Raw genomic sequence first — 111,008 nt, forward strand, 5'->3', positions numbered from 1 at the left:
CAGCCACCGCATCAAGAAATGCGCCTGGAATGACGACTATCTCATCAATGCCATCACTCATATGCGATAGCCCTGCCGTGAACGGGGAGAAGGACGCTGTGGCAACGCCTACCCCACCCACTCGATCGGCACATGCCCCGGGTCAGCCTCCACGCGGCCGAGCCATGCGACCACGGCCGGATAGGCGTCGAGCTGGAAGCCGCCCTGCTCCGCCGTGTGGGTATAGGCATAGAGCGCGATGTCGGCGATGCTGAATGCGCGGCCGGCGAAGAAGGCGTTGCTTTCGAGATATGTGTTCATGACGCCGAGCGCTTTGTTGCCGCGCTCCAGCGTCGCCGCCAGCCGCTCCGGCGTCGCATCCGCTGCCCGCTCGGGAAAAGTCAGCAGCGCCTTGCGCACGGCGATATAGGGCTCGTGGCTGTATTGTTCGAAGAACAGCCATTGATAGGCGAGCCCGCGCTCGTATTTGTCCGTCGGCAGCAGGCGCGTGCCTTCGGCGAGATAGAGCAGGATGGCATTGGATTCTGCCAGCCGCCGGCCATCGTCCAATTCCAGCAGCGGCACCATCGCGTTCGGGTTCTTGGCGACGAACTCAGCTTTGCGCGTATCGCCGGTATGCGAACTCACCTCGACAGTGGTGAAGGCGAGGCCGAGCTTGGCCATCAGCAGCCGCGGCTTGTAGCAATTGCCGCTGTCGATCATGCTGTAGAGTATCATTGTGGTTCCCCGGAGCGCTGCTTCTGCGTGCGGATTATCGCAGCGGCGCCATCATCAACCAGTGATTTCTTTTGGCGCGACCATCAACGCCGCTTATGCAACGGCACGACCTTGTTGTCGAAGCCCAGCAGCGCATCGACCGCAAGCGGCTCTTCGTTGAAGATGGTGCCGGCCAGCGCGGGACGCCCGAGAAGAAAACCCTGCAGCAAATCGACCCCGCCTTCGAGCGCGACACGCAGGTGGGTGGGCTGCTCGATGCCTTCGACCAGCACCTTGGCGCCGCGGTCGTGCAGGCTGGACACCAGCGGGCGGAAGAAGCGTTCCGCGGCGGCGTGGCGGCAGAATTCCGCGAACCAGCCGCCATCGATTTTGACGATGTCGGGCTGAAGCAGGCTCACCCGCTCCTCGGTCGAATGGCCGGTCCCGAAATCATCGATGGCAATGCGGATGCCGTCGCGTCGCATTTCACGCACCAGCCTTGCCAGCAGCGCGTCGTCCGCCGCCTGTTCGGTGATTTCACAGACCAGCATGGCGGGCGCCAGGCCGAGTTCGTCGAGATGCCGGCTCATCAGCCGGATCTCGGCCAGCGCACGTCCAGCATGGTCGTTGACCAGTGGATTGTAGTTGAAGAACAGGTCGAGCCCGTCGACCCCGATATTGTGGAAATTCCTGAGATGCAGCACGCGGCACATGGTTTCGACGAACAGCCGGTCCGAAGCCGCGACACTGTCGAAGAACATCCGCGGCGACCCCGGCCGGCCGGCGCGGTGCGGCTCGATCAGGCCTTCGACGGCCACCGGTTGCAAGCTGCCGCCGCGCGGGGCGTAGATCGGCTGGTAGGCGCTGCGCAGGCGGAAGTCGCCATGGACGCCATATTCGATGCCGATCTCGTCGGCGAAGATCGCATCGCCTATGGTGCGCCGCCGCTCGACGCTCATGGCGATACCCTGCGTCCGAAGGCTTTTGCGGGCCGCCCCTTGCGCGGCGTCGTGGTGACGGGAGCGGACGCATGGCTTGCGGCGGGGGCAGGTTCCGGACTGCTCTTTGCGAAAGCGCGGAAACTCGTCGGCGCCAGTTCGGGACGGGCCAGCACGTAACCCTGGATCATCGAGGCGCCCGATCGCTCGGCCAGCTCCAGTTGCCAACCTTCCTCGATACCCTCGAACACGGTGCGGATGCCCTGGTCCTCGAAGCTCCTCACCATGGACTTCAGCAGCGCGAAACCAGCGCCCGATTCCATCAGTTGCGTGATCCAGTGCGCATCGAACTTGACGATGTCAGGGCTCAGCTCCTTGACGCGGGTGATGTCGGAATCGTCGGCGCCATAGTCGTCGACGGCGATCCGGAAGCCGTTGGCTCTGAGCGCGGCGACGAAGCCGTGCAGGGTCTCCTGCGATGCCGATCTCTGCTCCGTCACCTCGCAAACGACGCGGCCCGGATCGATACCGGCCTCGTGCAGCACCAGCCGCATGTCACGCAAGGCGTTGTCGACGATCGATCGCTCGGTGAACACCGACGGGTCGAAATTGACGAAGATCGATGCCTCTTGCGGCAGGCAGGCGCCGGCATTGAGCAGATGCAGTGTCCTGGTCAGCGCTTCGACATGCAGGCGGTCGGCCGCCGGACAGCTCGAAAAAAAGCTCATCGGCGATTGCGGCTCGCCGTCGCGAAATGGGCGGATCAGCCCTTCGAAGGCGGCGACCGACAGCTTGCCCTCGTTGAAGGCAAAGATCGGCTGGAAGGCGCTTTGCAGCGTATAAATGCCCCAGACACCGCTCGAGGTGCCGTCATCATGACGGATGATATGGGCAAGTCCGATGCTGCGTGACAAGCGTTCCTCGCTCCGCGACCAGGCGGAATTGAACGACGATCCTGCCATGCAAGCCTCTACCGCCCGTTAATGAATTTATTGTTGCCGATCACGCCTCGTTGACCGCGCCACGCCACCTGGCCCAGCCGACAAGGCTTGCACTGACGGGAATGTTGCGACATGAGAAGCGCCGCGGCCGCTCCTGGCCGCGCCGATCCTTTGGAGAGACAAAAGGTCATGGCCTTTCTTGCCGACACCCTTTCCCGCGTTAAGCCTTCCGCCACCATCGCGGTGACGCAGAAAGCCCGCGAGCTGAAAAATGCCGGCAGGGACATCATTGGCCTTGGCGCCGGCGAGCCTGATTTCGACACGCCCGACAACATCAAGAATGCGGCCATAGAGGCCATTCGCCGTGGCGAGACCAAATATCCGCCGGTTTCGGGCATCGTGCCGCTGCGCGAGGCGATCGCGAAGAAGTTCAAGCGCGAGAACAATCTCGACTACAGGCCCGAGCAGACCATCGTCGGCACCGGCGGCAAGCAGATCCTGTTCAACGCCTTCATGGCGACGCTGAACCCCGGCGACGAGGTCATCATCCCTCGCCCCTACTGGGTCAGCTATCCCGAAATGGTGGCGATCTGCGGCGGCACGTCGGTGTTTGCCGACACCTCGATCGACAACGGCTTCAAGCTGACCCCCGCGGTGCTGGAAAAGGCGATCACGCCAAAGACCAAATGGCTCTTGATGAACTCGCCGTCCAACCCGTCGGGCGCGGCCTATACGGAGGCCGAATTGCGCGCGCTGGCCGATGTACTGTTGAAGCATCCGCAGGTCTGGACGCTGACCGACGACATGTATGAGCACCTGACCTATGGCGACTTCGTCTTCAAGACCATCGCTGAGGTCGAGCCCAGGCTCTACGAGCGCACGCTGACCATGAACGGTGTCTCGAAAGCCTATGCGATGACCGGCTGGCGCATCGGCTATGCCGCCGGTCCCGTCCAGTTGATCAAGGCGATGGACATGATCCAGGGCCAGCAGACCTCTGGCGCCTGCACCATCGCGCAATGGGCTTCCGTCGAGGCGCTCAACGGCCCGCAGGACTTCATCGCCAAGAACAAGGCGATCTTTCAAGGCAGGCGCGACCTCGTCGTATCGATGCTCAACCAGGCGCGCGGCATCACGTGCCCGTCGCCGGAAGGCGCCTTCTATGTCTATCCGTCCTGCGCCCAGCTGATCGGCAGGAAGACAAAGGCCGGCAAGGTGATCGACACCGACGAGACCTTCTGCTCGGAACTGCTCGAGGCAGAGGGCGTCGCGGTGGTGTTCGGCTCGGCCTTCGGCCTCGGCCCCAATTTCCGCATCTCCTACGCCACCTCGGAGACGCTGCTGGAGGAAGCCTGCACGCGCATCCAGCGCTTCACGGCATCGCTGACCTGATCAGGTAAGTCCGAAACAAACCCGGCGTCACCGCTTTCAGGCGTTACCGCCGGGTTTTGTCAATCAGGTTCAGCACTCAGCCGCCATATTGCGCCGGCGTCACCGCTTCCAGCCAATCGGCATGGACGCCGTCAAGCGCCTCCTGCATGGCGATGTGCGTCATCGCCGATTTCGGCGCCGCGCCATGCCAATGCTTCTCGCCGGGCGCGAATGAGATGACGTCACCGGCCCTGATTTCCTGGATCGGCCCGTCCCATCTCTGGACCAGGCCGGCGCCCGCGGTGACATAAAGCGTCTGGCCAAGCGGATGCGTGTGCCAGTAGGTGCGCGCGCCGGGCTCGAAACTGACCAGCGTGGCCCTGAGCCGCGCCGGCGCCTCCGTCTCGATGATCGGCGTCTGCAGAACCCGGCCGGTGAAGTATTTTTCCGGCGCTATAACGGTCGGCACGCTGCCGCAAGCAATGATCTTCATCGTCTGTCCCTGGAACTGGTGGTCGCCGGTAAGACGCCGGCCCCGCGAAGTGAGCCGCATTCTCGGTCTGGATTGGCCCTGATGCAACCGCCCTTGTCACCTCGCTTGGACGAGGGCCTGATTTTTCTCTTAACCATGACCCTTGCCGGCACGGGACCGCCAAGCGAAATGCCGGCGAATTCAATGTCTTGTTAACGGCTGCGCACTAGCCGTTAGCCTGCATTGCGGGGGCTGGCGGATGAGCATACTGGCGACGATCAAGGACCACAGCGGCCGGATCTATCGCGGTATCCAGTCGCTGCTCGTGATCAGCATCGGCGCGGCGGTGCTTGGTGCTTTCGACGTCTCGCAAAACCTGTCGGCCGGCGGTGCCTTCGCCATCTCGATCCTGGCCACGAGCCTGGCCTTGCTGGCGTTGATGTACATGCGCAGCAGCGTCGTCCATCGTCTCCAGTCGGCCGCCGCGGCGGAGGCCGAGAAACATCATTTCCTCACCAGGGATGCGATGACCGGAGCGATGACGAGACGTTATTTCCTCGAAGCGCTGCGCGAAGGCCTGGGCACCAGGCGTGACAGGCGCGAGGCAGCCTTGCTCTTGATCGACCTCGACCATTTCAAGCAGTTGAACGACACGTTCGGACACCAGTTCGGCGACCTCACCTTGGCGCATCTGGTCAGGACCGCGGAGCGCGTCTTTGCCGGCGCCATGGTCGGACGCCTCGGCGGCGACGAATTCGGTGTCATCGTTCCCCATGGCGACCTGGCGGCCATCAACAAGGATGTCAGACGATTGCTGGATGCCATGCGCGACGGCAAATCGCATGAAGGCAAGACCATTCCGCTCTCCATTTCGATCGGCGTCGCCCTGGCGCCGGCCCATGCCTCGAACACGACGGAACTGATGCTGGTTGCCGATCTGGCGCTTTATGAAAGCAAGGCGGCGGGCCGTGGCCGCGTCACCGTCTTCGACGAGGAGATGCTGTCCGACAAGCGCTACCGGCGTCTGGTCGAACGGGAATTGCGCGCCGCGGTCTATCTGGGCGAACTCGAACTGCATTATCAGCCGATCGTCAGCCCGGACGGTTCCACCGAGGCGTTCGAGGGGCTGATCCGCTGGCGCCACCCGGTTCGCGGCCTGATCGCGCCGGCCGAGTTCATTGCGATCGCCGAACGGTCGACGTTGATCGACATGCTCGGCGAATGGGTGTTCAAACGGGCTTGTGCCGATATCGGCCAGTTCCCCGGCCACCGCATTTCCATCAACGTCTCCGGCGAGCAGCTCAAGCGCGACGAGATCGTCACCATGTGCGACCGCGTGCTGAAGGACACTGGCCGGTCGGCATCACAGTTCATCATCGAGATCACCGAGACGGTGGCGACCGCCGCCACGCCCGAGATCCTGCGGCGCCTCGAGGCATTGCGTGGCCTCGGCTTTCACATAGCCCTCGACGATTTCGGCACCGGCCATTGCGGCTTCAACTATCTCAAGACCTTGCCCGTGGATATCATCAAGATCGATCGCTCCTACATCCGCGCCCTCGCCCATGACCAGGTAGCGCAGATATTCGTCTCGGCGCTGGCCCAGATCGCGCGCATCCAGCAGGTCACCATCGTGGCGGAAGGCGTGGAGACGGCGGAAGAATTCGCTCTCGCCAAGGCTGCCGGGTGCAATCGTTTCCAAGGTTATTTCTTCGGCAGGCCGGCGCCTCGCGGCAAGCTCGCGCTGCTTGCCGGCCGCTCGGTCGAACCGCTCGCGCTCAGCGCCTGAGCCGGCCAGCCCCACCGGCCTCCTATTTTCCTTGCCCTCCCGGCAAACAAGTGGGACGATAATCGCGGGCAGGTCGAAACAGACCCACCCGCGACGGTCGAACAGGCCGGCCGCCGCTCAGGACCGATTGACCTTGGCCTGAACCATGAATGCCAATCGGTCCCCAGGAAAAACGCCTGAGTGGAGGTCAGCCATGGGTAATCGCGCCGGAGGACGACGCACGGGACCGAAATGCATTGCCATAGTCGGTCCCTTCGCAAGCGGTAAGACGACACTTCTCGAAGCCATATTGGCCCGTACCGGCGCCATTCCCCGCCAGAACCCGGTTTCCTCTGGCAATACCGTTTCAGATCATTCGCCCGAAGCCCGCGCCCACGCCATGAGCGTCGAGGCGTCGATCGCCACCACCGAATTCATGGGCGAACAGTTCACCTTCATCGACTGCCCCGGGTCGATCGAATTCTCCTTCGAGGCCGAACCGGTGCTGGCCGCTTGCGATGTCGCGGTGGTCGTGGCCGAGGCCGACGAAAAGAAGATTCCCGCTTTGCAGCTCATCATGCGCAAGCTCGACGATCTCGGCGTGCCGCGCATCCTGTTCCTCAACAAGGTCGACAAGGCGATCGCGGGCGTGCGCGACACGCTGAAGATGCTGCAGCCGACAAGTGCCGCGCCGCTGCTTCTGCGTCAGATCCCGCTGCGCAAGGACGGCGTCGTCATCGGCTCGATCGATCTGGCGCTGGAGCGCGCCTACATCTACCGCGAATATGCCGAGAGCGAGGTGGCTCAGATACCAAGCGACGACAAGGCGCGCGAACTGGAGGCCCGCTTCTCCATGCTGGAGACGCTGGCCGACCATGACGATCAGCTGATGGAGCAGTTGCTGGAAGAGATCGAACCGCCCAAGGACGCGATCTTCGACGATCTCGCCGCAGATCTGCGCGAAGGCGCGGTGACGCCGGTGCTGATCGGCACCGCCGAGAAAGGCAATGGCGTGCTGCGCCTCTTGAAAACGATCCGCCACGACGCGCCCGACATCGAGGCGACCCGCAAGCGGCTCGGCGCCCCGGACGGCAACGCGGCGGTGGTCCAGGTGATGAAGACCATCCACACGCCGCATGGCGGCAAGCTGTCGGTGTCGCGCATCCTGTCCGGCCAGGTCGCCGACAGCTCGGAACTATGGCTGCCCGGCGGCGACACCGCCAAGGTTTCCGGCATCTACAGGATGCTGGGCAAGGACCAGGTCAAGCTGACCACCGCCAGGGCCGGCGATACCGTGGCGCTCGGCAAGCTGGACGCGGTCAAGACCGGCCAGACGCTGACTTCGGCCAAGGGCGGGGCCAAACAGCTCTTCGATGTCGAGCCGCCGCAGCCGGTCTTCGCCTTCGCACTGCGCCCCAAGGAGCGCAAGGACGAGGTCAAGATGTCGGCCGCCATCCAGCGCCTGGCCGAGGAAGATCCCTCGCTCAGCCTGCACCACAATCAGGACTCGGCCGAGACCGTGCTGTCAGGCCATGGCGAGATGCATCTGCGCGTCGTGCGCGAGCGGCTGGAGGGCAAGAACCAGATCCCGGTCGAGGGCCATGCGCCGGCGGTGCCCTATCGCGAGACGATCCGCAAACCGGTGCAGCAGCGCGGCCGTCACAAGAAACAGTCGGGCGGCCACGGCCAGTTCGGCGATGTGGTGATCGAGATCAAGCCGCTGCCGCGCGGCTCCGGCTTCCAGTTCACCGACACCATCACCGGCGGCGTCGTCCCGAAGACTTACATTCAGTCGGTTGAAACAGGCATACGCGATTACCTCAAGTCCGGCCCGCTCGGGTTTCCCGTGGTCGACATCGCTGTCAACCTGTCGGACGGCTCGTACCATGCGGTCGATTCCTCCGACATGGCCTTCCAGATGGCCGCCAAGCTCGCCATGAAGGAAGGCATGGCCGCCTGCTCGCCGGTGCTTCTGGAGCCGGTGATGAAGGTCGAGATCGTCACGCCGTCGGACGCGACGTCGAAGATCATCGCGCTGATCCCGCAACGGCGCGGCCAGATCCTCGGCTATGACGCGCGGCCCGACTGGCCTGGATGGGATGTCGTCGAGGCGACCATGCCGCAGGCCGAGATCGGTGATCTGATCATCGAGCTGCGGTCGGCCACTTCAGGCGTTGCCAGCTACCGGGCCGCCTTCGACCACATGGCCGAGCTGACTGGCCGTCTCGCCGACGAGGCGATGAACGCCAACGGCAAGGCCGCCTGATTTCGCCCGGTGGCCGATTTGGAATGCATGTGAAGCGCCCCCTTCGAAGGATCGAGGGGGGCACAAACCAAAAACGACGCCCGGGGGGCCGGACGCCGTTTTGTTTTGCGGACCGTTTTCTTGGGAGGAAAAACGGCAGGTCCGCCGCGTGCAAGATCGCCGCGCTTCGGCGAGAAAAGGTTCGGACGCGGTAGCCGCCTGAGCCCGGGTCGTCCGAGTGATGCCCCCATCTCCCGTCCGAACCACACCGCGTCCTATGATCCATTTAGCAGATGAGGGGTGTCCTTGTCATGTTACCAGAGGTTACATGACACTGTTACGCGGCAATTCTGGTGAACTTTTCAGCCATCCCATTGGCATGCAGGCAACAAAAAAGCCGGATCAATGAAGATCCGGCTGAGTTTGATTGGAAGTGCCTGTTAAGGCTAACCTCCAGAGGGGAACACTCGAAGGCGCTAATGGGAGGAGAACGCGCCCAGGAGATGATTTATATATGTGCTCATCATGCCCAAGAAACAAGCATCTATTTTGCAACACACGCATGCAAAAAGGCACAGGCTGTGGTCCAACCCGTTCCAGAAGCCAATAGGACCAGCAGAATCGTGAAGATGAAGCTCGCTTTCGGGTCATTGTCGTCTCGAAAACGCCGATGCCGGCCGATTCTGCTCCCCAAATGCCGAAAAACACTGATGATGTGGAATGAGGCAGCAATGGTTTAATTCAAAGGCAGTCAGGCGGAGATCAACCAATGCGTAGGTTTTCGGCGATTGCCGGCAGCGGCATTTTCCTGATTGCGGCCCCTGGCGTGGTCGCCGGGCTGATTCCCTGGATGCTCAGCGCTCGCTGGGGCCTGCCATGGTCGCCCCTGCCCGGCCTTGTCTTCGCCGGCGGCGTGCTCATCGTCGCCGCCGCCGCCGTGCTGCTGCATGCCTTCGCCCGCTTCGCACTGGAGGGGCTGGGCACACCCGCCCCTGTCGCACCGACCGAAAGGCTGGTGATCGGCGGCATCTACCGCCATGTCCGCAATCCGATGTATGTCGCCGTGCTGTCGATCATTCTCGGCCAGGCGCTGCTGTTTTCGAGCTGGTCGATCGCCGCGTACGCGGCAATCGCGGCGGCTGCCATGGTGACCTTCGTCAAGCTCTATGAGGAGCCGACGCTCGCCGGCCGCTATGGCGCCGAATACGAAGCCTACCGCCGCAACGTACCGGGCTGGCTGCCGCGGATTACACCTTGGAAAGAATAGGCTTTGACCTTGGATCAGAAGGACCAGCTTCTGGCCTTGGCGATGATGAAGTCGCGGAACACGTGCAGCTTCGCCTGGTTCTTCATCGCGTCGGGATAAGCGAAATAGGTGTCGAAGGACGGCACCTCGGTTTCCGGCAGCAGCTGCACCAAGCCGGAATCCTTGCTGATGACATAGTCCGGCAACATGGCGATGCCGGCGCCGCCCTGCACGGCGCGTTTGATCGACAGGATGTCGTTGATCTGCAGCGATGGCACGCGCTGGCCGCTCTCGAAATCGCCGACCGTCTCCAGCCAGTTCAACTCCGACAGATGCGACGGCACAGGCAGGCCGAAGGTGACGATGCGATGGCTTCTCAACTCTGCGATAGAGCCCGGCTTGCCGTGCTTGGCGACGTAGGATGGCGCCGCGTAGAGATGGAAATGCACGGTGAACAGGCGGCGCTGGATCAGGTCCGGCTGCTGCGGCTGGCGCAGCCGGATGGCGCAATCGGCCTGGCGCATGGTGAGGTCGAGCTCCTCATTGGCGAGGATCAGCTGCAGGCTGACTTCGGGATAGAGTTCGATGAACTCCTGCACCCGTTCGGTCAACCAGCCGGCGCCGAGGCCGACGGTCGTCGTTACTCTGAGCACGCCGGACGGCCGGTCCTTGGTCTCGGTCAGCCGCGACTTGATGGTTTCCAGCTTCATCAGCACGTCATGCGCCGTGCGGAACAGCATCTCACCCTGTTCGGTCAGCACCAGGCCGCGTGCATGGCGGTTGAACAGAGGCACGCCGACATCGTGTTCGAGCGCGCTGACCTGCCTCGAGATCGCCGATTGCGACAGATGCAGGGTCTCGGCCGCATGCGTAAACGACCCCGCTTCCGCCGCAGCGTGAAACACGCGTAGCTTGTCCCAGTCCAACGCCATGATTTCCCCTCGTTCCGGTTGGCGTTTGAATGAAAAATCAGGCTTTTACACGGCGCTTCTAAGCCGATTTTCTAACAGTTTTGCGAGCCGCCTATTCCGCTGCCTCGCGATGCACCTCGATGCCGGCCAGATATTTTTCCGCTTCGAGCGCAGCCATGCAGCCGAGCCCCGCCGCCGTCACCGCCTGCCGGTAGATATCGTCCGTCACGTCGCCGGCGGCGAAGACGCCAGGCACGTCGGTGCGCGTCGAATCCGGTGCTGTCCACAGATAGCCGTTCGGCTTCTGCTTCAGCTTGCCGGCGAACAGCTCGACCGCGGGCGCATGGCCGATGGCCACGAAGACGCCGTCGACCTTGAGGTGGCTCTCGGCACCGGTCACGGCATGCCTGAGCTTCAGCCCCTCGACCGAAGGCGGCAGCGGTGCCTTGCCGGGGCGCCCGGTGATCTCGTCGACGATCGTGTCCCAGATGACGCGGACATTGTCCTTCTTCAACAGCCGCTCACGCAGGATGCGCTCGGCACGGAAGTCCGAGCGCCTGTGGATGACGGTGACGCTCTTGGCGAGGTTGGACAGATAGAGCGCCTCCTCCACCGCCGAATTGCCGCCGCCGACCACCGCGACATCCTTGCCGCGATAGAAGAAGCCGTCGCAGGTGGCGCAGGCGGAAACGCCGAAGCCCATGAAGTCCTGCTCGGTCGGAATGCCCAGCCACTTGGCCTGCGCGCCGGTGGCGATGATCAGCGCATCGGCCGTATAGGTCGTGCCGGAATCGCCCTTGGCGCGGAACGGCCGCACATTGAGGTCGACCTCGGTGATGATGTCGTTGATGATGTCGGTGCCGACATGCTCGGCCTGCTTGAGCATCTGCTCCATCAGCCACGGCCCCTGGATCGGATCGGCGAAGCCGGGATAGTTTTCGACATCCGTGGTGATCATCAGCTGGCCGCCCTGCTGCAGGCCGGCGACGAGCATCGGCTTCAGCATCGCACGCGCGGCATAGACCGCCGCCGTATAGCCGGCCGGACCGGAACCGATGATGAGAACGGGCGCATGCTTGGTGATCATCTGGAGCCTCTGCGGGGCGGACACGGGTGTGCCTTGGAAAAAGACGGTGGAATATCGCGCTTAATGTAAGGGCTGCCAGCCACGCCAGCAAGACGAACGGACCGTCGTCCCCGGAAAGCTTCGGCCATATGGATTTTCGCGCGACGAGCGCTTTCGTTACCTCTCTAAAATCGCGTCGACGGGGGCTGGCTTCGAGACAAAAGTCGTTTAACTACAAAATCGCGAAAGTTTCTTGCGCCATACCGATCATCGAGAACCCCAATGCCCCTCAAGGCCGATCTGGACGCCATTGACTGGAAGATCCTGCGCGAGCTTCAGTCGGACGGGCGCATGACCAATGTCGAGCTGTCGAACCGCGTCGGCATTTCCGCACCGCCCTGCCTGCGCCGGGTCAAGCGGCTGGAGGAAGCCGGCATCATCCGCGGCTACCGCGCGCTGCTCAACGCGCCTGCGCTCGGCCTCGATGTCGTCGCCTTTTGCCTGGTCGGGCTGCATCATCAGGCCGATGCCGAACTGCGCATTTTCGCCGAGCGCACGCGCGGCTGGCCGATCGTGCGCGATGCCTGGATGGTGTCGGGCGAGTCCGACTTCCTGCTGCATTGCGTGGCCAGCGACCTCGGCAGCTTCCAGACCTTCGTCATCGAGGAACTGACCTCGACGCCGAACGTCGACACGGTGCGCACGGCGCTCACCATCCGCCGCGTCAAGGATGAGGGTTTGGTGTCGTTCGAACGCCCCTGAGGCCAGGCGAACGCCGTGCGCTGGGCGAATTCCTTGCGTTCGCCACATCGGCGCCGCGTTGGTATTCGAAAGACGCCGATGTGCAAGGCTGAACGGCTCTGCCGGACTTCACTGCTCGACTGGGCGCTTGACTGGTTTCTCAAGCAATTCCAGGAAGGGTGTGTAACGGCTTTCCGCCCGGAATTGCTTGAGAACAGATGGCACGAGCAGCGTGAATTCCGAGATAATCCGCCATGGGAAGGGGACCATGACCCGTTTTGCAAGTCCGGTCTCGGCGCTCATCATCTGCGTGAACGAGGCCGACATGATCGGCCCGTGCCTGGAAAGCATCGATTTCTGTGCCGAGATCATCATCGTTGATTCCGGCTCGACGGATGGCACCGTCGAATGCATTGAAAGCTATATCGCAAAGGGCTATCCGATAACGCTGCTGCACAATGATTGGCCGGGCTTCCCCCGCCAACGGCAATTCGCGCTCGACCACGCAAACCAGCCCTGGTGTCTTTCGATCGACCCGGACGAGCGCGTCGACGACCGGTTGCGGCAGTCGATCGTGGCCATCACCCAGGCGGCCGGCGGCAAGGCCAGCGGATGGTACATGCGCCGCCGCGACTGGCTGAAGGGCTACGGCTATGCCCATCGCTGGGTACTGCACAACAGGCTGCTCAGGCTTTTCCGCAGGGAAGGCGCCACCATGGATCTCACCGCGCGGGTGCATGAATCCGTTCGCGTGCCGGGCGAAACCGACACGATCGAAGACGGTGTCCTGCTGCATCGCCGTGAAATATCGGTCGAGGAGGATCTTGCCAGGGCCAACGCCTATTCCGGCCTCAAGGCGGTCACGCTGGTTGAGAAAGGCAAGAAGCCCGGCCTGGTGCGGCTGGTGCTATCGCCGTTCGGCAATTTCCTCAAATTCTACCTGGCCAAGCGCTACTTCCTGTGCGGCCGCCATGGCTTCGTCTACTCGATGTCGGTGATGATCTATTCCTTCGCCACCGAGGCCAAGCTCTACGAAGCCTCGCAACGCAACGACCAAGCGTAGGCCCTACGATCCGAGCGCGTCGATGGCGGCGAGCAGGCCGCCGAGATCGTGGTCGTCATGCAAGCGCCTGATGACGAAGCCGGGCTGAAGTGCCGCCTCACCATCGACCAGCCACCCCTGCGCAAGGCCCGCGCGTTGGCCGGCCTGCGTGTCGGCCAGCTTGTCGCCGACCATCAGGGAGAGCTGGAGGTCAAGATCAAGGCGCCTGCCCGCCTCTATCAGCATGCCCGGATTGGGCTTGCGCATCGGATGATCGGCTACAGCGAGAGGCCCGACGCCCGCCTCGTGATAGGCGCAGGCCAGCACCATGTCGACGGACACGCCCTGCCCGCGCAGCAGGTCGAGCACCCGGCCGTTCACGGCGGCAAAGGCACTCCAGCCGAAATAGCCGCGCGCGATGCCGGACTGGTTGGTGACGATGACGACCGGGATTCCGGCCCGGTTGGCGGCGGCGATTGCCGGCAGCATCTGCGGCCTCAGCTCGATCTCGGCCGGATCGCTGGGATAGTCCGTGTCGACATTGATGGTGCCGTCGCGGTCCAGGAACAGCGCCGGCGACCGTGCCGGGAAAACCCGGCCGCCGATCCGCTGCACCCACAGGCCCGGTTCGGTCAATGGGTGCGGCTTCCCGATCCTGTCAGCCATTCGACAGGCGCGCTTCGACCACCTCGCACAGATAATGATAGAGGCACAAATGGCCCTGCTGGATGATCGGCGTCGAGGTCGAGGGTACGTTGAGCAGGATGTCGGTGAGCGGCTTCAGCTTGCCGCCGGTATCGCCGGTCAGGCTGACCACCGTCATATCCATCATGCGCGCCTGTTCGGCCGCGGCGAGAATGCTCGGCGAATTGCCGCTGGTCGAGATCGCCAAAAGCACGCCGCCTGCAGCGCCATGCGCTTCGACCTGGCGCGAAAACACCGTATCGAAGCCGTAATCATTGCCCCAGGCGGTCAGCATCCCGGCGTTCGCCGGCAGCGCGATCACATTGTAGGCCTTGCGCTCCTTCAGGAAGCGGCCGACCAGTTCAGTGGCGATATGGATGGCGTCGCTGGCCGAGCCGCCATTGCCGCAGACCAGCAATGCCTTTCCAGACGAAAGCGCCGACACGACAGCGCTCACCGCTCGTTCCATCTCGCTGGTCAAATCCCGCGCGACCGTGGCAGTGATGGCGGCCGCCGAGCGGACCAGATAATCGTTCAATTCGGACATGAGATCCCTCAGTTGGTGGCGCTGCCGGCGCGTAGTTTACCGATGGTGCCAGTGGTGCTCTTGCCGGCGACCAGGTCGACCAGCACGACGCGGCCGCCCGCCTTCTGCACCACATCGGCGCCGACCACGGTGTCGATCGTGTAGTCGGCGCCCTTCACCAGTATGTCGGGCAGAAGCGCCTCGATCAGCGCCAAAGGCGTATCCTCCTCGAACACCACCACGGCATCGACCGAGGCGAGCGCGGCGAGCACGCAGGCGCGATCATGCTGGTCGTTGACCGGGCGGCCCGGACCTTTCAGCCGCCGCACGGAGGCATCGCTGTTCAACCCGAGCACCAGCCGGTCGCACTGGCTGCGCGCCGCGTGCAGCAGGCTGACATGGCCAGCATGCAGGATATCGAAGCAGCCATTGGTGAAGCCGACGCTCAGACCTTCCGCCTTCCATCCCGCCACCATGCGCGCGGCCGAAGTAACGTCGAGGATGGCGTCCTTGTGCGCGGTCGGTCCGTGCGAGCGGAACAGCGCGCCGGTGAGTTCCTCGACACTCAGCCGCGCGGTGCCGCGCTTGCCGACCACGACGCCGCCGGCGGTGTTGGCGATCGAGGCCGCGGCGACAGGATCGGCACCGGCGGCAAGCGCCAGCGCGAAGGTCGCGATCACCGTATCGCCGGCGCCCGAGACGTCGAACACCTCGCGCGCCTGGGTGGCGATGTGGCGTGCCTCGTCGGGGCCGACCACGCTCATGCCCTTTTCGCTGCGGGTGGCGACGACGAAGTCGAAGCCGTGCGCCGAAATCAGCTCGCGTGCCGCCGCGACGATCTCGTCATCGGCGAACACCGCATGGCCGACGGCCTCGCCAAGCTCCTTGCGGTTGGGCGTGACGGCGGTCGCCCCGGCATAGCGCGCATAGTCGCGACCCTTCGGATCGACCAGCACCGGCTTGCCCGCCTCTCGGCAGATGGCAATCAGTTCGGTGGCGACGCCGTCCAGCAATATGCCCTTGCCGTAATCGGACAGGATGACAATGTCCGCCTGTTTCAACGCATCCCGGAAACGGCGGATCAGCTCCGCCCGTTCGGCCTCGCCGAGCGGCTTGATCTCTTCCTCGTCGAAACGCAGCACCTGCTGGTTGAGCGCGCTGAAGCGGCTCTTCGACGAGGTCATGCGGCCGCGCTGCTGCACAAGCCCCGCCGTATCGGCGCCAAGCTCGCCCAGCATCCGCGCCAGGCTGTCGCCGGCAGGATCAGTGCCGATCACCGAGACCGGAACGGCGCGTGCGCCAAGCGAGACGATGTTGGCCACGACATTGCCGGCGCCACCCATCGCCGAGCTTTCGCCCCGCCCATGCAGCACCGGGATCGGCGCTTCCGGCGAGATCCGTTCGATGACGCCATTGACGAAGCGGTCGAGGATGAGGTCGCCGGCCACCAGCACGGCGACGTCGCCGAAGCGCGCGATGGCGCGGTGCAGGGGCTCGGGTGAAGGCGGATTGTGCTTGATCATGTCATCTGCCACGTGGGGAAACGCCGATCTCAGATAGGTCGAAACACCAGATTTGCGAGGCCGGCCGGTCATGCCTGCCGATATACCGCAATTCGGCACAGCGCAACGCCAGGGGCAGAGGCAAACCCGGACAGGTCAGGTTTTCTGCAGGGCGACGTGGACGCCGAGGCCGACCAGTACCGCGCCGCCGGCCCGCTGCATCAGGCGCTGCGCCCCGCTCGAACGCCGCAGCCGTCCGATCACGAGGCCGGCCAGGAATACGCAGACGATGTCGGCCGAGGAGAACATCAGGTTGACGATCGTGCCCAGCACGACGAATTGCAGCCAGACCGGCAAGGTCGCCGAGGCATCGATGAACTGCGGCAGGAACGCCATGAAGAAGATCGCGGTCTTGGGGTTGAGCACCTCGACGGTGATGCTCTCGAAAAACGCCCGGCGGGCCGATTTGCGCCCGATCGCCGGCAGCGCCACGTCGCCCTCCACGCGCTTGCGAAACAGCGAAATGCCGAGCCAGATGAGGTAAAGCGCGCCGACCAGCTTGACCGCCATGTAGAGCGGCGGCACGGCATGGAACAGCACGGACAAGCCGGCGGCGGCGGCAAAGACATGCACATAGCCGCCGAGATGAATGCCGAGTGCCGCCGTCAGCCCCGACCAGCGCCCGCGCGCCATCGTTTGCGCGGCGGCGTAGAGCATCGCGGGACCCGGAATGTAGGCGAAGATCGCCGTGGTGGCGAAGAACGCGATCAGCAGTTCGGTCGACGGCATTTCTTGTCCCTCATGGTCCCGTCCAGCGGCGAACCGACAGAAGCGGCAGCTTTGCGGCGCCACTGTGACGCAATCACCTGCTTTGTCGACAGCCCGGCCAGCCTCCCTTATAAGGACCGGAATCGCACGCAAGCAGAGGCCTTCATGATCATCGTCACGGGCGGCGCCGGCATGATCGGCTCCAACATCGTCGCCGCGCTCAATGCGGAAGGCCATGACGACATCCTGGTCGTCGACGATCTCACCGACGGTCACAAGATCGCCAACTTGGCCGATTTGACGATAGCAGACTATCTCGACAAGGACGATTTCCTGGCCCGCATGGAGGCCGGCTCGCTCGGCCGCATCGAAGCAGTGTTCCATCAGGGCGCCTGTTCGACCACCACCGAGTGGAACGGCAAGTTCATGATGGAGGTGAATTACGCCTATTCGAAACGGCTGCTGCATGCCTGCCAGGCGCTGCGCGTGCCTTTCCTCTACGCCTCCTCCGCTTCGGTCTATGGCGGCGGCGCCGAATTTCGCGAGGAGGCTGCGCTCGAGCGGCCGCTCAACGTCTATGCCTATTCCAAGAAACTCTTCGACGACTATGTCAGGCGCACGGTGTTCGACGCCGATCATTCGCAAGTCGCGGGGCTGCGCTACTTCAATGTCTATGGCCCGCGCGAAGCGCACAAAGGGGCCATGGCCTCGGTTGCCTTCCATCTGTTCAACCAGGTCGAGCGCGGCGAGAATCCGAAGCTGTTCGGTGCCCATGACGGCTTCGGGCCAGGCGAACAGAGCCGCGACTTCATCCATGTCGGCGATGTCGCCGACGTCAATCTGTGGCTGTGGAAGCGCGGCGCGAGCGGCATCTTCAACTGCGGTACCGGGCACGCCCAGCCGTTCCGCGCCATCGCCGAAACGGTCATCGACACGCTGGGCAAGGGCGAGGTCGAGTTCATCCCCTTCCCCGACCATCTCAAGGGCAGCTACCAGAGTTTTACCCAGGCTGATATGTCCCGCTTGCGCGCGGCCGGCTATAACGGGCAATTCCGCACAGTAGAAACCGGCGTCAGAGACTATGTCGAATGGCTGAAAGCCCAACGATCCTCGTGATCGGCCCACGCTGGGTGGGCGATATGGTGATGGCGCAGTGCCTGTTCTCGGCGCTGAAGGAACGCCATCCCGACGCCGCGATCGATGTGCTGGCGCCCGCCTGGGCGGCACCACTGGTCAAGCGCATGCCCGAAATCCGCCAGCAGATCGACTTTCCGCTGCAGCCCGGCGCGCTCGAATTCACCCATCGCCGCCGCTTCGGCCGCCTGCTGCGCGGCCGCTACGACATGGCCTATGTCCTGCCGGGCAGCTGGAAGTCGGCGCTGATCCCGTTCTTTGCCCGCATTCCGCGTCGTTTCGGCCACCTTCGGGAAATGCGCTACGGCCTGCTGACCGACATCGTGCCATTGCCCGACGCCGTGAAACGGCGCACTGCTCAGGCCTATTTCGGGCTCGCCCAGGGCGGCAGTTTCCGTGCGCCCCGGTTGACCGTGGATCCGAAAAACCAAGCCGCCCTGCTCGACCGGGTCGGTCTGGCGCCGCGGGAATTCGTGGCCCTGATGCCCGGCGCCGAGTTCGGTCCGGCCAAGCGCTGGCCAAGTGAAAGCTATGCCGGCCTTGCCCGCGAATTCATGGGCAAAGGCTTGAAGGTCGCCCTGTTCGGTTCGAAGAACGATCGCGACGTGACGGCGGAGATCGCCGCCCTTGCCCCCGGTGTCGTCGACCTCGCCGGCCAGACGCGGCTGGAGGACGCCATCGACCTGATCGCGGCGGCAAGGCTCGCCGTCTCCAATGATAGCGGGCTGATGCATGTCGCGGCCGCCGTCGGCACGCCGATCGTTGCCGTCTACGGCTCGACCTCGCCTGAAAATACGCCGCCGCTGGCGGAGCGACGCGAACTGGTCTGGCTCGGCCTGTCCTGTTCGCCCTGCCACCGGAAAATCTGTCCGCTCGGCCACCTTAACTGCCTGAAGGCATTGGAAGTCCGGCAGGTCGCCGCGGCGGCCGACCGGCTGCTGGAACTTCCGGCCGCGGCATGAAGGTGCTGATCGTCAAGACCTCGTCGATGGGCGACGTCATCCACACCTTTCCGGCACTCGAGGATGCCAGCCTCAACCGGCCGGACGTGATCTTCGACTGGTGCGTGGAGGAGGCTTTTGCCGGCATCGTCGCCCTGCATCCAGCGATCGGCACCATCCATACGGTGGCGATAAGGCGCTGGCGAAAGACCCTTTTCGACACGAACACCTGGCGCGAGGCGGCGGCCTTGCGCCGTGCTTTGCGCGCCTGCCGGTATGACCTCATCATCGATGCGCAAGGCCTGCTGAAGTCGGCCCTGGTGGCGCGCCAGGCAGGTGCGCCGATTGCCGGCTTCAACCGGTCGAGTGCGCGCGAACCCTCGGCGACGCTGTTCTACGACATCACCCACGCCGTGCCGCGCGACCTGCACGCCATCGAGCGGACACGGCGGCTGTTCGGGTTGGCGCTTGGCTACCAGCCCGATTTGTCGACCCTCGACTCCGGCATTGTGCCACCCTCCGGCAGTCTGGCCGGCATCGACGGCAAAACCGCCTTCCTGCTGCACGGCACCAGCCGCGAGGACAAGAAATGGCCGGTCGAGGACTGGATCGGAACCGCCAGCCTGCTGGTCGAGCGCGGCATGACGCCGGTCACCACCTGGTCCAACGAGCGTGAGAAGACGGTGGCCGAAGCGATCGCCAAGGCCGTGTCATCCACGGTCGTGGCGCCCAAATCGCCGCTGGCCGACATCGCGGCCATCCTCGGGCGCTCGACACTGGTCATCGGCGCCGATACGGGATTGACCCATCTCGCCAGCGCTTTCGGCCTGCCGACGGTTGCGGTGTTTTTGGCGACGGAGCCGGGCTTGACCGGGCCGCGTGGGCCTTATGCGTCGACTTTGCTGGCGCCGGCCGGCGGGGGCGTGACGCCGACCGAGGTTGTGGCTGAGGCGGAGAAACTGTTGGCACTGAAATTACAAGCGCCGGCTTAGGACCTTTCAGAATTCGCTCTGGCGAGTCAAATAGCTTGGTTCTTCGAGAACCGGAGCGGCGCGTACTTTAAAGTACGTTGAGCACCGGAAGCCAGAAAACCGGGCTAGTTGGCGGCCAGAGTAGAATTATCAAAGGTCCTAAATAAACTGCACCTGGACGATCTCGTACCCGCGTGCGCCACCAGGCGCATTGACCTCGATGGCGTCGCCGACTTCCTTGCCGATGAGCGCACGGGCGATGGGCGAGGAGATCGAGATGCGGCCCGATTTCACGTCGGCTTCCTGGTCGCCGACGATTTGGTAGGTCTTCTTCTCCTCGGTGTCCTCGTCGACCAGCACCACTGTGGCGCCGAACTTGACCTTGTCTCCGCTGAGCTTGGTGACGTCGATCACCTCGGCGCGCGCGATATAATCTTCGAGCTCGTTGACGCGGCCCTCATTGAGGCTCTGCGCCTCTTTCGCGGCATGATATTCGGCATTTTCGGACAGGTCGCCATGCGAGCGCGCCTCGGAGATCGCCTCGATGATGCGCGGCCGCTCTTCCTGCTGGCGCCAGCGCAGTTCTTCCTTCAATGACGCGAACCCCTCGCCTGTCATCGGGACCTTGTTCATAGTGCCTGACCTTTCCTGCCGCCGCCCCCGCGTTTCGGGGGAAGCCTTGTCGTTGGGTATAAAAAGAAAACGGTCCGGCAGCCTCGGGCTAACGGAACCGTTTCACCGCAATTTCCCTGAATATAGCAATCTTTGCGGGCTTTTCACGCTCAAAAATCGGTTTTGCAAAAATCATCCCTTCTTTTGTCAGCGAAGGTGGCTGTGGGATGGAGCGAACAAAAACGGCCGCGATTGCTCGCGGCCGTTTCGAGACCACGAAACCCGATCAGCTTCTCATGAAATGCTCGATCTGCTCGGCCAGCATGCCGTATTCGCGCGAACCCTTGCCGGTGCGCTTTTCGATCTCCGTCAGCTGCTGCTGGGCGCCGGCTAGGTCGCCGATCTGCAGATGCGCCTCGCCGAGATATTCGCGCACCAGCGTGTAATTCGGGTCGATGCGCAGCGCTTCCTCGTAATAGCCGAGGCCGACGGTGACGCGGCCGGAATGGCGGTGCGAGTAGCCGAGATAGTTGAGGATGCGCGGATCCTGCTTGTTGGCGGCGAGGCTGAGCACGGCGATCGCCTCGTCATAGCGGCCCGCCATCGCCAGGTCATGTCCGGCATAGTAGATGCTGTCGTCGTCCAGCTTGCCTTCCTGGGGTGCGACGCATTTGTTCTTCTTCTTGTCCCAGACCATACCCTTCTTGCATTGGGTGGTCGTATTGGTGTCGCCACCACTGCCTGCCGCAAACACCGGAACGGCAAGGAACTGCACGGCGACAAGCGCGGCGGCTGCCTGGATCAGCATTCTTTTATGCATGGAAAACCTCCTGAGGGTGTGACAATGCAACACTAACGCCAAGCGATCCGCGTTTCATCCCGGAAAAAGCCCGTCTGGAGAACATGAGGTGACGGATGCCGCAAATCCGGTATCATCGCCCTCGAATGAGACGATCCACGGAGAGGGCCCGTGCAGCGGCGGCTTGACAAAGACTGGGATCTCACGATCGGCCCCGATACCGTGCGGCTGTTCATTCTCAAGGCCAAGGCGCTGAGCGCGGCCGTCAACGAGGACTATGCCGGCGGCGCCGAACACGAGGTCGAGTTCGACGGCGATAGGCATGACAACCACCACCATGACGGCCTTGCCGAGGAAAGCTCGGAAAACCTCACCGAGGAAGAGCTGCGCGAGCTGATCAACGACCTCAATATCGACGAGGCCGCCGAGCTGATCGCGCTGGCCTGGGTCGGCCGCGGCGACTACGACGCCTCGGAATGGGCCGAGGCGGTGGCGGCGGCGCGAGAGCGGGCCAACAAGCGCACGGCGAAATACCTGCTCGGCATGCCGCTGCTCGCCGACTTGCTGGAAGAGGGACTGGAAGCGATCGGCGCGTAACGCGGAGGTAACCGATTGTGATCGGGTCGAAGCGCCTGTCCAGGCAACTTCAGCCGACCGGCGCCGTTTCGTGGGTGATGGCAAAGTTGAGCTCTTCCCGTAAATCCAGGATGATTGCATCGGCGATGGCCGTCACGGCTCTGCTGGTCATGCCGGCCGAGGCCAAACATCGTCACAAACATCACAGGCCGCTAAGCCCGCGCGTGGAGCAGCCGCTGACACAGCGGGCCGATCAGCCGCTGAGCCCGCGAGGCAAGCGGAGAGCGCGGGCCAGGCAGCACCCGGCGCCAAATCCAGCGCCGCGGAAAACGCAGGATATCCAGCCATCCGCCGATGTTCCGGTGCCCGAGCCACGTCCTGCGGACACTCCAAAGGTCGACGCTCCAAAGACGCAAGACCGGAACGCTGGAGGTCCAAAGAGCGGCGAAGCGCCCGATCTGCTCAAGAACCCCGATCTGCTCAAGGACCCCGATCTGCTCAAGGACCCCGATCTGCTCAAGGACGAAGAGGCCCATCGGAAAAGCCAGACACCGCCCGAACCACCAGCCGAAACGGAAAGCGAGCCGGAGCCGCCAGCCGTGGTGCCAATACCGACGCCAAAGCCGGGCACCACGACGCCCGAGCCTCAGCCGCCGGCCGTCGCCCCTCAGCCGACGCCAAAGCCGGCCGATGCGGCCGACGAGGAGAAGATGCTGCCCGATCCACGCTCGGCCGATCTTCCCGCCGACAAGATGCCGGCGGAGGAAGTCGCCTGCCGCGAGCGCCTGAAGACGCTCGGCGTCGAATTCGAGGAGCACAAAGCCGAGAGCAACCCCGAAATCGGCTGCTCGATCCCTTACCCGATCGTGCTGAAGACGCTCGGCAAGTCGATTGCGATTGCCCCCGGCACCGAACTCAACTGCCCGATGGCCGAGGCAGCGGCGCGTTTCGCCGCCGACGTCATCCAGCCGGCGGCGAAAGCCGAGTTCGGCGCCGACCTGAAATCGATCGGCCAGGCATCGGCCTTCATCTGCCGGCCGCGCAACGGCACGCGCAAACTGTCGGAACATGCTTTCGGCAACGCGCTCGACATTGCCAGCTTTACGCTTTCCGACGGCAAGACGATCGAGGTTGGCCCGGCACCGCCCGAGAAGGACGGCAAATTCCTCGACGCAGTGCGCAAGGCCGCCTGCGGCCCGTTCAAGACCGTACTCGGCCCCGGCGCCGACGCCGACCACGCGCTGCATTTTCATTTCGATCTGGAGCCGCGCCGGCATGGCGGTACGTTTTGCCAGTGAGCGGAACCTCCGCCGCAATTCAGCCGCAGGCATGAACACGGGCGCTGAGTTTTCCTTTACCCTTGATCGTTAAAATGCCGGATATCCAGAATTAGGATTTCCGCCAATGGCCGGCACATTTCGCGCCGTTTTCCTCGCCGCCGCACGCCAATTGAAACCCGCTGCGTTGCTGGCCGCCAGCCTTGCACTTGCCGCGGTTTCGGCCTGCAACACCGGCAGCGTGCTGTCGTTGCAGCCTGCCGTCGATGTCGGCTCGCAGACCGCGGCCGTGCCGCAATATACGGGCATGCAGAAGCTTGTTCCGTCCAATCCCTATATGACGCAGGCCGCCTATCCACGCATGGATGAGCCGATGTCGCCGGTCGAGCAGATTCCAGCCAGCGAAGCCGATTGCCGCCAGCAGCTGAAGCGCCTCGATGTCGCCTACACCGATCTGGCGCCGATCCACGAGGGCCAGTGCGGCATTGACTATCCGGTCAAGGTCTCGGCCATCGGCGGCATCCAGATGAAACCCGCGGCGACGCTGACCTGCGACATGGCCGCCACCTTCGCCGCCTGGACGAAGAACGAACTCGTTCCCTCCGCCCGCTGGCGCTACTTCTCCGGCGTCAGGACCATCCACCAGGGCTCCAGCTATTCCTGCCGCAACATTGCCGGTGAAGGCGTGCTGTCGGAGCACGGCAAGGGCAACGCACTCGACGTCATGAGCATCGAACTCAACAATGGCGACGACATCGACGTGCGCAAGCCCGGGCTGTTCGCCTTCCGCACCCGGGGCTTCCTCAACAATGTGCGCGCCGACGGCTGCCAGTATTTCACCACCGTGCTCGGCCCCGGCTACAATTACGATCACCGCAACCATTTCCACTTCGACATCAAGAACCGCAAGAACGGTTATCGCGCCTGCCGGTAATGGCATGCCCCCTGCCAGCGGTACACGACTCCGCATAGAGTGACGCCCGGAAGGGGCGGACGACGGCACATGAGGCAGCAAAGTCTTCGGCGACGCATTGCGATCTGGGTACCGGCCTTATTGGCCGGGTATGTGGCGCTCGCCTATGTCGCCGCGCCGGAATTCTGGACATTCCGCGATCGCGGCTTTCGCAACCAGCGCTTCGAGATGGTCACCCACACGCCGCAAGGCATTCCCGGCGACCCCATCAATGTCGGCCTAGTCGGCACGGAGAAGGAGCTGGTGCACGCTTTCGCCGTCGCCGGCTGGGACACCGCCGACGCCGTCACCTTGAGGACCGCCATCGACATCGGCGAAAGCGTCCTGTTTTCCCGGCCCTATCCCGACGCGCCGATGAGCCGCCTGCTGTTCGAGGGCCGCGCCCAGCAACTCGCTTTCGAAAAGCCGGTCGGCGACAGTGCCGACCGGCGCCACCATGTCCGCTTCTGGCGGACGGATACGGTCGGCGACGACGGAAGGCCACTCTGGCTGGGCGCCGCCAGCTTCGATCGCGGCGTCGGCTTGAGCCACGACACGGGCGCCATCACCCATCATATCGGTCCCGACCTCGATGCCGAACGCGACTTTGTGATCGGCGATCTCAATGCCGCCGGCCTGTTGTCCTCGACCAGCGACCTGGCAGGCATCGGCCCCACCCGGACCGGCCGCAATGGCGGCGGCGACCCCTATTTCACCGACGGCAAGGCAATCGTCGGCGTGGTGATGACGATCTTGCCGAACGGCCCCTTCTCAAGATGCTCGAAGGCCCGCGGCACCTCGTCGAAACCAAAGATCCTGTCGATGACCGGCTTGATCGCCAGGGCCTCGATCGCCTGGTTCATCCGCTCGAAGGCCCGGCGGTGGCCGATCGAAATGCCTTGCACGACAATCCGGTTGCGCAGAAAGGGCACGATCGGAAAGCTGAGCTCCATGCTGCCCAGGAGGCCGATGATCGACAGCCGGCCGTCGGCGGCCAGCGCGTCGAGCGAGCGCCGCGCATTGTCGCCGCCGACCATTTCGAGGATATGGTTGACGCCGGCGCCACCCGTCAGCTCGCGCGCCGCCTCGTCCCATGCCGGCCGGGCGCGATAGTTGATCACTTCCCATGCGCCGAGCCTCTTTGCCCGCTTGAGCTTGCCGTCGCTGCTTGACGTGACGATGGCGCGCAAGCCGAAGGCGTGGGCGAATTGCAGCGCAAACAGGGAGACGCCGCCCGTGCCCTGGATGAGAATGGTCTGGCCAGGCACAGGTCTTGTCGCCTCTGCCATGGCGAACCAGGCCGTCAGCGCCGCGATCGGCAGCGTCGAAGCCTCCGCATCGCTGAGCGATGGCGGCGCCAGTACTGCGGCATCCTCATGCAGGAGCAGGTAGTCGCTCAACGTGCCGGGCAGCGACGATCCCAGCGTATGGTGATGCAGCACTGGCGGCGCATCGCCATCCTGCCAGTCGGCAATCACGTGCCCCAGCACGCGCTGGCCGGTCTTGAAGCGGCTGACACCGCCGCCGACCGCCACCACTTCGCCCACAGCATCCGATGTCGGGACGAACGGAAAGCCAAGGTCGGGGATCAGCACGCCATCGACGATCATCCTGTCCTTGTAGTTCAGCGATATGGCCTTGATCCGCACCAGCAGGTCATGCGGCCCGGGCTCGGGAATCCTCCCTTCGGCCAATTCCAGCCTGGGCAGGCCGAAGCCGGTCATCCGCCAGGATCTGTTGATGTCGCTGCTCATTGCGTCTGCTCCCGATTGCATGGCCGATATTTACGCTGTTTCACTGTGGAAAAAAGCGCTTCTACGATCCATAATTGGCAACGAGTTGGTGCTCAGATTTCTACAATGGGAATAGATCGATGGAATCCGCGGATCTGCAAGGCATCGTCGCCTTCGTTCAAACGATCGAGGCAGGAAGCTTCACCGGCGCCGGAGAGCGGCTGCGCGTGACGAAATCGGCGGTCGGCAAATCGGTCGCGCAGCTGGAACAGCGGCTTGGCATCCGCTTGCTCAACCGCACCACGCGCAGCCTCAGCCCGACAAGTGAAGGCCTGTCCTATTATGAAGCCTGCGTCAGGGCACTGTCCGAGATCGAAGCCGCCCAGGCGCTGCTTGCCTCGCGCCGGCAGGTGCCCTCGGGCCGGCTTCGGGTCGACCTGCCCTCGGCCTTCGGCCATCGCTGCGTGGCTCCCGTGCTGTTCGACATTTCCAGGCGATTTCCCGATCTGGCCATGGAGATTTCCTTCAACGACCGCCGCGTCGACCTCATCGAGGAAGGCATCGACCTTGCGATCCGCATGGGCGACCTCGACGACAGCCTGTCGCTCGCCGCACGCCGGCTCTATACCCAGCGTTCGGCCATATGCGCCGCCCCCGCCTATCTCGACAGAAACGGCAGACCCCAGACAATCGAGGATCTCGCCGGCCATGACCTGATCGGCTACACCCGCAACGGCGTCGCCCACGCCTGGAGCATCAGGCAGGCCGATGGCCATGTCGTGAAGTTCACGCCGCGGGCAAGGCTGGTGCTCGACAATGGCGAGTCGATGCTCGGCGCGGTCCTTGCCGGTTGCGGCATCACCTTCCTGCCGACCTGGCTGGTGGCGGACAGCCTCAGGAGCGGCACGCTCGAAATGGTGCTTGTGGACACGCTGGTCGAAAACATTTCCGTCCATGCCATCTGGCCGGTGACACGGGCCGTGACGCCCAAGGTGCGGGTCGTCGTCGACGCGCTGGTCGCGCATTTCTCATCGCCACCCTGGGACGCCGTCTGATCGCCCCGCATCCGCCGTCATCTTTCTAAAATGGTCGCCGACTATTTTCGAAAGCTGTGCGGCAATGCTATTGAGCCCTCATGCTATACGTTGAAATCGCCACCGTGGTCGTCCTCATCTGCGTGAACGGCCTTCTGTCGATGTCCGAACTCGCCATCGTCTCGTCGCGGCCGGCTCGCCTGAAGGCGATGATCGACCGCAACGTCAACGGCGCCGGCCGCGCTTTGGCGCTTGGTTCCAATCCGGGCAAATTCCTGTCCTCCGTGCAGATCGGCATCACGCTGGTCGGCGTGCTATCGGGCGCCTTTTCCGGGGCCACGCTTGGCCAGAGGCTGGCGCAATATCTGGCTTCGACAGGCATCCGCGAGAACATCGCCGATCCGCTCGGCGTCGGCATCGTCGTGGCCATCATCACCTATGCCTCGCTGATCATCGGCGAACTGGTGCCCAAGCAGATTGCGTTGCGCGATCCCGAGCGGGTCGCGGCCCGCGCGGCCCCGGCAATGACCATCCTTGCCTCCGTCTCGGCCCCTCTGGTCTTCCTGCTCGATATTTCGGGCCGTTCCGTGCTCTGGCTGCTCGGCCATCGCGGCGAAAGCGAGGAAAAGGTCACCGACGAGGAGATCAAGATGCTGGTCGCCGAGGCCGAGCATCACGGCACCATCGAATCCGACGAGCGGCGCATGATCGCCGGCGTCATGCGGCTTGGCGACCGCGCCGTGCGCGCCGTCATGTCGCCGCGCACCGATGTCGACTGGATCAACCTGCAGTCCGACGAAGCCACGATCCGCAAGCTTCTGATGGACACCCAGCATTCGCGCCTGCCCGCGGGCGACGGCGGGGTCGACGCCATGATCGGCGTCATCCAGACACGCGACGTGCTGGCCGCACTGCTCGGCGGCCGCGCGCTCGACCCGCGCAAATATGTGCGCGCGGCACCCATCGTGCACGACCAGGCCGATGCGCTGGACGTGCTGCAGAAGCTGAAGGAGAGCAACGTGCCGATGGCGCTGGTGCATGACGAATACGGTCACTTCGAAGGCATTGTCACCCCCGCCGACATTCTGGAAGCCATCACCGGCGTCTTCCGCTCGGACCTCGAGGCCGGCGAGGAAGAAAACGCCGTCCAGCGCGATGACGGCTCATGGCTACTCGCCGGCTACATGCAGGCCGACGAGATGGCCGAGGTGCTGGGCATCGACCTGCCGGAGAACCGCGACTACGAGACCGTCGCCGGCTATGTGCTGTCGCACATGCACCATCTGCCGGCGACCGGCGAATGCGTCGACGCGCAGGGCTGGCGCTTCGAGGTGGTCGACCTCGACGGCCGCCGCATCGACAAGCTGATCGCCACCCGCCTGCCCAGCGGCCACCGCGAGATGGCACGCTGACCGTTCAAATGTCCAAGGGGATCTACTGCTCCGCGAAAGCGCGCGCGAATGAATCGAGCATCGGCCGCGCGAGATACTCGAAAAAAGTCCGATCGCCGGTGCTGATGAACGCCTCGACCGGCGTCCCGGGATAAAGTTGATCGCGCCTCACGCCGGGCGGCAGGTCGGCGGCAATCGTCAGTTTGGCGCGGAAATAGGGTTCACGCGTGGTCTGGTCGATGAGCCGATCCGCCGAAATCTGCGTCACGGTGGCTGAAACCTCTGGCGTGAACCGCGAGTTCAACGCGGACAATCGCAGTTTCGCCGGCTGGCCGACACGGACCTGATCGATGTCCTTCGGCCGCAGCTTCGCATCGACGACCAGGCCCGACGCAGTGGGCAGGATCTCCATGATTTTTTCGCCCGGGGCGATCACGCTGCCCTTGGAATTGTAGGTCGACGACACCACGATGCCCGCTACCGGCGCCTTGATCGTCGTGCGCCGCAGCACCGCCTCCGCCGCCCTGATCTGTTCGTCGACATCGGCCAGATTGGAGCGAACGTCGTCCAGTTTCGTCAGCGCCTCCTCGACGCGTTGCGTAGTCAGGCGCTCGGTCTGCTCCTGGCCTTCGACGATCTGGGTGTTGGCCGTCGCGAGATTGGCCTCCAGCGCTCCGGCTTGCCCGACGAGATCGGCTTCGCTGCGCAATAGCTGGGAGTATTCGGTACGATTGGTGAGGCCCCTGTCCAGCAAGCCGGTCTTGATGCCGAGTTCTTTCTTTACGACTTCGGCTTGTTGCTGAACGGCCTGTTTCTGGGCCTGTAACCCCGCCACCGACTGCCGGTGCATGGCGACCCGTTGTGCCAGGATCGATTTTTCCGACCGGAACCGGGCGAGCCTGGCGTCGAATTCCTTTTGCTGTTCTCGAATCAGGATCTCGAAATCGGGCTGGAAAGGTGCCGGCGCCGCTTCGGTGATTGGCGCCAGCCTGTCCAACCCGTCGCGTTCCGCCTCCAGCCGCGCCGCACTCGCCCTGAGCGCGATCGACTGTCTCGTCAGCCGGTTGAGTTCGGCCTGCGCGGCCGTTGGGTCCAGCACGATCAGATCCTGGGCCAGTTGCACGCGATCGCCTTCATGGACCAGCAACGCCTGGACGATACCGCCCTCGCGATGCTGGATCTGGATGTTTCCGCCGGTTGCCGAGATCGTGCCTTGCGTGATCACCGCTCCCGACAAGGGGGCGCTGACGGCCCAGTACCCGAAGCCGCCCGCCAGCAGCGCTATGGCGGCATAGCCGGTAAGGGCCACGCGTCTTATGTCGGTGCGGGGCTGACTGTCCCGGGCGAGGCTCCGTGTCGTCATCTCAGGATCCGAAACTGCCACCCGCGCGGATCGTCGGGGCGAACGACCCGGTCACCACCGTGCTCTGCTGGACCGCCTTGCCAGTGACCGACCGCCGCAGCACCTCGCCGCTTGGACCGAAGGCTTCGATCATGCCGCCGCGCAAAAGCATCACGCGGTCGCAAGCAGCGGCGATCGAAGGCTGATGGGTGATCGCGACGACCGTGACGCCCGCCGTCCGCGCGGCCGCAAGCACCGCCTCGAGCGCGGCCTCACCGCTACCGTCGAGATGGGAGCTGGGCTCGTCGAGCACCAGGAACCGCGGATTGCCGTAGAAAGCGCGCGCCAGCCCTATTCGCTGGCGCTCGCCGCCCGACAGCGCCCTGTCCGACGGGCCGATCATGGTCTGGTAGCCATCGCGCTGCGCCAGGATCAACTCATGCACCTGGGCGCGCTTTGCCGCCTCGACGATCGCTCCGTCGTCCGCCTCCGGGTCAAAGCGGGCGACGTTTTGCGCGATCGATCCTGGAAAGAGCTCGACCTCCTGCGAGAGGTAGCCGATATGCTTTCCGAGCTGGCTTTCGTCCCAGGTCCCGAGGTCGGCGCCGTCGATCCTGATTGAGCCGCCGGTCGGTTGGGCGGCACCCACGAGCAACCGCGCCAGCGTCGATTTGCCGGCGCCGCTCGGACCGACGATGGCCAATGCTTCGCCGGCGCCGATCGCAAAGGTCAGCCGCTTGAGGAGGGGCTCCGTGCCGGGTCGGGCATTCGGCGCCATGAAGAAAACGTCCTGCGCGGAAATCGCGCCTGCCGGATCGGGCAGGATCAGTTTTCGCGACCCGGCCGGACGTGCCGCAAGCGCCTTTTCCAGCCGTGCCCACGCCCGCCGGGCGTCGGCGATCTGCCGCCAGGCGCCGATCAGCTGGTCGAGCGGCTGCAGCGCGCGCGACGACACCAGCGAAGAGGCGAAGATCATGCCGGCCGTCATCTGCCCCTGAAGCACCAGCCATGCGCCAGCGCCGAGGATCGCCAGTTGCAGCATCATGCGCAACGCCCGCGAGGCGCCGCTGAAGATCGCATTGGCGCTCGAGGAACGGTCATGGAAGGTGAGCGCCGCCCCTACGTGCCGTCCCCAGACCCGCGCGGCGTTCTCCACCATACCCATGGCGCGCAGCGTCTCCGCATTGCGGGCAAAGGCCTGTTCCGCCTGGCTGGCCAAGGCCGAACGCTCCGTGGACAAGGCATCGTTCCTGCCGATGGCAAGCTGGTTGGCCACGACCAGGAAAAGCAGAAGCACCGCGCCGGCGACCGTCACCCAGAACAGCACCGGATGGATGAGATAGAGCAAGGCGAGGAAGACAGGGGCGAAGGGCAGGTCGAACAACACCGCCACGCCGCGCGACCTGATGAAGGCGCAGACCGAGGCGAGGTCGCGCAGCGGCGACAGGCCGCCGGCATATCTTGCGCCGAGCGAAACGGCGAAGGTACTGGCACCCAGCTTGCGGTCGACGGTCGCCGCGACGCGCTGCGTGTAAACGGCGCGGATCGCGTCCAGCAGCCCGAGGAAGACGAGCGCGAGAACCGCGATGGCCGAAAGATAGACAAGCGTCTCGACGCTGGAGGACGGCAGCACGCGATCATAGACCTGCAGCAGATAGAGCGGGATCACCAACAGCAGGATGTTGATCAGCAGCGAGAAGACGCCGACATCGGCGATGGCGCGCATGAAGACCGGCCGCAGGCCGGAGGGTCCAGTCATTTCCGCATTTCCCGCCGCTGCATGATCCCGAGACCTTACACGTGGCCCCCGAATTCGGAACCGCCGTGCTGCGTGCTGCTGGCGATGCTGTGCGTGGCGGTGCTGCTGGTGAGGTGCAGAGCGCTCGCCGGCGCGTTGTCCAGCGTATAGGCGCGGATGTAGTCGATCTTCATCTCGGCAGGCGTCGCCAGATGATCGGGAGGCGCGCCGGCAATGCCGCCGACCGCGAGATCGGCCAGCATGTACATTGGCTTGTGCATATCGGATGGCGTCGCCGTTTCCGCGACCTGGACACCGTCATAGGTCCAGACGAGCTTGTCCGGCGTCCACAGCATACCATAGGTGTGGAAGCCGGCGGTATCCATGGTATTCACCGTCAATGTCACCTTGGTGTGCGTTCCCGTTTCATTCGAGTGCGCCGTCATGATCAACGAGTTCGGGTCCTGTCCGCGCGTTTCGATCACATCCAGTTCCGGCGGCCACGAGCCGTCTGCCGGCAGCAGCCAGAAGGCCGGCCAGGCGCCGGCGTTCTCGGGCAGGTCGGCGCGTATTTCGAAATAGCCGTAGGTCTGCGAGAAAGTGCTGTGTGTGTTGAGGATGCCTGACGTGTATTCGTAATTATTGATCAGCGGCTTGATGTCGGCCGGCGCCTGCGCGGCGGTGATGGTCAGCACGCCGTTGTTCACGCTGAACGGGTGGACGGAGCTCGTCGGCCCGTAATTGGCGTCGATGTACCATTGCAGCTCGCCATTGCTGGTCAATGTGCTGCCGTTCGGCGCCCCCCATGAGAAATTGGTATCCCATGTGCCACCCTGGGCATTGTGAAGATTGAGCGTGTTGAAATCGTCGCTGAAGGACAGCTTCATTCCGGACATGTCGATCGGCAACTGGAACTGGTTGGAATTCAGCTTGTCGACGGTCGTATCCTTGAACTCGAGGATCTCGCCGGATCCGAGGTTCAACAGCACGTTCGATCCCGCCTGGACCATGTTCGAGTGGATGGCGTCGAACGACGTGAAGCCATAGCCATTGAGGCGGACGGTGTCGGTGGCGGCAAAATTGGCGATCAGGTCGCTTCCGTTGCCTTTCGAGATGATGAAGGTGTCGTAGCCGCCGCCGCCGTCGATCAGAACGTCATTTCCCCGGCCGCCGTCCAGCGTCTGGTGCCCGGCCGTGGCGGTGATGATGTTGTCCAACCCGTTTCCGAAGGCGTAGTTATTGGGGTTTGTGACGATGAGGTTCTCGACATTGTCGGGGAGCTTGTAGCTCATCCATGTGCTGATCGTGTCGATGCCTGCCCCGGCGGCCTCGGCCACCTTGTTGCCCGCCCCATAGAGGTAATAGATGTCATCGCCCGTGCCACCGTGCATCGTGACGTTGGCACCGCCTGCTCCCCAGAAGGAATCGTTTCCGGCGCTGCCATACATGTCCGGCCCGGCCCCTGTCGCTGAGTACCAGTGGTTGGACGTGCCGCTATAGGGAAGAGGAACACCCACGGCGTTGACGAAGAAGCTCATCGAATAAATCCTCCTCGCGGTGCCAGGCCAGCTCGAACCGTTCGATACGAACTTCGGATGGCCGCATTGGATCAATGCTGAAAGGAACGATATCGTTCCCGGGGAATCATTACACTATTGACCATAACACCGATTTTTCGGAAGACATATACTTATTATCCGTGAAGAGAGCGCCGGTTAATCGCAGCTATTTAGTAAAATTGTGTATAAACCAGAAATTGCAAAGGATCTACTTAGATGAAGGATCTACTTGGATGAAGGGTATCCACCCGGCCCATCGCTGCCTCCCTTCTCGCCGCCAGATCCTGCGGTGGGGCGGGAAGCTTACGCCCTCAGACAGCGGCTTCAATCGGCTCGGCAAGCCTGGGATTTGAACGTGCCGCGATCAGGCAACTGGCCACGATGAGGCCCGCTCCCGCCAGCGTGGTCCAGGTCACCGCCTCATCAAAGAAGAGGAAGCCAAGCGCGATCGCCCAGATGAAGGCGGAGTATTCCGTCGGGATCAGATACTGCGCTTCCGCCCGCGCATAGGCCCAGCTCATCAGGAATTGGCCGGCGAGCGACAGTGCCGTCACTCCGGCCAGCGGAAGCCAGAGCTCGCGCGGCAGGGCAATGGCGAGCCAGGGTGCGGCGAGACCGAGGATGACCGCCACGCAAAGGTTCTGGAACAGCATGATCTCGATCGGTTTGGCCAACAGCGCCTGCTGCCGCGCAAGGATCAAATTGTAGGCATAGAACACCGTCGACACCAGCACCGCCGCCGTGCCGAGCAAGGCATCCCTGGCATGGCTTGTCTGCCCGAACTGGCCGACGACGATGATTGCGACGCCCGCAATGCCGGCCAGCGAGGCCCAGATCGCCTGACGCTGGATTCGTTCGCCCAGCAGCAGCGCGGCCAGCAGCAGGGCGAACAGCGGCGCTACGAAACTGAGCCCGATCGCCTCCGCTAGCGGCAGTCTGGCGAGCCCCCAGAAGAAGGACAGCAAGACAAAGCCGACGACCGCGGCACGCAATGCGTGCAGCCTGAGCACGGAAGGCGTGGGCAGCGTGCGCGGCCCCGCCGACCAGCCGGCGCCCGCAACCACGGTCGCGAGCATGCTGCGCCACAGCACCGTGTTGTAGACGCCGACGGCGATGACCAGGACCTTCATGGCCGCGTCCATCCCGGACAGAAGGAAGATGCCGAGCGCGCAGACAAGCACCGGGACCATGGGAGAAACGGCGCCTGCCAGGCTGGATGACTTCACGAGGCCCCTCATGTGATGGATCGCAGCCGGATATATCAGGGCCGACCGGCGGGGCCAGATGGCAGCCCCGCCGATATGGCGGTCCAACCAAGCCGGCTTGTGGCCTGATTGGGGGCCCGACTACTAAGGACCCGAACCACTGTGGCCCTGAACTGCTGGCGACCTGAATTTTCTTGCCGCGCGTGTCGATTTCGACATTGCCCGCTCGTCATATGATTGAACCAACCCAACCCAGGAGAAAGACCATGCGGTTTATGATGCTGATGATCCCCGGCGGCTACGCGGACGCCGCGCCCGATGTCATGCCCGGCGCCGAGGCGGTGGACCGGATGATGAAATACAATCACGAGCTGAAGAAAGCCGGCGTGTTGCTGGCGCTCGACGGCCTGCATCCGCCATCCTCCGGGGCGCGGGTCAGCTTCAAAGGCGGCAAGCCTGTGGTCGTCGACGGCCCCTTCGCCGAGGTCAAGGAAGTTCTGGGCGGCTATTTGGTGATCGATGTACGCTCGCGCGACGAGGCCATTGAATGGGCCCGCCGCTGCCCCGCCGGGGAGAGTGACGTGATCGAAATCCGCCAGGTCTTTGAAATGAGCGAATTTCCCGAGGACGTCCAGAAGGTGGCGGACCGCCTCGGCAGCCTGAAGGATTGACCCCCAACGCAACCATCGAAGCCGTCTGGCGGATCGAGCAGCCGAAGCTCACCGCCAGATTGGCACGCACTCTCAGGGATGTCGGGCTGGCCGAGGAAATCGCGCAGGACGCCTTCCTGCTGGCGCTGGAGCGCTGGCCTCGCGACGGCATTCCGCGCAATCCGGCCGCCTGGTTGACGCAGGTCGCCAGGAACCGCGCGCTCGACCGGCTGCGCCGCACCACCATGATCGACGGCAAACATCGCGAACTCGCCGTAGACCTCGGCGAGCTGGAGCGCGGGATTCCCGACATCGAGGGGGCGCTCGACGAGGATATCGACGACGACCTTTTGCGGTTGATCTTCACCGCTTGTCATCCCGTCTTGCCAACCGAGCAGGCCATCAGGCGGAAGCCAGCGCCGCGTTCCGCCACGCCGCCCAATTGACCCGCAATGACAGGGAACGCGCCCTGCTGCTCGCCCGCGCCACGGGGGCAGCCGATTGCGACCTTTAGCTGTCCGTTCGCCGCCAGTTGGAACCCGCTCGGGCAGGCTGGCCCTCAGCACGTCCGGTGACAGTTCACCTCCTATGCTCCGCCGCAACGCCAAGAGGTTTGGTTGGTGCGGCGCGGCGTTTCCAGCAGTTTCAGGCCAAGCCGCAACTTCTTTGCAAGAAACCCGCCAACAAAAAAGGGCGGCGCAAGCACCGCCCCGTAGCCTTGGGAGGACAATCCGATCCGGCGGATCAGGCCGCTTGCGCTTCCCCGGCGATAGCATCGGCGGCACGAGCGGCCTTCAGCACCTTGGCCCACCAGGCGACGTCATTGACCAGCGCGGCGGCGGCCTGGTTCAGGTGCTCGAGATCTTCGAGCTTCTTCTCGCCCTGGCGGACGGCAAGGAAATCGCCCCATGCGATATGGACGGCGGACTTGACCGGCGCCATCTGCAATTCGACGGCGTGGAGACGAAGCTGTTCGACAGCGCGCGAGCCACCGACACTGCCATAGCCGACAAAGCCGGCCGGCTTCTTGTTCCACTCGTTGGCGGCGTAGTCGATGGCGTTCTTCAGCACGGCCGTCGGGCCGTGATTGTACTCGGCGGCAGTGAAGATGAAGCCGTCGAATCCGGCGACCTTCTTCTGCCAGCGCTGTGCGACTTCGTTCTGCGACGGCGCCCAGGCGGAAGACGCGACCTCATCGAAGAAGGGCAGCGGAAAATCGCGCAGGTCGACGATTTCGACATCGATATCGGCATGGGCCTTGGCGATCTTGGCGATCCACTGCGTCGGCACGTCGGCGAAGCGGGCGGCGCGCGTCGAACCGATGACAATGGCGATTTTGGGCTTGGACATAAGGGGCTCTCCTTGCGGGAATTTTTGGTATCGTTTGGATACCGGCGCTATATGTGATACTGACAAACCGGCGCGCAAGGAGGCACGTTTTTGTTACTGAGGCACCCGCATGACACCGAGGACTGCCGGGCCGTGTCGGAGATCCTGCAGCGCGTCGGCGACAAATGGACCGTGCTCGTGGTCGGCAAGCTTGGCCGCGGACCGCTGCGTTTCAACGAGTTGCGCGCGGCCGTAGGCGGCATCTCGCAGAAGATGCTGACCACCACCTTGCGCGGCCTGGAGCGCGACGGCTTCGTCACCCGCAAGGTGTTTCCGACCATCCCGCCACGCGTCGACTACGAGCTGACCGAGCTTGGCCACGAGCTGCTGGTCCCGGTCGGCGCGCTCGGCGAATGGGCCCGCAAGAACACCCAACGCGTTCAGTCGGCGCGCGCCAGATTCGACGAGATGCAAGCCTGAAACCCTTGCGCGGCAAGGAGGCCGGAGTTTCGCACTGAGCGGCGGTTCGTGTTTCAAGGCGAAGTCATGGTTCCCTGAACGAGAAGTCCTGGTTCGCCCATGGCGCTCAAGGTGTGCTCACGCGCTTGGCGGTGACCACATTCCAAAAGGCAGCCGGTCAGGCTCTTCGCGCCATGGCCCCGCAAGGCGTCGAACTGCAGATCGTGCACGTCGCTGTCCGCTCCTTCACACCAGCCGTGTCACGCAGACAGGCGGTGTGCCCAAGGTCCTGTTTGACTTCGGCAGAAGCGATTATGCCGAGCAGGCAGGCGAGCGCGGCGAGAGCCGCCGCAAGCCAGCCGTTCAATAGGTGTTGACGCATTGTCTTCCTCCGACGCCCGCAGAATTGGGCGTGGAGGCAACGGCAGGATGTCGCTGACCGCATCGCTCCGCTCGCGCGATGTTACAAATGTCCGGATTGGCGGTATCGAATCAGCTTTCGGCTGGAACGACCTTCGGCTTGCCCTCGCCGTCCAGCGCCACCATGATGAAATCGGCGTGCGTGACTTTTTCCATCAGGTCGGAGAGATAGCGCTGCGCCCAGGCCTCGACCTTGAGCGTCATCGAGGTGCGGCCGACGCGTTCGACATGGGTGTAGATGCACAGCGTGTCGCCGATCTTCATCGGCTTGGCGAAGGACATCTCCTTGACCGCCGCCGTCACCACGCGACCCCTGGCCCGCTCGGCGGCGCGGATGCCGCAGGCAAGGTCCATCTGCGCCATCACCCAGCCGCCGAAAATGTCGCCCGCGGCATTGGCGTCCGAAGGCATGGCCAGCGTGCGCAGCGTCAGGTCTCCGATCGGCCGTCCGTCCGCATACTGCACCATGCGAGAAATTCCTCGATATCGATTGCCTTGAATCCCGTAGCGTCAAGGCGCCCGGAGGTCAACGCGCGACGGGGAATGTCACACTGGCAGCAGTTCATCGGGAGTTGGCTGCCCGGTCGGGGGCCAGGAAGGCGTTGATTTCGAAGGCCAGCATATCAGGAATTTCCTCCGGCATATGATGCCCACTCGGCAGTCCTTTGCCGGTGAGAGTCGAGCCTGCCCAAGGCCTCCAGACTTGCAGGACATCTCCATACAAGGCTTCAAGATCGTCTTTCAGCGACCACAACACCGCCGTCGGACACTGAATCCTGCGGCCCAACTGACGGTCTTCCGCATCGTGGACGTGGTCGATCGACAGGCCAGCCCGATAGTCTTCGATCATGCCATGGACGACGTCGGGATTGCGGATCGCTTCGAGAAAATCGGCGTACGCCTCTTGCCCCATCTCAGCCGGCGAGACGCCGTACCACTGTTCGGGACCAGCGCCTATCGCGCGCTCGGGTTTGTCTGGTTGCGCGAAGAAGAACCAGTGCCACCACGCGGCGGCGAAACGGGCGTCGCAGCGCTCCAGTGCTTCGAGGATCGGGACCCCATCCAGGATCATCAAATGCGTAACAGCCGCCGGGTGATCCATCGCCAGTCTGAAGGCCGTATAGCTTCCGCGATCATGCCCGACCAGCGCGAAACGGTCGAGCCGCAGATAATGCATCAGTTCAATGCAGTCCTGGGCCTTCGCACGTTTCGAGGACCCTGAATGATCAAACGTGTCCTCGGGAATCGATGATTGCCCGAATCCACGCAAGTCAGGGCACACTACTGTATGATCCTTCGCAAGGATGTCGGCCACCTTGTGCCAGGTGACATGCGTCCGGGGATGTCCGTGCAGCAAGAGGACTGCTGGCCCGCTACCGCCGACACGAACGCGAAGGGTCGCGTTAGAGAGGCGAACCCTCTCCAGTCGGAAACCTTCAAACATCTTGTCGAAATCAACGATGCCGCACAAGGTTCCCGGCGCAACCGCAATGGAGACCGGATAGCCGCTAGAAATAGCGCTTCAGGTTCGCGCGGATACGATCGAGAACCGTATTCCCGGACGTGTCAGGGATGAATGCCTTGCCGGTGATCGCCTCGTAGGCTTGGGCATAGACGCTGGAGGCCTGTTCGATGATCTCGTCCGGAATCCTCGGGATCGGGTCCTTGTAGGGATCGCAGCGCGCCGTCACCCACGAGCGAATGAAATCCTTGTCGAAGCTCTCCGGTCGCGTGCCATCAGCCAGCGCCTGTTCGTAGCTCCTGGCGATCCAGTAGCGGCTGCTGTCGGGCGTGTGGATTTCGTCGGCGAGAATGATCGTCCCGTCCTTGTCGGTACCGAATTCGTATTTTGTGTCGGCAAGGATCAGGCCGCGCTCTGCGGCGCGCGCCTGGCCGCGGGCGAACAGCTTCAGGGCGTAACTCGAAACTGTGTCCCACTGCTCCTGTGTAAGAAGACCCTGCTCGATGATCTCGGCCCTGGACAGCGGCTCGTCATGGCCCCCATCCGCGGCCTTGCTGGTCGGCGTGATGACCGGCTCGGCCAGCTTCTCATTGTCGCGCAGGCCGTCCGGCAGGCGCATCCCGTACATCTCCCGTTCGCCGCGCCGGTAGCGGGTCAGGATCGAGGTGCTGGTGGTCCCGGCCAGATAGCCGCGCAGGACGATCTCGACCGGCAGGATGTCGAGCCTTGTGCCGACGACGACGTTCGGGTCGGGATATTCCAGCACATGGTTCGGACAGATATCGGCCGTTTCCTCGAACCAGTACCGCGCCGTCTGCGTCAGGATCTCTCCCTTGAACGGGACCGAGGTCAGGATGATGTCGAAGGCGCTGAGACGGTCGGTGGCGATGATGATGCGCCTGCCGTCGGCAAGGTCGTAATTCTCGCGGACCTTGCCTTTGTAATAGCCCGGCAGTTCGGGAATGAAAGCATCCGACAGGACACGCATGGGTTCTCCTGCCTTGCGCAGAGTGGCCGATGCCCTCGCATAGTCCGTCGACCCCATACATATCAAGCGTGATTGTCGGTATTCCCGGCAACCCGGCTGGATATACCAGTCGCTTTTTTCACAACCGATGCCGGAAGGCCCGGCGACTTGGCGGACCCGCCGCGCCTAGGTTGGTGCCACATTCAGGAGCCACCGACGTCCACCATGCAGACCTACGATTTCATCATTGTCGGCTCCGGCTCGGCCGGCTCGGTCCTGGCCGACAAACTATCGGCCTCGGGGCGCTTCTCGGTCCTGGTGCTGGAGGCCGGCGGCAGTGACCGGCGCTTTTACGTGCAGATGCCGCTCGGCTACGGCAAGACCTTCTTCGATCCCACCGTCAACTGGAACTACAAGACCGAGCCGGATCCCGGCCTCGGCGGCAATGTCGATCACTGGCCGCGCGGAAAGCTGCTTGGCGGCTCGAGTTCGATCAACGCCATGGTCTGGATTCGCGGCGCGCGCGAGGATTTCGACGACTGGCGCGCCGCCGGCAATCCCGGCTGGGGCTATGACGATCTGTTGCCGGCCTTCAAGGCGCTCGAGGACAACGAGGCCGGCGCCGACCGATGGCGCGGCACCGGCGGCCCGCTGCACATCAGCGATACAGCCAGCGCCGTCCACCCGTTGACCAAACGCTATCTCGCCGCCGGCCAGCAGGCCGGGCTGCCGCTCAATCCCGATTTCAACGGCGCCGCCCAGGAAGGCGTCGGCATCTACCAGATCTCGACCAAAAACGGCCGTCGCATGTCGGCCGCCCGCGCCTTCCTGCGCCCGGCGATAAAGCGCGCCAATGTCCGCGTGGAGACCAATGCGCTGGCAAGCCGCATCCTGTTCGAAGGCAGGCGCGCCGTCGGCGTCGAATATCTGCGGAACGGCCAGACCAAGACGGCCCACGCCGGCCGTGAAATCATCCTGTCCGCCGGCTCGATCAACTCGCCACAGCTCATGCAGCTCTCCGGCATCGGCCCGGCGGCGCTGCTCAAAGGATTGGGCATCCCGGTCGTTCATGCCAACGAGAATGTCGGCGCCAATTTGCAGGATCATGTCGGCATCAACTATACCTTCAAGGGCAAGCTGCCGACGCTCAATCAGATCCTGCGCCCCTGGTGGGGCAAGCTTTTGGTCGGCATGCAGTACATCCTGACCCGCTCCGGCCCGCTGTCGCTGTCGATGAACCATGGCGGTGGCTTCTTCCGCACCGACCCGGCGTTTTCCCGGCCCAACATGCAGCTCTATTTCCAGGCCTTCTCGACGCTCATCCCGAAGAACGGCGAGCGGCCGATCCTGACGCCGGATCCGTGGCCGGGCTTCTCCATCGGCCTGTCCAACTGCCGTCCGTCGAGCCGCGGCGAGATCATGATCCGCTCCAGCAATCCGCTAGATTATCCCAAAATCGTCGCCAACGCCTACTCGACCAACGCCGATGTCGACGAGATGTTGGCGGCGGTGAAATTCGTGCGCAAGATCGCCTCGATGCCCGCCATGGCCGAGATCATCGCCGAAGAGGTGTTGCCCGGCCCGTCGATCCAGTCCGACGCCGACCTGATTACCGATTTCAGGAAGCGCTCCGGCACGGTCTATCACCCGGTTTCGACCTGCCGCATGGGCCCCGACCCCTCGCGATCCGTGGTCGATCCGCGCCTCAAAGTGCACGGGCTCGAAGGCTTGCGCGTCATCGACGCCTCGATCTTTCCCGACAACATCACCGGCAACACCAACGCTGCCTCGGTCATGACCGGGTGGAAGGGCGCCGAACTGGTTCTGGAGGACCACACATGAAGATCACTGATGTCAAGACATGGGTTGTCGGCAACCCGCCGCCCGGCATCGGCGGCAAGTATTTCATCTTCGTCAAGCTGACCACCGATGGCGGCGTGGTCGGCTATGGCGAAGCCTACAACGCCACCTTCTCCGCCCACATCACGGCGAAGATGATCGAGGACATGGCCGAGCGCTATCTCGTCGGCCGCGATCCGCACGACATCGAGAATTTCTTCCGCCGCGCCTATTCCTCCGGCTTCACCCAGCGCCCCGACGTTTCCGGCATGGGCTGTTTTTCCGCACTCGAAATGGCCTGCTGGGATATTGTCGGCAAGGAGGCCAACAAGCCGGTCTATAAGCTGCTCGGCGGCCAGGTGCACGAGACGCTGCGCTCCTATACCTACCTCTACCCGCACACCGGCAGCGTGCATTCCGAGGACGCGCCGGACGGCAGGAATGTCTACAACGACCCGGAGATGGCGGCGGCCTGCGCGGTCGAATATGTCGAGCAGGGATTCAATGCCGTCAAGCTCGACCCGGCCGGCCCCTACACCGCCTTCGACGGCCACCAGCCGCGCCTCATCGACATCGATGTCTCGACCCGCATGATCAAGGCGATACGCGAGGCGGTAGGCACCCGCGCCGACATATTGTTCGGCACGCACGGCCAGTTCACCGCATCGGGCGCGCTGCGCTTGGCGCGCGCCATCGAACCCTATGATCCTTTGTGGTTCGAGGAGCCGGTGCCGCCTGACATGCCCGAAGTGATGGCGCAGGTGGCGCGTGCGACTTCGATTCCGATCGCCACCGGTGAGCGGCTGACGACGAAATCCGAATTCGCCCGAGTCATCGAGAACCGCGCCGCCACCATCCTGCAGCCGGATCTCGGCCGCTCCGGCGGCATTCTGGAGACCAAGAAGATCGCCGCCATGGCCGAGGCTTATCACATCCAGGTCGCGCCGCATTGCTATTGCGGGCCGATCGTCGGTGCCGCCAACATCCAGCTCGCGGTGACGCTGCCGAATTTCCTCATCCTGGAATCGTTGAAACAGTGGGACGGTTTCCACGCCACGCTCTTGAAGAAGAAGATCGAATGGCAGGACGGCAATGTCATCCCATCGAAGGAGCCTGGGCTCGGCGTCGAGCTCAACGAGGCGGTCTGCGATGCCCATCCCTATACCGGCAAGGACCTGCATCTGCAGATGATGCAGACACCGTTGATGCCGTGAGCGAAAGCTACGCCTTCATCGGCCTTGGCCATCTCGGCGGCAACCTTGCCGCCAGTCTGATCCGCAACGGCTTTGTCGTCACCGTTGTCGACCGCGATCCCACCGCCGTCGAGCGCCTTGTCGCGCTCGGCGCCACGGCCGCCAACAGCCCGGCCGAGGCCGCTGCCCGCGTCGGCAATGCCATCACGTGCCTGTCCTCGCCGAAAGTCAGCGAGGCGGTGCTGGCTGGTCCGGGCGGATTGCTGGAAGGTCTGCCCAAGGGCGGCACCTGGATCGAGATGTCGACCAACGGTCGTGACGAGATTTTACGGCTTGCCTCCCTCGCCTCGGCCCAAGGCGTCGAGACGCTGGAATGCCCGGTCACCGGCGGCGTGCATCTGGCGGCGGTCGGCAAAATCACCGCGCTGGTCGGCGGCGACGCCATCCTCTACGAGCGCCACCGCCCGGCCATCGAAGCCATGTGCGCGAAGTCGTTCCTCATGGGCCCGATCGGCTCGGCGGCGGTGATCAAGGTCATCACCAACATGCTGGCGTTCATCCATCTGGTCGCCGCCGGCGAGGCGCTGATGCTGGCCAAGCAGGGAGGGCTCGATCTCGCGCAGAGCTACCACGCCATCGTGGCCTCCTCCGGCAACAGCTTCGTGCACGAGACCGAAAGCCAGTTGGTGCTGAACGGCTCCTATGACATCGGCTTCACCATGGACCTGGCATTGAAGGACCTTGGCTTCGCGCTCGCCATGGGCAGGGATTTCGGCGTTCCGCTGGAGCTCGCATCGCGGGTCGACGCAATCTTTCAGCAGGGCAAGGCTGCCTATGGCGGCGACGCCTGGTCGACCCAGATCGTCAAGCTGCTGGAAGACGCGGTCGGAACCGATCTTCGTGCGCCCGGTTTTCCGGCCAAGCTGGAGATTTGAGCAACATGAGCCAGCAAATGAAATCAATGCGTTGGGCAAGAATCTAGAATCATAGCCGCAACAACTTGAATCAGAGCTGCAACATCTCGACTGGTTTCCTGAGCGAGAGTTTCGATCGGATTGCATACCACGGCGATTGGCGAAAACACCCTCCACGCGGTACATCAAGGCGTTGCAACGGTGCTGTTCCGCCGCGGGCGCTCTACCCCTCCGGCAACGCCTCGCTTCAATATCTCAGCATCAACGCCCCGGGCAGGATCTCGAAGGTCGCCGGTATGCGCCCCGGCGACTCGCCGTCGATATCGACCAGCGCGCCGTTCTTTTCCACATCGCCGAGCGGTTCGACCACCACCTTCCTGCCGCGCAGGATGGTGATGGCGGGATGGTTGCGATGCCTGCCGCCATAGAGCAGCCTGATATCCCAGATCAGCTTCAGCTTGCCGGCCGCGCGCAGGATGACGATGTCGAACTGCCCGTCGGTCAGCTCCGCATCGGGCGCGATCATCATGCCGCCGCCGAAGAATTTGCCGTTGGCCACCGCCACCAGCGCCATCCGCGCCTCGACCGGCGTGGCGTCGTCGACGGTGATCCGTACGTCCTGGAAGCGGTAGCGGATGAACTCGACCACCGTGCGCCACAGGAACAGCGCCTTGGCCGACATCCTGCCCTTGCGTTTGTCGGCATTGACGGCGCGGTCGGTGGCGCCCGACAGGCCGAGGCTGGCGATGTTGATGAAGTGCCGGCTGGCCAGCGCGCCATGATCGTCGACATAGCAGATGCGGCCGGCATCGACCGCCCTTGCCTTGGCGTCGGCGATCCGTTTCAGCGTTGCGTCGATCTCCTTCGGCAGGCCGAGGCCGCGCGCGAAATCGATGCCGGCGCCGCACGGCAGCAGGCCGAGTTCGGCTGTCCTGCCGCCCTCCTCGCGGGCCTGCAGCAGGCCGTCGGCCACTTCGCTGGCCGTGCCGTCGCCGCCGGCCGCGATCACCAGGTCGAAGCCGTTTGCCGCGAGATCGAGCGCCAGCCGTTCGGCGTCGCCCTCGGCCTGCGTCTCGCGCAGTTCGAAATCGCCGAAGTGCTTTTTCAGCGCGGCGGCGACATCGGGCCAATGCCGTTTCAGCCGGCCGCCACCGGCAATCGGATTGAGTACCACCCCGACCTTCACTACGCGTCCTCCCCCGGAAGGCGCCGGACATGCCGCGCCCGATCCTTTGCCGGCCCCGATCTTAGCCGGCCCCGATCTTAGCCGGCCCCGATCTTGGCCGGCCCCGATCTTGGCCGGCATTGAAACCCGCGCCTGTCGGCAGAGCAAGGGGGCACCGTCGGTTCGTTCGCCGAAAAGCGGGGCAGGCTGTCTAAGGCCTTCGCGCCTGAATTTCCCTAGCTTCTGGCATCGGTCCCCGATAATCCCGCTATCCACAGGGGCGCGGCCATTCCCCAAACCCCTTACCCGGCGTAAGTTCAACCCATCTCAGGCGGCTACCGATTATCAAGCCGAAAGGCGAAGTGAAAGGCGGATTTCCTGAGGCCCGTACGGCCCGAAGCGAGAGCAGGCTTGCCTGTTCGAGGGACGGAAGCCGAGACCTACGGGGCCGCGGAAAGCGTGCCAACGCCGACGGCGGACCGATGCTGCCATGAAGGACGGCAAAAACCTTCGATGGCACGCAGGGCAAAGCCCGCAAGGGCCAAGACCGGCGTGGTCTGGAACGGACGTCGCCCCTGGGCGGCTTCTGGCAGGACCGTCAAAATCAAGGCCGGCATGGCGCGACGACTTTACGGAAGTTGCTGCCGCGACCGTGTCCTGATCTGACAGGGAGGCGCTGGGAGAAATCCCGGCGCCGACTGTCTTTTGGCTCTCCCACACAATTGTTGCGGTGTTTCCGGTTGGGGCTGCAACCGGAAACAAAATCAGCTAACGTTCGACGTCAATTGAAGGGGGATACTTCATGACCTTGATCCAGAAGCTTGCCGTCGCCTATGCATTCCTGTTCTTCGCGGTCGTGGCCATCGGCTACATTCCGGCCTTCAACGATGCCGACGGCAATCTGTTCGGCCTGTTCTCGCTGCAATGGTATGACGACCTGCTGCATGCCTTTTCCGGCGTCTGGGCGCTGGCCGCCGCCTTCATCTCGCACCGCCAGGCGGTGTTCTATTTCAAGCTGTTCGGCTCGGTCTATCTGTTCGACGGCGTGCTCGGGCTGATCACCGGCTCCGGCTGCCTCGATGCCGGCATCTTCATCAACGGCTTCCGCTCCCTCAACGACATTGAATTCCCCACCCGCTTCTTCGCCAACCTGCCGCACATCGTCATCGGCGGCATCGCCGTCTATATCGGCTTCTGGCTGTCGAAGCGCATCTACGACCACTTCGCCACGGCCTGACCGGCCATGGCCCGCTTGATAAAGCGCATCATCAAGGCGATCCTCTGGCTGATCGTCATCGTTATCCTGATCCCGATCGCTGGGCTCGCCTATGGCTTCCTGACGACGCCGTCGCTCGACAGGACGCCGCTGCCCGGCATTGCCGACGGCGCGCCACCCAAGGCGCTGGCCGACAAGGTGCGCGCCGAGATCCCCGGCTACCAGCGGCCGGAGGAATCGACCTTCCTCACCTATCCGGAATGGGCGATCGTCTACGCCGCGCGCGAATACGCCGGTTTCGTCGCCAAGGACCAGCCGAGCGGCTTTCCCTATTGGTCCTATGTCGGCCGCTTCTGGCAGGATTACGCGACGGTGATGCGCGCCAGTTCCCCCTACAAGTTCAACTATGCCAACCACCAGATGCTGATCATCATCGGCACCAGCCACTCGATCGAGCATATATTGCAGTGGGCCTACGAAAACACGGTCGGCCGCATCACCGAGGCGGCATCGGGCAAGCGCACCGCCGCCGACATCTACCAGGCCAAGGTGGCGGCGGATTATGCAGGCTTTCTCGACCAGGTGCCGTGGTACCAGTTTCCCTATGCGCAAAAGCGCGCCGGACTGTTTGCCGTGCAGCCGGCGCCTGGTGACAGTTCCATCCGCACCAGCGAACGCAAGCTCGCCTTCGGCCTCGCCGACACCATCAAGCAAGGGTATGCCGAGCTCATCAAGAAGGCGCTTGCCGCGACTTCCGACCCGGCCTTCCTCGATGTCCATGTCTGGGCAAAGGGGCCGGTCGGCGAGGCCACCCGCGACGAGCCCGACACCTTGCTGGAACGGGACCTGGGCCCGGACGGCACCATCTTCGTCACCAAGCGATATCAGGTCTTCACCGACATGATCCCGCGGCTGATCGACAAGGGTGTCTCCTTTGTCGAGATCGGTGGCAATGACGAGATCATGGTCACGGTGCTGTCAACCGATTCGATCGCCGTCCCCGAAGGTATGCGCATCCTGTTCAGCTATCCGCTCCCGGCGGATCCCTCGACGCGCCGCACCGGCATGGTCGTGGCCGTGCGCAAGCTGCATCTGGTGTTGCCATCGCTGATGAAGGCCGGAGCCGGGCTCGAACACGTCTACGACTATTGAGGCGACAGTCCTGCCATGCGTCGACTGATCCGGATTGTCGGCTGGCTCGCGCTCACGCTGGTCGTGCTGGTCATTGTGGCGCTCGTCGGCTTTCGCGCCGCAGCGGCTTTTCGCGAGACCCTGTCGCCGCGGGAAGCGGCTCCGGCGGGAGCATTGTTCGCGACGGTCGACGGGCTGAAGATGCACTACCAGGTCTGGGGACCGCCGGACGGATCGCCCCTGCTTTTGTTCCACGGCACGGCATCGTGGGCCGAGACCTACCGCGATATCGCAGCGCCGCTGGGTGAACAGGGCTTCCGCGTAATCGCCGTCGACATGCCGCCCTTCGGTTATTCGGAAAGACCGGCCGACCAGGACTATTCGCGCGCCGCTCACGCCAGGCGTGTCCTTGGCTTTGCCGACGCGCTCGGCCTTCGGCATTTCAGCGTCGGCGTCCACTCTTATGGTGGTGGCGGCGTGATCGAAGCCGCCTTCTCGGCTCCGAATCGCATCGATGCGCTGATTCTGCTCGACGTGGCGATTGGCCTCGGCCAGACCGAGGCTTCGGCCCTGCCGTTCGCATCCCTCCTGAAAAGGGACTGGCCACGCCAGCTCCTTACTGCCTCGACCTTCACCAATCCGCTCATGACCCGGTTCGGCTTGCGCAAATTTATCGAGAACGACGATCTCGTCACGGCGGAGCGCATCGCCATCTACACGCGCCCGCTGAACGTCAGGGGCACCACCAATGCCGTTGGTCATTGGCTGTTCAGCGGCCTCTACAATGACGAGCGGAAATCGCTTGCCGCCAACAAGGCGAACTATCGCGCCTTCACGCCGCCGGTTCTCGTCATCTGGGGGCGAGAGGATTCGACCACGCCGCTGGCCCAGGGCGAAGAGATCGCCTCGCTGTTTCCACACGCCGAACTGACCGTCCTCGATGGTGTCAACCACATCCCGCAGGTCGAGCGCCCGCATGACGTGGTGCGGCTGATCGCCAATTTCCTCAAACGGACCTTGCCGGGCACCGGGTAGGCACGCGCCGCCACGCACATTCCACGGTCGAAGCCAAAATCCCGCCTTGTTCGCGCGCAATGGAGAATGCATGTCGCCTGGAACGCGACATGCGCCTGACTGGGCTGCCGGGGGACATCTCGAAGGGACGAGACCGTGATCAAGACCGCCCTTGTCGCCATGACTATCGTCGGCTGCGACTGCGACGCCAAGCTGTGCGAATATATCGGCGAGACGCCGGCCAAGTGGTCGACCATCGCCGATTGCGAAGCCGCGATGAAAAGCCAGATCCTGCACGAGCGCAATTTCAACTATCCGCTGGTGTCCGGCATCTGTCGCGCGAAAGGTTCGGCGTCCTCATCGCACCTGGCCGCGATCGCGTCGGGCCCGGAACTGAAGCCCGCCAGCCGGATCGTCAGAACGGAAAGCCCGCTGCCGCCGGAACTCAGCCATCGGCCGAGCGTCCCGGTCGGATCGCCCACGACGGCCCTGGACGCGGCCGCTGCGCGCCCCGTCGCCTATGAACAGGTGGTGGATGGCGGCACCGGCGTGCTCTACCGCACGAAGAATGGCTACGCCGTGGTCAAGACCGATCTCGGCCGCGCCGTCTCGGCAACCGCCGACGCGGCAAAGCGCTCCGTGAACTGGCTGGCCGGCCTGGTGCCGGGCAAGCCGTAGGCCTCGCCTACATCTTCAGCTTCAGGCTCTGCCAGAACTTGTCGATCAGCGGCTTCTCGGTCGCCGCGTCCTCGCCCGCGACACGCGTAATGAACAGCAGTCCCTGGTCGGCGAGACCGTAGCCGACGATTTCGAAATAAGCGGTGTCGGTGCGGGTCTTCACCTCGGCGGTGATGCCGGTCAATTCCTTGCCGTCCGCGAGCTTGCGCGTCGTCGGCTGCTGCGTCAGCTTGGCACCCGCCTTGACCGATTCCTTCGTCATCTCCTGCAGCATCAGCTGGTTCAGCGACACCGGGTTCATCTTGCCGTATTCCTGCACCACGACGATCGTGCCCAGCGCCGAGGCCATCAGATATTGCGTGATGTTCTCGCCGAGATCGGTCTTGGTCACCGAAATGCCGCTCGGATGGTTGAAGGAGAAACTGTCGCCGGAAAAGGTCGCGAAATCGTTCTTGTCGAGCTTCACTTCGACCTGTTTGCCGTCCGGCAACGTCACATGGGCGCTCTCGCCGGCATCGATATCAACCGCCTTGCCGTCGATCGTCAGCCTGAAGGCTTTCAGGTCTTCAGCGCCGGCCGGTCCGGGGCAAAGTGCGACGAAGGCGAACACCGCCGCCGCTGATCCCATCCGCATGGAATTCTCCTCTGACTGCTAAGCCGTCCCGCTCAGCGCCTTGATGGCACGGTAGAAGGTCGAGGAAAACAGTTCCGTCGGGTCATAGTGGCGCTTTGCCGCCAGGAAAGCCGGCAGCTCGGGATAGGACGCCAGCAGCTCCTTGGCCGTATAGTGCAGCTGGTAGGGCAGGAAGAATCGCCCGCCATGCTTGATCGTTACGTCGATAAGGGCCCGCGTCAGCGCGCGCATCCTGGTATTGCCATCGGCATCGGCGGGCTGGTTGATATAGAGCACCAGCGAATAGGCCGGCTCCGGCGCATAGGTCAGCGCCACGTCCTCCTTGTGGACGATGCGCACCGAGGCGTTGAGCACCGGCAGATCCTGGTTGCGCAGGATCTCGCGCGCTTCCGCGATGAATTCGACATAGGCGGCGCGAGGAATAAAATATTCGTGCAGTATGTCGGTCTCGCTCATGAGGTCGTTGAACAGATACGGCACCGAATCGTGCATCGGGTTGTTGCGGGTGACGAGACAGGCCTCGCCCTCGGCAAGCGCGGAGGTACGCGGCACCGTGCAGCTCTCGAATTTCGGCTCCAGCGTCTTTTCGGTGAACCATTTCAGTTCCTGGAACGCACTGCCCCATTTGGCCATGTTCATGATCACCCGCTTCAGGCCGACGCCATCGGGTTCGCCGAGCGCCGGCTGGTCGGCGGGCGGCTGCTCCGCGACCTTATCGTAGCGGTAGACGATCATGTCCTCGAGGAAATTGCCCGGCGCGGTCGACAGATGGCCGTAGAACAGGCCGATGTCCTTGTTCGGCTCCAGCACCTCGGCAAAGAATTTCGGGAAATCGTCGGACTTGATGATCTCGCGCGAGGTGCGGTAGACGGCATTGTCGACGATATCGAGCGTCGCCTCCAGCACCACGCCGAACAGGCCGTAGCCGCCGACGACATGGCGGAACAACTCGCTGTTGTCGGCTGGCGAGCAGGTGGTCACCGAACCGTCGGCCAGCATCACCCGCATCGAGCGGATCGAACCGGCCACCGAGCCTGCCTGATGGTCCATGCCATGCGCGTTCACCGACAGCGAGCCGCCGACCGAAAAGATGTCGGTCGACTGCATCGCCTTCACCGCGAAAAGCGGATGCAGCATGTTCTGGATGTCGTGCCAGCACGCGCCCGGCTGCAAGGTCATTGTCTTGGCCGCGGCGTTCACCGTGACTTTGTTGAACTTTCTGAGGTCGAGAACCAGCGCATTGTCGTCGAAAGCATGCCCGCCCATCGAATGGCGGATCGCCGCCAGCGACACTTTCAGCCCGGTGGCGCGCGCGAAGGCCAGCGCCCTGGCGATGTGCTCTTCCTCGCTGACCTCGACCATGCCGTAGACCGGCGTCCTCGACAGGCCGCTGGCGTCGTTGATGTCGCCGCCTTTTGCCAGCCAGGGCAGCGACGGATCGAAGGCCGGCGGGCTGGCGATCGGCTTCAGCGGCAGCGCGATGCCGTCTATATCGGCGATGCGTCCGGTGTTCTTCGGCCCTGACGGGCCGCGCGCCAGCCGCGCCACGGTGGTACCACCCCACAGTACCGCGCCTCCGAAAACAGCCGCCCCCAGCAGCAGCCGCCGCGACAGGCGAAATCCCTTTTGTTCCTCGGCCATGCAGATCCCCCGTCAGCCAAGGGATAGCGCGGCCTTTTGGCAAAAACCATAGCGGCGCTGCCGGAACGGCGTTTTACCACCGTCGTCGCCTGGCGGTGAGTGCCCAAGGTAATGAAAATGGCCGGTCCCCGAAGGAACCGGCCAGATTGGAGCAGGGTCTCAAAAGTCCGGTCAGCAGTCGCTATGAAGCCTTCTTGATCGACGTCACCATGCCGGTCTTCTCGTCGACGGTCACCGCCACCTTGGCACCAACCTTCAGTTTCCCGACCGACGCATCAGGCGACAGCTGGTAGATCTTGCCGTCGTCGAGGGTGACCGACTTGGTTGTCGGATCGACCGCCTGGATGGTGCCCTGAACGGTCGCGGCATAGGCCGTGCCGAGGAAGGCGAGCAGAGCGGCGGTGGTTGCGAGGGTCTTCTTCATGGATAGCACTCCGTGCTGTTTCGGTTTTCCGGTACCGCTTGGGAGAGAGCAGCACCGAACGGCCCGAGACTGGAACGAGACAGCCATCATCGGCAAATCACATTGGGTGAATTTTCGCAAAGGATATCATAGGCTTAATTCCGACATATTGTCCGCGGCCGACATCATTTCAGGCCGCTTCGGTTCCTCCGGCGAGCGCATTTCTGTTCGCGAAAAGAGTCGTTTAGACGGATTGTGGCGAGCGGTAGCGATCACGGCGCGGCCGCCGCAATCCGTCTCGACCAGCATCACGAAACAGACGGCCGAGCGGTTATCGATACACATTTTGTGTCATGGATCAGTTCAGACCGCCAACTGAAACGGACGAAACTCGCGCTCCGGTTGCAAATCTGGAACGGATGCCGGATGGTGCGCCGTTACCATGAAGGGGGCCTTTCCATGAAGCTTGCAGTCCGATCCATGATGTCCTTGATGATGCTGGCGTGTGCTCCGGGATCGGCCGGCGCGCAAGCCGCGAATCCGAACGATGACAAACCGCTTATGTTTGCCACGGACGACCCCGAGATGGCGACGGCGACTGCAAAGGCTCTTGCCAGCCTGGATGAGTTCCTGGCCCTGGCCGGAACGCCGCCCTCGGGCACGGACAGGTTCAAATTGAAGGTCGAGGTGCGCGATGGGGATATCAGCGAGCACTTCTGGGTCATCCCGTTCCAGCGTACCGAAACAGGGTTCGTCGGCATATTGGCAAACGAGCCGGTAGCTGTGCGCAATGTCGTCCTCGGCCAGAACATAGAATTCACCAGGGACGATATTTCGGACTGGGGATACAGGCGCGACGGGCGGCAAGTCGGTAGCTTCACCGTGTGTGTGATGTTCAAGAGGATGTCGAAGGAAGAAGCGGACTACCTGCGCGACAAATCCGGTTACGATTGTTGATCGTTTGCCCAACCGGACTAGCTTGCGCCGATCTTGCGCACCAGTGCCGCGGTCGCCAGCATGGCACCCAGGTCCGAAATCATCGGTGCGACATGGCTGGCGTAGTCGAGCGGCACCGAAATATCAGGTAGCTCGAAAAAGTTCTTCGGTTGCGGCAGGAGCAGAAAACCGTCGCTGCCGTTGAGCGCGACACGCGCCGGCTCGTCCGGCCAGGTTTCGCCGAGCCATTTCAGCGCTTGCGCCAGCCGGCCGGTCACCAGCGGCCGCGCCGCCTCGACATTGTCGGTGCGGAACTCATAGGCGGCGTCGAGCTCAGGCACGCCGGACGGCAGTTCCTGCATCCTGGGCGCGAACATGCCGCGGAAAAAACCGATCACGCCACTGGCACGTCGCGCCGCGACCAGTATTCCCGGAAACGGCTCGAAGGCCTCGAAAGCGACGATGACGCCCTTGAACGTGGTGGTCTTGTTCTTGGTGGCGCCTCCATCCCAAAGATCGGCTTCGTACAGCTCGAAGGCAAATCCGTCATAGCGTCCTGAGATGATGTCATCGAAGCGGCTCATGGTGAAACCGCCGACCGTCTCGCGCGGCAATCGGTCAAAGGAATGCGGCGTCACGTCGTGCTGGTAGCGCATATCCCCAATGAAGCCGAAGATGATCGGCATCAGCGTCTGGCGAAACGATTGCTGCAGCCTCGCCGCCGGCCTGATTGCCCTGAAATAGACCACGATCGCCACCACCAAGCCGATGCCATAGAGAAACACATGCGGCGTCGAGAACCATTGCTCGTTGGGATCGGCGACCTTGTTGAACAGCCAGGCAATGAGCGCGACGAAGACGACCACCAGGCCAACGAACAACGGCACGCGCCACTTGACCGCGCGTGCCACCGAGGCCCTTGTCGCTTCGTAGGTCTCGATGTCCTTCTGGATGGCCGCGATATCGGCCGCGCCCGGCATGAAAGTTTCCATTGCCATCCCCCCGCTGCCGAAGCCCGCTTTGCTCCATTATGATAGCTGCTTTTGCAGGAATGACGCCAGCCGGATAGAGCGGTGATCCCTTATCCCCTTGTGTGAGAAGGGAAGATTGCGCCCAGCCGCCCTTCGACCTTTCCCCTTATCGAACTCTCCAATTCCTCCACCGACACCAGCCGCTCATGGTCGCCCACGCGTACCCGCATGAATGGATGCAGCCGGTGGGCGGCGATCCTGCCGCGCGTATCGGCATCGGCACTCACATCGACGACGAAAATCCCGCCGATCCGCCCCGGCCATGGCTGGCGGGCAAAAGCGGTGCCAAGGAAATCGCCGAGCCCATAGGCGACGATCGCGTCGCCGATCCGCTCCACCGGCTGCACGACATGCGCGTGATGGCCGGCGATCAGCCCTACGCCCTGCCCGGCCAGCCGCCGCGCCAGCGCCCGTGTTCCGGCACGCGGAAAATGCCGAAATTCCCAATCCCAATGCGGCACGGCGCAGAGGAGGTCGAAACGATCGCGCGGCCAGCCTGTCGGGTCGCTGTCCATCGACACGCGACCGGCAAACAAGCTCTCGTCGGCGTTGCGCCACAGCGTGAAAGCAGCGAAGCCGACATCCAGGGGCCCGACTTTGATCGACCGAACCGGACCATTGGCGGCTAGGCCGATGGTGCGGATATCGAGCCGCTTCAACGCGGCCACCGTCACGTCGAAACCGGCGACGCCCTGGTCGAACACATGATTATTGGCCAGTGACAGCACCAGTTTTTCGCGCCCGATGCCGACCGCCGCCAGCGCCTCGACCAGAAAGCGTTCGCTCATCGCATGATGCGTGCCGAGTTTGGTTCCCAGTAACGCGCTCGGCCTGTCGACAACAGGGCTTTCACAATTGCCGATGACCAGGTCGGCCGTGCCCAGCAGGGCCTTGATCGCCGGATCGCAGTCGGGCGCGCTCCGGTTGGCGACCGCCGAGATGTCGCCGATGAAGGCCAGCCGCACCGTCCGTCTCGGTGGCCGGTCCATCAGCGTCCCCGATGCCGGCGCAAACCCGGTGGCGTCACCGACGAGCGACGGTTTCAGGAAATGCGGCAGCCAGGACAGTTTATAGGAGAGCGGATAGTTCGACACGGCGCGCCCAATCGTTTGCCTTGTCTAGACTGTCCAGCGGGCTGGTTGAAGCCGTCGGCAATCAACGATGTGGACAGCGTGTCGGCGCCGACAGGCGCGACATCGTAAATCTGTGTATGGTCGCTGGCGACAAATGGGAGGGAAAAATGACGCGAATAGCAAGCCTGCTGGGATCGGCTTTCATTCTGCTCGTGCCACTGTCGTCCGCATCGGCCGCCATGCCGGAAGCGGCAACCGCCTTGTTCGAGGCAAAAACCGTAGCCGCGCGCGACGCCGCGCTGTCTATCCTGGAAGCGGCCGCGCCGAAAGATCCGGCGTCCGCCTATGCCGCCGGCGCCGGCGAGTTCTTCACGGCGCTGGAATTGCTGGCCAGCGGCCTGCACCGCCATGGTTTCGAAAGCCCGCAATCCTTCATGCTGCCACTGATGCAGCTGCCCGTGCCGCCCAATCCCAAACCCGAGCCGCTGACCTATGAAAAGTTCCGCGCCATACTGGTCGCGTTCCGCGACCGGCTGGGAAAATCCGCCGCGACACTGGGTTCGGTGCCGGCCGATGCCGATATCGGCATGGTCATCGACCTCACCCATGTCGGTATCGACCTCAACGAGGACGGCACGATCGCGCCGGATGAAAGCATGGCGGCGATCATGGCCGCGCTGTCGCATGGCGGCATGGCGCCGGACGGCGCCGCACCGGCGCTCACTTTCCGCTTCGATCGCGCCGACGGCTATTGGCTGCAGGGCTATGCCGAGTTCCTGATGGCGCAGGCCGATTTCTGGCTGGCGCATGATTTCAGGGGCACGTTCGACGGCTCGTTCCACATGCTTTTTCCGCGCGCCAAGCTGCCGTTGCAGGACATCCTCGTGCCGCCGCCAAGTGAGATGGGCTCGAGCATCTTCTCCTCGGAATGGCGCATCGCCGATTTCATCTCGATGGTGCACATGATCAACTGGCCGGTGATCGAGCCGGAGCGTCGCAAGGCGGCGCGCCAGGAGCTGCTCGAAATGATCCGGCTGTCGCGCGAGGACTGGAAGGCGATCCGCGCCGAGACCGATAATGACCGCGAATGGCTGCCCGGCCCGCAGCAGAAGGGCGAAAACCCGCTCACTGGCCTCGAAGTCGGCGAGGAGCAGGTCCAGGCCTGGCTCGCCACCTTGACCATGGCCGAGGATCTGCTCGAAGGCCGCGCGCTGCTGCCGCATTTCCGCATCACCGGCAAGGGCATCAACATGAAGCGCTTCTTCGACGAGCCAAAACCCTTCGACCTCGTGCTGTCGATCACCGGTCCCGGCATCGCCCCTTACCTCGAAACCGGCAATATCCTGACCAGCGAGGATTTCGATCAGATCCAGCGCCAGTTCGGCGGCGGCGGGTTCTTGACGTTCGCGCTATGGTTCAACTGAGCGGCGCCCTAGGCTGATGCAGGTGCCTCAGCGCGCGAACTCGCTCATCCGGGCCAGCAGCCACTGCAGTGGATTGCCGACAAAGGCCCGCGTGACGAAGCTGTCGTGCGCAGCGTCCGATGCAAGCAGGGCGACAGTGCCGGCTTCGAGGCGGCGCGGTGGATCGGAACTGGCATCTATACCGTGGCCCGCCAGCAACCGCCTGATCTCGGCATTGCCGGAGGCCGATGATTTGCCATAGGCGCTGACGAAGAAACTCTTCCTGTGATGCGCGATCCAGTCGGCGAAGATGCCGGCCTCGTCGAAGACGGCGTCGAGCAGGATGACCCCGAGCAGGCGTCCGCCGATGTCACCATTCCCGAGCACGGAAGCGGCCGGATTGTAGCCGCCGCTGTAGGCGACCATCACCACCGGCATGGCCTCGAATTTTGCCGCCTTGGCGCCGGTCAGCTTGGCCAGGCCTTGCGCCGCCTCGGCCATGAACTTGGCAAAATAGCCTGGTGTCCAGAAATTGCCGGCGCTGGAATCCTGCGCGTCGCGGGCAAATTGCGGCGCCACCAGCACGGCGTTGAGGCCTGAAGCCTCGACCTGCGCGACGACCCGCTGGCGCCCGACCACGTCGCGCTGCAAGGTCGCGCCATTGCCGTGGAAGAACACCACGATGACAGCAGGCCTGGCGGGATCGAACCCTTTGGGAATCGCGAGCAGCGTCGAGCGATCGGAATAGGTCTCGTCTTCCCAATAGATTCCCCCGCGCGGCGAGGTGTGACCGTGGCGGCCGTTCGCATCGACGTCGAGAAACGGCCCGGAGCCGTCGGGCAGCTTGCCCCGGTACGGAAACGGTGACGCCTTGAACGGCACGATGGTCGAGACCGCCTTGTGCAAGCGCGCGCCCTGGCTTACCGCCGGAAACGCCGCCGTGGCCAGCAGTCCGGCGACGATGGCGCGCCGGTCCGGCATCAGGCGGGCACCACCCGGAGAGCGGGCGCCTTCGATGGCAGGAGCACGGCAAAGAACGCCGGGATGGCAACGACATAGGCCATCGCTGCCCATTGCAGCACGGCACTGAGCCCGAAGCTGGTGGCGACGATCGGCACGGCGGCCGAGCCGATGACCGAGAAACAGCCATTGATGCCCCAGGCCCAGACGAACAGATGCTCCTTGCCCAGCCGCGCCAGCCAGGTCATCGCGGTGGCCATCGGCATGCCCATCAGGAAGGCCGGCGGCGACACCAGCAGGAAGCAGAGCAGCAGCCGCACGGCATAGGGATAGGCGCCGATCCGGTCGAGCACGGGCGATAGATAGAACCCGTAGGCCAGCAGCAGCACGCAGACCGTCAGCAGCACAACCGGCAGCAGCGTCCTGGCGCGGTCGAAGATGCGCTCGGCGAACAGGCTGCCGAGGCCGGAGAACACCAGCATCGAGGAGATCAGCACCGAGGCCGAGACGGTCGGGTTGGCCAGCGCCACGGTAAAACGGCTGATCAGCCCGACCTCGACCATGATGTAGCCGAGACCGAGGCAGGCGAAATAAAGGATGGTGCCGAGCTTGCCGCGCGAGCGTGAGAACACGATGCGCCAGCCGAAGATGACCGGCAGCAGCACCAGCGATGCCGCCGTGATGCAGGCAATGCCGAGCGTCGCCCAGATCAGGAGATAGCCCCAGTCGTCCTGGAACAGGTCGAGCCGGTCGAGCGTGCGCGGCAGGTCGGCGACCTTCACATAGGCGGCGAAATAGGGTTGGTCGTTGCTCAGCGCACGCGCGTCGAAGACATAATCGTTGGCGAGCTTTTCCCAGCCGCCGGTCAAAAGCGCGTGCCAGGTCATGCGCTGCAACGCGGTCGCAGGCAGCACCTGCGGACCGGCATCGGCACCGGCATCCGCACAAGCATCGAGTGTCGGATCGGCAGGCGCCGTCGGGTCGCAGTCAGGATTTGCAGGCGCTGACGCATCGGCGGGCTGGGTCAGCGTCGCGTCCTGTCCGCTGCCGAAGATCGAGGCGCGGTAATCATCGAGTACCTTTTGCGCCCCCGAGCCGTCATAAACTATTCCTGGATAGTAGACCTCCTCCCAGGACATCGATTTGGTGTAGTCGCGCAGCGTCTTGATTTCGGCCTCGGTGAAGCCGCCGCGCTTGAACAGCACGGTCGTGGTGGAGAGATAGCTCGACACGGCGAAGATATCGTTGGCGGCACCTTGGCGGTCGAAGGTTCTGGCCGCTTCGGCGACGGTCGAATAGAGCTTGAGCACCGATTTCGGCGGCTCTTCCTTGTTCCACAAGGTGATCGACAGCACGCCGCCATCGGCAAGCGCGTGCATGTAGCTCAGCATCGCCTCACGCGTGTAGGCATATTTCTCCGAAATGGCGAAGCCGCCGGGATTGGACAGGCCGACGCTGTCGGCGAGGCTGAGGTCGATGACGTCGTAGCGCTCTGCCGTGTTGGCGAGGAACAGGCGCCCGTCATAGTCGATCACCTTGATCCGCGGCTCGGCCAGAATATTGCCGGTGACGTCCCTGAGCACGGAATCGCGAAACGCCCGCAACGTCATCGGGTTGCTTTCGGCGACGGTCACCGATGTCGAACCGGCATTGAGCGCCGCTTGGGTGGAGATGCCGCCGCCGAACTGCACGACGAATGTCTTGGGCTTCTGCTTGATGACATAGGGATAGTGCATCGGCAGATAGCGGAAATAGACCTGCTCGGCCGGCGCCAAGTTGCGCATGATGCCTTCCGGCCCGTCGCCGTCGCGATACATGCCGACATAGGTGTTGGCCGGAACCTCGGGCATGCCGAAAGCGGCGTTGTCGCTCAGGCCCGGCGCGAAGTGCATATAGGAGCTGGCATAGACCTGCAAATCGCCGAACGGCGAGACGCTGCGGTAGATGCGCTTGCCGTCGGGGAAATTACGGGCATAGGCGACACCCTTGTATTGCGAGACGGCGATGTCGGGTATGCCTGTGAGCCCAGGCAGCATGAGGTAGCCGGCGATCGACAGCGCCGCAACCACGGCACCAGCGACAACACTCTTCCAGGCGCCGAACGCGGCGAACCACAAGAGCGAGCCGGCGGCCCACAAAAGCAGCGGCACGACGATGATGGTTTCAGGCGCGAACAGATACAGCGACACCAGCACGACGAGGCCGGCAAGCCCCGAGCCGGTCAGGTCGGCGAAATAGACGCGGCCGAAGGCGGTGCGGCTTTTCAGGAAGACGATGCCGAGGAAGAAGGCGCCGGCCAGGAACGGCAGGAGATAGAGCAGGAAATTGGCGAGCAGCCGCGATTTCTGCTGGGGATCGGAAACTAGGAAGATGGCGTTGAACGGCACCGTCTGGGCGACAAGGTTGGAGCCGACGGCGAGCGGGCCGATCAGCAGCAGGGCCACTGTTGCCGCGCCTTGCCAGTGGCGGTCGAACCAGCCCTTGCCGGCGAAGATGACGACGCTGGACAAGGAGAAACCAAGCATGGCGAGGCTCACCACCAGCGAGCCGAAATGCGACCAGCTGCCCACGGCGAACACCCGCATGACGGCGATCTGCAGGGCGATGATGGCGCCGGCGATCAGCCCGACCGCGAGATAGTGCGCAAGCCGTGGCGCCTCCAGCGGGGCGATGCCTGGTCGAGAGATCGGTACGACGGCTGCCATTCAGGCCCCTTGGTGCGAAATTCGGCAAGGCCGGTGCCGCCGCGCGGCAACTCAGCCGTTATGCGTACCGACGATCTGGTTGCCTTCCAGCTTGGTGAAGGGCACGAAGGGCACCACCTTGCCGTTGTAGATGTCCGAGCGGACGATGTTGAACGTGCCGTCGGCAAGCTGCTGCTTGATCACCTTGAGCACATGCTGGGCGCCCGGCGGACCGACCGGAATGACCATCACGCCGTTGGGCTTGAGCTGCTGCAGGAGGGACGGCGGGATGTGGTCGATGCCACAGGTGACGATGATCTTGTCGAACGGGCCGACGCTCTCCCAGCCATAATAGCCATCGGCATTGCGGCTGGTGACCGAGCCGTATTCGCTGTAGCCGCGCTCGATCAGCCCATCATAGGTGCGGCGGGTGCGCTGCGCCAGAGGATTGATGATCTCGATCGTGTGCACCTTGTCGGTGAGGTTGGCGAGGTAGGCCGACTGGTAGCCCGAGCCGGTGCCGATCTCGAGCACGGCTTCGCCGAACTGCACGTCGATGGACGTCGTCATGCGCCCGACCAGATGCGGGCCTGAAATCGTCACGCCATAACCGATGTCGAGGAAGGCATGATCATAGGCGCGGCCCATATTCTGCGGCAGCACGAACTCCTCGCGCGGCGTCAGCAGGAAGGCGCGCTTGTTGCGGTCGTCCAGCACGTCCTTGTTGTAGACCATGATCTGGAAGCGATCGAACCGCTCCGCCAGCAACTTCGGATCCTCGCCGCGATTGGCCACCATCCAGTCGATGAATGATTTCTTGTCCTTGAACGGCACCTCCGCATTGCGGTCATAGGCAACCGGCACGGCGGCCTTGACGGCGGCCGGAAGAATGGAAAACGCCGCAGCTCCCGCCGACAGCGCCAAGAAGTCTCGACGCTTCATGGAAAAAGCCTCCAAAAGTGGCCTTTGCCACCTAAAACCAAGCACTTGAACGGATTGCACTGCCTCCCAAAACGAGTCAATCGGCCGCCGGGAGGCGATCCTTCAGGCCGAAGAATTGTGGCAGGACGGCAACACTATTTGCAGGCAGCCGGTGGCGTAGCAGCGGCGCGGCCGACGCATGTCGGCGTGCCTCATTGCCGCGGGAATCGCCCGAACCGCCTTTTTGCTAAGACTAGCGAAGGCTGTTTTGCTTGACTCAGCAGGCAAAAACAGGCAGCAAAACAGCCTTGGAAGGGCTGCAATACCGCGTGCATGGTCGTGGACGAGCCTTTTTTCGGCACAAAGTCCACGTCTCTCCATTGGTTTTGAGAGGGATTGGTTAACCAACTTTGTCCATATTTTGAAGCAATCGGCAACTAACGACAGGCGCGGCAAACGCGTCGGGGACCACCTGGGATCACTCACAGAATGGTCGTCGCGGCTATCACAGCCGCGGACGTGGGAGCCGCTTGGAGCAAGATTGGTTGCATGGCGTTCTTGAGTCGTAAAATTGTCGGGGACAGGCGTTGGAGCGGCGAGACCGCTTTCGAAGCGCCACGTGCCTCATCCTTCACCCCTGAACGGGTTGTCCGCTGGGTCGCGGTGCCGGGCGTCAGCGCTGCCGTCGGCCTATGGCTGATCGGCACCATGGCCGGCCTCAGCTCCGTCGGCGCCTCGCTCTCGACGGCGTCGATCGGCCTGCCACAGACGCTGTCCATGCCGGGCACGCTCGCTCTCGCCGATCCGTTGAAACAGCGTTTCCTCAGCTCTGCGGCGCCCTTCGTGACAGCCAATGCCCATGGCGGCGCGCAAGCGCTGCACGACCACGCCGTACAGTGCGGCGCCAGCTGCTTCAAGCTGGCGGCGATAACCTCCAGGGCGGAGAAATCCGGGCGCTTGGTGGTGCAGGCCAAGCCAACGCCGGCGAAGTCGAAATCGCAGCAGCGCTTCGAACTGATGGAAGCGTCGCTGTCGCCGACAAAGCTCGCTGCCGCCTTCGCCGGCGCGGGAAAGCCGGCGGGCACGGCCAGCATCCGTCCCCTGATTTCCAGCCCCGCCCCGCAGATCACCGAGGCGTCCCTCGTGCCGTCCCTACAGGTCATGGCCAGCCTGTCCAATGACATGCCGGCTCCGGCGGCGGAACGTTTCGCCCCCGCCGATACGGGTTCGGTCGTGCAGACCGCAGCGGCGCCGATGGGCTTTGCCCAGTCGGAAACGCCCGACAACGCGCAGTTGGCGCTTGCCCTGGTCGAGTCTCTGCCTGTCGAGGACGAAGCCTTCGCCTCGCCGCTGCCGATGACCGAATCCTCGCCCGACGTCGCGGTTGCGCCGGTCGAGACACAGCAGCAACAGCCGGGCGACGCCGCCTCGCTGCCGGATGCGCTCACCGATGACGTGCCGCTGCCGACCCGCCGCCCGCAATATGACGCGCCGCAGCAGCCCAGGGTGGTGGAAGAGGACAAGCCGGCCGCACAGCCCAAGGCTTTGGAGCAGAAGCCGGCGCCCCAGCCGAAGCCCGTCCAGCAAGCCACGCAGCCGGCCCGGCAAGGCCGGACCCGCGATGGTGGCGACGTGCTGGCCTATGCCAAGCCCGACGTTCCCGCCGGCGGCCTCGGCCAGGCGTTCAAGAACCTGTTCGGCGGCCCGCGCGGCGGCAGTGGCGCAGGCAACGGCGTCGCCGTCTACGACATCAGCGCCGGCACCGTCTACATGCCTGACGGCTCGAGGCTCGAGGCGCATTCGGGCAAAGGCGCCATGGCGGACCAGCCGCGCTATGCCGACCAGAAGAACCGCGGACCGACACCGCCCAACACCTACAATCTGTCGCTGCGCGAGTCGCGCTTTCACGGTGTGGAGGCCTTGCGTCTAACACCGGTCGATGGCCGCAACAAATACAATCGCGACGGCCTGCTGGCCCATACCTACCTGCTTCGGGGCCGCTACGCCCAGTCGAGCGGTTGCGTCGCCTTCAAGGACTATGCGCGCTTCCTCGCCGCCTTCAAGAAGGGCAAGGTCACCCGGCTCGTCGTGGTGCCGCGCCTGAATGGATCGCCGACCCGCGTGGCCGACAACGCGCGTGGCGCTTGACCCCTGCGAGCAGGAAGCGCGCCATACCTGCCCACTCCTGACAGCCTGCTGTCAGGAGCCGCAGCCGGCGGCACGCCTGCCTTCATCGTGCTCTTTCCATTTTCGCCAAGACCTCCCATATTCGGGACATGGCCAAATCCCCCGATAAAAAAACGCTGCCGACGGCGAATGAGGACCGCGCCGCGCCGAAGCGGCGCAGCCCGCTGACCGATTTCCTCGACGCCTCGGAGCCGCTGCACAAGGGCGGCTTCGCCGAGATGCCGCAGGCAGAACTGTCGGGCACGCCGCTGACCGGTTCGATCGCGGATTGGGCCGAGCAGATCGAGCAGGAGGCCGAACGGGAAGGACGCACCACGGGCAAAGGCGGCGGCGCCAAGTCGCCGAAGAAGATACCCGAGCGGTCCGCCGCGCCGGGCCGCACCGCGCGCGGCACCTCGATGGGCGGCGCCGCGTCGGCCCGCGAACGCACGGCAGCCGGCCTTAATCCGGTCGCCGGCCTCGACATCTCGCTGGAAGAAGCCGAGACGATGTCGTCCAGTGGCGTCACCGCCACGGTGGCCGCGCTCTCGGCGCTGATCGAATCCGGCAATCCGCTGCACAAGGACGGCGTGCTGTGGACACCGCACCGCCCTGCCCGGCCGGAGAAATCCGAAGGCGGCATCGCCATCAAGATGGTGTCGGACTTCGAACCGGCGGGCGACCAGCCGACCGCCATCAAGGATTTGGTCGAGGGCGTCGACAACAACGACCGCACCCAGGTGCTGCTCGGCGTCACCGGCTCCGGAAAAACCTTCACCATGGCCAAGGTGATCGAGGAGACGCAGCGGCCCGCTTTGATCCTGGCGCCCAACAAGACGCTGGCCGCGCAGCTCTATTCCGAGTTCAAGAAATTCTTCCCCGACAACGCGGTGGAATATTTCGTCTCCTATTACGATTATTACCAGCCGGAAGCCTATGTTCCGCGCACCGACACCTTCATCGAGAAAGAGTCCTCTATCAACGAGCAGATCGACCGCATGCGCCATTCGGCGACGCGTTCCCTGCTCGAGCGCGACGACGTCATCATCGTCGCCTCGGTGTCCTGCATCTACGGTATCGGCTCGGTCGAGACCTACACGGCGATGACCTTCCAGATGCAGATCGGCGACCGGCTCGATCAGCGCGCCCTGCTCGCCGACCTCGTCGCGCAGCAGTACAAGCGCCAGGACATCAATTTCGTGCGCGGCTCATTCCGCGTGCGTGGCGACACGATCGAAATCTTCCCGGCCCACCTGGAAGACCGCGCCTGGCGCATCTCGATGTTCGGCGATGAGATCGAGGCGATCACCGAGTTCGACCCGCTGACCGGCCAGAAGACGGGCGAGTTGAAGAGCGTCAAGATCTACGCCAACTCACACTATGTGACGCCGCGCCCGACGCTGAACCAGGCGATCAAGTCGATCAAGGAAGAGCTCAAGCACCGCTTGGTCGAGCTCGAGCGCGCCGGCCGGCTGCTGGAGGCACAGCGGCTGGAACAACGCTGCCGCTTCGACCTCGAAATGCTGGAAGCCACCGGCTCCTGCGCCGGCATCGAGAACTATTCGCGCTACCTCACCGGCCGCCAGCCCGGCGATCCGCCACCGACCTTGTTCGAATACATTCCCGACAACGCGCTGGTCTTCATCGACGAAAGCCACGTCACCGTGCCGCAGATCGGCGGCATGTATCGTGGCGACTTCAGGCGAAAAGCGACGCTGGCCGAATATGGCTTCCGCCTGCCCTCCTGCATGGACAACCGGCCGCTTCGCTTTGAGGAATGGGACGCCATGCGGCCGCTCTCGGTCGCCGTTTCGGCGACGCCCGGCGGCTGGGAGATGGAACAGGCCGGCGGCGTCTTTGCCGAGCAGGTCATCCGCCCGACCGGGCTGATCGATCCGCCGGTCGAGGTGCGCCCGGCCAAGAGCCAGGTCGACGACGTCGTCGGCGAAATCCGCGAGACGACCGCCGCCGGCTACCGCACGCTGGTCACCGTGCTGACCAAGCGCATGGCCGAGGATCTGACCGAGTATCTGCACGAGCAGGGCGTGCGCGTTCGCTACATGCACTCCGATATCGACACGCTGGAACGCATCGAGATCCTGCGCGATTTGCGGCTTGGCGCCTTCGACGTGCTGGTCGGCATCAACCTGCTGCGCGAAGGCCTCGACATTCCCGAATGCGGCTTCGTCGCCATTCTCGATGCCGACAAGGAAGGTTTTTTGCGTTCGGAAACCTCGCTGATCCAGACCATCGGCCGCGCCGCCCGCAACGTCGACGGCAAGGTCATCCTCTACGCCGACCAGGTCACCGGCTCGATGGAACGGGCAATGGCCGAGACCAATCGCCGCCGCGAAAAGCAGATGGAATGGAACGCCGCCAACGGCATCACGCCGGAATCGGTCAAGTCGCGCATCTCCGACATTCTGGATTCGGTCTACGAGAAGGACCACGTCCGCGCCGACATCTCGCAGTTCACCGACGGCGCCGGCGCCATGATGGGCAACAATTTCAAGGCCCATCTCGACGCGCTGGACAAGCAGATGCGCGACGCCGCCGCCAATCTCGACTTCGAGAAGGCGGCCCGCATCCGCGACGAGATCAAGCGGCTGCGCGAGAGGGAACTGTCGATCTCCGACGATCCGCTGGCGCGCGAGGTGGAAGGCCAAAGTCCGGCCTCGGGCCGCGAAAAGGGCAAGCACAACAAGGGCGTGGCCAAGCATCGCACGTTGGAGGAACAGGAACGGTTCCGCAAACTCGACCAGGCACGCGCCGCCGAAGAGACGGCCAAGGCCGCCAGGCCCAACCTCTTTCGCAAGCCCGATCTCGACGAGATGGGCGCCGACGGCGCCGTGCCGGTGAAGAAGCCGCTGTTCGCCAAGCCCTCGCTCGACGATATGGGGCCTGGCACCGATATGCCAACACCGTCAGGGGCGGTGTCGCGCTCGCTGTTCAAGAAGCAGTCGGCCGAAGAGGCGCACGGCTCCGATTTCGGCATCCCGGGCGACGCCGCCAAACCGTTGTTTAAGAAGAATTCTCTGGACGAAATGACGGTGCGCCGTACCGAGAAACCGGTAGAGGGAAAAGTGCCGGCGAAGCCACAGCCAATCTCCCCCCTCGTGGGGGAGATGTCCGGCAGGACAGAGGGGGGCGCGAAGGATCGCGGCGACACCGATAAGCCAATCGTCCGTCAGCGCGCCGGCATCGGCTCTTACGAGGACCCAGGCGACGCCCGCCGCGAAAAGCGCCGGCCGGGGAAGACAGGTAGACCGGGACGGTAGCGATCCTTCGCGTCCCCCTTCTGTCCTGCCGGACATCTCCCCCACGAGGGGCGAGATCGGATATCCGTGACCACGATCGCCGTGCTGATCGGCACGATGCTGCTTGGCGAGTCGCTGACCGTCATCCAGTGCTTCGGCGCGGTGGCGATCATCGCCGGCTGCGTGCTGGTGCTGGACCCGTTTCCCCGCCGGTTGGAAGCCTTGCCCTTGCCATCGGCCCCGCCTTTGGTGTAACCGGTCCCCATACTCGAACGTCTTGAAGGAAGGCTAACGTGTTTTTCGATCACCATCGTCAGCGTGGCCCGATTTCCGCCCTGCGAGCTTGCTTGCAGGGCTGACCAGGGACGGTCCGGGTTTTTTCCCGCCTCGATTTTTTGGTCTGCCCTTCGTGGTGCCGCAACGCCTGGCCTGATGACCGGCATGCGCACCGTCAAAGTGCATCGAGCCGGATTTTCCGGACAGACCAGAGAAATCGAACATGGCCCTGATCAGCCTCAAATCCCTCGGCGTTACCATGAGTGCGCCGCTCTTTTCCAATCTCGACCTCAGCATCGGCACTGGCGACCGGCTCGGCATCGTCGCCGCCAACGGCCGCGGCAAGTCGACCTTGCTGAAATGCCTGACCGGCGAGCTGGAGCCGACGACGGGCGACATCACCCGCACGCGCGGCCTGCGTGTCGGCCATGTCGAGCAGTCCGTTGCCCCTGCCCTGCTTGGCCGCACCTTTTATCAGGTGGTGGCGGATGCCTTGCCGCCGGAGCAGGCCGACAGCGAGATGTGGCGCGTCGATATCGTTCTCGATTCGCTTGACGTGCCCGAACCAATGCGCGAGCGAGAGATGCAGGCGCTGAGCGGCGGCTGGCAGCGGCTGGCGCTGATCGCCCGCGTCTGGGTCACCGATCCCGACGTGCTGTTGCTCGACGAGCCTACCAACCATCTCGACCTCGCCCGCATCAGCCAGTTGGAAACCTGGCTCAACGCGCTGCCGCGCGAGGTGCCGGTCATCATCGCCAGCCATGACCGAGCCTTCCTCGACGCCACCACCAACCGGACGCTGTTCCTGCGCCCGGAACAGTCGCCGGTGTTTTCTCTCCCCTATTCGCGGGCCAGGGATGCGCTGGACGAGGTCGACGCCTCGACTGAGCGAAAGTTCCAGCGCGACATGAAGGTGGCCCAGCAATTGCGCCGGCAGGCGGCCAAGCTCAACAATATCGGCATCAATTCCGGCAGCGACCTGCTGACCGTCAAGACCAAACAGCTCAACCAGCGCGCGGAAAAGCTCGAAGAGGCCGCCAATCCGGCGCATCGCGAGAAATCGGCGGGGGCGATCAAACTCGCCAATCGCGGCACGCACGCCAAGGTGCTGATCACGCTCGACGACGCGGCGGTCGAGACACCGGACGGCACGCTGCTGTTCAGGACCGGCAAGCGCCACATCTGCCAGGGCGATCGCATCGTGCTGCTCGGCCGCAACGGCGTCGGCAAGTCGCGCTTCGTCACCTTGATCCGCAACGCCATTCTCGAGCCGGACACGGTGCGGAATGTGAAGGTGACGCCGTCGACCGTGCTCGGCTACAGCGACCAGGCGCTGTCCGGAATCAGCGGCGACGACACGCCGCTGGCGATGGTCTCGCGCCGCTACGATGTCGGAGAACAGCGCGCCCGCTCGCTGCTTGCCGGCGCCGGCGTGGTCATCGAGATGCAGGAACGCAGGATCGGTGTGCTGTCGGGCGGCCAAAAGGCGCGGCTGATGATGCTGGCGCTGAGACTCGCCAATCCCAACTTCTATCTGCTCGACGAGCCGACCAACCATCTCGACATAGACGGCCAGGAGGCGCTGGAGGAGGAGTTGCTGAAGCACCAGGCAAGCTGCCTGCTCGCCTCGCACGACCGTTCCTTCATCCGTGCTGTCGGCAACCGCTTCTGGCTGATCGAGAAGCGAAAGCTGACCGAGGTCGAGGATCCGGAGAATTTCTTCCGCGAGGTGGCTGAGGGAACCGGCTGAGCGGCGGGACTGATTCATGCCGATGAAGTCCGGCCTGTCGTCGCCAGGCCGGACCTTGGCCTCATTCATGAGGCGCCCTCTTGATTTCCGGAACGTATCATGCCATGGTACGTCCAGCGGAACCCGGGGATGATACGCTCATTCAAGGACAAGACCAGCGAAGCCGTTTCGAACGGCAAGACTCCAAAGGGCTTCCCTTCGGATCTTGTACGATCAGCCCAACGAAAGCTCTACATGATCGACAATGCCGTCGAACTGTCAGATCTCAAGACGCCTCCCGGCAACAGGCTTGAGCCCTTGAAAGGCAACCGCGCCGGTCAGCATTCGATCCGCATCAACGATCAGTTTCGCATCTGCTTTCGCTGGGTGGATGGGCAAGCAGAAGATGTTGAAATAACCGACTACCATTGAAAGGCAGGTCCCAAATGCTTGATATCAACCCGCCTATCCATCCAGGAGAAATTCTCCGCGAAGAGTATCTTCTACCGCTTGGTCTGAAGTCTTACACGCTGGCCAAAAAGCTGCATGTGCCGCGCACCCGCATCGAGCGCCTGGCTAGCGAGACGACACCGGTAACGCCTGATACGGCATTGCGCCTTGCGAAGTTTTTTGGCACCACGCCGCAGTTTTGGATGAACATGCAGGCAAGCTATGACCTCGCCGTCGAGGCGAAGGCCAAGAGAGCCGATCTTGAAACGATCGAACGATTGGAGACTGCTGCCTGAAGTAAGCGCATTGCCGATAACAGAGGCCGCTAAAAAGATTCGGCAATCTGTCGGATCGCCCGTTGCAGCCCCGTCCTTGGGTTGCCGACACGATGATGCCGGCGCCAACCCAAGGGAGAAGTCACCATGTCCGTCCTGTCATCCATCGGTCGCATCGCAACCCGGTATGCCGCGGCGCGCGCCCGTCGCCGCGGCGAACGCATCCTGCTGTCGCTGCCGGCCGCGCTGCGCAAGGATATCGGCTTTCCGGAAATCCTCGACACTCCGAACAACCGTTGACGCTCGCCGCCTCTCAGGCGAGCGCGAATCAATCATGCGTATCGCCCGAAAGCGGCGTCGCACGCATCGACGCGCGCCTTTCGAAAGCCTCGAACCAGCGCGTCAGCCGCGCCCGCGAACCAAACGATGGAAGATGACGGAACGCCATCCAGGACAGCGTGGTGGCTAGCGCAATATGTCCGACATGGAGCGGCGCCTCGTCGTCAAGGGCGCTCTCGGCCCAGTCGTAGGTCGCCTCGATCTTCTGCCGATATCCTTCGGCAAGAGCATCATAGCGCAGCTGTTCGGGTCTCCTTTCCGTCTCCCAGCGCAAGGCGATCCCCGTCTGCGCAAGGCCTTGGGCGGCCGATTGCAGCCGCAACGCCTGCCAGCGTGCCTCGCCGACCCGCGGCAGCAACTTCCGGCCATCATGCAGCGTATCGAGATAGGCGCAGATGACGTCGGAATCGAAGATCGCCGGCGCGCCCGGACGCAGCAGCACCGGCACTTGGCCTAGCGGGTTTTCGGCGTGGACACTGGCGTTGTGCAAGGTCGGGCTGGTTTCGTGATGAATGACCTGGAGCTGATCGGCGACGCGTGCCTCATGCGCGAAGACCAGCGCCTTGCGCGCGAAAGGTGAGTGGGTCTGATAATAGAGGATCATTGTCGTCTCCGGGCTGAGTAGGCGGCGCGCAATCCAGCTCTTTTAGCCTGCGAGCCGAGAGAATTGCGCTCTGATTGGAAGCCGCCGACGCAAGTTCGTTGCACGCCTTCCCAACCCATCGGTTGTCGCCCGGCCAAAAATTTTCGCGACCCTGTAGGATTGGCGTCCTCTCGTCCGTCCTATGGTCCGCAAGGCCAATCCAAACGTGAAGAGGAACATACAATGACCGACCAGACCCCACCCCGGCCAAAAGTGCTTGGCGGATTGACCCCCTATCTGCAGGTCGACGGCGCCAACAAGGCCGCCGAGTTCTACAAGAAGGCTTTCGGGGCCGAGGAAGTCTTTGCCTATCCGGCGGATGAAAAAGGCCGCACCATGCATATCCATCTCTACATCAACGGCTCGACGCTGATGCTCGGCGACGCCTATCCGGAACACGGCCATCCGCACCAGGCGGCGCAGGGCTATACGTTGCAGCTCCATCTCGGCAAGGATGATATCGACGCTTGGTGGAAGCGCGCTGTCGACGCCGGTTGCGAGATCGTCACGCCGCTGCAGGTGATGTTCTGGGGCGACCGATGGGGCCAGGTGAAGGACCCCTTCGGCGTCGCCTGGGCAATGAACGCACCGACGGAATAAGCTTTAGCGTGCGCGCCCTCGCCGAGAGGGATGCGCCCAACCGCGCCGGGTCGTATCCCCGCCGATCCGGCGCCTATTTCTAGCAAAGAGGAGACCGCCATGTCCTATGTCGATGGCTTCGTGCTTGCCGTGCCGAAGGCAAATCTCGATGACTACAAGAAGCTGGCCAACCTCACAGGCCCCATATGGATGGAACACGGCGCGCTCGCCTATGTCGAATGTATCGGCGACGATGTGCCCTATGGCGAGCTGACCTCGTTTCCGCGCGCCGTTCAGGCCAAGGACGACGAGATCGTCGTTTTCTCCTGGGCCGTCTACAAATCCAGGCAGGATCGCGATGCTGTGATGGCCAAGGTGATGGCCGACCCGCGCCTGAAACCCGATTGGGGAACCATGCCCTTCGATGCCAAGCGCATGATCTTCGGCGGCTTCCAGCCCTTCATGGAGCTTTGACGCCAAGCTAGGTCGAGATTGAGGTCAGGCCGAGTCGAGAACGATGGTTTCCGAGAACCGGAACGGAGCGTACGTTTGAATACGTGAGTACCGGAAGCGCAGGCAACCACCGTTCGCGGGCCGGCACCACCTCAATATCGACCTAGCTTGTCGAGCAGCGGCTTCAGCCTGTCGCCATAGCGCTTCCACAGATCGACCGAGCCCTGGTACATCGGCTGGCGCACCTGCGCGGCGGATGCCGTGCGCACCGGCCTGTCGGTCTGGTGGAACGACAGCACGGCATCCTCCCATGGCAGGCCGAGATAGTCGATCAGCGCCCGGCTCTGCCCGTCCTGGTCGGCGACGAAATCCTCGTAGCGCACATCGTGCACGACGCCGGGCAGCACCTTGTGCCAATGCGCCATGATGTCGGTATAGAGATTGTGGAAATCGGCGAGCTCGCCGAGGTCATAGCCATAGCGGTGGCTGTCGCCGCGGAAATGCACCTTGTAGATCGACAGGCATGTCGCCGCCGCATCGCGGGCGCAGTGGATGATTTTTGCCTTCGGCAGCATCATGTGGATGAAGCCGACGAGCAGGAAGTTGCCCGGCATCTTGTCGGTGACGTGGCGCATATGCGGATAGCGGGCATGGAGCATGTCGAGATAGGCCTGCCCCGCCTCGGCGAAATCCGCATCGTCCGTGTCGGCCACGCCCCAGGGGAAACCGCCCGGCATGTTCGACGGGAACTGCCTGCCGACCGCCGTCTTCAAGATGCCGAGCTCGCCCGCGCCGTAGACTTGGGCGTGGCTGGCGATGATCTGTTCGACCAGCGTCGTACCCGAACGCGGCATGCCGACGACGAAGATCGGCGCATCGTCGGTGATCGGGCTCGGTCTGTGCTTTTCGAAGAAGCCGGCATCGAACACCGTCTTCATGGCCTCGAATTCGGCACGTGTCTTCACCGGATCATAGTCGATGCCCTTGCGGCGGATGGCATTGCCCTCGGCGAAGTAGTCGAAAGCCTTGCCATAATCCTTCAGATCGTCATTGGCCTTGCCGAGGCCAAACGACAGCTGCATGCGTGCCAGGCTGTCCTGAGGCGCCTTGGCGTGCTGCGCCTCCATGCCGGCCAATTCGGCATCGCGCTCCTTCTGGCGCTTGACCTGCGTCAGCATCAGCCACGCGCGGGCCATGGCGGGCTGGATCGCCACCGCCTGCCGGAACAGGTCGGCCGCCGCGTCGAGCTTGCCCTTCTCCATCAGCCCGACGCCCAGTCCGTGCAGCAGGTCGGCATCCCTAGGCCGGATGGTCAGTGCCTCTTGGAAAACAGCCAGCGCCTCGTCGAGGCGTCCGGCTTCCTGCAGGGTTTCGGCAAGGCCGATCCGCGCGCGCACGTGGAATGGGTTGCGCTGCACCGTGCCGCGATAGATGTCCTCTGCCTCCTCGAACCGGCCGATCTGCCTCAGCGACGAGCCGAGATTGTCGCGCGCCGCAAGCTGCTCCGGCCGCAGATCAACCGCGCCGCGAAAGAAATCGATAGCCGCCGTGACACGCCCCAGATCGCGCATCACGGTGCCGAGATTGTTGAGGAAGTCGGGATTCGTCGGCTCCAGCTGAACCGACTGCTCCAGGAAATCCATCCCTTCTTCGCTGCGCCCGGTCTGGTGCAACAGCAACCCCAGGAAATGCGCTGCGGCCGCATGTTTGGGCTGACGCGCCAGCACCTGCCGGTAGATCGCTTCGGCCTCTTGTCGGCGCCCGGCTTGGTGCAGTTGCAGCGCCTGCTGCACATACTGGTCGAGGCCCAGCGGCGGCTGGCCTCCCGCGCCAGATTTGGCCGCGCCGGACCTGGTTCCCGCACCCGCCGCTCTTCTCTGATCTCTGTTGATGGGACACCTGCCGTGTTTCTACGCCCTGCGGGACCTAAGCCATGCCGAGGAGAGATTCAAGGTGTGGGCGCGGCCGAACGGCCGGGAGCCACCGCAAGGTACGCGCAACCACAAGCCGGTCGCGACGTTGAGCCTGCGCGGCCAGATGCAGGAGTTCCCCAATGCCCCTTACCGCCTTCGCCATCAATTGCTCGCTGAAAGCCTCGGACGACAGGGAAAAATCGTCAACCGACAAGTTGATAGCCGATCTGCTCGCGGCGCTCAAACCGCATGGCGTGGAAGGCGAGGTCGTGCGCGCGCTCGATCATGACATCAAGCCTGGCGTGCTCTCCGACATGGGCAAGGGCGACAACTGGCCTGGCCTGCGCGAAAAGATCGTCGCCGCCGATATCTTCATTCTCGGCTTGCCGATCTGGTTGGGCCAACCATCGAGCGTCGCCAAGCGCATCATGGAGCGGATGGACGCCTTTCTCGAGGAAACCGACGACAAGGGCCGCATGCCGGCCGCCGGCAAGGTGGCCCTGGTGGCGATCGTCGGCAACGAGGACGGCGCGCATCACTGCCACGCGGAGTGCTTCCAGGCGCTGAACGATGTCGGCTTCACCATCCCCGCCAATGGCGGCGTCTACTGGGTCGGCGAAGCCATGCATGACGTCAATTACGTCGACCTGCCGAAAACCCCCGACAAGATTACCGAAGCCATCGAAATAGCGGTCTCGAACGCGGCTCATCTGGCCGGCCTGCTCAAGAGCAAAGCTTATGTTGGCGTGGAAAAGTAATGCGCCGCCTTGCCTTCCCTTCTTGCGGGAGGACAGAATCTCAGCACGGCCCGTCGCCGACGATGCGATAATCCGAGGCACGGGCCTCGCAGGCGTTGGGGAAGGTGCGCATCTCGCCATGCCGGCGGGCGCACACCGGCGCGTATTCGCGGGTGCAGAACGTCTGCTCGCCGCCACCACCACCGCCGTCGCGGCAGGGGCCGTCGCGCACGATGCGGTAACCCGCCCGATCGGCAAGGCAGGCATTGGCGAAGGTCTGGCGATCTGCGCCGCGCCGGGCGCAGACCGGCTCGTACTGCTTGGTGCAGAATTGCGGATCAGGGCGCGGCGGGCGCGGCCCCGGTCCTTCATCGACGACGACCGTACAGGCGGCGAGAATTGCCGACAGGAACAGGATGGTAAAACCCTGCCGTGAGAAGATTGCGGCAAGAAACCTCATGATCGTCTCTCCCTCGATCCCCGTCTCGGTCCATACCGCCCAAGACTGCTTGGCGGTTCGCTGACAATGATATCGATCAAAACAAGATTTACATCAGTCGCCTATGGCATGATCCTCGCTATTGCATTGCCAATTGCAACCCCGTTCGCGGCCTCTGTCGGGAAATGACTGGGATCAGTGAGGGCCTCGCCGCGCGTTGCCGGCAATCATCACTTGTGGCCTATATATGACCACGGCCGTGGGCCGATGACCCCTCGGGCAACGAAGCCTATTTGCAGCCGGTCGACGCCCTGATCGGTCGATTTTTTTGCGTCGGATGCGCTCGTGGCGGCGGCCCGCGGCGCTATCTTGCAACGTTCACGTTTCCGTGCGATAAATTCTGTGTTCGGGCATTTGCGACCCGGAGAGCGGAACGTTTTGGACGACCTTTCCCCGATACTGTGAATCTCTGACGGCCCCGTTTTTCGGCGGGGGGTTTTGACCATGCGCCAATGCATGACTGCCGAAGCAACCACCGGGAACTGCCCTCGACGCCAGGTGGCGGGCAGGACCACCAAGACTGAACGGGTGAAGGAGTTTCCCCAATGGCCCAGACCGGCACCGTTAAATTCTTCAATGCGACCAAAGGCTTCGGTTTCATCACGCCCGACGGCGGCGCCAAGGACGTGTTCGTCCACATTTCAGCGATCGAGGCCTCGGGCCTACGCACGCTGGTCGACGGCCAGAAGGTCACCTTCGACGTCGAGCCGGACCGCATGGGCAAGGGCCCGAAGGCGGTCAACCTGCGCGCAGCCTGAGCGATCGGCGCCGCACATCCCAGGCGGATGGGCGATCGAGCAGCTTGATCAGCACCTGGGCAGGCAGACAGATTTTTGAAAGGCGCGGCGGTTTTCGTCGCGCCTTTTTCATGTCCGTGGCGCAGCATAAACGCATGTCATCTGGAAGTTCATCCGGTCCGGGCCAATGACACGCGTCATAACAAGCACTTAAAGCACGACGTGCTTTAAGTGCCCGGAAAACTTTCACTTGCCGATGGCGCTAAAATAAAGGACAAATTTCCATTCGGGCATTTGCCGGCCCGAGACTGGAGTTTATGGGATCAAAGGAGCTTCCCATGCCGCAGACCGGCACCGTCAAATTCTTCAACCATGCCAAAGGCTTCGGCTTCATCACACCGGATGATGGCGCGAAGGATGTCTTCGTCCATATTTCGGCCGTGCAGGCGTCGGGTCTTCCCGGTCTCGAAGATGGGCAGAAAGTGACATTCGACACCGAGCCGGACAAGCGCGGCAAGGGACCCAAGGCCGTCAACCTGTCGGTCGGCTGAGCCGGCTTCGCACCGACGCCGGCTCCGGCAGGTCTGGTCAGCGCCCCGTAGGCGCGGGTTGATGTCGAGAAACAAGGCGTGCGGTCAAATTTTCGTTCAGCCCCCGTTCAGCCACGGTCCCATATTAATCATTCGTAAAGCCGGACCGCATCCCCTGCAAAACTGCACGGCCCGGCACGAAGGAGACCAAGATGAACCGAATTTTCAAGACAGCCGTACTGTCCGCCGCCGTGGTCGCCACCACGCTGGGGACCTTTTCGGCGGCCAATGCCGATGACTGGCGCCGTTGGCACCATCATGGCCATGGCCATGGCGATGCTGTCGCGGCCGGCGTTCTCGGCCTTGCCGCCGGCGCGCTGATCGGTGGCGCGTTGGCCAATGACCGGCCGCCGCCCGATTCCGACCGTTATTACGATGACGGCTATTACGATCGTGACGTGCGGATACGCCCGGCCCCGGTGCGCCGCTACTACGTGGAACCGCAGGTGGTCTATGCCGACCGCTATGCCGAACCGTGGACGCGCGGCTGGTACGAGTACTGCTCGGACCGCTACCGCAGCTTCAATTCCCGGACCGGCACCTTCACCGGCAGTGACGGCGAACAGCATTTCTGCACCGCCAACTGAGGCTTCCCTGCCCCAAACAAAAAAGCGCTGACCGCAAGGCCGGCGCTTTTTGCTATCGGCTTGCTAATGCATGTCGCCCGGAAGTGTCCTCGGTTCCGGGATAACGACATGCATAATCAGAAGTTTACAGCAGGTCGGCAATCCTATTCGCCGCGACATGCTGTAGGCTTTCGAACCCGGAGCCGGTCCAGATCTCATTCAGGTCAAAAACGGATTGGTCCGCCGTTCCTCGCCGAAGCGCCCGCCGGGACCGTGACCGCAAATGAAGCCGATGTCGTCGCCAAGCGGCAACAGCTTGTCCTTGATCGAGGCGATGAGTGCCGCGTGGTCGCCGCCCGGCAGGTCGGTGCGGCCGACCGAGCCGCGAAACAGGACGTCGCCGACATGGGCGAATTTGGCGGCGCGGTTGTAGTAGACGACATGGCCAGGCGCATGGCCGGGGCAATGCAGCACCTCGAACACATGGCCGCCAAATGACACCGTCTCGCCTTCTGTAAGAAACCGATCGGGCACGCAATTGCGCACACCGCCGATACCGTAGCGCCTGCCCTGGTTCTCCAGATTGTCGAGCAGCATCTTGTCGGCCTCATGCGGGCCGATGATCTCGATGCCGAGTGCTTCCTTCAACTCCATGGCGCCGCCGGCATGGTCGATATGGCCGTGCGTGATCCAGATCGCCTCGGCCGTGATCGCATTGTCCTTCAACACCGCCAGCACCTTGTCGATGTCGCCGCCGGGATCGACCACCACGCCGTGCTTGTCATCCATGTCGAACAGGATGGTGCAGTTCTGCTGGAACGGTGTGACCGGCACGATGCCGGCATTGAGCTGACCCATGATCGTCCTTTCGCTGTGTCAGCGATCATGTAGAGACATCGGTCAAAACCGTCCACAGCCGGAAGGTCAAACAGTGCGTGTCCAAAAAGAAATGGGCGGCCGAAGCCGCCCATTTGCCAGCCCGAGATTGGCAGGCTTATTTCTTCATGGCGCCCATGACCGCGCCCAGAATGCCGGTCAGGATCGCGCCGCCGCCGGCGCCACCGACGATGTTCTGCAGGTTGAGCGCGCTGCCCAGGCCGCCGGTCGCCGCCGCGGCCGCCGCCGGATCGACGCCGTGGCCGAGCAGGCTGCCGAGGATCGCCGCGCCGCCGACACCGCCGATGGCTCCGCCCAGGATTTTGGGAAGCTGACCCATCGCCGCCGTCTTGATCGCCGCCCCGACCGCCTGACCACCGATAATGCCTGCAATGATCTGAATGATGATCGGAAGAAGCGTGTTCATGTCCATATGATTAGTCCCTCCATAGCTGTCAGCCTCCCGGGCCGACAGCATCATGAGAGACGCCGAATTCGATGAAAGTCAAATGCACAAACGCTGAAATAAAAGGGGCGGCCCGAAAACCGCCCCTGCTTGCCCGAAAAGCTGTGACTATCGTTATTCTGCGGCGATGGCATGCTTGGGTTGAACGGCGATAGAATAGTCGTTCATGAGATTCTTGGCGATCTCGCCGACTTCGAATCGGTAAGGGCCGATCTCCGAAACCGGGGTTACTTCCGCTGCCGTTCCGGTCAGGAAGCACTGCTCGAACCCTTCCAGTTCTTCCGGCAGGATGGCGCGTTCGATGATCTCCAGGCCGCGATCCCTGGCCAGGCCAATGACCGTGCGACGGGTGATGCCGTCGAGGAAGCAGTCGGGCTTGGGCGTGTGGATCTTGCCGTCCTTGACGAAGAAGATGTTGGCGCCGGTCGCTTCCGCGACCTGGCCCCGCCAGTCGAGCATCATGGCGTCGGCATAGCCCTTGGCCTCCGCGGCATGCTTGGACATGGTGCAGATCATGTAGAGGCCGGCGGCCTTCGACCGCGACGGCGCCGTGCGCGGGTCGGGCCGGCGCCATTCCGCCACATCGAGACGAATGCCCTTCAGCTTCTGCGCCGGGTCGAAATAGCTCGGCCACTGCCAGATGGCGATAGCGACATTGATGCGGTTGTTCTGCGCCGAAACGCCCATCTGCTCGCTGCCGCGCCAGGCGATCGGCCTGACGTAGGCGTCCTGGAAGCCCTGCTTCTTCAGGAGCGTGGTCGAGGCGTCGTTGAGCTCGGCCACCGAATAGGGAATCTTGAAGCCGAGCAGGCGCGCCGATTCATGCAGGCGCTCCATATGCTCGTTGAGCTTGAAGATCTCGCCGCCATAGGCACGCTCGCCCTCGAAGACCGCGCTGGCATAATGCAGGCCGTGGGTCAGAACGTGGATCTTGGCGTCTCCCCACGGAACGAACTCGCCATTCATCCAGATGAAGCCGTCCAGTTGATCGAAGGGAACGGATGCCATGGTAACCTCCCGCGGACCTCCGTCCGCATATCTCAGTATCGTTGCGTGTTCTTTTTTGGCCGCGCTATTGCGATTGGCGACGCCGGCCGGCGTCTCGAAGCGTAGGCGGATAATCGCGCTCTGGCAAACTCAGGAAGTTCCGGAAAAACCGGCCTGCCTTGCCTTTTCGTTCGCAATCCGCCCAAAAGCTTGTCAAAAATTACCATTGCAGGGAAATTACGTCAATAGTACTGACATAATCTCCCGTTCCGATGGAGAAATGATGACGGATAAAAGCCCACCTGCCGGAAAACCGATCAGGACCGCGATCACCAGCGAGGACGGCATCGACTTCGCCATCATCGAACTCTTCTTCTTCGCCTATCGGGACTTCACTTCCGATCCCGACCAGATCCTGGCTGATTACGGCTTCGGCCGCGCCCACCACCGCGTGCTGCATTTCGTCAACCGCCGGCCGGGCCTGACCGTCGCCGAACTGCTCGATGTGCTGAAGATAACCAAGCAGAGCCTGGCGCGTGTGCTCAAACAATTGATCGACACCGATCACGTCGTGCAGTTGCAGGGCCCGCGCGACCGCCGCCAGCGTGAACTCTATCCGACGGCCAAGGGCCGTGCGCTGGCGCTGGCGCTGGCGCGGCCACAGTCGCGCCGCATCCGTGCTGCATTGGAAGATTGCGGTGCCGCCGAACGGACCTTGGTGGAACGCTTCCTCGAAGCGATGGTCAATCCGGAACTGAGAGCTCAGATCGACGTTGGGTCCGCAAAAATGTCAGGGAAAAGCCATGGAGAGCACTGAGAGGATCGACCAGGCGGCCGCACCGGACGACGATGCGCCGCATCTGCTCGTGGTCGACGACGACACCCGTATCCGCAATCTTCTCAAGCAATATCTGACCGAAAACGGCTTCCGCGTCACCGTCGCCGGCAATGCCGACGAGGCCCGCCGCAAGCTCGCCGGCCTCGACTTCGACCTGCTTGTGCTCGATGTCATGATGCCGGGCGAAAGCGGCGTCGATCTCACCAAGGCGCTGCGCGCCGAGAAGAACGTGCCGATCCTGATGCTGACCGCCTTGTCGGAGACCGACAGCCGCATCTCGGGCCTCGAGGCCGGCGCCGACGACTACCTGCCAAAACCCTTCGATCCGCGCGAGCTGATCCTGCGCATCAACAACATCCTGCGCCGGGGCGGCCCGGCGGCGACGCCCAAGGTCGAACAGTTGGTGTTCGGTCCCTACACCTTCCAGATCGCCAGGCGCGAACTGAAGCGCGGCGGCGAGGCGCTGAAGCTGACCGACCGTGAACAGGAGATCCTGGCGATCTTCGCCGCGCGCGCCGGCGAAACCATCCCTCGCCACGAGCTGGTCGGCGACGATTCGGAAGTCGGCGAGCGCACCATCGACGTCCAGATCAACCGGCTGCGCCGCAAGATCGAGCGCGATCCGTCCAACCCGGTCTGGCTGCAGACCGTGCGCGGTATTGGGTATCGGCTCAGCGTGGAATAGAATACCGGCCGCAGCCCAAGAGCATGATCCCGAAAAGTGCGAACCGGTTTTCGGAAAAGATTATGCTCCAACAAAGAGTTAGATCAGGATGACGATTCAGCCAAACGTCATGCTGATCTAATACCGCCGACGGATGAAAAGAGCCAATGGCGACCACGGAACTGGAACAGCCGGACAATGACGGCTTGAGCGCACGCGCCGCGCGGACGCTCAAGGCGGTGCCGCGCATCTGGAACCGGTTCTGGCGCCTCGTTTCGCTTTACATGCCCAAGCGCCTCTATGCGCGCTCGCTGATCATCGTCATCGCGCCGATGATCCTTTTGCAGTCGGTCGTCGCCTTCGATTTCATGGAACGTCACTGGGCAACCGTGACGCAACGCCTGTCGCAGGCCACCGTGCGCGACATCGCCGCCATCATCGACCTGATCGAAACCTACCCGCACGACGGCGATTACGCCAACATCATCCGGATCGCGCAGGACCGCATGCAGCTGAAGGTCGACCTCCTGCCGCCCGATCCGCTGCCGCCGCCCGGTCCAAAACCGTTCTTCTCGATCCTCGACGATGTTCTCTCCGCCGAAATCACCCGCCAGATCAACCGGCCCTTCTGGATCGACACGGTCGGGAATTCCAACATCGTCGAGGTGCGCGTCCAGCTTGAGAACAAGGTGCTGCGCGTCTTCGTACGCCGCAGCCAGGCCTATGCCTCCAACACCCACATTTTCCTGATCTGGATGGTCGGCACCTCGCTGGTGCTGCTGATGATCGCCATCCCCTTCCTGCGCAACCAGATCCGGCCGATCCTGGCGCTTGCCGAGGCGGCCGAAAGCTTCGGCAAGGGCCGGCCGATGCCGCGCGATTTCCGCCCGCGCGGGGCCGAGGAGGTGCGCCGCGCCGGCTTTGCCTTCATCCAGATGCGCGAGCGCATCGAGCGTCAGATCGAGCAGCGCACGGCCATGCTGACCGGTGTCAGCCATGATCTCAGGACCATCCTCACCCGCTTCAAGCTGCAGCTGGCGCTGGCCGGCGGCAAGGCCGACACCAAGGCGGCGCTGGACCAGGACATCGAAGACATGCAGTCGATGCTGGAAGGCTATCTCGCCTTTGCCAAGGGCGAGGCGTCGGAGGATCCGGGACGTTTCGATCTCGAAGCCTATTTCCAGAAGCTCGGCGAAGAAGCGAACTTGCGCAAATGCAGACTGTCGACGACGCTTTCCGGCGATCCGACCGTGCATGTGCGCCCGAACGCCTTCGCGCGGCTGCTGTCCAATATCATCGGCAATGCCTTCCGCTATGCCCGCACCGTGGAGGTCGCCGCCAACCATGGCCGCGGCTCGCTTCTGGTCACCATCGACGATGATGGGCCAGGTATTCCGGCCGACAGGCGCGAAGACGTGTTCAAGCCCTTCGTGCGGCTCGATGCGGCCCGTAACCTTGACGCCAGCGGCACCGGGCTCGGCCTGTCGATCGCCCGTGACATCGCCCGCAGCCATGGCGGCGACATCACGCTCGACGACAGTCCGATGGGCGGCCTGCGCGTCGTGATCAAGGTTCCGGCCTGATTTCTATTTGACTATCCGGGCAAGATCTTGCCTGAAAACCGGTTTCGACTTTTCGGGATCACCGTCTGCTTCATCCGCCCGTCATGAAATCATGGTCAAGAGTGCGCATGAAGCGCGCGACCGCACTTGATTCGTCCTTGCCGCCTCACTTCGACCGCGTGCCCGTCAGGGTGCGCTGGAGCGAAGCGAGGGCGGCCGCATGGTCGCCGTTCCGGCATCGTTTCAAGGCAACCGCCGACCTCCGGAGCAAAGGGCCGCCATGCGCATATTGATGGTCACCGACGCCTGGCGCCCGCAAGTCAACGGCGTCGTCCACACGCTGGAGCGGCTAACCGAGACCCTGAAATCCTTCGACGTCGCGGTCGAATTCCTGACCCCGAACATCTTTCGCACCCTGCCCTTGCCGACCTACCCCGACATCCGCCTGGCGCTGACCACGCCCGGCCATGTCGCGCGCCTGATCGATGGCTACAAGGCCGACCACATCCACATCGTCACCGAGGGACCGCTGGGCATCATGGCGCGGCGCTATTGTCGCAATGCCCGCCGGCCGTTCACCACCAGCTATCACACCCGCTTTCCCGAGTATCTGAGCGCCCGCCTGCCGGTGCCCGAGAGCTGGACCTATCGCTGGCTGCGCGATTTCCACAATTCGGGCCAGGGCACGCTTGTCGCCACCCAGTCGCTCGCCGCCGATCTCACGGCGCGCGGCTTCAACAAGCTCAGGCCCTGGACACGCGGCGTCGACACCGAGCATTTCCGGCCCGACAAGCGCAAGGACCTCGGCTTCCCCAGCCCGGTTTTCCTGTGCGTCGGCCGCGTCGCCATTGAAAAGAACCTCTCCGCCTTCCTCGATCTCGACCTGCCGGGCAGCAAGGTGATCGTCGGCGAAGGTCCGGAGCTTGCCAAGCTCAAGGCCAAATATCCCCAGGCGCATTTTCTCGGCCATCGTCCCAATGACGAACTGGCCGAAGTCTACGCCTCGGCCGATGTCTTCGTCTTCCCCAGCCGCACCGACACCTTCGGCAACGTCATCATCGAGGCACTGGCCAGCGGCACGCCGGTCGCCGCCTATCCGGTGACCGGGCCTGTCGACATCGTTGGCGACGGCTTTGGCGGCGCGGTTTCGAACGACCTGCGCGAGGCGGCACTTGCCGCGCTCGACATCAGCCGCGACCAAGCCCGCGAGCGCGCCATGCGCTACAGCTGGAAGGCCAGCGCGGAAATGTTTCTCGACGCGGTCGAGGAAGCGCTCGGCGTGAAGCGCACGATCGCGGCCTGACAGGGTCGACACAGCCGAGCCGCCGCCGGCGAGCTTTAGCTAGGTGTGGAGCCTCAACAGGTTGTCCTTGGTTAGCCCGAGGCGGCTGATAGGTGGTCTTGATTTTAAGCTGCCGTGTGGCCGGTGCCAATTGTAGCGATGAAGCCATCGTGGCAGTCTGCGGTGCGTTCATGACAAGTGTTGTAGGCTCGAGCATAAGCCCATTCGCGCAGAGTCGGAGGTTTGCTCCTGATTCCGGCGGATGCGGCGTCGCTTTCCTTCCTGAACGTTGTGCTGATGCATTTTGGACTGGCGTGGCCGTTCGACGTCCTGCATCTTGTGCTCTCAGCCGCAACGGTCGGAACCATTCTCGGCGCGTTTCGGCCTCCAGCTATCGCGTCAATTCAATCAGCCGCGACGCCATGATGGCATCTGCCGGGGCTTCCTGCCCGCTATTTCAGAATAGCCGCCCGCCGTCCGGCACCCTGCGTTCGATGGCGCCCAACACGACGGCGCCCTCTTCATCGGGGAAACCGAGCGTCAGCACTTCCGACATGAACGGGCCGATCTGGCGCGGCGGGAAATTGACCACCGCTAACACCTGCCGGCCGATCAAAGTCTCGGGCGTATAATATTTGGTGATCTGCGCCGACGACTTCTTGATGCCGATCTCGACGCCGAAATCGATCTTCAGCTTGAAGGCCGGCTTGCGCGCCTCCGGAAACGGTTCAGCCTCGACGATCGTGCCGGCGCGGATGTCGACACGATCGAAGTCGGCAAAACTGATCTCGGGCTTGCGCTCGTTGCTGGAACTCATGTCGAACGCTTCTTGCTCAGGCGTTGCCGAAGGTCTCGAACAGCACGCCGGCCAGCGCGTCCTTGGCCGAGGTTCCCGACCAGACGACGAACTGGAAAGCCTGGAAGTAACACTCGCAGGCTTCCAGCGCCGAGGACAAAAGCACTTCGACCTGCTGGCTCGATGGTTCGACCCCGCCGGCCAGGAGCAGCGACTGGCGGAACATGATCGCGCCTTCCTGCTCCCAGAGGTCGAAATGGCCGAACAGCATCTGTTCGTTGATCAGCGACAACAGCCGCATCACTTCCAGCGTGCGGGTTTCCGGCACCTTGATGTCGAAGGCGCAGGCCAGGTGCAGCGCCTCGAAATCCTCCATCCACGAGAAGGAGACGTGATAGTCGGTCCAGCTGCCGGCAACCGAGATCGAGATTTCGTCGTCGCCGGCCCGTTCGAAGGACCAGTCATTGTTGTGGGCCACCTGCTCGATCACATCCACCGGATGGATTTCGCGGGAAAATTCGAGTTCGAGAAGTTCCATGGAATGCTTCCTGTGTTCAGGGGGAGCGCCACACGCTCCGCGGGGCACACACGACGAACAATCTTGTCTAGAACTCGGACGGCCGGGACTTCTCAACGCAAAGACCCCAGACCGGACTCCACCGCCCGGCGCATGACCCCTGCTCCGAATCATGCAACAAATTCAGTCTATTGATCAGGAGTCGCGTGAACAGCCCAATTTTTCGCACTGCGTCATTCGCATGTGGAAAGGTGCCTGTCACAAAGAGTCACGCAATGCCGGTAAGCGATTCACGGCAAAGCGATTTTCAGGCTGGTGCTTTGTGGAAAAGTTTAACGAATTATTTTTTCGGCTTGGGCTTCGCCGGAGCCGCAGGTGTAGCCTGACCGGTCAGTTCGGCGATCCTGGCCTCGAGTGTCTCGATGCGCTCGGCGAGCCTGCCGTTCTCTTCTCTCGCCTTGGCCGCCATCTCGCGCGCGGCCTCGAACTCCTCGCGCTGCACGACATCCATGGAGTTGAGGATGCGTTCCGCCTGGCCCTTGAAGGCCGTCTCCACCTCGCGCCGCACACCTTGAGCGGCACCGGCGGCATCGGTCATCAACTTGGCGAATTCATCGAGAATGCGGTTCGGTCCGGTCGACATGGCAGATCCTCGCTTGCATAATTTGAATTAGTGACGTGGCGCGAGGAATGCAAGAACGTTGGGCGTTGGTGCGGCATCTGCGTTGCTATTGCGCACAACCGCATGGCGACTGCCGCGTCCTGCGGGAGGCTCCCGAACGGCTCCGAAGCTGTACTTGGTGGTGGCAAGTCGCCTATTGTGACGCCCTCGTCTCCCTTCAGGCACGTTCAACCCGGGATAACCAATGGCAACGCCCCCGCGCAGACCGACAAATCCGATGGAAGCCGCCGAAGCTGTCTTCAAGCCGGTCAAGAAGCCGGCACCGGCCCCGCCTCGCGAACCCTCCACCGCCCCGAATGTCCGCGAGCTTGTCTCGATCAGGATCGACCGGGCCGTGCTCGAGCATTTCCAGGAAGATGGCCCAGGCTGGCAGGACAGGATCAACGACGCCTTGCGTGAAGTGGTGGCCGGCAAGCCCAGGGGTTGAGGACATCCATCCGCGCGACGGATCTTGAAGCGATCCCGTTCACGAGCCATGGACGGCCGTGCCCTTGCCTTGACCCTGCCAAAACCCTGCCGCATGGTCCGCGCCGATCGCAACCGAGAGCTCCCCGTTGAACGAGTATTTCCTGCTGCCGCTGGCTTCACTGCCTTTCCCGAACATCAACCCGATCCTCATCCAGATCGGGCCGCTGGCGGTGCACTGGTACGGCATCGGTTACATCGTCGGCATCCTGTTTGCCTGGTGGTATGCCAAGCGGCTCGCCGCAAATCCGAAACTCTGGCCCGACGGCGTCCTGCCGATGAAGCTGGAGGACCTCGACGATTTCATCGTCTGGGCGGCCGTCGGCGTGGTTCTGGGCGGCCGCACCGGCTATGTCCTGTTCTATGACCTGGCGCGCTATATCGCCCATCCGCTCGATATCTTCGCCGTCTGGCAAGGCGGCATGTCCTTCCATGGCGGCCTGCTCGGCGTCATCCTGGCCATGACGCTGTTTTCCTTTAAGCGCGGCATCCGCACCTGGTCGCTGTTCGATGTCGTGGCGGCCGGCGTGCCGGTCGGCCTCGGCCTCGTGCGCGTCGCCAACTTCATCAACTCCGAGCTCTGGGGACGGCCGACCGACGTGCCCTGGGCGATCGAATTCCCCAATGGCGGACCGTTCACCCGCCATCCGAGCCAGCTCTACGAGGCCTTGCTCGAAGGGCTGGTGCTGTTTGTGGTGCTGCGCATCCTCACCCACTCGCGCCTCAAGCTGAAGACGCCGCGCTTTGTCGGCGGCGCTTTCATCTGCGGCTACGGCCTGTCACGAATTTTCGTCGAGTTCTTCCGCGAACCCGACCAGCAGCTCGGCTATCTCCTCGGCACAAACTGGCTGACCATGGGCATGATCCTGTCGACGCCGATGGTGCTGGCCGGCATCTGGGCGATGGCCACAGCCAAGCCGGTGAAGCAAGTGCAGCCGCAGGCGACATGACGCGACTGAAATCCCGTATCGTCGACCTGATCGAGGCGGTGGGTCCGATGCCCATCAACGAATACGTGGCGCTGTGCCTGTTCGATCCGCGCGACGGCTACTACACCACACGCGAACCGTTCGGCGCGGCCGGCGACTTCATCACCGCACCGGAAATCAGCCAGATGTTCGGCGAACTCGTCGCCGTCTGGCTCTATCAGGCTTGGGCAGCGATCGGCCGGCCGATGCCGGTCACCGTCGCTGAGATCGGCCCTGGCCGCGGCACGCTGATGAAGGACATGCTGCGCACCTTGTCGCGGCTCGACCCCGCCTTGGCCAGTGGCGCCGCCTTCGCCATGATCGAGACCAGCCCGCGCCTGACGGAAATCCAGAAACAGACGCTCGGCGCGACACCATTCGCTGTTTCATGGCACGAAACCATCGACACGCTGCCGCGGCAACCACTGCTGATCGTCGGCAACGAACTGTTCGATGCCATGCCCATCCGCCAGTTCGTCCGCGCCGGCGCCGAGTGGCGCGAGCGCATGGTCGGCCTGGACGACGCGGACAATCTTTGCTTCTTCGCGGGCGTCGGCTCGGTCGACCCGACGCTGCTGCCCGGGGATGCAGCCGACGCGCCGCAAGGCGCGATCGTCGAAATCGCGCCCGCCCGCACCGCCCTGATGGCGGCCATCGCCGAGCGCATAGCCGCTCATGGCGGCGCCGGGCTGTTCCTCGACTACGGCCATCTGCGGCCCGGGGTCGGCGACACGCTGCAGGCCTTGCGCCGGCACAATCACGAAGATGTGCTGGCCAATCCCGGCGAAGCCGACCTTACCTCCCATGTCGATTTCGCCGCCCTTGCAGCGACCGTGCGCGCGCACGGTCTCGACGCCTACCTGTCGACGCAGGGCAATTTCCTGCTCGGCATGGGCATTCTGGAGCGTGCCGGCCAGTTGGGCGCCGATGCCGGCCAGGCAGCACGCGACAAGATATCAGATGCCGTCGAGCGCCTCGCCGGCCCGCGAGCCATGGGCGAACTCTTCAAGGTCCTAGCCGTCGTTCCGCGCGGCGTCGCCGTCAGGTCCTTCGCCACGGCGGATTGACTTTTCGTCGCTACCCCTCCCAATCTCCCGTCCGGTAAAAGACGGCCGGACCGCCGGCCGCTTTTCCTTGACGAAACCGCCCACACGGACAACAACGCCCGCATGCTGAATCAGACCAAACCGGATCCCGTTCGGTCGCCGCTGCTGGACCAGGCGCAGGCACAAGGCATCCGCCACGGCTACTTCACCCGCATTGGCGGCGTCTCCACGGGCATCTACCGGGGCCTCAACATCGGCACTGGGTCGGATGACGACCAGGCGCTGGTCGCCGAGAACCGGGCCCGTGTCGCCGCCTGGATGGGCGTGCCCGCAAGCCATCTGCTGACCGCCTGGCAGGTCCATTCACCCAACGTCGTCATCGCCAGGGAACCCTTCGCCGGCGAGCGTCCCAAGGCCGATGCCATCGTCACCGACCGGCCGGGCATCGCCATCGGCGCCTCGACCGCCGATTGCGGCCCGGTTCTGTTCGCGGATGCCGGCGCGCGCATCATCGGCGCGGCGCATGCCGGGTGGAAAGGCGCTTTCACGGGCGTACTCGAAAACACCGTTGCCGCCATGGAGAGCCTCGGCGCCCGTCGCGAAAAAATCGTTGCCGTGCTTGGCCCTTCGATCAGCCCCGACAATTACGAAGTGGGGCCGGAATTCATCGCCCGCTTCGTCGATGCCGACAGTGAAAATGCGCGATATTTCGTGCCTTCGGCACATGCCGGCCATTCGATGTTCGACCTCAACGGCTATACGGTCGACCGGCTGGCCAAGGCCGGCGTTACGGCCGAAGGCCTTGGCCGCTGCACCTATGCCGAGGAAGATCTGTTTTACTCCTACCGGCGCACCACGCACCGTAGGGAACCCGATTATGGCCGGCAGGTTTCCGCAATCGTTTTGGAGAAGGTATAATGGCGCTGCATTTTGAACGATCGGAATTCGACGCGCGGCGCGACCGGCTGATGATCGAGATGGCCGAGAAGAAGCTCGACGCCATCCTGCTGTTCGCGCAGGAAAGCATGTACTGGCTGACCGGCTACGACACGTTCGGCTTCTGCTTCTTCCAGTGCCTGGTGGTGAAGGCCGACGGTTCCATGGTGCTTCTGACCCGTTCGGCCGACCTGCGCCAGGCGCGCCAGACCTCGATCATCGACAACATCGTGCTGTGGACCGATCGCGACGGCGCCAATCCGGCCGTCGACCTGCGCAACCTGCTCAACGAACTCGACCTGCTCGGCGCCCGGATCGGCGTCGAATACGACACTCACGGTCTGACCGCCTATAATGGCCGCCGCCTGGACGAGCAGTTGCAGACCTTCGGCCAGATCGCCGATGCCTCCGGCATCGTCGGGCGGTTGCGCCTGTTCAAGAGCCCGGCCGAGGTCGCCAAGGCGGAGAAGGCCGCCAATCTGTCCGACGACGCGCTGGACGCGGCGCTGCCGCTGATCAAGCAGGGCGGCGACGAGGCCTTGATCCTCGCCGCCATGCAGGGCGCGATCTTCGCCGGTGGCGGCGACTATCCGGCCAACGAGTTCATCATCGGCTCCGGCGTCGATGCGCTGCTGTGCCGCTACAAGGCCGGCCGCCGCAAGCTCACCAAGAATGACCAGCTGACGCTCGAATGGGCAGGGGTCTTCCATCATTACCACGCGCCGATGATGCGCACGGTGCTGACCGGAAAGGTCTCCAAGCGCCATCAGGAGCTGTTTGATGCGGCACGCGCCGCCCTTCTGGCCGTCGAAAAGGCGATGACGCCCGCAAACACCTTCGGCGACGTGTTCGACGCCCACGCCCGCACCATGGAAGCGCACGGCCTGACCAAGCACCGGCTGAACGCCTGCGGCTATTCGGTCGGGGCCCGGTTCACGCCGTCCTGGATGGATATGCCGATGTTCTACCAGGGCAATCCCGAACCGATCGCGCCGAACATGACGCTGTTTGCCCATATGATCATCATGGATTCCGAGACCGAGACGGCGATGACGCTTGGCCGCACGTACCTGACCACCGAATCCCAGCCGAAGCCGCTGTCCCGCCATGATCTCGACTTGATCGTGCAGTGAATCCATAATGGGAGGCGTTCTTCGCCAAGGAGTTAGAAGGCAAATGAGACGATCGCATGTGACGACCGTGTCATTGCTTGTGGCATTGGCTTTGGCTGCCTGCACCAACGCAAAGGACGTCCTCGAGCCTTCCGCCATCACCCCGCCGGCGGCTTCGACGCAGCCGGCAACGCAGGGCAGCTCGGCGGCCACCGTTCCCGCCCCGGCGCCATCTACGGCCGCGACGGCCACCACGACAGCGGGCGCACCCGCCGCCGCGCCCGTCACCTCCGCCCAGGCTGCCGCCATCCTGTCGAAGACCCGGCTGCAGATCGCGCCGATCGTCGGAGCTTCGGTGGAAGCCGCCACGCCGCTGACGGCGGAACTGCAGACACGCGCCAGGCAGCGCGGCATCACGCTGGCCGGCAGCCAGGACCAGACCGCCACCCATGTGCTCAAGGGTTACTTCTCGGCGATGACAGAGGGCAAGGACACCACCGTCATCTATGTCTGGGACGTCTACGACCTATCCGGCAACCGGCTGCACCGCATCAACGGCCAGATGAAGGCGCCTTCGACCGGTTCCGGCGCCGGCGCCGACAGCTGGAAGTCGGTCTCGCCAGCCACCATGCAGGCGATCGCCGACCAGACCATCGACCAGTTCGCGGCCTTTCTCAGTGGCAAGGCGAGCTAGTCCAGAACCCAAAAGTAGAAAACGGTTTTGCGAAAATCCGGATGCTCGAACGAGCAGAGGGAGCAGCGGAAGTCCGCAGCTCTCCGCTGCCAGTCGGTGATGGCTAACAGTTTTCGTGAGCTTAGCCGGCGGATTCACGATCTCGACGCTTGCAATACCGGCGCGGGCCGCTAAAAGCCCGGTTAAAAGGCGCAGGAGAGTCCGCCAGGCCTCTCCGTCCTCCACCAGGAACGGTGCATGAAACTCTTCGCGGGCAATTCCAACAGGGTGCTGGCCGAAGCGGTCGCTCGGTATCTCAACATCCCGCTGGGCAAGGCCAGTGTCAGGCGCTTCGCCGACCAGGAAATCTTCGTCGAAATCCAGGAGAATGTGCGCGGCGAGGATGTCTTCATCCTGCAGTCGACCTCGTTCCCGACCAACGATCACCTGATGGAACTGCTCATCATGATCGACGCCTTCATGCGCTCCTCGGCCAAGCGCATTACGGCCGTTATCCCCTATTTCGGCTATGCCAGGCAGGACCGCCGCGCCTCCGGCCGCACGCCGATCTCGGCCAAGCTGGTCGCCAACATGATCACCCGCGCCGGCGTCGACCGGGTTTTGACGCTGGATCTCCATGCCGGCCAGATCCAGGGCTTCTTCGACATCCCGACCGACAATCTGTTCTCGGTGCCGGTGATGGCCCGCGACGTCAAGGCAAAATACAAGCAGCTTGGCAACGTCGTCGTCGTGTCGCCCGATATTGGCGGCGTGGTGCGTGCCCGCGCGCTTGCCAAGCGCTTCGACGCGCAGCTCGCCATCGTCGACAAGCGCCGTGAGCGTCCGGGCGAATCGGAAGTCATGAACATCATCGGCGCGGTCGCCGGCAAGGATTGCCTTTTGATCGACGACATCGTCGATTCCGGCGGCACGCTGTGCAATGCCGCCGACGCGCTGCTGGCCAACGGCGCCACCAGCGTCACCGCCTACATCACCCACGGCGTACTGTCGGGCGGCGCGGTCGCTCGCATCAGCGGCTCGAAGCTGCAGGAACTGGTGATCACCGATTCCATCCAGCCGACGCAGGGCGTGCTCGACGCGCCCAACATCCGCGTCATCTCGATCGCCGACCTGATGGGCGAAGCCATCTCGCGCACGGCGACCGAGGAATCGGTGTCGAGCCTGTTCGACTGAAAACCCGTCACCCCTGCGGCAAGGCCGATGGCGTCGGTGCCTCTGAGCGGGCCGGAGCTCGCCGCATGCCTTCGCCGGCATCGCGCGCGCCGCGCATATAGCCGCGCGGCGAGGAACCCAGCATGCGCTTGAACATGGTGATGAAGGCCGGCACGCTGTCATAGCCGAGATCGAGCGCCACCCGGGTGATCGGCTCGCCGTCGGCGAGCCTCGGCAGCGCCGCGAACAGGCAGGCCTGCTGGCGCCATGTTGACAGCGACAGGCCGGTCTGGCGCTGGAAGGCGCGCGTGAAGGAGCGCCGGCTCATGCCGACCGTATCGGCCCATTCGTCGATCGTCGCATGCGGTGAGGGTGCGGCGACGAAACGCCGGCAGAGCGCCGCCAGTTTGGGATCCGACGGGAACGGCAGGCCGAGCGGCCGCTCCGGCAATTGCGGGATCTCGTGCAGGAGAAGGTTCATGATCAGGCCGCCGCGCCCTTCAAGCTCGCCGCCTTGCGGCAGCTTCTCGGATTCCACGATCAGACTGTGCATCAGGTCGGTGATGCCGACGACGCGCATGCCCTCCGGCAGGCCCGGAATCGCCTGCGGCATGACATAGACCGAGCGCATCGAGACATCGCCCAGCATCTCGACGGAATGTTCGATGCCGGCCGGGATCCACATCGCATGGTCCGGCGGCACCATCCACCGGCCATGCCGCGTCGTCACCAGCACGACGCCGACCAGCGCATGCAGCAACTGGCTGCGGCTGTGGTGGTGGTGCGGCACGTGGTAGCCGTCCGGATATTCGGTCGGCAAGACCACCGCCGGCCCGACCGCCTGCTCGAGCCACTGCCAGCGCAGCCCGTGCAATTGCTCGAGATCAGCGTGGCCGGCGCCGAAAATCTCCCTGGTTTTTGGCATTCGGTATGGCCCACTTGCGAAACTCTTGGACCAAACCACGAAAGAAGTCGCTTGGCAACCGGACTATAAGGCTGCCTGCGGGAAGCGCCCGCCACACCGCCTGCGGGAAAAACCGCCAAAAAGACTACGGAGCCTATCTTGACCGATACAACAGCCACCAGCGTCGCGCCGCCAGCGACCGCCAGTCACGCTTCAGTCCAGGCGACGGCCTTCACCGTCATCCTGGCGGTGAGCCTCTGCCACTCCATCAACGACATCATGCAGTCGCTGCTATCGGCCATCTATCCGCTTCTGAAAGACAATTACGGCCTCGACTTCTGGCAGATCGGCCTGTTGACCTTCACCTTCCAGGTGACGGCATCCCTGCTGCAGCCGATCATCGGCGCGGTTACCGACAAGCGGCCGATGCCTTATTCGCTGCCCTGGGGCATGGCGTCTTCGCTGATCGGCCTGGTCGTGCTGGCCTATGCCGGGCACTACTACCTCCTCCTGATCGGCGCCTCGCTGATCGGCATCGGCTCGGCGATCTTCCATCCGGAGTCCTCGCGCATCGCCCGCTTCGCATCCGGCGGCCGGTTTGGCCTGGCGCAGTCGCTGTTCCAGGTCGGCGGCAATTTCGGCCAGTCCATGGGCCCATTGCTGGCCGCCTTCATCGTCGTGCCCTTCGGCCAGACCAGCATCGCCTGGTTCGCCGTCGGCTCGCTGATCGGCATCGTCGTCCTGTGGCAGGTCGGCGGCTGGTACAGCCGTCTGCGCGCCGCGCAAGGCAATCGCAAGACGGCAAGCTTCGTCTCGCCCTTCCCGCGCCGCAAAGTGATGTGGGCCTTGGTGGTGCTGACCTTGCTGGTGCTGACCAAGAACGCCTACATCGCCAGCCTGGCCAGCTACTACACCTTCTACTCCATCCATAAGTTCGGCGTTTCGGTGCAGATGTCGCAGGTCATGCTGTTTCTCTTCCTCGGCTCTTCGGCGCTGGGCATCCTGCTTGGCGGTCCGTTCGGCGACCGCTATGGACAAAAGGCGATGATCTGGTTCTCGATCGTCGGCGTCCTGCCCTTCACTCTGGCGCTCCCCTACGCCAACATGGAATGGACGATGGTGCTGACCGTGCTGATCGGCCTGATCCTGTCGTCGGCATTCTCCAACATCGTCGTCTTCGCGCAGGAACTGGTGCCGGGCCGCGTCGGCACGATCGCCGGCATCTTCTTCGGCTTCGCCTTCGGCGTCGGCGGCATCGCGGCCGCCGTGCTTGGCGTCGTCGCCGACATGAAGGGCATCGATTTCGTCTTCCAGATCTGCTCCTACCTGCCTTTCCTGGGACTGCTGACGGTGTTCCTGCCCAACATGAAGGAAGCCCGCAAGGCGCAGGCAGCCGCATAAAATCATCCGAGCTGTATCCAGGCAAAGGCACCCGCCATATGGCGGGTGCCTTTGCCATTCAGGCGGGAAGGATTCAGGCCTTGAAGAAGGCCAGCAGGTCGGCGTTGATGATTTCGGCGTGGGTCGTGGCCATGCCGTGCGGAAATCCCTTGTAGACCTTGAGCTCGCCCTTCTTGAGCAGCTTGATGGTCAACAGCGCCGAGTCGGCAATGGGGACGATCTGGTCGTCATCGCCATGCATGACCAGCACCGGCACGTCGATCTTCTTCAGGTCTTCGGTAAAGTCTGTCTCCGAAAAGGCCTTGATGCAGTCATAGTGCGCCTTGGTGCCACCCATCATGCCCTGGCGGTACCAGTTGTCGATCACACCTTGCGAAACCTGCGCATCCGGGCGATTGAAGCCGTAGAACGGGCCGGCGGGAACATCCACGTAAAGCTGCGCGCGGTTGGCGGCAACGCCTGCGCGGAAGCCGTCGAACACCTCGATCGGCAGGCCGCCGGGATTGGCTGGGGTCTTGAGCATGATCGGCGGCACCGCGCCGAGCAAGGCCGCTTTGGCAACACGGCGGCCCGCACCATACCGGGCGACATAGCGCGCGACCTCGCCGCCGCCGGTCGAGTGGCCGACATGGATGGCATCCCTAAGGTCGAGATGCGCGACAAGTTCAGCCACATCGGCGGCATAGGTGTCCATCTCGTTGCCGATATCCGTCTGCGTCGACCGGCCATGGCCGCGGCGGTCATGGGCGATGACGCGGTATCCTTGTGACAGGAAGAACAGCATCTGGGCGTCCCAGTCGTCGCTGCTCAACGGCCAGCCGTGATGGAAGACGATGGGCTGGCCGGTTCCCCAGTCCTTGTAATAGATCTGCGTGCCGTCCTTGGTGGTGATCGTGCCGCTGCCTGAGCCTGATTTGGTCTGCGAGGTCATCTCAATCTCCGTTCGATTAGTATCGCAATAAACAATATCGCGATATAGATATCGCTAGCGCAGCTTGATCCCCGTGTCTACAAAAAATATGTATCGCGATATCATTTTTTGCAGTACATTTAGGCGTTTAATCGGCAAAGGAATGCGTCGTGCCTCTCCCGTTGGACAATCAGCTGTGCTTCACGCTCTACGCCACCAGCATGGCGATCAATCGCACCTACAAGCCGATGCTGGACGAGATGGGCATCACCTATCCGCAATATCTCGTGCTCAACGTGCTGGGCGAGGCTGACGGGATGTCTGTCGGCACGATCGCGCACAGGCTCGCTCTGGAATCGAGCACGGTCACGCCGCTGGTTAAGCGCATGGAACAATCCGGCCTGGTGACCCGCCGGCGCAGCCAGACCGACGAGCGCCAGGTACAGGTCGACCTGACATCAGCCGGCCGCAAGCTGCTCATCCAGTGCAATTGCCTGAACGAAACCCTGGTTGAGCGCTCGGGCATGACGCTGGCCGAGCTCGACGCCCTGAACCGGCAGGTCCAGGCACTGCGCGATGCCTTGAGCGGCGACCGTTAACGACGGCCTTTCCCACCTCCGCTTGCACGCCTGCCCGCCTTCCGCTATAGAGCCGCCACCCGCGTAGACACCCTTGGAGGCAACGCGGCGGAAGGCTGCCTTCCCCTTGTGATCCCGAACAAAGATCCGCTCGCTGCGGTTTCCGGCATTCGGGCGCCGAGGTCTGGCGGCTTTCGACGTTTACGGCCTGGCACATCGCCAACCGTAGGCGCTCCATAACACGCGAAAGGAAAAGCCATGAGCCACGACACTTACGAGCTCAAGGCCGAAGCGCGCGAACAGGTCGGTAAGGGGTCCGCCCGTGCAGTTCGCCGCAACGGTAAAGTGCCTGCAGTAATCTACGGTGACAGACAGCCTCCCCTGGCGATCGCGCTCACCTACAAGGACATCTACTACAAGATCCATGGCGGCGGGTTCCTGACCACGGTCGCCACGATCGATGTCGACGGCAAGAAGATCCAGGTCCTGCCGAAGGACTTCCAGCTCGACCCGGTCAAGGATTTCCCTGTCCATGTCGACTTCCTGCGCATCGGCAAGGACACCGAAGTCAACGTCGATGTTCCCGTGCACTTCATCAATGAAGACAAGTCGCCCGGCATCAAGCGCGGCGGCGTGCTCAACATCGTGCGTCACGAAGTCGAGTTCCACTGCCCGGCCAATGCGATCCCGGAATTCATCACCGTCGATCTCACCGGTGCCGACATCGGCGATTCGATCCACATCTCGGCGGTCAAGCTGCCGGCCGGCGTCAAGCCGGTCATCTCCGACCGCGACTTCACCATCGCGACCGTTGCCGGCTCTTCGGCGATGAAGCCGGAGACGGAAGAGACGGTTGAGGTTGCGGCTCCCGAAGCGGCTCCCGCCGCCGAAGAGAAGTAACTCTTTTCACGCCCGGAGGCGACGATGCCAGAAAAGACAGCGCTTGTCTTTGCAGGCCTCGGCAATCCGGGCGCGAAATACGCTGAAAACCGGCACAATGTCGGCTTCATGGCGGCGGACGCTATCGCCCGCCGCCATTCCTTTTCGCCCTGGTCGAAGAAGTTCCAGGGCCTGATTTCCGAAGGCACGCTCGGCGGCGAAAAGATCATCCTGATCAAGCCGCAGACCTTCATGAACCTGTCCGGCCAGTCCGTCGGCGAAGCGCTGCGCTTCTACAAGCTCGACCTTTCCGCCCTCACCGTCTTCTATGACGAGATCGATCTTGCCGAAGGCAAGCTGCGTATCAAGACCGGCGGCGGCGCCGGCGGCCATAACGGCATCCGCTCGATCGACGGCCATGTCGGCAACGCCTATCGGCGCGTGCGCATCGGCGTCGGCCATCCCGGCGTCAAGGAAATGGTCCAGCATCATGTGCTCGGTGACTTCGCCAAGGCCGATCGCGACTGGCTCGACCCGCTGCTCGACGCGATCGCCGACAATGCGGCGATGATCGTCAAGGGCGACGAATCCGGCTTCATGAACAAGGCCGCCCTTGCCGTCCAGGGTAAGGCGGGCGTCGAACCGGAAAAGCCAGCGCAGAAGCAGTCGAGCCCGAGACAGCAAAGCCCGAAACAGCAAAGCCATGTCCGCCAGGCCCGCCCCCAGCAGGCGCCCGCCAAACTGCCCGAGACCGGCCCGATGGCCGCCATGCTGAAGAAACTCTTCGGTAACAAGGACTGAAGCGTAGGCGCATGTGGCCTTACAGGGCTTGACGTTCCTAACCCCTATCGCCCATAGCCCTCATCAAATTTCGCTTTTTCCCGATAGGACCGGACAAAATGGGTTTCAAATGCGGCATCGTTGGCTTGCCCAATGTCGGCAAGTCGACGCTTTTCAACGCGCTGACGAGGACGGCCGCCGCGCAGGCCGCCAACTATCCCTTCTGCACCATCGAACCGAACACCGGCGAGGTGGCGGTGCCCGATCCGCGCCTGCAGAAGATCGCCGAAATCGCCAAGTCGAAGGAGATCATTCCGACGCGCATCTCCTTCGTCGACATTGCCGGCCTGGTGCGCGGCGCCTCCAAGGGCGAAGGGCTGGGCAATCAGTTCCTCGCCAACATCCGCGAGGTCGACGCCATCGTGCATGTGCTGCGCTGCTTCGAGGATGACGACATCACCCATGTCGAGGGCCGCATCGACCCTGTCGCCGACGCCGAGACGGTCGAGACCGAGCTGATGCTCGCCGACCTCGACAGCATCGAGCGCCGCATCGTCCAGATCCGCAAGCGCGCGGGCAGCAAGGACAAGGAAGCGACGACCGTATTGCCGATGATGGAGGCGGCACTCGAGCTGCTGCAGGCCGGCAAGCCGACCCGCATCCTGCTCAAGGGGATTTCGGCGGAGGACCTGCGCATCCTGCAGGGCCTGAACCTCTTGACCTCGCATCCCGTGCTCTATGTCTGCAACGTCGCCGAGGTCGATGCCGCGACCGGCAACGAGCACACCAGGGCCGTGGAGAAGATGGCCACCGCGCAGGGCGCCGGCACCGTGGTGATCTCGGCCGCGATCGAGGCCGAAGTCGCCCAGCTCTCGGACGAGGAAGAGATGGAGTTCCTGTCCTCGCTTGGGCTCGACGAGCCTGGCCTGAACAAGGTCATCCGCGCCGGCTACGACCTGTTGCATTTGATCACCTATTTCACCGCCGGGCCGAAGGAAACGCGCGCCTGGACCATCCACAAGGGCGACAAGGCCCCACAGGCCGCTGGCGTCATCCACACCGACTTCGAACGCGGCTTCATCCGCGCCCAGACCATCGCCTACAACGACTTCGTCACGCTGGGCGGCGAAGTGGCGGCCAAGGAAGCCGGCAAGGCACGCGATGAAGGCAAGGAATACGTCGTCCAGGACGGCGACGTCATGATGTTCAAGTTCAACACGTGAGAAGGTCGCCATAGAGCGGCCCCCCTTCGGCTGGATAGCACCATCCCTGCGGCATAGTTGTCGCGGGCTGTCTACGAGGACTGAGGACATGAACAAGCCCACCATCATTACCACGCCGAACGGGGACCGTATGGCCATTCTGCCACTCGCCGACTACGAGAGCCTTGTTGAAGCGGCGGAGGACGCGGCCGACATTCAAACCTAGATCAGATCAAGCAAAAGATCGCTGCCGGCGAGGAAGAGCTTATCCCGGCCGCCGTCGTCAACCGCATCCTGGACGGCGAGAATAAGGTCCGCGTCTGGTGCGAGCATCGCGGGATGTCGGCTCGCGACCTCGCTGAAAAGACAGAGATCAGCGCAGGCTATCTCTCGCAGATTGAGACGGGCACCCGCGACGGTACCTTCGACACGATCAAGCGCATCGCCGCCGCCCTCAATGTCTCGGTTGACGATCTCGCGTAGCGCCCGTTGCGAAACGAAACCGGACCTGTCGTGCTCCATGCTCATCGGCGCGATCGGAGGCGCGGCGGCTGGGCTCTGACCGACGCGGCGGGCCCGATCACGCGGGCTGGTTCACCAGAAAGGGCTTGACCAAACCGCCCGCGGCCTGCATCCGGGTTTTCCGATCCAAAGGGATCGCGCATTCTACAACCGGATTTGCAGACCATGACCGGAAAGACATGGGCCTATGAGGACTTCGTCGAAGGGGCCAAGTTCGACCTCGGCACCAAACAGGTGAGCGCCGCCGAGATCATCGAGTTCGCCAGCGAGTTCGACGCCCAGCCGATGCATCTCGACGAGGAGGCCGGCAAGGCCAGCATCCTCGGTGGCCTCTCGGCTTCGGGGTGGCACACCTGCGCCATGTTCATGCGCATGCTGTGCGATGCCTTCTTGCTGGACTCCACCTGTCAGGGCGCGCCCGGCGTCGATCAGGTCAAATGGAAGAAGCCGGTGCTCGCCGGCGACACGCTGCGGGGCAACCTCGTGGTTCTGGCCAGACGCCTGTCGAAGTCGAAGCCGCAGCTTGGCTTCGTGACCATGCGCAGCGAACTCGTCAACCAGCGCGGCGAAAGCGTCTTCGAGCTCGAGAACTCCGTCATGTTCCTGACGCGCGATGCCGCGGGGAATGCGTCATGACGCTGGATGAATTCTTCCGTATCGGCACGACCGTCACACTCGGTTCGCACACATTCGAACCCGAGGCGATCAAGGCGTTCGCCCGCAAATACGACCCGCAGATTTTTCATATCGACGAGGAGGCGGCGAGGAAGAGCGTGCTCGGCGGGCTCTGCGCCTCCGGCTGGCACACTGCGGCCACCTGGATGAAGCTGAACCTGGAGACCCGCCTGGACGCCGAAGGCTGGGACGGCCCGGTGCCCGAATTCGGCCCCTCGCCCGGATTCAAGAACCTGAAATGGCTGAAGCCCGTCTACGCCGGGCAAACCATCACCTTCACGCGCACGGCCCTTTCCCACCGCCCCATCGCGTCCCGCCCCGGCTGGCGGTTGCTGGCGCTGCTCTGCGAGGCCTCCGATTCGACCGGCGGCAAGGTGCTGGAATTCGAAAGTGCGGTGCTGGTGAGGGTTGGGTGAGGCGTCTCTTCCTTCTCCCCTTGTGGGGCCCGAAGGGCGGGCGAGGCCCGTGACTCGCCCAGGGCGGTGGCCTCGCGAAGCGAGGTCGGATGATGGGTGCTCCAGCTTGGCGCCGACGGCACTGCGTCACCCATCCCTCAACCGTCTCGGCGTTGCGCGCCGATCCGCCTTCTCCCACAACAAGGGGAGAAGGAACAGACTCGACCCCTCAATGTCCCTCGAAGCCGATCAGCGTCCGCACCGGCACGCCGAGCGCCTCGAGCTTGGCGCGCCCACCCAGATCCGGCAGGTCGATGACAAAGCAGGCGGCGAGAATATCCGCCCCGATCTGGCGCAGCAGCTTGACCGCCGCTTCCGCCGTGCCGCCGGTGGCGATCAGATCGTCGACCAGGATCACCTTCTCGCCGGGCGCGACGCCGTCCTTGTGCATTTCCATCTCGTCCAGCCCGTATTCCAGGCTGTAGGCGACGCGCACGGTCTCATAAGGCAGCTTGCCCTTCTTGCGGATCGGTACGAAGCCGGCCGAGAGCTGGTGGGCGACGGCGCCGCCCAGGATAAAGCCGCGCGCTTCGATGCCGGCGATCTTGTCGATCTTCTGCCCGGCATAGGGATGCACCAGCTCGTCGATGGCGCGGCGGAAAGCGCGTGCGTTGCCGAGCAGTGTGGTGATGTCGCGAAACAGGATGCCGGGCCTGGGATAGTCCGGGATGGTGCGGATCGACGCCAGCAGCGTGTCTTCGAGCGAGGATTTCATGAAGCGGCTCCGGATGATCCAGCTGACAGAAGCGAAACGGCGCGGGGCCGATCGTAACCCGGCGCGACCGACAACGGCTAGCGCGATGTGACGGTCGAGACAAGCGCATCCGACAAAGGATTTGGCAGCGATGCCAGGCGATTTCCTGGCCGTGGGCCGCAGGCCCTGGCCGACACGAAAAGGGCGCCCAAAGGCGCCCCGCTCGAACAGATGGCTACCGGCCAATTTTACATGCCGAGATCGGAACGAAGCTCCGCCCTGGCTACTTCGTACTCGGCCTTGAAGTCATCGCGGTTGAGCAAGACCGCGGCGATGACGCTGCCGGAAATCTTGCCCATCTCGACGTCGGACGGATAGTGGATGCCGCCGACGATGCGGTTATGGGCGAACTCGGCTGCGCGCGCCATGATCTCGGCACGCCTCTCCGGAACCATGTCAGCCAGGATGATGCCCATCATCGTGCCGACGGTCGCATGGCCCGACGGCCAGGAACCGGAGCTCGACAGCTTCACCACCGGCTTCACGAGATCGCTGAGCTGGTGCGGACGCGGGCGCTTCCAGACGTCCTTCGCCGGATCGACGACGGCGCCTTCGGTCTCCACCACGCGATCGAAGAAGGCGCTGAATTTCGGCAGCTTGTCCTTGTTGAAATTCGGTCCCATGACGTCGGCGAAACGCCAGACGTTTTCCTCGGCATCGGCGATGGCGCGGGCTTCCATTTCGGGTGTGCGCGTGACTTGCATGGTCAGCACCTCGCCAAGCTCGGCCTTGGTCTCGGCCGAATCATTGGCCGGCGGCGGCGGCAGGATCATCGTCAGGTCGACGTCCTTGTTGGTGATGAAGGGCTTTGCGTCTTCGGCGCGGGCCGTGGAACCAACGACGAGCAGCAGCAGGCCTGCCGCTAGCGATGCGTATCTTTTCATGGGCGTAATCCTTTGATGAGAGCGCCGCAGGATCGCGATGTGTGGTGACGGCCATGTGACACCGCCGAGACGTGGCGGTGTAATCCACCCGAAAAACAGAAAAGGGCGCCTCGCGGCGCCCCATGTCGTGCCTTGAACGGCCCAACGCCTAATGTGCGACGGCTTCCCATACCTTTCGCTTGGTCATGTAGACCAGGGCGCCGAACAGAAGCAGGAACACCAGCACGCGGAAGCCCATCTTCTTGCGGTCTTCCATGTGCGGCTCGGCCGCCCATGTCAGGAAGGCAGCCACGTCGCGGGAATACTGGTCGATGGTCTGCGGCGAACCGTCGTCATAGGTCACCTGGCCGTCGGAGAGCGGCTTGGGCATCTTCAGCGACACGCCCGACATGAAATACGGGTTGTAGTGCGTGCCTTCCGGGATGACCATTCCGGCCGGGGGCGTCTGGTCATAGCCGGTCAGCAGCGAATGGATGTAGTCGGGACCACCGGCATCATACTGGGTGAAGATGTCGAAGACGAACTGCGGGAAACCGCGCTCGACGCCGCGCGCCTTTGCCAGCAGCGACATATCCGGCGGCGCCGCGCCGCCATTGGAGGCAGCGGCGGCTTCCTCATTGGCGAACGGCGCCGGGAAATGATCGGATGGCTTGCCGGGACGGTCGAACATGTCGCCGGCATCGTTGGGGCCGTCGTGGATGGTGTATTCGGCTGACAGCGTCTTGATCTGCGCGTCGCTATAGCCGAGGTCCGACAGCGTGCGGAACGCCACCAGGTTCATCGAATGGCAGGCCGAGCAGACTTCCTTGTAGACCTTCAGGCCGCGCTGCAGCTGCGCCTTGTCATAGGTGCCAAACGGGCCGGTGAAGCTCCAGCTCATTTCCTTCGGCTCGTTGATCGGGAAATGCGTCGGTGCCGCCGCGTTGTGCGCTTCTTCAGCCGCTAACGCCCAAGTGCCTGCTACTCCGGTGCCGGCGGCCACAAGGCCGATCAGCGCCAGCGAGGTGAGAATCTTCTTCATGCCAAATCCCCTTAGATTCTCTACCGCTCAGCCCTTGGTCTCAGGTGCTGCCGTGGCGCCCACCGGATGTCCGCTGCCACCCTTGTTCTTTTCGAGCACCGCCTCGGTGATCGAGTTCGGCAGCCTGCGCGGTGTCTCGATCAGGCCAAGAACCGGCAGGACGATGAGGAAGAAGGCGAAGTAGAACAGCGTCGCCATCTGCGCCATGAACACATAGCTGCCTTCCGCCGGCTGCGAGCCCAGCCAGCCCAGCAGGATGGCATCGGCCACGAACAGCCAGAAGAACAGTTTGTACCAGGGCCGGTAGACCGCCGAGCGCACCTTGGAAGTATCGAGCCACGGCACCAGGAACAGCATGACGATGGCACCGAACATGCACAGCACGCCGCCGAGCTTGGAATTGATCGGCCCGACATTGAAGGTGATGGCGCGCAGGATCGCGTAGAACGGCAGGAAGTACCATTCCGGGACGATATGGGCCGGGGTCTTCAACGGGTTGGCGACCGTGTAGTTGTCCGGATGGCCGAGATAGTTCGGCAGGTAGAAGACGAAATAGGCGAAGACGAACAGGAACACGATCATGCCGAACGCGTCCTTGATGGTCGCGTAGGGGGTGAAGGCGACGGTGTCGGTCTTCGACTTGACCTCGATGCCGGTCGGGTTCGACTGGCCGACGACATGCAGCGCCCATACATGCAGCACCACGACGCCGGCGATCATGAACGGCAGCAGGTAATGCAGCGCGAAGAAGCGGTTCAGCGTCGGATTGTCGACGGCGAAGCCGCCGAGCAGCAGCTGCTGGATCCAGTCGCCGACCAGCGGAATGGCGCTGAAGAAACCGGTGATGACGGTGGCGCCCCAGAAGCTCATCTGCCCCCATGGCAGCACATAGCCCATGAAGCCGGTCGCCATCATCAGGAGGTAGATGATGCAGCCGAGGATCCACAGAAGTTCGCGCGGCGCCTTGTAGGAGCCATAATAAAGACCGCGGAAGATGTGCAGGTAGACGGCGATGAAGAAGAACGAGGCGCCGTTGGCATGCATGTAGCGCAACAGCCATCCCGAATTCACGTCGCGCATGATCTTCTCGACCGAACCGAAGGCGAGATTGGTGTCGGCCGTATAGTGCATGGCCAGCACGATGCCGGTCAGGATCTGCGCCACCAGCATGATCGCCAGGATGCCGCCGAAGGTCCACATATAGTTCAGATTGCGCGGCACCGGATAGGCGATGAAGCTGTCATAGACCATCCTGGGCAGCGGCATGCGGGCGTCGAACCAGCGTTCGATACCGGTCTTCGGCGTATAGGTCGAGTGTCCCTCGCTCATCGAAATATCCCCTGCCTCAACCGATAAGGAGTTTGGTGTCGGAAACGAACTTGAATACCGGAATCGCCATGTTCTCCGGCGCCGGGCCTTTGCGGATGCGGCCGGCAGTGTCGTATTGCGAGCCATGGCACGGGCAGAACCAGCCGCCGAAATCGCCCTCCTGGCCGAGCGGAATACAGCCCAGATGGGTGCAGACCTGAACCATCACCATCCAGGCTTCCTTGCCGGGCGTGGTGCGGTTGGCGTCGGTTGCCGGCGCATCGGATGGCAAATTGGCGTTGCGCGCGATCGGATCTTTGAGATCGGAGAGGCTGACGGCCTCGCCGTCCTTCATTTCCTTCTCGGTGCGGTTGCGCACCACGACCGGCTTGCCGCGCCACTTGACGATCAGCGAGCTGCCAGGCGTCAGCGAGGAGACATCGACCTCGACCGAAGCGAGCGCCAGTGTCGAGGCGTCGGGGCGCATCTGGTCGATGAACGGCCAGGCGACGGCACCGGCGCCAACCACGGCGGCCATGCCGGTGGCGACGTAGAGAAAATCTCGACGGTTGGGATCGTGGATGTCGGTTGCGCTCACGGGTGCCTGATCCTTTCGCCTCTTCCGCGCCGGTGGCCGAGCCTTGTCCCCGCTCAATCACGCCAACCCGACAGCGCATGGCGAACAGGCTAGCGAATTCCTCCGGCATTTGGACTTCGGTTTATGCGTGAAGCCCGTTTTTGTCCAGACGGGTGAAGGCACAAGGGCAGATTGTCGCGGGGACGAAATACCCTGTCGCCGGGCGGGACGGCCAGGCGCCGCGAAAGGCGGCTAAACAACCGGGAAACAACCGCAAATCCGATGCCTGGCTTCGCCTCGACACGGAGCATCGGCGTGATCTATCCTTGGCCGCATGGCGCATGTCATCGATCGCGAGGAATGGGCTGTTCGTTCGAACCACTGGAAGGGCGAACTGCAATGCGGCGCCTACGGCTCGAACTCCTGCCTGATCTTCAACTACCTGCCCGACGTCGGCGGCGGCCCGCGGCTGCACGCCCATCCCTATGCGGAGATCTTCATCATCCGCCAGGGCACCGCCTTGTTCACGGTCGGCGACCAGGAAATCGAGGCCACCGCCGGTCAGATCGTCATCGTGCCGCCGCACACGCCACACAAATTCACCAATCTCGGCCCGGGTCCGCTGGAAACGACCGACATCCACGAGAACGGCAGCTTCATAACCGAATGGCTGGAGTAACTCCTGCATACCCTGGCGGCTTCCCGGTCGGCGCCTAGATCTACGGCATGGGAGCCAACCGGAAAGCCGTCAGGGCCAGGACATGCAAACCTCGACCATCGAAATCGAAGACCTGAGCATTGCCATGCGCGAGGCAGGCCCTGCCGGAGCACCGGCTTTCCTCCTGCTGCACGGATGGCCGCAAAGCTCCTACGCCTTCGAGCGGGTGATCGGCCGGTTGGCGGCCGACTACCGGGTCGTCGCCCCTGACCTGCCCTGCATCGGCGACTCGCAAGGCCTGCCCGGGGCTGGCGACAAGAGAACCCTGGCGAGACTGATGAGAGGCGTCGCAGAGACTTGCGGACTACGCCAGCTCGTGGCCGCCGGCCATGATGTCGGCGGCCAGATCGTGTTTGCCTTGTTGAGAGACCATCCGGACATCCTTTCCGGCGCGGCGATCATGGATGTCGTCATTCCAGGCATCGCGCCCTGGGAGAAGGTCATTCGCGATCCGCGGATCTGGCACTTCGCCTTCCATGCCGTCCCGGCCTTGCCGGAAACGCTGGTCAGCGGCCATCAGAGCGCTTATTTCGACTTCTTCTTCAATGTGCTTTCGAAGGATCGAGCCTCCATCCCTGACGACGCCAGGGAAATCTACGCCAAGGCCTATTCACGGCCGGAAAGCCTCCAGGCGGGGTTCGACTGGTATCGTGCCTTTCCCGAGGATGCCAAGGTCAATGCCGCGCGGCCCGCGAAACCGATTGCGGTTCCGGTGCTGTATCTGAGGGGTGCGGCCGAGTCCGGCGACATCGGCGACTATGTCGATGGCTTGCGTGCAGCCGGGCTCTCAAATGTCGAGGGCGACATCATAGCCGGCAGCGGACACTTCGTTGCCGATGAAAATCCCGAAGCGCTTGCCGCCCGCCTGGCGCGCTTCCACAGGGAAATCAGCGCGGCAAGCTCCAACTCTACATGGCGCCAAGCCTGACCAGCACGGCTTTCGGGATGTTGTATTCGCGGATGACGGCGTCATGCTTGCGAAAGCCGCACAATTCGCGCTGGATGAAATAGCCATGCACCGCGGCGGCGGCCTCCTTGAGCAGACGGGGGCGCAACTCATCGTCGCCATTGTCGCGCAGCCGGGCCAAGGTTTCTTCCACGCGCTGCCCCGCGCGACCGAGTGCCGCCGCCTTCTCGGCGAGGATTTCATGGCCAAGCGCGTCGAAGGCCGCGTCGGCGGCCGACGCGCCGGCAAGATGAGATGGCGGACGCAAGGACATTTCAGTTCCCCTTCCCGAGCACCATGCGGTGGGTGACGAATTCTTCGCCTTCCACGCGCTGAAAACGAAGCCGTTCATAAAAACCGAAGGCTTCCGGCGGCGCGCGGGTGTTCAACACAGCGAAATATTGGCCGGCCCGGCCGATCACGGTCTCGACCAGCATGCGGCCAAGGCCGTTGCGGCGGTGGCGCGCACTGACGAACAGGTGCCGGACCCGGCCCTGGTCCCTGCCCTCGAAATAGGGATCGATGTTCAGCCCGCACACGCCGGCGAGTTCCCGGCCATGCCACATCCCGAACAGTCCCTCGCCCCGCTTCAGGAACTTGTTGCGGCCGCTTGCCCAGCCATCGCCCAGGCGCACCAGCATCCAATAGCCTTCCAGCCGGCTCTCTTCCTTCAACGCGTCGAAGGCCACCACGGTTGGTCGTAAACGCTTGAGGACATAGCCGACCTCTGGGCCGAACTCTGGCGATCCAACCATGCGCCTACTCCGCCGGCCGCGTCTCTTCCAGCACGCTTTCCTCGTGATAGAGGAAGCCGCCGGACTGGCGCTTCCACAGCCGGGCATAGAGCCCGTCGAGCGCCACCAGTTCGTCATGCGTGCCTTGCTCGACGATGCGGCCGCCGTCGAGTACCACAAGGCGATCCAGTGCCGCGATCGTCGACAGCCGGTGCGCGATGGCGATAACGGTCTTGTTCTCCATCAGCCGCGTCAGATTCTCCTGGATCGCCGCCTCGATGTCGGAATCGAGCGCCGATGTCGCCTCGTCGAGAATCAGGATCGGCGCATCCTTGAGGAAGACGCGGGCGATCGCCACGCGCTGGCGCTGGCCGCCCGACAGTTTGACGCCGCGCTCGCCGACGAAGGCCTCGTAGCCCTGGCGATCCCTGTTGTCGCGCAAGGTCAGGATGAATTCATGGGCCTCGGCCTTCCTGGCCGCCGCGATCACCTGCGCGTCGGTCGCATCGGGCATGCCGAGCTTGATGTTGTCGCGCAGCGACCGATGAAACAGAGCGGTGTCCTGGCTGACGACGCCGATGTTGGCGCGCAGCGAATTCTGCGTCACACCGGAGACGTCCTGTCCGTCGATAGTGATCCGGCCGCTCTCGAGATCGTAGAGACGCAGGATCAGGTTGGCCAGCGTCGTCTTGCCGGCGCCCGATGGCCCGACCAGCCCGACCTTCTCACCCGGCTTAACGACAAGGTCGATGCCGTTCAGCACGCCAAACCCGTTGCCGTAGTGGAATTCGACATTCTTCACGTCGATGCGTCCGCCCGTCACCACCAGCTCTTTCGCGCCCGGTGCGTCGGTCAGGCCGAGCGGCTGCGAGATCAGCGCCTTGGAGTTCTCCAGCACGCCAAGGTTTCGCAAGATACCGTTCATCTGCATCATCAGCCGTCCGAGCAGCATGTTGAGGCGCAGCACCAGCGACAGCGTGAAGGCGACGGCGCCGACGGTGATCGAGCCCTCGACCCACAGATAGACGGCAAAGCAGCCGATCGCCGTGATCATGATGCCCGACAGCGTCGTCAATGCCATGCGCACGCCGGTCAACCGGCGGGTGAAGGGACGCAATGCGTCGAGATAGATGTCGAAGCCGTTCCTGATGTAGCGGTCGTCTCCGTCGGCCGCGAACAGTTTCAGTGTCTGTACATTGGAATAGGAATCGACGATGCGGCCATTGATCATCGAGCCCGCCTCGGCCGTCGCTTCGGCGTGCTTGCGGATAGCCGGCAGATAGAGCTTGGCCAGAAATCCGAAGGCGGTGATCCAGATCATCACCAGCACCGCGAGCCTGAGGTCGAGCCCCGCGACCAGCGCCAGCGTCGTCACCGTATAGACGATCATGAACCAGACGACCTCGATGAAGCTTTCCATCAGGTCGCCGGTCGCCTGCCCGGCCTGCCAGACTTTCGTCGCGATCCGGCCGGCGAAATCGTTCTGGAAGAAGGCATAGGACTGGCGCGATACGTGCCGGTGCGCCTGCCAGCGCACCAGATTGTAGAAGCCGGGCGTGATCGTCTGTTCGTCGACCAGCGCCGACAGCCCGACGACCACGGTGCGGATGACCAGCACCACCGCGACCATGAACATAAGTTCGGGGCCGGCGACGGTCCACAGCGCGTGCCAGCTCCGCTCGCCGGGCAACTGGTCGAGAATATCGACCAGCCGTCCGACGAAATAGAACAGGCCGGCCTCGACCAGCGGCGCGATGCCGCCGATGACCAGCATGGCGAAGAAGGCGAACTTCGCCTGCCCGACATAGTGCCGGAGGAAGCCGGCGACGCTGGCCGGTGGCCGAAGATTCGCCGGCTCCCTGAACGGGTAGACCCAGGTCTCGAACCAGCGGTAGACGGCTGTCATCATGCGGCGGCCATCATTCTGCGGCTTGCCCCCTTACAACTGCGTCGTTGGCGGCGTCGACCGGGCCGTCTTCGAGCAGGAATCCACCCGACTGGCGCTGCCAGAGCTGCGCGTAGAGCCCGCCTCTGGCGACCAGTTCCTCGTGCGAACCCTCCTCGATGACGCGGCCCTGGTCCATCACGACGAGCCTGTCCATCGCCGCGATGGTCGACAGCCGGTGCGCGATGGCGATGACGGTCTTGCCCTGCATAAGCTTGTAGAGATTCTCCTGGATGGCGGCTTCCGCCTCGGAATCGAGCGCCGACGTCGCCTCGTCAAGGATAAGTATGGGCGCGTCCTTCAACATAACGCGAGCAATGGCGATGCGTTGCCGCTGGCCGCCGGACAGTTTGACGCCACGGTCGCCGACATAGGCATCGAAGCCCTGGCGGCCGCTATGGTCCGAAAGCGCCGATATGAAATCCAGCGCCTCTGCCCGCCGCGCCGCCTCGACAAGCATGTCGTCGCTGGCATCGGGCCGGCCATAAAGGACGTTCTCGCGCACCGAACGATGCAGCAGCGAGGTATCCTGTGTGACCATGCCGATCTGGGCGCGCAGCGAATCCTGCTTCACGCCGGCGATCTCCTGGCCGTCGATCAGGATCCGGCCGGACTCCAGATCGTAGAAGCGCAAGAGGAGATTGACCAGCGTCGACTTGCCGGCGCCCGAGCGTCCGACAATGCCGACCTTTTCGCCCGGCTTCACCGTCAGCGACAGGTTTTCGATGACGCCCTTCTGCTTGCCGTAGTGGAAGCGGATGTCCTCGAAGCGGATATCGCCTTTGGAAACGCTGATCTCCTTGGCATCCGGCCTGTCCTCTACGAGGCGCGGCAGCGAGATGGAGGCAATGCCGTCCTGCACCGTGCCGATATTCTCGAACAGGCCCGACATTTCCCACATGATCCACTGCGACATGCCCCACATCCGGAGCACCAGGCCGATGACCACTGCAACCGCGCCAATCGTCACCGCTTGCCCCATCCACAGCCACAGCGAGATGGCGGTGACCGAGAACAGCAGCAGCGCGTTCAGTATGTAGAGCGAGCCGAACAGCACCGTCACCAGCCGCATCGACCGGTAGACCGTGTCGAGGAAGCCCATCATGCCTTCCCTGGCGAAGGCGGCCTCGCGGCGCGAATGGGAAAACAGCTTGACCGTCTGGATGTTGGTGTAGCTGTCGACGACGCGGCCGGTCATGGTCGAGCGCGCATTGGCCTGCTCCTCGCCGACCTTGCCCAGGCGCGGGATGAAAAAGCGCAGCAACAGGATGTAGCCGACCAGCCAGACGCCGAGCGGCGCCGCCAGCCGCCAGTCGGCCGAACCGACGATCAACAGCATGCCGAGGAAATAGACTATGACGTAGTTCAGCACGTCGATGACCTTGATGACGCATTCGCGCACGGCGAGCGCGGTCTGCATCAGCTTGGTGGCGATGCGGCCGGCGAATTCGTCCTGATAGAAGCTCATCGATTGCTTGAGCAGGTAGCGATGCACCTGCCAACGGATGCGCATGGGATAGTTGCCCATCAGCGTCTGCTGGTTGAGCAGCGAATGCAGCCAAACCGTGCCCGGCAGCGCAAACAAGACGATGAAGGCCATGCCGGCGAGCTTCCAGCCCTCCGTCTGCAGGAAAGTCTCGCGGTTCTGCCCCGACAGCCAGTCGACGATGCGGCCGAGGAAGCCGAACATCCACACTTCCGCGATGGCGATGGCCGCCACCAGCACCGCATCGACAAGGATATAGGGCCATGCCCCGCGCGTATAATGCAGGCAGAAGGCAACCAGCGTCTTGGGCGGCTCGACCGGTTCCGCGGCCGGGAACGGATCGAGCCTTCTTTCAAACCAGCTAAACAACAACATAGGACACGCCTGTAAAATCTGTTTTCCGCTTACGCGGCTTGGCGACGTACAAAGTCCTCGGACCGCATGGCGTCGAGGGCCGACGCTCCGGAATCATCCGGAGCGTCGGCCCTGCTTCGCGCTATATAGGGGTTCGCCGGCTTTTCGCCGACAGGCACCTTTGTCGATCCTGACGACACGGCGCCGCCAGTCCGGTTCTTCGCGCCCGGCCGGATCAGCCGGACGATCCGGCGCACCAGCGACGGCCGGCTCGGATCGGGAACCGCGTGCGAGAAATCGACATCCGGCAGCATGCCGCGATGCGGACGCCTGCGCACTTCGGCATGAACCGCCGACGAATAGGTGTCGCCGATCAGCAGCGCCCAGGTCGGCAGCCGGTGGACATGCAGGCTCCTCGAGCCCGGTATTCTGTAGGGATCGAACATCGGTCCGTCCTCCGTGTGAAAATAGAGATGAAAAGGATGATCGACATCGTGCCGCGGGATCGGCGGCGGATCAGTCGGGACGCGTTGGGACGGGGCCATCGGCCCCTTCGGCAGCTTAAAAAACATCGCAGGATTCCTTCGAAGACCAGGGTATGGTTTCGGCGGAAATCGGTGCGGAAGTGTCTAAAAGATCAGGAGAAACGTCGTACCGAAACCGCCAGGGCGCAAGTAAGCCCACGGGTGGGGCGCTGGATGTACATGGCCATCATGAATTACCCCTCCATCGGTTCGGGTTGACAATGCTGGTCGTATACTCGACTTCGCAGAAAATGGCCACCCGCAGGTCCAGGAATTTCCAAAACCGCGAAGCAGCTGTGGCCGATCTGCCACTTATTAGAAGGACGCGAAAGTGAACCGTGGTCTCCGCATCGCGCTCTACCAGCCTGACATCGCCGGCAATACCGGGACAATCCTGCGCTTCGCCGCGTGTCTCGGGCTTGGCGTCGACATTATCGAGCCGGCCGGCTTTCCGCTCTCCGACAAAGCGCTCAAGCGCGCCGGCATGGACTACCTCGAAATGGCTGCCCTGACCCGGCATGTCGACTGGCACGCCTTCGAGGAGTGGCGCAAGGCGCGCGCGGATCGGCTGGTGCTGCTGTCGACCAAGGCTACGACCGCCTACACCGACTTCAGCTTCACCAACCGCGACATCCTCCTGTTCGGCCGCGAATCCGCGGGCGTGCCGGATCCAGTCCATCAGGCGGCGGATGTTCGGCTGACCATCCCGATGCGGCCCACCGCGCGCAGCCTCAACGTCGCCCTTTCCGTGGCCATGGTGGCGGGCGAAGCCATCCGGCAGCTCGGCTAGGGGACCGGCGGCAGCGCGGTCCGCGGTGATTTTTGCCCAGGCGCACATCCGCCTTCTCCTTCGTTTGCACATCCAGGCTTTCTTGGCTACAAGCTCAACTTAACT

111 protein-coding genes and 3 pseudogenes are annotated in these 111,008 nt (G+C 63.4%); 62 read left to right on the forward strand and 52 right to left on the reverse strand.

All coding sequences use genetic code 11. The features are described from left to right. Positions 1-108 precede the first annotated feature (108 nt). From FJ960_RS05365 to FJ960_RS05375, 3 genes are all read right to left on the reverse strand, one after another. Complete coding sequence (locus FJ960_RS05365) at positions 109-717, reverse strand: glutathione S-transferase family protein (protein WP_140712358.1); 609 nt, start codon at positions 715-717, stop codon at positions 109-111. A gap of 83 nt (positions 718-800) precedes the next feature. Further along, entirely contained in the window at positions 801-1,655 is an 855-nt protein-coding gene (locus tag FJ960_RS05370; protein WP_140712360.1) for an EAL domain-containing protein, read from the reverse strand. Next, the gene (locus FJ960_RS05375; protein ID WP_140712806.1) at positions 1,652-2,548 is read right to left on the reverse strand and encodes an EAL domain-containing protein; all 897 of its coding nucleotides are present in this window, start codon (positions 2,546-2,548) and stop codon (positions 1,652-1,654) included. Before FJ960_RS05375 ends, FJ960_RS05370 begins: the two co-directional genes overlap by 4 nt. 216 nt (positions 2,549-2,764) lie before the next feature. Between FJ960_RS05375 and FJ960_RS05380 the strand changes: the two genes are divergently transcribed. Beyond that, positions 2,765-3,967 (forward strand): pyridoxal phosphate-dependent aminotransferase, encoded by a 1,203-nt coding sequence (locus FJ960_RS05380; RefSeq protein WP_140505042.1) that lies wholly within the window; start codon positions 2,765-2,767, stop codon positions 3,965-3,967. Between the two features lie 76 nt (positions 3,968-4,043). Here FJ960_RS05380 and FJ960_RS05385 read toward each other — a convergent pair whose 3' ends face one another. Next, positions 4,044-4,439, reverse strand: a complete 396-nt coding sequence (locus FJ960_RS05385) for a cupin domain-containing protein (protein ID WP_140712808.1) — start codon at positions 4,437-4,439, stop codon at positions 4,044-4,046. A gap of 238 nt (positions 4,440-4,677) precedes the next feature. On the opposite strand from FJ960_RS05385, the gene FJ960_RS05390 reads away from it, so the two are divergent. The 3 genes from FJ960_RS05390 to FJ960_RS05400 all read left to right on the forward strand — a co-directional run bounded on the left by FJ960_RS05390 (position 4,678) and on the right by FJ960_RS05400 (position 9,698). After that, a complete protein-coding gene (locus FJ960_RS05390; protein WP_140712362.1) occupies positions 4,678-6,207 on the forward strand; it encodes a GGDEF and EAL domain-containing protein in 1,530 nt (509 codons plus the stop codon). Between the two features lie 193 nt (positions 6,208-6,400). Beyond that, positions 6,401-8,452: an elongation factor G gene (locus FJ960_RS05395; protein WP_140712364.1), complete on the forward strand. Its 2,052-nt coding sequence runs from the start codon at positions 6,401-6,403 to the stop codon at positions 8,450-8,452. Positions 8,453-9,200: 748 nt separating this feature from the next. Then, a complete protein-coding gene (locus tag FJ960_RS05400) occupies positions 9,201-9,698 on the forward strand; it encodes an isoprenylcysteine carboxylmethyltransferase family protein (protein ID WP_140712366.1) in 498 nt (165 codons plus the stop codon). A 14-nt stretch (positions 9,699-9,712) separates the two neighbouring features. Here the strand turns inward: FJ960_RS05400 and FJ960_RS05405 are convergent, their stop codons facing one another. Then, a complete protein-coding gene (locus FJ960_RS05405; protein WP_027143277.1) occupies positions 9,713-10,609 on the reverse strand; it encodes a LysR family transcriptional regulator in 897 nt (298 codons plus the stop codon). 91 nt (positions 10,610-10,700) lie between these two features. Next, the gene (trxB, locus tag FJ960_RS05410; protein ID WP_140505032.1) at positions 10,701-11,675 is read right to left on the reverse strand and encodes a thioredoxin-disulfide reductase; all 975 of its coding nucleotides are present in this window, start codon (positions 11,673-11,675) and stop codon (positions 10,701-10,703) included. A 261-nt stretch (positions 11,676-11,936) separates the two neighbouring features. Here trxB and FJ960_RS05415 point away from each other — a divergent pair, with 261 nt between their 5' ends. Both FJ960_RS05415 and FJ960_RS05420 read left to right on the forward strand, forming a co-directional pair. After that, the gene (locus FJ960_RS05415; RefSeq protein ID WP_027143279.1) at positions 11,937-12,416 is read left to right on the forward strand and encodes an Lrp/AsnC family transcriptional regulator; all 480 of its coding nucleotides are present in this window, start codon (positions 11,937-11,939) and stop codon (positions 12,414-12,416) included. Between the two features lie 247 nt (positions 12,417-12,663). Further along, a complete protein-coding gene (locus FJ960_RS05420; RefSeq protein ID WP_140505030.1) occupies positions 12,664-13,458 on the forward strand; it encodes a glycosyltransferase family 2 protein in 795 nt (264 codons plus the stop codon). A 3-nt stretch (positions 13,459-13,461) separates the two neighbouring features. Here FJ960_RS05420 and gmhB read toward each other — a convergent pair whose 3' ends face one another. The 4 genes from gmhB to FJ960_RS05440 all read right to left on the reverse strand — a co-directional run bounded on the left by gmhB (position 13,462) and on the right by FJ960_RS05440 (position 16,938). Beyond that, on the reverse strand, positions 13,462-14,103 hold the full coding sequence (gene gmhB / locus FJ960_RS05425) for a D-glycero-beta-D-manno-heptose 1,7-bisphosphate 7-phosphatase (protein WP_140712368.1): 642 nt from the start codon (positions 14,101-14,103) through the stop codon (positions 13,462-13,464). Continuing rightward, on the reverse strand, positions 14,096-14,668 hold the full coding sequence (locus FJ960_RS05430; protein ID WP_140712370.1) for an SIS domain-containing protein: 573 nt from the start codon (positions 14,666-14,668) through the stop codon (positions 14,096-14,098). Before FJ960_RS05430 ends, gmhB begins: the two co-directional genes overlap by 8 nt. Positions 14,669-14,676: 8 nt before the next feature. Next, positions 14,677-16,170, reverse strand: coding sequence for a D-glycero-beta-D-manno-heptose-7-phosphate kinase (gene rfaE1 / locus FJ960_RS05435; RefSeq protein ID WP_140712372.1), 1,494 nt, complete (start codon positions 16,168-16,170; stop codon positions 14,677-14,679). A 135-nt stretch (positions 16,171-16,305) separates the two neighbouring features. Continuing rightward, positions 16,306-16,938: a LysE family translocator gene (locus FJ960_RS05440; RefSeq protein WP_140712374.1), complete on the reverse strand. Its 633-nt coding sequence runs from the start codon at positions 16,936-16,938 to the stop codon at positions 16,306-16,308. A 144-nt stretch (positions 16,939-17,082) separates the two neighbouring features. On the opposite strand from FJ960_RS05440, the gene rfaD reads away from it, so the two are divergent. The 3 genes from rfaD to waaC are packed head-to-tail and all read left to right on the forward strand — an operon-like array spanning position 17,083 to position 19,984. Beyond that, complete coding sequence (rfaD, locus tag FJ960_RS05445) at positions 17,083-18,033, forward strand: ADP-glyceromanno-heptose 6-epimerase (RefSeq protein ID WP_140505021.1); 951 nt, start codon at positions 17,083-17,085, stop codon at positions 18,031-18,033. After that, positions 18,006-19,013, forward strand: a complete 1,008-nt coding sequence (waaF, locus tag FJ960_RS05450; protein ID WP_140712376.1) for a lipopolysaccharide heptosyltransferase II — start codon at positions 18,006-18,008, stop codon at positions 19,011-19,013. Before rfaD ends, waaF begins: the two co-directional genes overlap by 28 nt. Next, positions 19,010-19,984 (forward strand): lipopolysaccharide heptosyltransferase I, encoded by a 975-nt coding sequence (waaC, locus tag FJ960_RS05455; RefSeq protein ID WP_140712378.1) that lies wholly within the window; start codon positions 19,010-19,012, stop codon positions 19,982-19,984. The genes waaF and waaC overlap by 4 nt, the downstream gene beginning before the upstream one ends. A gap of 138 nt (positions 19,985-20,122) precedes the next feature. Here the strand turns inward: waaC and greA are convergent, their stop codons facing one another. Continuing rightward, a complete protein-coding gene (gene greA / locus FJ960_RS05460; RefSeq protein WP_023671981.1) occupies positions 20,123-20,596 on the reverse strand; it encodes a transcription elongation factor GreA in 474 nt (157 codons plus the stop codon). A gap of 265 nt (positions 20,597-20,861) precedes the next feature. Next, positions 20,862-21,395 carry a tetratricopeptide repeat protein gene (locus FJ960_RS05465; RefSeq protein ID WP_140712380.1) on the reverse strand — a complete coding sequence of 178 codons (534 nt, stop codon included), beginning with the start codon at positions 21,393-21,395 and terminating at the stop codon, positions 20,862-20,864. Between the two features lie 150 nt (positions 21,396-21,545). Between FJ960_RS05465 and FJ960_RS05470 the strand changes: the two genes are divergently transcribed. From FJ960_RS05470 to FJ960_RS05485, 4 genes and pseudogenes are all read left to right on the forward strand, one after another. Continuing rightward, entirely contained in the window at positions 21,546-21,971 is a 426-nt protein-coding gene (locus FJ960_RS05470; protein ID WP_140505015.1) for a DUF3775 domain-containing protein, read from the forward strand. A 203-nt stretch (positions 21,972-22,174) separates the two neighbouring features. Beyond that, on the forward strand, positions 22,175-23,248 hold the full coding sequence (locus FJ960_RS05475) for an extensin family protein (RefSeq protein WP_181174167.1): 1,074 nt from the start codon (positions 22,175-22,177) through the stop codon (positions 23,246-23,248). A 106-nt stretch (positions 23,249-23,354) separates the two neighbouring features. After that, positions 23,355-24,161 (forward strand): extensin family protein, encoded by an 807-nt coding sequence (locus tag FJ960_RS05480; RefSeq protein WP_140505013.1) that lies wholly within the window; start codon positions 23,355-23,357, stop codon positions 24,159-24,161. Positions 24,162-24,230: 69 nt separating this feature from the next. Then, positions 24,231-24,923, forward strand: a pseudogene (locus FJ960_RS05485) (LssY C-terminal domain-containing protein); the annotation flags it as partial. Here the strand turns inward: FJ960_RS05485 and FJ960_RS05490 are convergent. Continuing rightward, positions 24,887-25,933 (reverse strand): NAD(P)-dependent alcohol dehydrogenase, encoded by a 1,047-nt coding sequence (locus FJ960_RS05490; RefSeq protein WP_140712384.1) that lies wholly within the window; start codon positions 25,931-25,933, stop codon positions 24,887-24,889. The pseudogene FJ960_RS05485 and the gene FJ960_RS05490 overlap by 37 nt on opposite strands. A 119-nt stretch (positions 25,934-26,052) precedes the next feature. Between FJ960_RS05490 and FJ960_RS05495 the strand changes: the two genes are divergently transcribed. Together FJ960_RS05495 and FJ960_RS05500 are read left to right on the forward strand one after the other, a co-directional pair. Continuing rightward, the gene (locus tag FJ960_RS05495) at positions 26,053-26,967 is read left to right on the forward strand and encodes a LysR family transcriptional regulator (protein ID WP_140712386.1); all 915 of its coding nucleotides are present in this window, start codon (positions 26,053-26,055) and stop codon (positions 26,965-26,967) included. A gap of 80 nt (positions 26,968-27,047) precedes the next feature. Next, positions 27,048-28,358, forward strand: a complete 1,311-nt coding sequence (locus FJ960_RS05500) for a hemolysin family protein (RefSeq protein ID WP_140712388.1) — start codon at positions 27,048-27,050, stop codon at positions 28,356-28,358. 22 nt (positions 28,359-28,380) lie between these two features. Here FJ960_RS05500 and FJ960_RS05505 read toward each other — a convergent pair whose 3' ends face one another. From FJ960_RS05505 to FJ960_RS05520, 4 genes are all read right to left on the reverse strand, one after another. Continuing rightward, positions 28,381-29,700, reverse strand: a complete 1,320-nt coding sequence (locus FJ960_RS05505; protein WP_140712390.1) for an HlyD family type I secretion periplasmic adaptor subunit — start codon at positions 29,698-29,700, stop codon at positions 28,381-28,383. Position 29,701: 1 nt separating this feature from the next. Further along, positions 29,702-31,438: a type I secretion system permease/ATPase gene (locus FJ960_RS05510; protein ID WP_140712392.1), complete on the reverse strand. Its 1,737-nt coding sequence runs from the start codon at positions 31,436-31,438 to the stop codon at positions 29,702-29,704. 35 nt (positions 31,439-31,473) lie between these two features. Further along, positions 31,474-32,955 carry a family 16 glycosylhydrolase gene (locus FJ960_RS05515; protein WP_140712394.1) on the reverse strand — a complete coding sequence of 494 codons (1,482 nt, stop codon included), beginning with the start codon at positions 32,953-32,955 and terminating at the stop codon, positions 31,474-31,476. 332 nt (positions 32,956-33,287) lie between these two features. Then, positions 33,288-34,214, reverse strand: coding sequence for a DMT family transporter (locus FJ960_RS05520; RefSeq protein WP_140505005.1), 927 nt, complete (start codon positions 34,212-34,214; stop codon positions 33,288-33,290). A gap of 233 nt (positions 34,215-34,447) precedes the next feature. On the opposite strand from FJ960_RS05520, the gene FJ960_RS05525 reads away from it, so the two are divergent. Together FJ960_RS05525 and FJ960_RS05530 are read left to right on the forward strand one after the other, a co-directional pair. Beyond that, a complete protein-coding gene (locus FJ960_RS05525) occupies positions 34,448-34,852 on the forward strand; it encodes a YciI family protein (RefSeq protein WP_140505004.1) in 405 nt (134 codons plus the stop codon). Next, on the forward strand, positions 34,849-35,277 hold the full coding sequence (locus FJ960_RS05530) for a sigma factor (RefSeq protein WP_246672628.1): 429 nt from the start codon (positions 34,849-34,851) through the stop codon (positions 35,275-35,277). Before FJ960_RS05525 ends, FJ960_RS05530 begins: the two co-directional genes overlap by 4 nt. Positions 35,278-35,575: 298 nt before the next feature. Here the strand turns inward: FJ960_RS05530 and FJ960_RS05535 are convergent, their stop codons facing one another. After that, a complete protein-coding gene (locus FJ960_RS05535) occupies positions 35,576-36,181 on the reverse strand; it encodes an NADPH-dependent FMN reductase (RefSeq protein ID WP_140712396.1) in 606 nt (201 codons plus the stop codon). A 90-nt stretch (positions 36,182-36,271) separates the two neighbouring features. Here FJ960_RS05535 and FJ960_RS05540 point away from each other — a divergent pair, with 90 nt between their 5' ends. Beyond that, on the forward strand, positions 36,272-36,640 hold the full coding sequence (locus tag FJ960_RS05540; RefSeq protein ID WP_140505002.1) for a helix-turn-helix domain-containing protein: 369 nt from the start codon (positions 36,272-36,274) through the stop codon (positions 36,638-36,640). Between the two features lie 471 nt (positions 36,641-37,111). Here the strand turns inward: FJ960_RS05540 and FJ960_RS05550 are convergent, their stop codons facing one another. The 3 genes from FJ960_RS05550 to FJ960_RS05560 all read right to left on the reverse strand — a co-directional run bounded on the left by FJ960_RS05550 (position 37,112) and on the right by FJ960_RS05560 (position 39,489). Beyond that, positions 37,112-37,507 (reverse strand): acyl-CoA thioesterase, encoded by a 396-nt coding sequence (locus FJ960_RS05550; protein WP_140712400.1) that lies wholly within the window; start codon positions 37,505-37,507, stop codon positions 37,112-37,114. A gap of 94 nt (positions 37,508-37,601) precedes the next feature. After that, a complete protein-coding gene (locus tag FJ960_RS05555; RefSeq protein WP_140712810.1) occupies positions 37,602-38,483 on the reverse strand; it encodes an alpha/beta hydrolase in 882 nt (293 codons plus the stop codon). Between the two features lie 64 nt (positions 38,484-38,547). Next, on the reverse strand, positions 38,548-39,489 hold the full coding sequence (locus FJ960_RS05560; protein ID WP_140712402.1) for a phosphoribosylaminoimidazolesuccinocarboxamide synthase: 942 nt from the start codon (positions 39,487-39,489) through the stop codon (positions 38,548-38,550). A gap of 204 nt (positions 39,490-39,693) precedes the next feature. On the opposite strand from FJ960_RS05560, the gene FJ960_RS05565 reads away from it, so the two are divergent. From FJ960_RS05565 to FJ960_RS05575, 3 genes are read left to right on the forward strand one after another with little or no spacing between them, the layout of a single operon-like run. Continuing rightward, on the forward strand, positions 39,694-41,310 hold the full coding sequence (locus FJ960_RS05565; protein ID WP_140712404.1) for a GMC family oxidoreductase N-terminal domain-containing protein: 1,617 nt from the start codon (positions 39,694-39,696) through the stop codon (positions 41,308-41,310). Next, on the forward strand, positions 41,307-42,521 hold the full coding sequence (locus tag FJ960_RS05570; RefSeq protein WP_140712406.1) for a mandelate racemase/muconate lactonizing enzyme family protein: 1,215 nt from the start codon (positions 41,307-41,309) through the stop codon (positions 42,519-42,521). Before FJ960_RS05565 ends, FJ960_RS05570 begins: the two co-directional genes overlap by 4 nt. After that, positions 42,518-43,435 carry an NAD(P)-dependent oxidoreductase gene (locus tag FJ960_RS05575; protein ID WP_140712408.1) on the forward strand — a complete coding sequence of 306 codons (918 nt, stop codon included), beginning with the start codon at positions 42,518-42,520 and terminating at the stop codon, positions 43,433-43,435. Before FJ960_RS05570 ends, FJ960_RS05575 begins: the two co-directional genes overlap by 4 nt. Before the next feature lie 226 nt (positions 43,436-43,661). On the opposite strand, the gene FJ960_RS05580 is transcribed toward FJ960_RS05575, so the two are convergent. After that, on the reverse strand, positions 43,662-44,600 hold the full coding sequence (locus tag FJ960_RS05580) for a diacylglycerol kinase family protein (RefSeq protein WP_140504993.1): 939 nt from the start codon (positions 44,598-44,600) through the stop codon (positions 43,662-43,664). A 781-nt stretch (positions 44,601-45,381) separates the two neighbouring features. Between FJ960_RS05580 and FJ960_RS05585 the strand changes: the two genes are divergently transcribed. The 4 genes from FJ960_RS05585 to FJ960_RS05600 all read left to right on the forward strand — a co-directional run bounded on the left by FJ960_RS05585 (position 45,382) and on the right by FJ960_RS05600 (position 48,618). After that, positions 45,382-45,816, forward strand: coding sequence for a hypothetical protein (locus FJ960_RS05585; protein WP_027143311.1), 435 nt, complete (start codon positions 45,382-45,384; stop codon positions 45,814-45,816). A 6-nt stretch (positions 45,817-45,822) separates the two neighbouring features. Beyond that, positions 45,823-46,947 (forward strand): hypothetical protein, encoded by a 1,125-nt coding sequence (locus tag FJ960_RS05590; protein WP_140712410.1) that lies wholly within the window; start codon positions 45,823-45,825, stop codon positions 46,945-46,947. A 15-nt stretch (positions 46,948-46,962) separates the two neighbouring features. Continuing rightward, a complete protein-coding gene (locus FJ960_RS05595) occupies positions 46,963-47,961 on the forward strand; it encodes an alpha/beta hydrolase (RefSeq protein ID WP_140712412.1) in 999 nt (332 codons plus the stop codon). A 135-nt stretch (positions 47,962-48,096) separates the two neighbouring features. Then, positions 48,097-48,618 (forward strand): hypothetical protein, encoded by a 522-nt coding sequence (locus tag FJ960_RS05600; protein ID WP_140712414.1) that lies wholly within the window; start codon positions 48,097-48,099, stop codon positions 48,616-48,618. Between the two features lie 7 nt (positions 48,619-48,625). On the opposite strand, the gene FJ960_RS05605 is transcribed toward FJ960_RS05600, so the two are convergent. The 3 genes from FJ960_RS05605 to FJ960_RS05615 form a co-directional block, all read right to left on the reverse strand. Further along, entirely contained in the window at positions 48,626-49,252 is a 627-nt protein-coding gene (locus FJ960_RS05605) for a hypothetical protein (RefSeq protein ID WP_140504985.1), read from the reverse strand. 18 nt (positions 49,253-49,270) lie between these two features. Continuing rightward, complete coding sequence (locus FJ960_RS05610) at positions 49,271-50,893, reverse strand: FAD-binding oxidoreductase (protein WP_140712416.1); 1,623 nt, start codon at positions 50,891-50,893, stop codon at positions 49,271-49,273. Positions 50,894-51,074: 181 nt separating this feature from the next. After that, on the reverse strand, positions 51,075-51,317 hold the full coding sequence (locus tag FJ960_RS05615; RefSeq protein WP_140712418.1) for a DUF1344 domain-containing protein: 243 nt from the start codon (positions 51,315-51,317) through the stop codon (positions 51,075-51,077). 438 nt (positions 51,318-51,755) lie between these two features. Here FJ960_RS05615 and FJ960_RS05620 point away from each other — a divergent pair, with 438 nt between their 5' ends. Continuing rightward, positions 51,756-52,253, forward strand: a complete 498-nt coding sequence (locus tag FJ960_RS05620) for a DUF2314 domain-containing protein (protein WP_140712420.1) — start codon at positions 51,756-51,758, stop codon at positions 52,251-52,253. Between the two features lie 17 nt (positions 52,254-52,270). Here FJ960_RS05620 and FJ960_RS05625 read toward each other — a convergent pair whose 3' ends face one another. Together FJ960_RS05625 and FJ960_RS05630 are read right to left on the reverse strand one after the other, a co-directional pair. Continuing rightward, positions 52,271-53,224 (reverse strand): DUF3137 domain-containing protein, encoded by a 954-nt coding sequence (locus FJ960_RS05625; RefSeq protein ID WP_181174156.1) that lies wholly within the window; start codon positions 53,222-53,224, stop codon positions 52,271-52,273. A gap of 89 nt (positions 53,225-53,313) precedes the next feature. Then, on the reverse strand, positions 53,314-54,357 hold the full coding sequence (locus FJ960_RS05630) for a CapA family protein (protein ID WP_140712424.1): 1,044 nt from the start codon (positions 54,355-54,357) through the stop codon (positions 53,314-53,316). 146 nt (positions 54,358-54,503) lie between these two features. Here FJ960_RS05630 and FJ960_RS05635 point away from each other — a divergent pair, with 146 nt between their 5' ends. Then, positions 54,504-55,760, forward strand: a complete 1,257-nt coding sequence (locus FJ960_RS05635) for a hypothetical protein (RefSeq protein WP_140712426.1) — start codon at positions 54,504-54,506, stop codon at positions 55,758-55,760. Positions 55,761-55,787: 27 nt separating this feature from the next. On the opposite strand, the gene FJ960_RS05640 is transcribed toward FJ960_RS05635, so the two are convergent. The 3 genes from FJ960_RS05640 to FJ960_RS05650 are packed head-to-tail and all read right to left on the reverse strand — an operon-like array spanning position 55,788 to position 60,325. Beyond that, on the reverse strand, positions 55,788-56,720 hold the full coding sequence (locus tag FJ960_RS05640; protein ID WP_140712428.1) for a hypothetical protein: 933 nt from the start codon (positions 56,718-56,720) through the stop codon (positions 55,788-55,790). Next, positions 56,720-59,404, reverse strand: coding sequence for a hypothetical protein (locus FJ960_RS05645; protein ID WP_140712430.1), 2,685 nt, complete (start codon positions 59,402-59,404; stop codon positions 56,720-56,722). Before FJ960_RS05645 ends, FJ960_RS05640 begins: the two co-directional genes overlap by 1 nt. Before the next feature lie 51 nt (positions 59,405-59,455). Then, positions 59,456-60,325, reverse strand: a complete 870-nt coding sequence (locus FJ960_RS05650; RefSeq protein WP_140712432.1) for a protein-L-isoaspartate O-methyltransferase — start codon at positions 60,323-60,325, stop codon at positions 59,456-59,458. 528 nt (positions 60,326-60,853) lie between these two features. On the opposite strand from FJ960_RS05650, the gene FJ960_RS05655 reads away from it, so the two are divergent. The 7 genes from FJ960_RS05655 to FJ960_RS05685 all read left to right on the forward strand — a co-directional run bounded on the left by FJ960_RS05655 (position 60,854) and on the right by FJ960_RS05685 (position 68,757). Further along, entirely contained in the window at positions 60,854-62,452 is a 1,599-nt protein-coding gene (locus tag FJ960_RS05655; RefSeq protein WP_140712434.1) for a DUF2778 domain-containing protein, read from the forward strand. Between the two features lie 128 nt (positions 62,453-62,580). Beyond that, positions 62,581-65,748, forward strand: coding sequence for an excinuclease ABC subunit UvrB (uvrB, locus tag FJ960_RS05660; RefSeq protein WP_140712436.1), 3,168 nt, complete (start codon positions 62,581-62,583; stop codon positions 65,746-65,748). A gap of 66 nt (positions 65,749-65,814) precedes the next feature. Further along, positions 65,815-65,982, forward strand: coding sequence for a hypothetical protein (locus FJ960_RS05665; RefSeq protein ID WP_246672630.1), 168 nt, complete (start codon positions 65,815-65,817; stop codon positions 65,980-65,982). A gap of 244 nt (positions 65,983-66,226) precedes the next feature. Then, a complete protein-coding gene (locus FJ960_RS05670) occupies positions 66,227-67,753 on the forward strand; it encodes an ABC-F family ATP-binding cassette domain-containing protein (protein ID WP_140712438.1) in 1,527 nt (508 codons plus the stop codon). A gap of 129 nt (positions 67,754-67,882) precedes the next feature. Then, positions 67,883-68,164 (forward strand): type II toxin-antitoxin system RelE/ParE family toxin, encoded by a 282-nt coding sequence (locus tag FJ960_RS05675; protein WP_140712812.1) that lies wholly within the window; start codon positions 67,883-67,885, stop codon positions 68,162-68,164. Between the two features lie 14 nt (positions 68,165-68,178). After that, complete coding sequence (locus FJ960_RS05680) at positions 68,179-68,478, forward strand: HigA family addiction module antitoxin (protein ID WP_140504964.1); 300 nt, start codon at positions 68,179-68,181, stop codon at positions 68,476-68,478. Between the two features lie 126 nt (positions 68,479-68,604). Continuing rightward, positions 68,605-68,757 carry a hypothetical protein gene (locus tag FJ960_RS05685; RefSeq protein ID WP_140712440.1) on the forward strand — a complete coding sequence of 51 codons (153 nt, stop codon included), beginning with the start codon at positions 68,605-68,607 and terminating at the stop codon, positions 68,755-68,757. 28 nt (positions 68,758-68,785) lie between these two features. Here the strand turns inward: FJ960_RS05685 and FJ960_RS05690 are convergent, their stop codons facing one another. Beyond that, complete coding sequence (locus FJ960_RS05690; RefSeq protein ID WP_140504961.1) at positions 68,786-69,400, reverse strand: glutathione S-transferase; 615 nt, start codon at positions 69,398-69,400, stop codon at positions 68,786-68,788. A gap of 222 nt (positions 69,401-69,622) precedes the next feature. Here FJ960_RS05690 and FJ960_RS05695 point away from each other — a divergent pair, with 222 nt between their 5' ends. Beyond that, the gene (locus FJ960_RS05695; RefSeq protein WP_027143331.1) at positions 69,623-70,039 is read left to right on the forward strand and encodes a glyoxalase/bleomycin resistance/extradiol dioxygenase family protein; all 417 of its coding nucleotides are present in this window, start codon (positions 69,623-69,625) and stop codon (positions 70,037-70,039) included. 99 nt (positions 70,040-70,138) lie between these two features. Continuing rightward, the gene (locus FJ960_RS05700) at positions 70,139-70,492 is read left to right on the forward strand and encodes a DUF1428 domain-containing protein (protein WP_140712442.1); all 354 of its coding nucleotides are present in this window, start codon (positions 70,139-70,141) and stop codon (positions 70,490-70,492) included. Positions 70,493-70,623: 131 nt separating this feature from the next. On the opposite strand, the gene FJ960_RS05705 is transcribed toward FJ960_RS05700, so the two are convergent. Continuing rightward, positions 70,624-72,264 carry a tetratricopeptide repeat-containing sulfotransferase family protein gene (locus FJ960_RS05705; RefSeq protein WP_140712444.1) on the reverse strand — a complete coding sequence of 547 codons (1,641 nt, stop codon included), beginning with the start codon at positions 72,262-72,264 and terminating at the stop codon, positions 70,624-70,626. Between the two features lie 260 nt (positions 72,265-72,524). Between FJ960_RS05705 and FJ960_RS05710 the strand changes: the two genes are divergently transcribed. Next, a complete protein-coding gene (locus tag FJ960_RS05710) occupies positions 72,525-73,142 on the forward strand; it encodes an NAD(P)H-dependent oxidoreductase (RefSeq protein WP_140712446.1) in 618 nt (205 codons plus the stop codon). A gap of 40 nt (positions 73,143-73,182) precedes the next feature. Here the strand turns inward: FJ960_RS05710 and FJ960_RS05715 are convergent, their stop codons facing one another. Beyond that, complete coding sequence (locus tag FJ960_RS05715; RefSeq protein ID WP_140712447.1) at positions 73,183-73,581, reverse strand: Kazal-type serine protease inhibitor; 399 nt, start codon at positions 73,579-73,581, stop codon at positions 73,183-73,185. A gap of 584 nt (positions 73,582-74,165) precedes the next feature. Between FJ960_RS05715 and FJ960_RS05720 the strand changes: the two genes are divergently transcribed. The 3 genes from FJ960_RS05720 to FJ960_RS05730 all read left to right on the forward strand — a co-directional run bounded on the left by FJ960_RS05720 (position 74,166) and on the right by FJ960_RS05730 (position 75,534). Next, positions 74,166-74,378, forward strand: coding sequence for a cold-shock protein (locus tag FJ960_RS05720; RefSeq protein WP_006202520.1), 213 nt, complete (start codon positions 74,166-74,168; stop codon positions 74,376-74,378). A gap of 317 nt (positions 74,379-74,695) precedes the next feature. Next, positions 74,696-74,908 (forward strand): cold-shock protein, encoded by a 213-nt coding sequence (locus FJ960_RS05725; RefSeq protein ID WP_008877668.1) that lies wholly within the window; start codon positions 74,696-74,698, stop codon positions 74,906-74,908. 191 nt (positions 74,909-75,099) lie between these two features. After that, a complete protein-coding gene (locus FJ960_RS05730) occupies positions 75,100-75,534 on the forward strand; it encodes a BA14K family protein (RefSeq protein WP_140712449.1) in 435 nt (144 codons plus the stop codon). Positions 75,535-75,732: 198 nt separating this feature from the next. On the opposite strand, the gene FJ960_RS05735 is transcribed toward FJ960_RS05730, so the two are convergent. From FJ960_RS05735 to FJ960_RS05745, 3 genes are all read right to left on the reverse strand, one after another. Next, complete coding sequence (locus tag FJ960_RS05735; protein WP_140712451.1) at positions 75,733-76,371, reverse strand: MBL fold metallo-hydrolase; 639 nt, start codon at positions 76,369-76,371, stop codon at positions 75,733-75,735. A gap of 136 nt (positions 76,372-76,507) precedes the next feature. Then, complete coding sequence (locus FJ960_RS05740; protein ID WP_140504950.1) at positions 76,508-76,822, reverse strand: hypothetical protein; 315 nt, start codon at positions 76,820-76,822, stop codon at positions 76,508-76,510. 147 nt (positions 76,823-76,969) lie between these two features. Then, positions 76,970-77,863 carry a branched-chain amino acid aminotransferase gene (locus tag FJ960_RS05745; protein WP_140712453.1) on the reverse strand — a complete coding sequence of 298 codons (894 nt, stop codon included), beginning with the start codon at positions 77,861-77,863 and terminating at the stop codon, positions 76,970-76,972. A 262-nt stretch (positions 77,864-78,125) separates the two neighbouring features. On the opposite strand from FJ960_RS05745, the gene FJ960_RS05750 reads away from it, so the two are divergent. The 4 genes from FJ960_RS05750 to FJ960_RS05765 all read left to right on the forward strand — a co-directional run bounded on the left by FJ960_RS05750 (position 78,126) and on the right by FJ960_RS05765 (position 82,209). Beyond that, on the forward strand, positions 78,126-78,659 hold the full coding sequence (locus FJ960_RS05750) for a MarR family transcriptional regulator (protein WP_181166050.1): 534 nt from the start codon (positions 78,126-78,128) through the stop codon (positions 78,657-78,659). Further along, entirely contained in the window at positions 78,646-79,365 is a 720-nt protein-coding gene (locus FJ960_RS05755) for a response regulator transcription factor (RefSeq protein ID WP_140504947.1), read from the forward strand. The genes FJ960_RS05750 and FJ960_RS05755 overlap by 14 nt, the downstream gene beginning before the upstream one ends. Before the next feature lie 146 nt (positions 79,366-79,511). Beyond that, on the forward strand, positions 79,512-80,927 hold the full coding sequence (locus FJ960_RS05760) for an ATP-binding protein (protein ID WP_140712455.1): 1,416 nt from the start codon (positions 79,512-79,514) through the stop codon (positions 80,925-80,927). 259 nt (positions 80,928-81,186) lie between these two features. After that, positions 81,187-82,209: a glycosyltransferase family 1 protein gene (locus FJ960_RS05765; RefSeq protein ID WP_140712457.1), complete on the forward strand. Its 1,023-nt coding sequence runs from the start codon at positions 81,187-81,189 to the stop codon at positions 82,207-82,209. Between the two features lie 39 nt (positions 82,210-82,248). Here the strand turns inward: FJ960_RS05765 and FJ960_RS05770 are convergent. From FJ960_RS05770 to FJ960_RS05790, 4 genes and pseudogenes are all read right to left on the reverse strand, one after another. Next, positions 82,249-82,421, reverse strand: a pseudogene (locus FJ960_RS05770) (integrase core domain-containing protein); the annotation flags it as partial. A 224-nt stretch (positions 82,422-82,645) separates the two neighbouring features. Beyond that, positions 82,646-83,005 carry a tRNA-binding protein gene (locus FJ960_RS05780; protein ID WP_140712459.1) on the reverse strand — a complete coding sequence of 120 codons (360 nt, stop codon included), beginning with the start codon at positions 83,003-83,005 and terminating at the stop codon, positions 82,646-82,648. A gap of 16 nt (positions 83,006-83,021) precedes the next feature. Next, positions 83,022-83,522 (reverse strand): YbjN domain-containing protein, encoded by a 501-nt coding sequence (locus tag FJ960_RS05785; RefSeq protein WP_027143347.1) that lies wholly within the window; start codon positions 83,520-83,522, stop codon positions 83,022-83,024. A gap of 319 nt (positions 83,523-83,841) precedes the next feature. Then, positions 83,842-84,144: an accessory factor UbiK family protein gene (locus FJ960_RS05790; protein WP_027143348.1), complete on the reverse strand. Its 303-nt coding sequence runs from the start codon at positions 84,142-84,144 to the stop codon at positions 83,842-83,844. Positions 84,145-84,367: 223 nt separating this feature from the next. Here FJ960_RS05790 and FJ960_RS05795 point away from each other — a divergent pair, with 223 nt between their 5' ends. From FJ960_RS05795 to FJ960_RS05825, 7 genes are all read left to right on the forward strand, one after another. Further along, positions 84,368-84,610 carry a BrnA antitoxin family protein gene (locus tag FJ960_RS05795; protein ID WP_027143349.1) on the forward strand — a complete coding sequence of 81 codons (243 nt, stop codon included), beginning with the start codon at positions 84,368-84,370 and terminating at the stop codon, positions 84,608-84,610. Between the two features lie 127 nt (positions 84,611-84,737). Next, positions 84,738-85,598, forward strand: coding sequence for a prolipoprotein diacylglyceryl transferase (gene lgt / locus FJ960_RS05800; protein WP_140712461.1), 861 nt, complete (start codon positions 84,738-84,740; stop codon positions 85,596-85,598). Continuing rightward, positions 85,595-86,683 (forward strand): class I SAM-dependent methyltransferase, encoded by a 1,089-nt coding sequence (locus FJ960_RS05805; RefSeq protein ID WP_140712463.1) that lies wholly within the window; start codon positions 85,595-85,597, stop codon positions 86,681-86,683. Before lgt ends, FJ960_RS05805 begins: the two co-directional genes overlap by 4 nt. Positions 86,684-86,785: 102 nt before the next feature. Further along, on the forward strand, positions 86,786-87,580 hold the full coding sequence (gene pgeF, locus FJ960_RS05810) for a peptidoglycan editing factor PgeF (protein WP_140712465.1): 795 nt from the start codon (positions 86,786-86,788) through the stop codon (positions 87,578-87,580). Continuing rightward, entirely contained in the window at positions 87,580-88,731 is a 1,152-nt protein-coding gene (locus FJ960_RS05815; protein ID WP_140504935.1) for a Xaa-Pro peptidase family protein, read from the forward strand. Before pgeF ends, FJ960_RS05815 begins: the two co-directional genes overlap by 1 nt. Before the next feature lie 43 nt (positions 88,732-88,774). After that, a complete protein-coding gene (locus FJ960_RS05820) occupies positions 88,775-89,404 on the forward strand; it encodes a hypothetical protein (RefSeq protein ID WP_140712467.1) in 630 nt (209 codons plus the stop codon). Positions 89,405-89,641: 237 nt separating this feature from the next. Continuing rightward, entirely contained in the window at positions 89,642-90,577 is a 936-nt protein-coding gene (locus FJ960_RS05825; RefSeq protein WP_019860650.1) for a ribose-phosphate pyrophosphokinase, read from the forward strand. 7 nt (positions 90,578-90,584) lie between these two features. Here the strand turns inward: FJ960_RS05825 and FJ960_RS05830 are convergent, their stop codons facing one another. Continuing rightward, positions 90,585-91,481, reverse strand: a complete 897-nt coding sequence (locus tag FJ960_RS05830) for a helix-turn-helix transcriptional regulator (RefSeq protein WP_140712469.1) — start codon at positions 91,479-91,481, stop codon at positions 90,585-90,587. Between the two features lie 138 nt (positions 91,482-91,619). Between FJ960_RS05830 and FJ960_RS05835 the strand changes: the two genes are divergently transcribed. Further along, a complete protein-coding gene (locus tag FJ960_RS05835) occupies positions 91,620-92,861 on the forward strand; it encodes an MFS transporter (RefSeq protein WP_181174157.1) in 1,242 nt (413 codons plus the stop codon). A 73-nt stretch (positions 92,862-92,934) separates the two neighbouring features. Here the strand turns inward: FJ960_RS05835 and FJ960_RS05840 are convergent, their stop codons facing one another. Beyond that, complete coding sequence (locus FJ960_RS05840; protein ID WP_140712473.1) at positions 92,935-93,792, reverse strand: alpha/beta hydrolase; 858 nt, start codon at positions 93,790-93,792, stop codon at positions 92,935-92,937. Positions 93,793-93,941: 149 nt separating this feature from the next. On the opposite strand from FJ960_RS05840, the gene FJ960_RS05845 reads away from it, so the two are divergent. The 7 genes and pseudogenes from FJ960_RS05845 (at position 93,942) to FJ960_RS05875 (ending at position 98,823) form a co-directional block, all read left to right on the forward strand. Further along, the gene (locus FJ960_RS05845; RefSeq protein ID WP_140712475.1) at positions 93,942-94,370 is read left to right on the forward strand and encodes a MarR family transcriptional regulator; all 429 of its coding nucleotides are present in this window, start codon (positions 93,942-93,944) and stop codon (positions 94,368-94,370) included. 237 nt (positions 94,371-94,607) lie between these two features. Continuing rightward, a complete protein-coding gene (locus tag FJ960_RS05850) occupies positions 94,608-95,249 on the forward strand; it encodes a 50S ribosomal protein L25/general stress protein Ctc (protein WP_027143359.1) in 642 nt (213 codons plus the stop codon). 24 nt (positions 95,250-95,273) lie between these two features. Beyond that, the gene (gene pth / locus FJ960_RS05855; protein ID WP_140712477.1) at positions 95,274-96,029 is read left to right on the forward strand and encodes an aminoacyl-tRNA hydrolase; all 756 of its coding nucleotides are present in this window, start codon (positions 95,274-95,276) and stop codon (positions 96,027-96,029) included. A gap of 98 nt (positions 96,030-96,127) precedes the next feature. Further along, positions 96,128-97,231, forward strand: coding sequence for a redox-regulated ATPase YchF (gene ychF, locus FJ960_RS05860; RefSeq protein ID WP_140712479.1), 1,104 nt, complete (start codon positions 96,128-96,130; stop codon positions 97,229-97,231). An 88-nt stretch (positions 97,232-97,319) separates the two neighbouring features. Further along, positions 97,320-97,693 (forward strand): annotated as a pseudogene (locus FJ960_RS05865) (helix-turn-helix transcriptional regulator). A 204-nt stretch (positions 97,694-97,897) separates the two neighbouring features. After that, entirely contained in the window at positions 97,898-98,368 is a 471-nt protein-coding gene (locus tag FJ960_RS05870) for a MaoC family dehydratase (protein WP_140504922.1), read from the forward strand. Continuing rightward, on the forward strand, positions 98,365-98,823 hold the full coding sequence (locus tag FJ960_RS05875) for a MaoC family dehydratase (RefSeq protein WP_140504920.1): 459 nt from the start codon (positions 98,365-98,367) through the stop codon (positions 98,821-98,823). Before FJ960_RS05870 ends, FJ960_RS05875 begins: the two co-directional genes overlap by 4 nt. A gap of 208 nt (positions 98,824-99,031) precedes the next feature. On the opposite strand, the gene FJ960_RS05880 is transcribed toward FJ960_RS05875, so the two are convergent. From FJ960_RS05880 to petA, 5 genes are all read right to left on the reverse strand, one after another. After that, positions 99,032-99,577 carry an adenine phosphoribosyltransferase gene (locus tag FJ960_RS05880; RefSeq protein ID WP_027143364.1) on the reverse strand — a complete coding sequence of 182 codons (546 nt, stop codon included), beginning with the start codon at positions 99,575-99,577 and terminating at the stop codon, positions 99,032-99,034. A 227-nt stretch (positions 99,578-99,804) separates the two neighbouring features. Beyond that, positions 99,805-100,500, reverse strand: a complete 696-nt coding sequence (locus FJ960_RS05885) for a phosphatase PAP2 family protein (protein ID WP_140504919.1) — start codon at positions 100,498-100,500, stop codon at positions 99,805-99,807. Positions 100,501-100,648: 148 nt separating this feature from the next. After that, the gene (locus FJ960_RS05890) at positions 100,649-101,521 is read right to left on the reverse strand and encodes a cytochrome c1 (RefSeq protein WP_140504917.1); all 873 of its coding nucleotides are present in this window, start codon (positions 101,519-101,521) and stop codon (positions 100,649-100,651) included. Between the two features lie 27 nt (positions 101,522-101,548). Further along, positions 101,549-102,850: a cytochrome b N-terminal domain-containing protein gene (locus FJ960_RS05895; protein WP_140504915.1), complete on the reverse strand. Its 1,302-nt coding sequence runs from the start codon at positions 102,848-102,850 to the stop codon at positions 101,549-101,551. A 16-nt stretch (positions 102,851-102,866) separates the two neighbouring features. Beyond that, positions 102,867-103,427: a ubiquinol-cytochrome c reductase iron-sulfur subunit gene (gene petA / locus FJ960_RS05900; protein WP_015316073.1), complete on the reverse strand. Its 561-nt coding sequence runs from the start codon at positions 103,425-103,427 to the stop codon at positions 102,867-102,869. A gap of 313 nt (positions 103,428-103,740) precedes the next feature. Here petA and FJ960_RS05905 point away from each other — a divergent pair, with 313 nt between their 5' ends. Both FJ960_RS05905 and FJ960_RS05910 read left to right on the forward strand, forming a co-directional pair. Beyond that, positions 103,741-104,085 (forward strand): cupin domain-containing protein, encoded by a 345-nt coding sequence (locus tag FJ960_RS05905; protein WP_027143369.1) that lies wholly within the window; start codon positions 103,741-103,743, stop codon positions 104,083-104,085. An 82-nt stretch (positions 104,086-104,167) separates the two neighbouring features. Next, positions 104,168-105,052: an alpha/beta hydrolase gene (locus FJ960_RS05910; RefSeq protein ID WP_140712481.1), complete on the forward strand. Its 885-nt coding sequence runs from the start codon at positions 104,168-104,170 to the stop codon at positions 105,050-105,052. Here the strand turns inward: FJ960_RS05910 and FJ960_RS05915 are convergent. Genes FJ960_RS05915 through FJ960_RS05935 form a run of 5 tightly spaced genes read right to left on the reverse strand, consistent with a single transcriptional unit; the run spans position 105,033 to position 110,035 of the window. Further along, positions 105,033-105,344 carry a DUF6665 family protein gene (locus FJ960_RS05915; RefSeq protein WP_140712483.1) on the reverse strand — a complete coding sequence of 104 codons (312 nt, stop codon included), beginning with the start codon at positions 105,342-105,344 and terminating at the stop codon, positions 105,033-105,035. The two genes, FJ960_RS05910 and FJ960_RS05915, sit on opposite strands and share 20 nt — an antisense overlap. A gap of 1 nt (position 105,345) precedes the next feature. Further along, positions 105,346-105,825, reverse strand: a complete 480-nt coding sequence (locus tag FJ960_RS05920; RefSeq protein WP_140712484.1) for a GNAT family N-acetyltransferase — start codon at positions 105,823-105,825, stop codon at positions 105,346-105,348. Positions 105,826-105,829: 4 nt separating this feature from the next. Then, positions 105,830-107,713 (reverse strand): ABC transporter ATP-binding protein, encoded by a 1,884-nt coding sequence (locus FJ960_RS05925; protein ID WP_140712486.1) that lies wholly within the window; start codon positions 107,711-107,713, stop codon positions 105,830-105,832. A 10-nt stretch (positions 107,714-107,723) separates the two neighbouring features. Next, positions 107,724-109,610 (reverse strand): ABC transporter ATP-binding protein, encoded by a 1,887-nt coding sequence (locus tag FJ960_RS05930; protein ID WP_140712488.1) that lies wholly within the window; start codon positions 109,608-109,610, stop codon positions 107,724-107,726. A 29-nt stretch (positions 109,611-109,639) separates the two neighbouring features. Next, entirely contained in the window at positions 109,640-110,035 is a 396-nt protein-coding gene (locus tag FJ960_RS05935; RefSeq protein ID WP_140505189.1) for a hypothetical protein, read from the reverse strand. 409 nt (positions 110,036-110,444) lie between these two features. On the opposite strand from FJ960_RS05935, the gene FJ960_RS05940 reads away from it, so the two are divergent. Next, positions 110,445-110,903, forward strand: coding sequence for a tRNA (cytidine(34)-2'-O)-methyltransferase (locus FJ960_RS05940; protein ID WP_140712490.1), 459 nt, complete (start codon positions 110,445-110,447; stop codon positions 110,901-110,903). Positions 110,904-111,008 lie beyond the last annotated feature (105 nt).

The sequence above is a fragment of the Mesorhizobium sp. B2-3-11 genome (genome assembly GCF_006442215.1).
In the GTDB taxonomy this organism is placed as follows: Bacteria; Pseudomonadota; Alphaproteobacteria; order Rhizobiales; family Rhizobiaceae; genus Mesorhizobium; species Mesorhizobium salmacidum.

Excerpts from the sequence above, each read along its gene's own strand:
- FJ960_RS05650 (WP_140712432.1), bottom strand. The coding sequence starts at position 60,325 with ATGAAGCGTCGAGACTTCTTGGCGCTGTCGGCGGGAGCTGCGGCGTTT.
- gmhB (WP_140712368.1), bottom strand. The coding sequence starts at position 14,103 with ATGGCTGACAGGATCGGGAAGCCGCACCCATTGACCGAACCGGGCCTG.
- FJ960_RS05395 (WP_140712364.1), top strand. The coding sequence starts at position 6,401 with ATGGGTAATCGCGCCGGAGGACGACGCACGGGACCGAAATGCATTGCC.
- pth (WP_140712477.1), top strand. The coding sequence starts at position 95,274 with ATGCCAGAAAAGACAGCGCTTGTCTTTGCAGGCCTCGGCAATCCGGGC.
- FJ960_RS05735 (WP_140712451.1), bottom strand. The coding sequence starts at position 76,371 with ATGGGTCAGCTCAATGCCGGCATCGTGCCGGTCACACCGTTCCAGCAG.
- FJ960_RS05805 (WP_140712463.1), top strand. The coding sequence starts at position 85,595 with ATGACGCGACTGAAATCCCGTATCGTCGACCTGATCGAGGCGGTGGGT.
- FJ960_RS05535 (WP_140712396.1), bottom strand. The coding sequence starts at position 36,181 with ATGTCCAAGCCCAAAATCGCCATTGTCATCGGTTCGACGCGCGCCGCC.
- FJ960_RS05700 (WP_140712442.1), top strand. The coding sequence starts at position 70,139 with ATGTCCTATGTCGATGGCTTCGTGCTTGCCGTGCCGAAGGCAAATCTC.
- FJ960_RS05815 (WP_140504935.1), top strand. The coding sequence starts at position 87,580 with ATGGCGCTGCATTTTGAACGATCGGAATTCGACGCGCGGCGCGACCGG.
- FJ960_RS05380 (WP_140505042.1), top strand. The coding sequence starts at position 2,765 with ATGGCCTTTCTTGCCGACACCCTTTCCCGCGTTAAGCCTTCCGCCACC.
- FJ960_RS05420 (WP_140505030.1), top strand. The coding sequence starts at position 12,664 with ATGACCCGTTTTGCAAGTCCGGTCTCGGCGCTCATCATCTGCGTGAAC.
- FJ960_RS05655 (WP_140712434.1), top strand. The coding sequence starts at position 60,854 with ATGGCGTTCTTGAGTCGTAAAATTGTCGGGGACAGGCGTTGGAGCGGC.
- FJ960_RS05745 (WP_140712453.1), bottom strand. The coding sequence starts at position 77,863 with ATGGCATCCGTTCCCTTCGATCAACTGGACGGCTTCATCTGGATGAAT.
- greA (WP_023671981.1), bottom strand. The coding sequence starts at position 20,596 with ATGAACAAGGTCCCGATGACAGGCGAGGGGTTCGCGTCATTGAAGGAA.
- FJ960_RS05780 (WP_140712459.1), bottom strand. The coding sequence starts at position 83,005 with ATGAGTTCCAGCAACGAGCGCAAGCCCGAGATCAGTTTTGCCGACTTC.
- FJ960_RS05670 (WP_140712438.1), top strand. The coding sequence starts at position 66,227 with ATGGCCCTGATCAGCCTCAAATCCCTCGGCGTTACCATGAGTGCGCCG.
- FJ960_RS05495 (WP_140712386.1), top strand. The coding sequence starts at position 26,053 with ATGGAATCCGCGGATCTGCAAGGCATCGTCGCCTTCGTTCAAACGATC.
- FJ960_RS05555 (WP_140712810.1), bottom strand. The coding sequence starts at position 38,483 with ATGTTTGAAGGTTTCCGACTGGAGAGGGTTCGCCTCTCTAACGCGACC.
- FJ960_RS05620 (WP_140712420.1), top strand. The coding sequence starts at position 51,756 with ATGAAGCTTGCAGTCCGATCCATGATGTCCTTGATGATGCTGGCGTGT.
- FJ960_RS05870 (WP_140504922.1), top strand. The coding sequence starts at position 97,898 with ATGACCGGAAAGACATGGGCCTATGAGGACTTCGTCGAAGGGGCCAAG.
- FJ960_RS05465 (WP_140712380.1), bottom strand. The coding sequence starts at position 21,395 with ATGCATAAAAGAATGCTGATCCAGGCAGCCGCCGCGCTTGTCGCCGTG.
- trxB (WP_140505032.1), bottom strand. The coding sequence starts at position 11,675 with ATGATCACCAAGCATGCGCCCGTTCTCATCATCGGTTCCGGTCCGGCC.
- FJ960_RS05920 (WP_140712484.1), bottom strand. The coding sequence starts at position 105,825 with ATGGTTGGATCGCCAGAGTTCGGCCCAGAGGTCGGCTATGTCCTCAAG.
- FJ960_RS05370 (WP_140712360.1), bottom strand. The coding sequence starts at position 1,655 with ATGAGCGTCGAGCGGCGGCGCACCATAGGCGATGCGATCTTCGCCGAC.
- FJ960_RS05875 (WP_140504920.1), top strand. The coding sequence starts at position 98,365 with ATGACGCTGGATGAATTCTTCCGTATCGGCACGACCGTCACACTCGGT.
- FJ960_RS05590 (WP_140712410.1), top strand. The coding sequence starts at position 45,823 with ATGGCCCGCTTGATAAAGCGCATCATCAAGGCGATCCTCTGGCTGATC.
- FJ960_RS05565 (WP_140712404.1), top strand. The coding sequence starts at position 39,694 with ATGCAGACCTACGATTTCATCATTGTCGGCTCCGGCTCGGCCGGCTCG.
- FJ960_RS05765 (WP_140712457.1), top strand. The coding sequence starts at position 81,187 with ATGCGCATATTGATGGTCACCGACGCCTGGCGCCCGCAAGTCAACGGC.
- FJ960_RS05910 (WP_140712481.1), top strand. The coding sequence starts at position 104,168 with ATGCAAACCTCGACCATCGAAATCGAAGACCTGAGCATTGCCATGCGC.
- FJ960_RS05830 (WP_140712469.1), bottom strand. The coding sequence starts at position 91,481 with ATGCCAAAAACCAGGGAGATTTTCGGCGCCGGCCACGCTGATCTCGAG.
- FJ960_RS05825 (WP_019860650.1), top strand. The coding sequence starts at position 89,642 with ATGAAACTCTTCGCGGGCAATTCCAACAGGGTGCTGGCCGAAGCGGTC.
- FJ960_RS05550 (WP_140712400.1), bottom strand. The coding sequence starts at position 37,507 with ATGGTGCAGTATGCGGACGGACGGCCGATCGGAGACCTGACGCTGCGC.
- FJ960_RS05635 (WP_140712426.1), top strand. The coding sequence starts at position 54,504 with ATGACGCGAATAGCAAGCCTGCTGGGATCGGCTTTCATTCTGCTCGTG.
- FJ960_RS05645 (WP_140712430.1), bottom strand. The coding sequence starts at position 59,404 with ATGGCAGCCGTCGTACCGATCTCTCGACCAGGCATCGCCCCGCTGGAG.
- FJ960_RS05610 (WP_140712416.1), bottom strand. The coding sequence starts at position 50,893 with ATGGCCGAGGAACAAAAGGGATTTCGCCTGTCGCGGCGGCTGCTGCTG.
- FJ960_RS05785 (WP_027143347.1), bottom strand. The coding sequence starts at position 83,522 with ATGGAACTTCTCGAACTCGAATTTTCCCGCGAAATCCATCCGGTGGAT.
- FJ960_RS05905 (WP_027143369.1), top strand. The coding sequence starts at position 103,741 with ATGGCGCATGTCATCGATCGCGAGGAATGGGCTGTTCGTTCGAACCAC.
- FJ960_RS05740 (WP_140504950.1), bottom strand. The coding sequence starts at position 76,822 with ATGGACATGAACACGCTTCTTCCGATCATCATTCAGATCATTGCAGGC.
- FJ960_RS05895 (WP_140504915.1), bottom strand. The coding sequence starts at position 102,850 with ATGAGCGAGGGACACTCGACCTATACGCCGAAGACCGGTATCGAACGC.
- FJ960_RS05365 (WP_140712358.1), bottom strand. The coding sequence starts at position 717 with ATGATACTCTACAGCATGATCGACAGCGGCAATTGCTACAAGCCGCGG.
- FJ960_RS05915 (WP_140712483.1), bottom strand. The coding sequence starts at position 105,344 with ATGTCCTTGCGTCCGCCATCTCATCTTGCCGGCGCGTCGGCCGCCGAC.
- FJ960_RS05520 (WP_140505005.1), bottom strand. The coding sequence starts at position 34,214 with ATGAGGGGCCTCGTGAAGTCATCCAGCCTGGCAGGCGCCGTTTCTCCC.
- FJ960_RS05405 (WP_027143277.1), bottom strand. The coding sequence starts at position 10,609 with ATGGCGTTGGACTGGGACAAGCTACGCGTGTTTCACGCTGCGGCGGAA.
- uvrB (WP_140712436.1), top strand. The coding sequence starts at position 62,581 with ATGGCCAAATCCCCCGATAAAAAAACGCTGCCGACGGCGAATGAGGAC.
- waaC (WP_140712378.1), top strand. The coding sequence starts at position 19,010 with ATGAAGGTGCTGATCGTCAAGACCTCGTCGATGGGCGACGTCATCCAC.
- FJ960_RS05605 (WP_140504985.1), bottom strand. The coding sequence starts at position 49,252 with ATGCGGATGGGATCAGCGGCGGCGGTGTTCGCCTTCGTCGCACTTTGC.
- FJ960_RS05880 (WP_027143364.1), bottom strand. The coding sequence starts at position 99,577 with ATGAAATCCTCGCTCGAAGACACGCTGCTGGCGTCGATCCGCACCATC.
- FJ960_RS05730 (WP_140712449.1), top strand. The coding sequence starts at position 75,100 with ATGAACCGAATTTTCAAGACAGCCGTACTGTCCGCCGCCGTGGTCGCC.
- FJ960_RS05640 (WP_140712428.1), bottom strand. The coding sequence starts at position 56,720 with ATGCCGGACCGGCGCGCCATCGTCGCCGGACTGCTGGCCACGGCGGCG.
- FJ960_RS05595 (WP_140712412.1), top strand. The coding sequence starts at position 46,963 with ATGCGTCGACTGATCCGGATTGTCGGCTGGCTCGCGCTCACGCTGGTC.
- FJ960_RS05790 (WP_027143348.1), bottom strand. The coding sequence starts at position 84,144 with ATGTCGACCGGACCGAACCGCATTCTCGATGAATTCGCCAAGTTGATG.
- FJ960_RS05525 (WP_140505004.1), top strand. The coding sequence starts at position 34,448 with ATGCGGTTTATGATGCTGATGATCCCCGGCGGCTACGCGGACGCCGCG.
- FJ960_RS05710 (WP_140712446.1), top strand. The coding sequence starts at position 72,525 with ATGCCCCTTACCGCCTTCGCCATCAATTGCTCGCTGAAAGCCTCGGAC.
- FJ960_RS05720 (WP_006202520.1), top strand. The coding sequence starts at position 74,166 with ATGGCCCAGACCGGCACCGTTAAATTCTTCAATGCGACCAAAGGCTTC.
- FJ960_RS05760 (WP_140712455.1), top strand. The coding sequence starts at position 79,512 with ATGGCGACCACGGAACTGGAACAGCCGGACAATGACGGCTTGAGCGCA.
- FJ960_RS05415 (WP_027143279.1), top strand. The coding sequence starts at position 11,937 with ATGCCCCTCAAGGCCGATCTGGACGCCATTGACTGGAAGATCCTGCGC.
- rfaE1 (WP_140712372.1), bottom strand. The coding sequence starts at position 16,170 with ATGATCAAGCACAATCCGCCTTCACCCGAGCCCCTGCACCGCGCCATC.
- waaF (WP_140712376.1), top strand. The coding sequence starts at position 18,006 with ATGGCTGAAAGCCCAACGATCCTCGTGATCGGCCCACGCTGGGTGGGC.
- FJ960_RS05490 (WP_140712384.1), bottom strand. The coding sequence starts at position 25,933 with ATGAGCAGCGACATCAACAGATCCTGGCGGATGACCGGCTTCGGCCTG.
- rfaD (WP_140505021.1), top strand. The coding sequence starts at position 17,083 with ATGATCATCGTCACGGGCGGCGCCGGCATGATCGGCTCCAACATCGTC.
- FJ960_RS05930 (WP_140712488.1), bottom strand. The coding sequence starts at position 109,610 with ATGTTGTTGTTTAGCTGGTTTGAAAGAAGGCTCGATCCGTTCCCGGCC.
- FJ960_RS05675 (WP_140712812.1), top strand. The coding sequence starts at position 67,883 with ATGATACGCTCATTCAAGGACAAGACCAGCGAAGCCGTTTCGAACGGC.
- FJ960_RS05480 (WP_140505013.1), top strand. The coding sequence starts at position 23,355 with ATGGCCGGCACATTTCGCGCCGTTTTCCTCGCCGCCGCACGCCAATTG.
- ychF (WP_140712479.1), top strand. The coding sequence starts at position 96,128 with ATGGGTTTCAAATGCGGCATCGTTGGCTTGCCCAATGTCGGCAAGTCG.
- FJ960_RS05385 (WP_140712808.1), bottom strand. The coding sequence starts at position 4,439 with ATGAAGATCATTGCTTGCGGCAGCGTGCCGACCGTTATAGCGCCGGAA.
- FJ960_RS05515 (WP_140712394.1), bottom strand. The coding sequence starts at position 32,955 with ATGAGCTTCTTCGTCAACGCCGTGGGTGTTCCTCTTCCCTATAGCGGC.
- FJ960_RS05935 (WP_140505189.1), bottom strand. The coding sequence starts at position 110,035 with ATGTTCGATCCCTACAGAATACCGGGCTCGAGGAGCCTGCATGTCCAC.
- FJ960_RS05755 (WP_140504947.1), top strand. The coding sequence starts at position 78,646 with ATGGAGAGCACTGAGAGGATCGACCAGGCGGCCGCACCGGACGACGAT.
- FJ960_RS05750 (WP_181166050.1), top strand. The coding sequence starts at position 78,126 with ATGACGGATAAAAGCCCACCTGCCGGAAAACCGATCAGGACCGCGATC.
- FJ960_RS05680 (WP_140504964.1), top strand. The coding sequence starts at position 68,179 with ATGCTTGATATCAACCCGCCTATCCATCCAGGAGAAATTCTCCGCGAA.
- FJ960_RS05430 (WP_140712370.1), bottom strand. The coding sequence starts at position 14,668 with ATGTCCGAATTGAACGATTATCTGGTCCGCTCGGCGGCCGCCATCACT.
- FJ960_RS05925 (WP_140712486.1), bottom strand. The coding sequence starts at position 107,713 with ATGATGACAGCCGTCTACCGCTGGTTCGAGACCTGGGTCTACCCGTTC.
- FJ960_RS05440 (WP_140712374.1), bottom strand. The coding sequence starts at position 16,938 with ATGCCGTCGACCGAACTGCTGATCGCGTTCTTCGCCACCACGGCGATC.
- FJ960_RS05690 (WP_140504961.1), bottom strand. The coding sequence starts at position 69,400 with ATGATCCTCTATTATCAGACCCACTCACCTTTCGCGCGCAAGGCGCTG.
- FJ960_RS05585 (WP_027143311.1), top strand. The coding sequence starts at position 45,382 with ATGACCTTGATCCAGAAGCTTGCCGTCGCCTATGCATTCCTGTTCTTC.
- FJ960_RS05560 (WP_140712402.1), bottom strand. The coding sequence starts at position 39,489 with ATGCGTGTCCTGTCGGATGCTTTCATTCCCGAACTGCCGGGCTATTAC.
- FJ960_RS05390 (WP_140712362.1), top strand. The coding sequence starts at position 4,678 with ATGAGCATACTGGCGACGATCAAGGACCACAGCGGCCGGATCTATCGC.
- FJ960_RS05400 (WP_140712366.1), top strand. The coding sequence starts at position 9,201 with ATGCGTAGGTTTTCGGCGATTGCCGGCAGCGGCATTTTCCTGATTGCG.
- FJ960_RS05685 (WP_140712440.1), top strand. The coding sequence starts at position 68,605 with ATGTCCGTCCTGTCATCCATCGGTCGCATCGCAACCCGGTATGCCGCG.
- FJ960_RS05795 (WP_027143349.1), top strand. The coding sequence starts at position 84,368 with ATGGCAACGCCCCCGCGCAGACCGACAAATCCGATGGAAGCCGCCGAA.
- FJ960_RS05615 (WP_140712418.1), bottom strand. The coding sequence starts at position 51,317 with ATGAAGAAGACCCTCGCAACCACCGCCGCTCTGCTCGCCTTCCTCGGC.
- FJ960_RS05625 (WP_181174156.1), bottom strand. The coding sequence starts at position 53,224 with ATGGAAACTTTCATGCCGGGCGCGGCCGATATCGCGGCCATCCAGAAG.
- FJ960_RS05885 (WP_140504919.1), bottom strand. The coding sequence starts at position 100,500 with ATGAAAAGATACGCATCGCTAGCGGCAGGCCTGCTGCTGCTCGTCGTT.
- FJ960_RS05820 (WP_140712467.1), top strand. The coding sequence starts at position 88,775 with ATGAGACGATCGCATGTGACGACCGTGTCATTGCTTGTGGCATTGGCT.
- FJ960_RS05840 (WP_140712473.1), bottom strand. The coding sequence starts at position 93,792 with ATGACCTCGCAGACCAAATCAGGCTCAGGCAGCGGCACGATCACCACC.
- FJ960_RS05890 (WP_140504917.1), bottom strand. The coding sequence starts at position 101,521 with ATGAAGAAGATTCTCACCTCGCTGGCGCTGATCGGCCTTGTGGCCGCC.
- FJ960_RS05715 (WP_140712447.1), bottom strand. The coding sequence starts at position 73,581 with ATGAGGTTTCTTGCCGCAATCTTCTCACGGCAGGGTTTTACCATCCTG.
- FJ960_RS05510 (WP_140712392.1), bottom strand. The coding sequence starts at position 31,438 with ATGACTGGACCCTCCGGCCTGCGGCCGGTCTTCATGCGCGCCATCGCC.
- FJ960_RS05500 (WP_140712388.1), top strand. The coding sequence starts at position 27,048 with ATGCTATACGTTGAAATCGCCACCGTGGTCGTCCTCATCTGCGTGAAC.
- FJ960_RS05725 (WP_008877668.1), top strand. The coding sequence starts at position 74,696 with ATGCCGCAGACCGGCACCGTCAAATTCTTCAACCATGCCAAAGGCTTC.
- pgeF (WP_140712465.1), top strand. The coding sequence starts at position 86,786 with ATGCTGAATCAGACCAAACCGGATCCCGTTCGGTCGCCGCTGCTGGAC.
- FJ960_RS05695 (WP_027143331.1), top strand. The coding sequence starts at position 69,623 with ATGACCGACCAGACCCCACCCCGGCCAAAAGTGCTTGGCGGATTGACC.
- FJ960_RS05570 (WP_140712406.1), top strand. The coding sequence starts at position 41,307 with ATGAAGATCACTGATGTCAAGACATGGGTTGTCGGCAACCCGCCGCCC.
- FJ960_RS05850 (WP_027143359.1), top strand. The coding sequence starts at position 94,608 with ATGAGCCACGACACTTACGAGCTCAAGGCCGAAGCGCGCGAACAGGTC.
- FJ960_RS05505 (WP_140712390.1), bottom strand. The coding sequence starts at position 29,700 with ATGACGACACGGAGCCTCGCCCGGGACAGTCAGCCCCGCACCGACATA.